Consider the following 115,343-nt stretch of genomic DNA (forward strand, 5'->3'; position numbering starts at 1 on the left):
ACCCCCACCCCCACCCCCTCGGCGGACTGCTGCCTCGAGACCGGCCGTCAGGTCGCCGAGCGCCACCAAGTCGCCGCCATCACCTCGCGCCGCTTCACCCATGCCGAGCTCTGGGCGGCGCTCGACCCGATCGTCCGATCCAGCGCCTTCCGCGTGACCCCGATCGGCGCCTCCATCCAGGGGCGACCGATCCGCGCCATCACCTTCGGCCGCGGCCCCACGACGGTCCTCCTCTGGTCGCAGATGCACGGCGACGAGTCCACGGCCACGATGTCGCTGGCCGACATCCTCAGCTGGCTCTCGCGCGCGGGCGCCGAGCGCGATCCGCTGCGCGACCTCATCGCCGAGCGCCTCACGGTCGTCATGGTCCCGATGCTCAACCCCGACGGCGCCGAGCTCTTCCAGCGGCAGAACGCCCTCGGCGTCGACGTCAACCGCGACGCGCGGCGCCTCTCGACCCCCGAGGCGCGCGCCCTCAAGGCGCTGCGCGACTCCATCGCCCCCGCCTTCGGCTTCAACCTGCACGACCAGAACGCCCGCACGTTAGGCGGCCCGAACGGGCGCCAGGTGGGGATCGCCCTCCTGGCCCCGGCGGCCGATGCCGAGAAATCGTATGGTCCGGTGCGCGCCACCGCCCGCCTGGTCGCGGCGCGGATACGCACCGTCCTCGAGCGCGACATCCCCGGGCGCATCGCCAAGTACGACGACGCCTTCAACCCCCGCGCCTTCGGCGACCTGATCCAGCAGTGGGGGACGAGCACGGTCCTCATCGAGAGCGGCGCCCTCCCAAACGATCCGGAGAAGCAGCGCCTGCGCCGCACCAACGTCATCGCGATCCTCACCGCGCTCGAGGCAATCGCCACCGGCGGCTATCGCGCCGCCGACCCCGAGGCGTACGAATCCCTCCCCACCAATGACGGCCCGGCGGTCGATATCCTCGTAACCGGCGCCAGCGTCGTCCTTCCGGGCAAGGAGCCGATGCGGGCCGACATCGCGATGAACTACGACGACGCCCTCCTCGGCGGCCGGGCGCGCGTGCGTGAGGTGGGCGACCTCTCGGCGGTCGCCGCCCTCGATACGGTGGACGCGACGGGGCTCTTCCTCCACCCCGGACCGTCGATGCTCACCGAGCGCGGCGGCGGCCACTGGCTACGCATCAACGCCCCGGTCCACCTCTACATCCGGCGCGGGCGCGAGGCGTGGAGCGCGCTGGTGCGCGAGATCGGGAGCGATGCGCGGTAGAGTGGCGCGAGTGCGTGCAACGCCAGGTCGCGCGACGCAGATGTACCTCTGCGAGAGGAGCTGCGACGCGCCGTAGCGCCTCGCCGGCAGGCGCCGAATCGCACCGCGCCATGCAGCTGGCGGCGCAGGCGCGGGCGCCCTACCCCCTGGCGACCGGGTTGGGCCGCTCGGGGATGTGCCCCCGCTTGTACACCATCACCGTCCGCCGGAACTCGATCACCACCGTCCCATCCTGCGTGTAGCCGCGTGACCGCACCTCCACGATCCCCATGGCCGGGCGCGACCTGGACTCGCGCATCGACAGTACCTCGGACTCGGCATAAATGGTGTCCCCCTCGAACACCGGCGCCGGGAGCGTGACCTCGCTCCACCCCAGGTTGATGGCGTGCCGCGAGATGTCGCTCACCGACAGCCCCACCACCAGCGCCAGCGTGAACGTCGAGTTCACCAGCGGCCGGCCGAACTCGGTCTGCGCCGAGTAGTGGCGGTCGAAGTGGATGGGGTTGGAGTTGTTGCTCAGGAGCGAGAACCAGATGTTGTCGGCGGTGGTGACGGTGCGCCCCACCGGGTGGCGCATCACCAGCCCGACCGTGAAGTCCTCGTAACAGCGTCCTGACTCGTTGCTCATGCCTCGGGTCCTCCGGGTTGCAGCTGTCCGGCCACGCGCAGCGTGCTGCGGGCCATGCGGATGTTGGCGGCGTCGATCATCATCCCGTCGCTCCCCACCGCGCCGCGCCCCTCGGCCACCGCCGCCTCGTACGTCTCGATCACGCGCCGAGCCCACGCGATTTCCTCGGCCGAGGGGGCGAAGGCGGCGTTGACGGTGGCCAGTTGCGACGGGTGGATGCACTGCTTGCCGTCGAACCCCAAGGCACGGGCTGTGGCGCACGCCCTGGCCAGCCCGGCGGCATCCTTGTAGTTGGCGTATGGCCCATCCATGCAGCGCAGCCCGTTGGCGCGGGCATGGGCCACGATGGCGTGCATCACGGCGTGCCAGCGGTGGGCGCCGTACGCGGCGTCGTGCGCATCCTCGGCGCCGATGCTGGCCAGCGGCATGTGCATGCTCGCCGCGTAGTCGCCCATCCCGAAGATGAGCGCCTCGAGGCGCGGCGACGCCGCCGCGATCTCGCGCAGGTTGGCGAAGCCCGAGGCCGTTTCGATCTGCGCCTCGATCCCGATGCGGTGCGGGATGCCGGTGCGCGCCTCGACCTGGGTGAGCAACTGGTCGATGAACTGGACGTCGGCGGCGCCACGCGCCTTGGGGAGCATCACGAGGTCGACGCTCCGCCCGGCCGCCTCCACCACCTCGATCACGTCGCGATACGTCCACTTCGTGTCGAGCGCGTTGACCCGCACGATGCGCGTGCGCCCCGCGAAGTCGAGCGTGCCGAGCGCCTGCATCACCAGGGCGCGGCTCCGCTCCTTCTCGTCAGCGGCAACGGCGTCCTCGAGGTCGATGCACACGGCGTCGGCCTCGCTCCGCGTCGCCTTGGCGATCATGTCCGGTCGCGAGGCCGGAACGAAGAGCATGCTGCGCGACAGGCGCGCGATTCGAGTGTGCATGACGGTCTCAGAAGGAACGAGGCATCCCGAGCAGGTGCTCGCCGATGTACGACAGGATGAGGTTGGTGGAAACCGGTGCCACCTGGTAGAGCCGCGTCTCGCGGAACTTGCGCTCCACGTCGTACTCGGCGGCGAAGCCGAAGCCGCCGTGAACCTGCAGGCAGGTGTTGGCGGCCGCCCACGACGCCTCGGCCGCGAGGTACTTGGCCATGTTGGCCTCGGCGCCGCACGGGCGCTCGGCGTCGAACAGTGATGCCGCCTCGTACCGCATCAGGTCGGCTGCCCGCACGCCGGCGTACGCCTGCGCAATGGGGAACTGCACCCCCTGGTTCTGCCCGATGGGGCGGTCGAAGACGGTGCGCTCCGATGCATAACGACGGGCGCGGTCGACGAACCAGAAGCCGTCGCCGATGCACTCGGCGGCGATCAGGATCCGCTCGGCGTTCATCCCGTCCAGGATGTAGCGGAACCCCATCCCCTCCTCGCCGATGAGGTTCTCCGCCGGGACCTCGAAGTCGTCGAAGAAGAGCTCGTTGGTCTCGTGGTTCACCATGTTGTCGATGGGACGCACGCGCAGCCCGCGCGACTCGGCGCCGCGGAGATCGACGAGGAAGACCGAGAGGCCGAGCGTGCGCTTGGCGACCTGCTCCAGCGGCGTGGTGCGGGCCAGGAGGAGCATGAGGTCGGAGTGCTGCACGCGCGAGATCCAGACCTTCTGCCCATTCACGACGTAGCGGTCGCCACGACGCGCCGCCGTGGTGCGTGTGCGCGTGGTGTCGGTCCCCGTGGCCGGCTCGGTGACGGCGAAGGATTGCAGCCGTAGCTCTCCGGCGGCGATGGCCGGGAGGTAGCGCCCCTTCTGCTCGGTCGAACCGTGCCGGAGTAGCGTCCCCATGGTGTACATCTGCGCGTGACAGGCCCCGGCGTTGGCCCCCGAGCGGTTGATCTCCTCGAGGATCACCGAGGCCTCGGTGAGTGAGAGGCCGCCCCCGCCGTACTCGGCGGGAATGAGGGCGGCGAGCCATCCGGCCTCCGTGAGCGCGCGAACGAACGCCTCGGGATAACCCCTCTCTCGCTCGACGCGCTGCCAGTAGGCGCCGTCGAACGGGGCGCAGGCGGCGCGCACTCCCTCGCGGATGGCGGCGTGCTCGCTGGCGCGGGGGTTGATGTCGGGCATGGACCGTGGGGAAGGAAAGCGGGGCGTGGGCACGGGCACGCAGCGTGGCCAAGGTACCGCGCGGGACCGGCTGCGTCTAAGGTGCCCCCGTGGTGGGGACGGCGAGCCGAGGCGCGAAGTCGCCCCCCCGTCCGGCAGCGGCGAGCCGGCGCGCGAGGAAAATTGTATACTAAAGTGTCTCCAACACGCGCCCCCCGCTCATGACTTCCTCCGTCCCCGCCCTCAGGCGTCGCGCCGCGACACTGGCCATCATCGCCAGCGCCGCGCTCACCCTCCCCGCCGCCGCGCAGCCGGCCAGCACGCGCGCCATCCTCGCCGACCTCGATCGCTACATCCCAAGGGCACTGGCCGAGTGGAACGGCGCCGGCGTCGCCGTCGGGATCGTGAAGGACGACTCGCTCGTCTATGCCAAGGGGTTCGGTGTGCGCGCGGTGGGGAAGCCCGACGCGGTCGACGACCGCACGCTCTTCGCCATTGGCTCCAACACCAAGTTCTTCACCGCCGTCGCCGCCGGCATGCTCGCCGACGACGGCAAGCTCTCGCTCGACGACAAGGTCACGCGCTTCCTCCCATGGTTCCAGCTCCACGATCCATGGGTCACGCGCGAGTTCACGCTCCGCGACGCCATGTCGCACCGGAGCGGGCTGGGGCGGCGGGGCGACGCCCTCTGGTACGGGACGCCCTTCTCGCGCGATGAAATCATCCGGCGCGTGCGCTACCTGGTCCCGAACACGTCGTTCCGCTCCGAGTTCGGCTACCAGAACATCATGTTCCTGACCGCGGGACAGGCCATCGCCGCGGCCGCCGGCAGGAGCTGGGACGACGTCGTGCGCGAACGCATCTTCGAGCCGCTGGGGATGACCGCGTCCAGCACGAGCGCCAAGTCGCTCGCGACCGCCTCCAACCTGGCGTCGCCGCATTCGCTGGAGGGGGACCAGGCGCGTCCCTCCCCGATCCCGTACCGCGACATCGACAACGTCGCGCCCGCAGGGTCGATCAACTCGAACGTGCAGGACATGGCGCGGTGGATGCGCTTCATCCTCGCCGGCGGGAGCTACGGGGGGCGCACCCTCCTCAAGCCTGCCACGCTCGCCGACATCACGTCGCCGCACACGATCGCCACGCGCATCGTCAACGACACTCTCAACCCCACCCGCCACTTCTCGCTCTACGCTCTCGGCATCGGCCTGTCCGACCTGCACGGCGTGAAGGTCCTGCAGCACACGGGGGGGATCGACGGGATGCTCTCGTTCGTGGCGATGGTTCCCGAGCGCAAGCTGGGGATCGTGGTCCTCACCAACGTGTCCGGGCACAACGCCCTGTACACCGCCCTGGGGAACCGCATCCTCGACGCCTTCCTGGGAGGGCCGACGCGCGACTGGAGTGCCATTGCGCTGGCGCAGACGAAGCGCGCCGAGCAGGCGGCCGCCGAACGCATGCGCACGCGGATGGCGCAGCGCGTCCAGGACTCCCGGCCGTCGCGCCCGCTGGCCGAGTACGCGGGCACCTACCGCAACGAGATGTATGGGGACCTCACCGTCTCCCTCGAGGAGGGGGCGCTCGTGTTACGCTATCCCACGGCGACGGTGCTGCACCTCCACCACTTCACCTTCGACACCTTCATGGGGACGGCGACGGCGGTGAGCGCGCTCGCGTCGGACGCTTCGACCGTGCGCTTCGAGCTCGACCCCCAGGGGCGAGTGGCCTCGGTCGACCTGGAGCAGGTGGGGACGTTCACCCGCGCGGACGGGAGGCCACACATCACGAAATGACACAGGCGGCATTTATTGCCGTTCATTCTCTCGGCACCGTTACGATCTCATCCGGTCCCAAGTCATTGCCCCTGAGCGCATTGGGGAGGGCTAACCAGGAGGCGGAAGATTCGTCCGCCGAGGCGATCCCCGGCGCGAGGACCTCTTCCGGTGCTGCGGCGGCGCGCGCGTGGCATCGGCATGCGCCCGGATGCCACACGTCGAAGGCCGAACTCCACCGTCGATTCACGCCTCGCCCAAACACCGACATGCATGTCGGCCGCGGCCGCACGCGCGCGATGGTGTAGGCCCCGCCCTCGAGCCGAGGAGGGACGCGTGATCGCCTTCGCGTCGCTCGATGCCGCGATGCGGGGGCAGCATGCCGCCGAGGTGTGGGCGCGCCTGCGCGACCGCCACCTGCAACGCGTGGAAGTGCTCGAGGGTGCCGTCCTCGCGCTGATGGATGGCGCCCTCGACGAGGAGCTGCGCGGGCGCGCGGAGGCGGAGGCGCATGCGCTGGCGGGATCGGTGGGGACCTTCGGGCTGCGCGGCGGGGCGCGCCTCGCGCGTGCGCTGGAGCAATCGTTCGCCGCGCGCTACACGCTGGGACGTCCCATGGCGGCCCGCCTCGCCGATCAGGTCACGGCGCTGCGGCGTGAACTGGAGCGCCCGAGGGTCGCCGCCGGCGCTGCTGCCGATATGGATGGGGGGCGGCGCGTCCTGGTCCTGACTGACGATGGGCGCGGCGACCAGTTCGTGACCGAAGGAGTGACGGCCGGGCTCGAGGTGATGGTGCGCCCGCTGCACGGGGGCCACGTCGCGGTCTTCGAGGAGGCGCCGGACGCGATCGTGGTCGAGGCGGGCGACGCCTCGGTCGACGCCGTGGTGTCGCTCCTTGGCTCCCTCGCCGGTCGTGCGACGGGCCCCGTCCTCGTCACCGCGGTCGACGATGACATGGCCATCCGCCTTGCGATCGCCCGGAGCGGGGCCATCGGTCCGCTCATGGCCGGTCACCCCCCGTCGGCGATCCTCGAGCGTGCCCTCGCGGCCATGCAGGGGCGCGAGGGCGCCACCGCCTCGCTCCTCGTGGTGGACATCGATCCGTACTCCCTGCAGTCGGTGACGCTCGTCCTGGAACAGGCGGGGCACCGGGTCCACGCTCTCGACGCCCCCGCCGGCTTCTGGGAGACGCTGGAGTCGGTCACGCCCGATCTCGTCGTCCTCGGCGCCGAATTGAACGAGGTGACGGGGCTCGACCTCTGCCGGGCGCTGCGCGCCGATCCGCGCTGGCGCGACCTCCCGGTGATCTTCATGGCTTCGGCCGACGAGGCGCCGCTGGTGAAGGGGGCGTACCATGCCGGAGCAGACGATGTGGTCCGGAAGCCGCTGCAGCGCGAGGAGCTCATTGCCCGGGTGGAGAACCGGCTGCACCGCTCGCGCCAGCTGCGCCGGCAGGGGGAGGCCGACGCGCTCACCGGGCTCCCCGGACGGCCGAAGGCCGAACGCGAGATCGAGCGCTTCATTCAACTGGCTCGCCGGCACCGGCACGAGGTCACGCTCGTGACCCTGCGCCTCGACCGCCACGCGGACGTGGTGCAGCGGGCGGGGCAGGGAGCGATGGACGCCGCCGTGCTGGCCTTCAGCCAGGTGCTGCGGCACTCGTTCCGCTCCGAGGACGTCATCTCGCAGTGGGGGCCTAACGAGTTCGTGGTGGCGCTCTTCGACTCGAACGGCGCCAACGCGGCAGTGCGCGTGCGCGAGGTGATGGCGGCGCTCCGGTCCCGGCGCTTCCCGGCACCGCCCGGTGAGGCGTTCTCGCTGACCTGCAGCGCGGGCATCGCCTCGTATCCCGAGGACGGCGCCGACGTGCGCGAGCTGCACGAGGCCGCCGACGCCGCGCTCATGGCGGCGGGGAACGCGGGTATCGACGAGGCGCTCGGCGTCGCCTGCGACCCCAACCGCCCCGCCACCGGGCGCGCCGACATCCTGCTCGTCGAGGACGATGCGGCGGTGGCCCGGCTCCTGGTGCACGCGCTGGAGAGCCGGCAGTACCAGGTGCAATGGATGCGCAGCGGACAGGCGGCAGCCGACGCCCTGCTCGGGGCGAAGCCGGCGCTGCGCGCGCGCCTGATCCTCCTCGAGGTCAACCTCCCCGAGCTCGACGGCCTCGCCCTCCTTCGCAGCCTGGCGGAGCAGGACGTCCTGCGCCACACCCGCGTCATCGTGCTGAGCTCGCGGACCACCGAGGCCGAGACGGTGCAGGCGTTCGAGCTCGGCGCCTTCGACTACGTCGCCAAGCCGTTCAGCGTCGCGGTCCTGACCGAGCGCATCCGGAGGGCGCTGCGCGCATGAGGCAGTCCCTCCTCTACCTGGCGTCGTACTACCTCGTGTATCTCGAGTTCACGATCGCCCTCGTGCTCATGCTGGCGCTGGCGCTGAGTGCGGCGCTGGCGCGCTGGCGCCGCGAGCGGCATGAGTCGCAGGGCGCCGCGGGGCGCGAGGTGCTGGCCCGCGCCATTGCCCAGGGGATGGAGCATCCGCACGACGTGGCGCGCTTCGCGCGCCTGCCGTGGACGGTGCAGCAGGAGTTGATGCACGAATTCGGCGCCTCGCTCACCGGAAGCGGACGCGAGCGCCTGACGAGCCTCGGCGTGCGCACCGGGGTGGCCCGGCGCGCGGAGCGGATGTGCGCGAGCCCGTGGTGGTGGAGGCGCCTCGCGGGGGCGCGCGTGCTCACGGCGCTCGACCACGACTGCGCCGCAATGCGTCCCCTGCTGCGGGACCGCAGCGCGGTGGTGCGTGCCCAGGCCTTCGTCTGGGCGGCGGGGCGGGTGGACGAGGCGGTGATCGAGGACCTCGTCGCGAGCCTCGCCGACCCCGAACGGCTGTGTCGCTTCACCGTCCAGGATTCACTCCTTCGCCTGGGGCGCCCGTCGGCGCAGGCGCTGCGCCGCTTCCTGGCCGATCCCGACTGTCCCGGGTTGCACGACGCCCTCGTGGTGGCGCGAGGGTTGGCCCTCCCCGAGCTGCTCGACCCTGCGCTCGAGCTCGTGCAGCACCCGTCGGCGGAGGTGCGTGCGCGCGCCGCCGCGGTGCTCGGAGTGCTGGGGGGCGACCAGGCGGTGGAGTCGCTCGTCAGGCACCTCGACGACGACGCCTGGGTGGTGCGGGCCGCGGCCGCCCGCGCCCTGGGCGACCTCGGGGCGTGGATGTCGAGCTCGTCGCTGATGCGGTTGCTGGGCGACACCAGCTGGCCCGTCAGGCGCGAGAGCGCCCTTGCCCTGCGCCGCCTGGGCGGCGTCGGCTTGCTGGCGCTTCGCCGCGCGCTGCGCTCGGAGAATCCGTTTGCCGCCGACATGGCGCGCCAGGTGCTCGACCTTCCCGAGGCCGTCTGCCAGCGGGCCACCGCATGATGGCCGCGCTCTCCACCGCGCTTGCCCCCATCCTGGCGGGGCTCGACGCCTCGATCCTCCTGTACTTCGTCTGCATCAATGCGGCATACCTGACGCTGGTTGCCTGCTCCACGTGGGAGCTGGTGATCCACATCCTCAGCATCCGCGGCGAGAGTCGTGCTCGCGTCCTGGGTTCGGCTGTCACCCCGTCCATCAGCATCCTGGCCCCTGCCTACAACGAGGAAGCGACGATCGCCGAGAGCGTGACCGCCCTCCTGGCGCTGCACTATGCCAACCTCGAGCTGGTCGTGGTCAACGACGGGTCGCCGGACCGGACGCTGGACGTACTGAAGCAGCGCTTCGCGCTCGTCCCCATCCACTCCATCGTCTGGCGTCGCATCGACACCAGGGCGGTGCGGGGGCTGTACCGCTCGCGCACGCATCCCAACCTGCTCGTGGTGGACAAGGAGAACGGGGGAAAGGCCGATGCCCTCAACGCGGGGCTCAACCTGGCCACGGGCGACCTGGTCTGCGTCATCGACGCCGACACCATCGTCGACGCCGACGCCCTGCAGCGCCTGGCGCGCCCCTTCCTGAGCCACCATGACGTGCTTGCGGCTGGCGGCACGATCCGCATCGCCAACGGGTCGGCGATCTCGGCCGGGCGGGTGACCGACGCCTGCGCCCCACGCAACTTCGTGGCCGGCGTGCAGGTGGTCGAGTACTTCCGCGCCTTCATCTTCGGACGGCTCGGGTGGAACCGCCTGGGCGGGAACCTGATCATCTCCGGCGCCTTCGGCCTCTTCCGCCGCGACGCCATGATCGCGGTCGGCGGCTACACGCATGACACCGTGGGCGAGGACATGGAGCTCGTCCTCAAGCTGCGCCGCCAGGCGTACGAAGCGGGGCGCAAGCACCGCATCCTGTTCGTCCCCGATGCCGTGGCCTGGACCGAGTGCCCCGAGTCGCTGCGCGTGCTGGGGCGCCAGCGCGACCGCTGGCACCGGGGGCTCACCGACGTGCTCTGGCGCCACCGGACCATGTTCCTCAACCCGCGATACGGCGTGGTGGGGCTCTGGTGCTACCCGTACTTCGTCTTCGTCGAGCTCCTGGCCCCGGTGCTGGAGCTGCTGGGGTGGGTCGGGCTCACGTTAGGCATGGCGGCCGGCCTCCTCGACGCCTCGTTCGCCGCGCTCTTCTTCCTCCTGGCCTACGGCATCGGGGCCGTGCTCAGCGCCTACTCGCTCCTGCTGGAGGAATGGAGCTTCAACCGCTTCACGCGCTTCGGCGACCGCGTCCGCCTCCTGCTCTACCTGGTCCTCGAATCCTTCGGCTACCGGCAGCTCACCGTGGTCTGGCGACTGCGAGGGATCTGGAAGTTCCTGCGCGGGCGGACCGACTGGGGGCGCATGGAACGGCGTGGCTTTGCGGCGGCGGCGGCTCCCGTCTCGGCCACTCACCACGCGACCTCTGCCTCCGCGACATCCGCCCCCGCGCCCAGCGCCCATGCGGGATCCGGCCGCGCGCCCGCCACGCACCCCGCATTCACCCGTGTCCCATCGCCCCATTCCGCCGCCGCCCTCCCCGTGACGCCAGGCGTCGTTTCGACCTCCGACTCTCATCCGGGCCGCCCACCGGCTGCCGCCTGACCTGACATGCCCCCACTCCGCTTCGCCATGCGCCATGCCTCGTTGTTCCTGCCGGCGTTGCTCCCGCCGGCGTTGCTCCTGGCGGCACCCCCCGCCCTCGCGCAGGAGGGGACGGGGACGCGCCTCACCAGTCTCGAGGTGCGCGCCGGGCGCGACGCCCTCACCAACGGCGCGGCCCCGTGGCAGGAGCAGGCCATCGCGCTCCGCTACCGCCACTCGGCGCGCACCGGCGTCGGTGTCGCGGCCGAGCGGCTCGAGCGATTCGGGATGGAGGACCGGCGCCTCGTGGCGGACTGGTCGACCGCCGTGGCGCGCTGGCTCACCGTCGGCGCCGAGGGCGAGGTGAGCGCGACGCACCGGGTGGCGGCGCGGCAGGGCGGGGCGGCGTTCGTGCACCTGGCGATCCCCGCCGGTTGGGGGATCGACCTGCGCGGGATGGCGCGCTCGTACGACTCGGCCACGGTGCAGGGGGCCACGGCGTCGCTGGAGAAGTACTGGGGGAGCCAGATGGCGTCGTACAGCGTGTCGCCGGTGCGGATGGCGGGGCACCCGGTGGCGACGACGCAGCGCGTCCGGGTTACGCGGTACCTCGCCACACGCGGGTCGCTCAGCGTGATGGCGTCGGCCGGGCGCGAGGTGGAGACGCTCTCGGCGGCCGGCCCCCTCGTGGCCCCCGTGCGTGCCGTCGGGGTGTGGGGGGTGCTCCCGGTGTCACCGCATCTCTCACTGACCTATGCCGCTGACGTGTCGCGCCACGAGGGGCTCTTCACGCGGCGGCACGCGTCGCTGGGGGTGCGGATCGACAGTCGTTAGGCGCGAGGGGCCCCCGGCCGTGGCGGGAGCCCCTCGCTTGCTTCATGCGGTTGGCAGGCGCCGCGTGCCGAGCGGCGGGTGCCCGCGCGTCGCGCGCCCCGACGCCGCGGGGCGCGCACCGTCAGGGGACCACGCGCGGCTTCCCGATCTGGTACTCCTTCGGCGGGAGGTTCCCCTGCAGGTTGGTGATGAAGTAATCCCACCGGCGGCGCATGATGTACGGCGCGTCGGCGCCGAAGCCGTGGCGCGCGTGCGGGAGCATGATCTGGTCGAAGTCCTTCCCCGCCTTCATGAGCGCGTCGGCCACCAGCTGCGTGTTGTAGGGGGGGACGTTGTCGTCCATCATCCCGTGGATCAGGAAGAGCTTCCCCTTGAGGTTCCTGGCGTGGGTCTGGTTGGCTTCGTCGGCGTAGTTGTCGCTGCCGTTGCTGCGCACCAGGAGCCCCTGGTACCGCTCGCCCCAGTCGTCCTCGTAGTTGCGGTTGTCGTGATTGCCCGACTCCGAGATCCCGACCTTGAAGAAGTCCGGATGGCGGAACATCGCCGCCGCGGTCGCGAAGCCGCCCCCCGAGTGTCCCCAGATGCCCACGTTGTCGATGTCGATGAACCGGTAGCGCTGGGCCAGCTCCTTCATCCCCGCGATCTGGTCGGGGAGCGTGTTGTCGCCCATCCGTCCGTAGTAATAGTCGTGTAACGCCTTCGAGCGTCCGGGCGTCCCCATCCCGTCGATCTCCACCACCACGAACCCCAGCTCGGCGAGTGCCTGGTTGTCACCGCGCGCCGGGATGAACGAGCGCGGTCCCACGCTCCCGGATTGCGGCCCGGGATAGATGTGGTTGATGATCGGGTACTTCTTCGCCGAGTCGAGCTTCGACGGGAGGTACATCAACCCGTAGATGTCGGTGGCGCCGTCGCGTGCCTTCATCCGCACCGGAACCGGCGCGCGCCACCCGGAGGCGACGAGGCGCGAGACGTCGGCGCGCTCGAGCACCTGCAACGCCTTCCCGTTGCGGTCGCGGAGGACGGTGACCGGCGGCGTGTCGGGGGTGGAGTACGTGTCGACGATGTACTTCCCGTCAGGTGAAACATTCACCGTGTGGTTCGCCGCCTCGGGAGTCAGGAGGACCTGTCCCTTGCCGTCGAAGCCGATGCGGTAGAGGTGCTGGAAGTACGGGTCGCGCCCCGGCTCCTTCCCGTTGGCGGTGAACCAGACCTGCCGTGCCTTCTCGTCGATGCGGACGACCTCGGAGACGTTCCCCTCGCCGGTCGTGATGCGGTTCTTGAGCGTCCCGGTCGTGAGGTCGTAGAGGTACAGGTGGATCCAGTTGTCGCGCTGCGACCACCAGATCAGCTCGTTGGTCGCGGGGAGGACTCGCCAGAGGTTCTCCGGGAGCGAGGCGTCGCCCAGCTGCGTGGCGCTCTGCTCGTGCAGGACCTCGCGCACCTCGCCCGTGCCGGCGTTGGCCACCCGCAACCAGGCGTGCTTGTGGTCGCGCGAGCTCGAGATGAAGGCCAGGTGCGAGCCGTCGGGATACCACTGGGTGTCGCAGATTTCCGAACCGCAGGCAATGTGGTCGGAGACGGTCGAGCGATGCGCATCGGGGGGCATCTGCAGGCGCACCACGCGCGGCTTGCCGTCGGCGCCGGCGTTGATGATCACCCGAGAGATGCGGAAGACGATGCTGTCGCCGGGGAGCGGGTACTTCCACGCCTGGAGCGTCGGGCTCCCCACGTTGGTGCTGACGAGGTACATGTCGCGCACCCCGCGCCCGTCGTGCTGGAACGTCGCGATCTGCCGCGAGTCGGGCGACCAGGTGACGATGGGATTGTCGCCGTGTACCCACCCGGCGTTGTTCGTGGCGTAGCCGAAGTCCTTGACCCCGTCGGTGGTGAGCTGCGTCTCGGTCCCGCTGGCCAGCTCCCTGACCCAGAGGTTGTCGTCCCGGATGAACGCCGCCCACTTCCCGTCGGGGGAGGTGCTGGAGTTGGCCGGCGCCTGCGGGGGCGGCGTTCCGCGCGTGCAGGCGTACTGGGCGAGGTCGCAGGTGTACGGGACGTTGCGCACCGTCACCGTCACCGCCTTGCCGTCAGCCGCAAGCTCGAACGAACTGAACGGAAGCCGGTCCCCCTCGATGGTGCTCCCCGTCGCCGCGCCGAGCCCGGCCGCCAGCCGCTGCTGGTCGAACGCGGCGGTGCGGGTGCGGCGCGCCGGGTTCACGATGTAGAAGGCGCTCCCGCTGGAGGTCGAGGCCCGGTACCAGAAGCGGCCGTCGGCCAGCCACGTCGGGCGCCCGGCTGCTCCGCTCACCAGCGGATTGGCGGTCGGCGCCAGGAATCGCTCGGCGCGCGCGTAGTCCTCGATGGTGAACTGGTACGGCTTGGGAGCCGGTGCCTGTGCCGCCAGCACCGCTGGAACGGCGAGGGCGAAGAGCATGCGTGAGGGGTGGAGCGGGCGCATCGTCTGTTCAGCCTCGGAAGTCGGTCGAATGGTCGCGCGGAAGCCCCCGGAAGCTACAGGCGGGGAGCGACCCCACGCCACACGCGGTGCCGGTGCAGAGGAGGGGCGGGGCGAACCGTTCGGACGGCCGCAGCGTTGAGGGGGAGTGCTCCCTCGCTCCGGCGACGGCTCGAGCTTTGTCGCCCCCTCCATCACAGTTGGTTCCACCCCCACGTCGATGTCCACCGTTCGATTCACCGGCCTCGTCGCCCTCCCCGGCCATCTCGCTCGGACCACCCGCGCCGCCGCCCTCGTGGCCTCGATCGCGCTGGCCGGATGCGTCGGCGCTGGGAACGCACGCCCCGCCCCGACGGTCGGCTCCACCGCGCCCGACTTCACCGTGCGCGCGATCACCCGCGAAGGCCCCATGCCTGCGCCGATCACGCTTTCCGGGTTGCGGGGGAAGACCGTCGTCATCGCCTTCTTTCCCAAGGCGCGCACCCCGGGGTGCACCACGCAGCTGACGGCCTATCGCGACCGGTACGCGGCGCTGTTCCACGGGGGAAAGAACGTGGTCCTGCTCGCCGTGAGCACCGATTCCGAGGGCGCCCTGCTCGATTGGGCGCGGGAGGCGGGCTTCCCGTTCGCGCTCGTGAGCGACGCCGATGGCTCGCTGGGGAAGGCGTACGGCGCCCTCACCCCCGGTGGGCTCAAGTTCGCCAAGCGGCTGCTTTTCGTGGTTGGACCAGACGGGCGCGTGGCCTACGAGGCCAAGCCGTTCCGCCAGAACGCGGAGGAGGCCTACACCGAGCTGGCGGCGGCGATCGACCGCGTGGCGGCGCGATAGGGCCGCCTGGGGAGGGTGCGTGGGCGCGCGTTGCCTATCGCACCCCCACCAGCGCGTGCGCTGCCGCCCGCAGTTTGGCGGAATCGTACCCCAGGCCTGCGCGGAAGACCGTCGTCACGTTGTAGAGATCCTTCGCGTCGGTCGCCGGATCGCCCTTCACCACCACCAGGTCGGCCTGGCGCCCAGGGGCCACCGCGCCGATGTCCTGCTCCATCCCCAGGATCCGCGCCCCGTTGTACGTCAGGACCTGGATCGCCTGCTCGGGGGAGAAGCCGGCCTCGCGAAGCATTTCATAGTTGCGGATGTTCCCGAACCCCGGGAGGAACCCCGTCCCCCACGGGTCGGAGCCGGCACCGAGGAGGCCGCCAGCCGCAACGAAGTCGCGCTCCCAGCGCATCATCTTCGCCAGGAGCCCGGGGGTCACGACCAGCCCTCCTTCGGCGAGGCTGGCATGATTCCGCTCCACCTCGCGCCGCACCTCCGGGTCGAGCATCGCCATCGCCGCCGTGTCGAGCCGGAAGCGCTGGGGCGAGAACGTCTCGTACACCGCCAAGGTCGAGACGACGGCCGACTTCGTCTGCGCCAGTGCCTTGATCGACGCCTGAACCTGGGCGCTCCCCACGTCCACGTCCGTCTGGACGTGCATGTTCTCGGGCGGGCACGTGTCGGGCTGCTTGCCGGGGACGTAGTCGCTGGCCGTGATGAAACCGTGCTGCAGCGCGTCGATCCCCAGCGCGGCCGCCTCGGCGAAGGTCACCGAGCAGAGGTGCCCCGTCACCTTCATCCCGCGCGCGTGCGCCTCGCGGATCACGTGCCCCAGCATGGCGCGCGAGATGCGCCCCTGCACCTTCACCCAACGCACCCCCTCGGCGTGCCAGAAGGCGAGCGATCGCGTTGCCTCGTCAGGCGTCGCCAGCGCCTTGGCGTTGGCGCTGGTGGAGGCTGCGCCGTCGAGGTAGGGGCCGGTGATGAGGAAGCGGGGGCCGGGGATGCGCCCCTCGTTGACCGCGCGCGCCATGTTCAGCTCCTGGTACGGGAGCATGCTCCCCGCCGTCATCGCCGTCGTGACCCCAAAGGCGAGATACAGGAGCGGCGCCGAGGTGCTCATCTGCGTGATGCGCTTGACACCGCCGAAGTAGGTGTGCTCGTGCAACCCTACCAGCCCGGGGATGACCGTGTGCCCGGTGAGGTCGATCGTGCGCGCGGCGGCCGGGATCGCCGTGCTCGCGGTCGGCCCCACGGCCGTGATGCGCGTCCCGTCGATGATGACCGTCTGGTCGTCGCGGGGGGCGGCACCCGTCCCATCGATGAGACGGACGTGGGTGAGGGCGACGACGGGGGCGTCGACACTGACGTAGCGGCGCGCCGCGTCGCTCAGCGGCGGGCGACTCTGTGCCGATGCGATGGATCCCGGGAGGGCGAGTGCGGCAAGCAGGAGCGTGGGGAGGCGACGGGGTGGCATGCGGGAGCGGGACGATATGGGGGCGGCGTAGGGGCGACCGGGGGTCGCGACCAGGAGTCGCGGCGTAACCCCTGCGACTCCCCGAAGCTTGGGAGCCGGTACGGGCACATGGTAGAGGGTGCGGGCGAGGGATTGTCAAGGCACTTGCCTTGACAATTCAACGCCCTCGAATCATCCTTCGCGCGCCGCAGCGGGACCGTCCCGCCCGCGGCTCCAGGCTCCCATCGTTCGAGAAGCTGCAAGTGGCAACGCTGGCAACCCCCGCCCCCGTCGCGCGTCCCCTTACCGTGGCGAAGAGTCGCGTGGAGGAGCGTTTCGACACCGACGCGCGGCTCACCCGTCTCGTGTACGCCTACCTGGCGACCTCTGCCGTATGGCTCCTGGTGGGGACGCTGGTCGGGTCGTACCTGTCGCTCAAGTTCATCTGGCCCGACCTGGGGGTGGCGCCGGCGCTCTCGTTCGGACGTCTCCGCCCCGTGCACGTGAACATCGTCTTCTGGGGTTTTGCCTCGCCGGGGATGCTCGGGCTCGCGCTCTGGGTGGTGCCGCGCACCTGCCGCACCGCGCTCGCCAGCTACAAGCTGGCCTGGGTCGCCCTGGCCCTCATCAACGCCTCGGTGGTGGCCGGCGCGTTGCAGCTGCTGCTGGGCGTCACCAACGGTTCGGGCGAGTTCCGCGAGTTCACCTGGCCGGTCATGTCGCTCTTCGCCGCGGCGCTCGTGCTGCTGGCCATCACGCTCTACCGCACCATCGCCCAGCGCGCCACGCAGGAGATCTACATCTCCAACTGGTACATCCTCGCGGCGCTCCTCTGGACCATCGTCCTGGCGACCATCGCCTACGTCCCCTGGATCCAGAGCGGGCTGGCCGACACCGTGGTGCAGGGCTACTACATGCACCAGGGGGTGGGGATGTGGTTCACCCCCATGTCGCTGGGGCTCGCCTACTACTTCATCCCCAAGCTCCTCAACAAGCCGATCTACTCGTACTCGCTCGGCGTGCTGGCCTTCTGGACCCAGCTCCTGTTCTACACGATGATCGGCGGGCACCACTTCGTCTTCAGCCCCGTGCCGTGGTTGCTGCAGACGGTGGCCATCATCTTCAGCGTCGGGATGCTCGTCCCGGTGGTGGCGGGGACGGGGAACTTCCTCCTGACCATCCGCGGGAGCACCCGCCCCATCGGCCGCAGCTACTCGCTCCCCTTCATCTTCGTCGGCGTCCTGCTCTACTTCGCCGGCTCGATGCAGGGGACGTTCGAGGCGCTGCGCTCGCTCAACGAGATGTGGCACTTCACCGACTTCACGGTCGGGCACGCCCACTTCACGATGTACGGCTTCGTCGCCTTCGTCATCTGGGGGGGCGTCTATGCCCTCGTCCCGCGCCTGAGCGGGCGCGAGCCGTCGCACGGCGCCATCGGGCTCCACTTCTGGCTGTCGATCGTCGGGCTCGCCGTGTATGTCGGCGCGCTGTCGATCGGCGGGACGCTGCGGGGGTTGAGCTGGATGTCGGGGGCCCCCTTCATCGAGTCGGTCACGCTCATGGCCCCCTTCTGGCTCGGGCGCGCCGTGGGGGGGACGCTGATGCTGGCGTCGCACTTCGTCTTTGCCTGGAACCTGTGGCAGATGCGTCCGGCCGCTGCCCGTGAAGTGCAACTGGCGGGGCCCCGCCGCGCCGCGGAGGCCAGCGTCGCATGAGGCTCGACTTCCACGAGAACCACCGCCTCCTGTTCGGGACGGTGATCGGCGGCTTCATCGCGCTGAGTGTCGTCGTCGCCGTCGCTCCCGCCGCCTGGCTCCAGCGCGCGGCGTCGCCCACGCCGGGGTCGCGCCCGCTGACCGCGCTCGAGCAGCGTGGGCTCCAGGTGTACCTGTCGGAGGGGTGCGCCTACTGCCACACGCAGCAGGTGCGGGCGCTGACGCAAGACACGACGCGCTACGGCCGCGCCTCGGTGGCGGGCGACTATGCGTACCTCGCCCCCGCGGGGGCGTTCCGTCCCACGCCGCGCGTCCTCGGGACGGAGCGCACCGGGCCGGACCTCACCAACATCGCGGCGCGGCAGCCGAGTGCGGTCTGGCATTACCTCCACCTGTACCAGCCGCGCGCCGTGGTCCCCGCCTCCATCATGCCGTCGTTCCCCTGGCTGTTCGAGGTGCGTGACAGCGCCAGCGCCGGCGACTCGGCGATCGCGGTCCCGGCGCCGCACGGACCGAGGCACGGGGTCGTGGTGCCGCGGGAGGAGGCGCGGGCGCTGGTGGCGTATCTGCTCTCGTTGCAGAGCGCCCCGCTGCCAGGTGCAGCGCGCCCCGCCGCCGGGACGCCGGCCGCTCCGCCGTCGGGTGGCGCCGCCGCCTCCCCCACCGCCAGCGGCAACGCGGACTGGGCGGCCCGAGGGGCGCAGGTCTATTCGGCGAACTGCTCGGCGTGTCACCAGGCGGCGGGGACCGGGCTCCCGGGGACCTTCCCGCCGCTGGCGGGCGACCCGGTGGTGACGGCGGAGGACCAGACGCGCCACATCGAGATCGTCCTCTTCGGCGCCAGCGGGAGCGAGATCGGCGGGGTGCGCTACTCGAGCCCGATGCCGGCCTGGGGGGCCACGCTTTCCGACGACGACATTGCCGCCGTCATCAACCATGAACGCAGCAGCTGGGGGAACCGCGCGCCGCTGGTGACCGCGGCCGATGTCGCTGCCATCCGCGCCAAGGGAGACCATCGTGTCAAGTGAGCGCCACCCGGAGCATTCGCTGGTCGAGGTCTACCTCGACGGCGGGAGCGAGCCGTTCGCCATGCACGTCCCCCCCGCGCGCTTCGAGCTGGACACGACGCAGCTGGAGGACGGCGTCCACACGCTGCGCTTCGTCGCGCGCGACGGCTCGGGGCGGCGCGGCGTGCGCTCGGTCTCGTTCACGGTGCGCAACGGGCCGGGGATTGCCATCGACGGCGTCCGCGAGGGCGACGTGGTGGACGGGCGGCTGGCGCTCCTGGTCAACGCCTATGGCGCCGGCTACGAGGAACACTGGGAGCCGGCACGGGCCGAGACGCCGGCCCCGATCCCGACCGCGACGTGGGTCCTGCTGCTGCTCGTCGTGGCGTGGTCGCTCTTCTACCTCGTGCGCAACTGGGCGCCGCGCGGTGGGTGGGACGGCGCCGCACACCACGCGACCGCCCCGTCCGGCGGGGTCGTCCCCGCGCTGGTGGTGGGGGGGGCGGTGGTCCTGGTCGTCGTCGTCTTTGCGTTAGGCATCTGGTACACCCTGCGTCCCGGCGAGCAGGGGGCGGATCACATCAAGCGGCGGGTCCTCGAATGAGGGAGGCGCGATGCAGCCGACACGCATGACCCCCAGCCATCGTGGCCTCCTCGATGCCCTCAAGCGCCGCGGGCGCGCCAGCGTCCCGCAGCTGGCAGAGGAGCTCGGGCTCAACATCGAGACGATTCGCGACCACCTCAAGACGCTGGTCGCGCGCGAGCTGGTGCGGCGCGAGGGGGCGGTGCGCAGCGGCCCCGGGCGCCCGGAGATCGTGTACGCGCTGACCGAATCGGCCGAGGCGCTCTTTCCCCGGCGCGAGGGGGAGATCCTGCGCGAGCTGGGGGCCTACCTGGTGAAGCACAGGCACGAGCGGCTCCTGCGCGACTTCTTCACCGAGTACATCGACCGGCGACGCGCCGAGGCGGCGTCGCGCGTGGCGCACCTCGAGGGGCGCGCGCGGCTCGAGGAGGTGGCGCAGATCTTTTCCGAGTTGGGGTTCATGCTGGTCATCGAGGAGCGGGACCACACGCCGCGGCTGCGCCTGTGTCACTGCCCGCTGCGCGACCTGGTCGACGCGACGAACATCCCCTGTCGTGCCGAGATCGGCTTCCTGACGGAGCTGCTGGACGAGACCCTCACCCGCGTGAGCTACATCCCCGAGGGCGACGCCAGCTGCTCGTACGAACCCACGGAGGGATGATGCTGACCGAGGCATTGGTGCGTGAGGCGCTGGCGGATGTCCCGTACCCGGGGCTTCGCAGCGACATCGTCAAGCTCGGGTTGGTGCGCAGCATCGCGGTGCACAACGATCGCGTGCACGTGTCGCTGACCTTGTCGACCGAGCGCGAGGACGTTCCCGGGCTGCTGCGCGACGCCATCACGGCGCGACTCGCGCAGGCGGGTGCGGTACGGACGGAGATCCAGTTGCTCACCCCCGAGCGCAAGCCGGTGGAGCGCGACCCGTGGGCGCGCCAGGGGCGGCTGCCGGGGGCGCGGCGCATCGTGGCCGTGGGGGCGGGGAAGGGAGGGGTGGGGAAAAGCACCGTCGCGGTGAACCTGGCGCTGGCGCTGCAGGAGTCGGGGCTCAAGGTCGGGCTCCTCGACGCCGACATCTACGGTCCCTCGGTCCCGGTGCTGCTGGGGCTCGAGGACGGCGCGGCCCGCGCGCGGATGACCGACGACAAGCAGATCGTCCCGCTCGAGGCGCACGGACTCTCGGTGGTCTCGTTCGGCTTCTTCCTCGGCGCCGAGTCGCCGGCGGTGTGGCGGGGGCCGATGGTCGGGAAGGCGGTGACGCAGTTCTCGCGCGGGGTCGCCTGGCCGGACCTGGACGTCCTCGTCGTGGACCTCCCGCCGGGGACCGGCGACGTGCCGCTGTCGCTGGCCCAGTCGGTGGTCGTGGATGGCGCCGTCGTCGTGACCACCCCGCAGCGCCTGGCCTCGCTCGAGGCGGCGAAGGCCATCGAGATGTTCCGGACGCTGGAGGTCCCGCTGATCGGCGTGGTCGAGAACATGAGCCACGCCACGTGCGCGTGCGGCAGGCGCTCGCACCCGTTCGGGCGTGGTGGCGGCGAAGCACTCGGGCGCACGTCGAACGTGTCGCTGCTGGGACAACTCCCCTTCGAGGAGGAGGTCGTCTCGGACGGCGATGGTGGCGTGCCGTCGATGCTCCGGGCGCCGCGCTCGGAGCTGGCGGTGGCGATGCGGGCGATCGCCGCCACGGTGCGCGAGGTGTTGCAGCTGGACGGGAGCGCGGTCGGCGCCGCCGCAGCGGGAGGGTGCGGGTGAGCGCACCGCCGCTTCGGCTCCCCGGCGAGCACTTCATCGCCGCGATGTCGTTCCTGCTGGTGGGGGCGGGCGGCGTCGTGTGGGTGGCGCCCGCGCTGGCGCTGGGGGCGTATCCCTCGCCCCACGTGGTCGGGGTGGCGCACCTCTTCACGCTCGGCTGGCTCACGACCTCCATCATGGGGGCGCTGTACCAGTTCCTCCCCGTCGCGCTGGGGCAGCCGATCGCCTCGGAGCGCGTGGCGCACCTCTCGTTCGCGTTGCACGTGACGGGCGTCGCGGTGTTCGTCCCCGGCGTCGTGCTCGGGCGCGGGGCGCTGCTGCTGTCGGGCATCACCGTGCTGGGGACCGGGATCGTCCTGTTCCTCGCCAACCTGGGCGTGACGCTGCGCCGGGCGCAGCGCCGGGACGTGACCTGGTGGGCGATCGCGTGCGCGGCCGCGTTCCTCGCGGTCACGCTGGTGCTGGGATCGGCGCTCGGCGTCAACCTGCGCACCGGCTTCCTGGGCGGCGTGCGTCCGCTGGCGCTGGGGACGCACCTGCACATCGCCCTCGCCGGATGGGTCCTGATGGTGATGGTGGGCGTGTCGCAGCGCCTGCTGCCCATGTTCCTCCTGAGCCACGGGGGCCGCGAGCACTTCGCCCGCTGGGCGGTGGCGCTGCTGGCGAGCGGGGCGGCGATGCTGTCGTTCCTGCACCACGTCCCGGTGCTCGGGCGCGAGGTGCCGGCGCTCTGCCTGGCGGCCGGCGTGGTGGCCTACCTGCTCCAGGCGCGCGAGTTCTATCGGAAGCGGCACCGCCCGGCCCTGGACCCCGGATTGCGGCTGGCGGCAGTGGCCCTCGCCCTGCTGGCGGTCGCCCTCCCGCTCGGGGGCCTGGTGCTCACGGCCCGGGTGTCGCCGAACGTGAGCACCGCCTACGTGATGGTGATCGTGCTGGCGTGCGCGCTGTTCGTCGCCGCGCACTACTACAAGATCGTCCCGTTCCTGGTGTGGAACCGGCACTTCGGGCCGCTGGCCGGGACGCGGCCGCTCCCGCGCGTGGGCGACCTGTACTCGCAACCCGTGGCGAACGGGGCGGTGGGGCTCCTCGTGGCCGGCGTGGCCACGCTCATCGCCTCGGTGGCAGGCGGGAGCGCCATCGGCGTGCGGTCGGGGGGGGTGCTGCTGGCGGGAGGGGTCGCCATCGAAGCGTTCCAGATGATCGCCATCGCGAGGAGGAGGCCATGAGTGCGTCCATGAGTGCGCCGTCCCCGGCGCCGACAGAAGCGGTCGTGCGCGATGCGCTGCGCACGGTGATCGACCCCGAGATCGGTCTCGACATCGTGACCGTGGGGCTCGTGTACGAGGTGGAGGTGGTGGAGGGGACGGCCAGGGTCACCTTCACGCTCACCACGCGCGGGTGCCCGATGGAGCGGCACATCACCAACGGCATCGTGCAGGCCGTGTCGTACGTCCCTGGCATCACGCACGTCGAACCGATCCTGACCTGGGACCCTGCGTGGCACCCCGGGATGATCAAGGAGGGCACATGGTAAGTCCGCTGGAGGAGTCGTTCCCGCTCGCGTTGCAGGTGGTGGACGCGGCGAAGGTGGTGGAAGCCGACGTGCGCGAGGACCTGCGCGCGGGGCGCGAGCCCTTCGCCCGCATCATGGCGGCGCGGCGCGAGGTTCCCGACGGGGGCGCGCTCGTGGTGCGCGCCATCTTCGAGCCGGCGCCGCTGTACAAGGTGATGGAGAAGCAGGGCCTCGCCCATCACACCGAGCGGCTCGCCGACGACGATTGGCGCGTCTGGTTCTACCCCGAGGTGCCGGTGCTCGACGTGCGCGGGATGGAGCCTCCCGAGCCGTTGTCCCACACCCTGAACGCCGTCGCGACGCTCCCGGAGGGCGGGGTGTTGGTGCAGGTCAACGTCCGCGTCCCCCAGTTCCTGCTCCCGAAGCTCGCGGAGCAGGGGTGCACGCACGAGGTGCGCGAGGTGGCGCCCGATCGCGTGCACGTGTTCATCCGCCGGGCGTCTCCGGCAGTTGCAACTTCCCTTTCAGCCTAGGAATTCCCGATCATGTCCGAGTCCCGTACCCTCGATGTCCGCGTCATCCCCCCGCGCGAGAAGCACCCGACGATCTTCCAGACGTTCGCCTCGCTCAAGCCCGGCGAGTCGTTCATCCTCCTGAACGACCACGACCCGCGCCCGCTGCGCTACCAGTTCGAGTACGAGCACCCGGGGCAGTTCGGCTGGAACTACCTGGAGCAGGGGCCCGCCGTGTGGCGGGTGGAGATTTCCCGGGTGCCGGCGTGATGCGGAGCGGGCTGTCGTCGGCGGCCGCCCCGGATGCCCCGCTCGAGGCGCTGATCTCGGGCGCGCTGCGCCACGGGCTCGCCGCCCTCGAGCTGCGTGCCGGCGATGCGCACGGGGTCTCGGGGGTGCTCGCGGCGCGTCATGGCGCCGCGCGGGAGGCGGTACAGCTGGCGGAGGCCGCGCGCGTGGCCATCGCCGGATATCGCGACACGGGCCGCGACGACGAGGAAGCCCTCGTGGGGCTGTCGCGCGAGCTGGGGAGCCCGCTCCTGGTGGATGCGTCGACCGACCTCGAGGAGCGGCTGGCCCGGGCGGTGCGCCTGCGAGAGTCGGGGGCAGCGGTCGCGGTGGTGGTGCGTGGCTCGACGGCTGCGGCCGACGCCGTCGTGGTCGCGCACCGCGGCCTGAGCGTCGCGTGGGACGCCGATCCGGCGCAGGGCCCGCTGGGGGCGACGGCGTCGCAGCTGCTCGCCCACTGCAGCGCGGCGCTCACCCATGTGCGCCTGCTGGGCGGGGGGCCCGAGAGCGTAATGCACGAGGGGCGCGGCGTGGGGGAGCTGATGGCGCGGCTGGCGCTGTCGGGATTCGGGGGTGCGGTGATCCTCGCCCCCAGCTCCACGCGCTTCCATGTGGCGTGGGCCACGTGGCTCGGGCGGCGCGGAGGGTGGGGGTGCGGGAGCCACGCCTCGGACCCGTCACTGGTCTCACTCGACTCACCACCAGTGGCAGGAGACGCAGCATGAGCGAGACGCATCGCCTCGACGTCCGCCCCGTCGAGCCGAAGGATCGGTTCGAGTGCATCATGGGGGCATACGAAGGGCTCGTGGACGGCGGGGTCCTCGAATTGACCGTGGACCACGACCCCAAGTGCATGTACTACACGCTGCGCGCAACGCGCGGCGACGACGCCTTCACCTTCGACTACCTCGAGGAGGGACCCGAGACCTGGCGCGTCCTGGTGCGCAAGCGGTGATCGCGCGTTAGCAGGGTCGTCGGTGGCGAACGTGGCCGAGTCCGCTTGCCGCCGCGCCCGGCGTGCCGTGCGACATTGACGCCGCGTGCCGCGCCCCCGATGATTTCGCCCGCCCGCCGGAGTCCAACCCGCGGGCCGGTCGACCCGCCGGATTCACCGGCGGGCCCCAGGCGGTCCTGCCAGGGAGGGCGAGATGAGCGGTGTGCGCGTGCTGGTCGGAACGAGGAAGGGCGCCTTCATCCTCGAAGCGGATGGAAGGCGCGACACGTGGACGGTGAGCGGTCCCCACTTCGGCGGGTGGGAGATCTACCACATGAAGGGCTCACCGGCCAATCCCGACCGCATCTATGCGTCCCAGACCAGCGGGTGGTTCGGGCAGGTGCTGCAGCGCTCCGACGACGGCGGCAAGACCTGGGAGGCGGTGGGGAACGAGTTCGCCTACGACGGGACGACGGGGACGCACCAGTGGTACGACGGGACGCCGCACCCGTGGGAGTTCAAGCGCGTCTGGCACATCGAGCCGTCGCTGCACGATCCCGACACCGCGTATGCCGGCGTCGAGGACGCGGCGCTCTTCCGTACCACCGACGGCGGGAAGAGCTGGCACGAGCTGCCGGGGCTCCGTCGCCACGCCACGGGGGATCGTTGGCAGCCCGGGGCCGGCGGGATGGGGTTGCACACGATCCTCATCGACCCCGGCAATCCGCAGCGACTCTACGTCGCCATCTCGGCGGCGGGCGCGTTCCGGTCGGATGATGGCGGGGCCAGCTGGAAGCCGGTGAACCGCGGCCTCCAGTCGAAGTACCTCCCCGACCCGAACGTCGAGGTGGGGTTCTGCGTCCACCGCCTGGCGATGCCGGCCGCACGCCCGGAGCGCCTCTACATGCAGCTGCACTGGAACGTGATGCGGACCGACGACGCCGCCGAGTCGTGGCAGCTCGTCAGCGGGAACCTGCCGAGCGATTTCGGGTTTCCCATCGAGGTGCACGCGCACGACCCGGAGACGGTCTACGTCGTCCCCATCAAGAGCGACTCGGAGCACTACCCGCCAGATGCAAGACTGCGGGTATACCGCAGCCGGAGCGGGGGGACGGAGTGGGAGGCGCTCGGCAATGGGCTCCCGCAGGAGCACTGCTACGTGAACGTCCTGCGCGACGCGATGTCGAAGGACACGCTCGACGAGTGCGGGATCTACTTCGGGACGACCGGGGGGCAGGTGTACATGTCGCCCGATGGCGGCGACCATTGGACCGCGATCGTGCGCGACCTCCCGTCGGTGCTCTCGGTGGAGGTGCAGACGCTGTCATGATCCAGGTGATCATTCCCTTCCACCTGCAGACGCTGGCCAGGGTTGGCGCGGAGGTGGCGCTGGACGTGAAGGGGGAGGTGACCCAGCGCGCGGTGCTGGATGCGCTGGAGGCGCGGTATCCCGTGCTGCGCGGGACGGTGCGCGACCATGGCACGCAGCGCCGCCGCCCCTTCCTCCGTTTCTTCGCGTGCGGCGCCGATCTCTCGCACGATTCGCCGGACGCGCCGCTCCCGGCGGCGGTGGCCGAGGGGCGGGAGCCGTTCATGATCGTGGGGGCGATCGCGGGGGGGTGAGCGGGCGCGCCGCGAATGGGCGCGCCGATGCGACGCGCGCCACGCGCGTATTGACAGAACGTGGTGGCGGGGCAGTTTGTCCCGTTCCGCCAGCTGCCAAGAGCAGCACAGTGCCACTCCCACGCCTCCACGGATGCCGACGAGCCGCAGGTCCTTCCTCGCCACAAGCACGCTCGCGGGCGCGACGTGGCTGCTCGCCGACTGGGGACGGGTGCGTCCGGCGCTGGCGCACGCGGCGTGGGCGATGGCGCAGCGCCCGGCCCCCCCGTTCCGGGTCCTGACGCCGGCGGAGGCCGCCGAGCTCGCCGCCGTCGCCGAGCGCATCATGCCGACGACCGACACGCCGGGGGCGCGCGAGGCGGGGGTCATCTACTTCATCGACCAGGCGCTGGCGACGTTCGACAAGGCGCAGCTCCCCGACGTGAAGCGGGGCATCGCCGAGCTGCGCCGCCGAGCCGCCAGGCGCAATCCCGGGGCGACGTCGTTCGCCGGGCTCGCCCCCGCCGACCAGGACGCGATCCTCGTCGAGATGGAGAAGGGCGACTTCTTCCAGGGGATGCGCTTCGCGACGATGGTGGGGATGTTCGCCGACCCCAGGTATGGGGGGAACCGCGATGCCGTGGGGTGGAAGCTCCTCGGCTTCGACCACCAGCCCACGTATGCCCCCCCGTTCGGCCACTACGACGCGGAAGCAGCGGGAGGGCGATAGGCCATGCAGCAACGCCGTGGCGTGCGCTACGCACTCGCGTCGCCCGTGGATTTCGTGGTCGTGGGTTCCGGTGCAGCTGGCGGAATCATCGCGAAGGAGCTGTCGGTGGCGGGGTTCGCCGTCGTCGTGCTGGAGAAGGGGCCGCGCCTCGAGCCGGCGCAGTTCGAGCATGACGAGTTCAAGTACTTCTTCCGGAACGAGCTCGCCAGCAAGACGCCGGTCACCTGGCGGCAGCGCGCCGGCGAAGTGGCCAAGCCGCGCCCCGGCGGCATCTGGAGCGCGAGCCTGGTCGGTGGGAGCAGCGTGCACTTCACCGCCAACTTCTGGCGCTTTCGCCCCACCGACTTCAACGAGCGCAGCACCCTGGGCGCGATCCCGGGCGCCGACCTCCAGGACTGGCCCATCACCTACGACGAGCTGGAGCCCTACTACACCAAGGTCGACTGGGATGTCGGGGTGTCGGGCGAGGCGGGGGCGTGGGGGGAGCCGAGGCGGTCGCGCCCGTATCCGGTCCCTCCCCTCCCGGTGAAGTCGTCGGGGATCCTCTTCGAGCGGGGGGCCCGGAAGCTGGGATGGCACCCCTTTCCGGCGCCGATGGCGATCCTCTCGCGCCCGCACAACGGGCGCATGGCGTGCCAGAACTGCGGCTTCTGCCAGGGGTACGGGTGCGAGTTCGGCGCCAAGAGCTCGACGCTCGCATCGATGATTCCGCTGGCCGAGGGGAGCGGGCGGTGCGAAGTGCGCCCCAACTGCCACGTGCGCAAGGTGGAGGTCGACGCCCGCGGGCGCGCCTCGGCGGTCATCTACTACGATGCCGAGGGGAAGGAGCAGCGCCAGCGTGCCCGCGCGGTCGTGCTCAGCTGCAACGGCGCCGAGACCCCCCGCCTGCTCCTGATGTCGCGGAGCAACCGCTTCCCCCAGGGGCTGGCCAACTCCTCAGGGGCGGTCGGGCGCCACCTGATGTTCAACGGCGCGACGATCACGCCGGGCACCTACGAGCACCCGCTCAACGAGTACAAGGGCGTCCAGGTGACGCGCATCGCACTCGACTGGTACGACTCGGACCCGAAGCGCGGCTTCTATGGTGGGGGCGGGCTCGATGCCCGCGCCGACATCACGCTCCCCATCTTCTTCGCGCTCAATGCCGCCGAGCCCGGGCGCCGCAACTGGGGGGCGGACTACAAGCGCATGCTCGCCCACGATTTCACGCGGCAGATGACGGTCTTCGGCCACACCACCTCGTTGCCGGTGGCCTCCAATAGCATCACCCTCGATCCCACGCACAAGGACGAACGCGGACTCCCCGCCATCCGCGTCACCTATCGCGACCACGAGGACGACCTGAAGATGATGCGCTTCCTGGCCGAGCGCTCGAAGGAATTGCACGTGGCGGCGGGGGCGGTGTCGCACTTCGCCCTCCCGGTGGAGGTGTCGGGCGGGACCGCGCACCTGCTGGGGACGTGCCGGATGGGGAACGACCCGCGGACGAGCGTGGTGGACCGGAACCACCGCGCACACGATGTCCCCAACCTCTTCATCTGCGACGGGAGCAGTCTCGTCACCTCGGGGCGGGGGCAGCCGACCATGACGATCATGGCGCTGGCGTTCCGCGCCGCCGAGAAGATGGCGCAGTTCGCCGGGCGTGGGGAGATCTGAGCGTCGGGCGACGTCGGACGCCTAACGCCCCTTCTTCGGCGCCTCGAGCTGCTTCACCCGGTCGCGGAACTCCTGGAATCGGGGCGTGTCGATGGCGAGCCGGGCGACGCGCGCCGGGTCGAGCCGGGCAATGAGGGCGCTGGTGTACTGGATGCGATCCTCTTCGTAGGGATGGGTGCTGAACCAGGCGTCGAGCGCCCCCGGCTTCGCCTTCCGCTCATCCAGGAGCCGTTGCAGGAGCCTGGGGATTCCCTCGGGATCGATGCCGGCGCGTGTCACGAGGAGAACGCCGTCCTCGTCGGCCTGGCGCTCGTCATCGCGGCTGTACTTCGCGAAGAGGGCAGCGCCACCCAGCTCGATCCCGACGCGGGTCGCCGTGCTCTCGCAGATACCCGTGAGGACGCAGGCGAGCGAGACGCCCACGTTGGCGCGCTGCGCGGCCTCCATCTGCTTGACGGCGTGCCGCCGCGTCACGTGCGAGAGCTCGTGCGCCATGGCCCCCGCGAGCTGGTCCATCGTGGCCGTGCGCTCCACCAGGCCACGCGTGACGTAGATGAAGCCGCCCGGGAGGGCGAAGGCGTTCACGTCGGCGAAGTTGACCAGCGTGAAGCGCCACTCCACATCTTTCGTGCCGGTGACGCTGGCGAGCGAGTCGCCGAGCAGGGTGAGGTAGCCCGCGATCTCCGGTGCGCGTACCACGGGCCAGTCGGCGTCGATCTGCTTCGCGTACAGCTGGCCCATCTCGGTCTCCTGACGACGCGAGATCGAACAGGCGATGGCGAGAACCGATGCGGCCACGAGCGCATTGACCCCCCAGCGCGCGTGTGACGTACGTCGCCTTTGGCGCATCCCCCCCGCAGCATCGTTCATGCGAATCCTCCGGCCGGACAGTGCCTGCACGGTCGGCCGAGCCGGGGCCAAGGGGTATCGGGTGACCGGGCTGGGAGGCGTAGGGGGATCGCGGGCGACGGCATCCTCCCGCCGACGATCGTTTGGCACCTTGATTGCGGGAGGCGTACCGGGCGCGACAATTTTCCCGACGGTTCTCCGACACCTCTGGCGGCGGAAGGGTGCGTGACGAGAGTGGGCGACTGCGGCTGCGCAGGGCTCGAGGGCGACGGGAGCGCAGGCCACGAATCTCCCCCGAACCACCTCGATGCGCGACTCCATCTTTCGACCGGCTCCTCACCGCGTGACGGACGCCCTCGTCCTGGTCGTCGCTGCCGCGATGATCGCCTGCTGGGGACACCTTGGGGTCGTCGCGGCGATGCGCCACGTCTTCGGGGTCTTCTCGTGGAAGTGGTGGCTGCGTGACCAGGTGCTGCTGACCTCCGCCGGCTACCTGCTGGTCGTGGGTTCGCTCTCTGCTCTCCCCGCGGCGCTGCACGTGCTCTGGCCTCGTCGCGCGACGTTCGCGCTCCTCACCGCGTTCGTGGGGGGCATCGTGGCGTTCGCGATCCTCCTGCTCTTCCAGCGCATCTCACCCTGGGCGCTCGCCACCCTGGCGCTGGGTTGCGCGGTGCAGCTGCATGCCCTGGCGCGGAAGCGAGAAGGCTTGCTGCGACGCGCGAGCCGGATGCTGGCGGTAGCGGGGGTGCTGGCGAGCGTGCTCGTGGCGTCGTCGACCAAGCTGCTGCGCGCGCGGGGCGAGTCGCGCGCCCTGGCCTCGCTCGCCGCCGTGCCGGAGGGGACGCCGAACGTCCTGCTCATCATCCTCGACACCGTGCGGGCGAGCAGCATGGGGATGTTCGGGGGGCCGTACGACAACACGCCGAGGCTGGCGGAGTGGGGGCGCCGCGGTGTCGTCTTCGATCGGGCCTTCAGCTCGTCATCGTGGACACTGCCGTCACATGCCTCGATGTTCACCGGCGCATACGCCAGCATCGCCGGGGCCGACTGGAAGGTTCCGCTGGGCGAGGCTCGCGTGACGCTGACGGAGGTGATGCGCGCGCATGGCCTCGCCACCGGGGGGTTCGCGGCGAACTCGGTGGCGGCCTGGTACCGGACCGGCCTGGCGCAGGGGTTCCTGCGCTACGAGGACACGAAGTATTCCCTCGCCGAGTACGCCCTGTCGACGACGCTGACGCAGACGCGGTCGGTGGTGAATGCCTACTACGAGTGGGAGAAGTCCCACTGGCTTCGCGGCGCGGTGAAGGGGGCGCTGCCGCTCTCGCTGGTCGCGCACGGCAACTACGTGGCGCACGACTTCATCCCGGCGGGCGAGATCGCCGACGGCTTCCTGCGCTGGCAGGGAGGACTCGAGGGGCGTCCGTTCTTCGCCTTCCTCAACTTCTTCGACGCGCACGCGCCGTACGTGCCCCCCACGCGGTACCGCACGATGTACGGCAAGGAGGGGCTCGACATCGACCGCTATCACGGGGCGATCCGCTACATGGACGCGGAGGTCGACCGTGTGCTGCGCACCCTCGAGCGGCGCGGGGTGTTGCGCAACACCATCGTGATCATCACCTCGGACCACGGCGAACTGTTCGGCGAGCACGGTCTCGTGGGACATGGGAACGGGCTCTACCTCGACCAGCTGCACGTTCCGCTGGTGATCCTGAACGCCCCGGGGGTCCCGGCCGGCCAGCGCATCGGCGAACTGGTGTCGTTGCGCGACCTGGCGGCGACGATCGTGGACCTGGCGCTCGGGACGCGCGACCGCGCACTCGGCGGCACCTCACTGCGCCCCGTGATGACCGGTGAGGTGGGGAGCGCGGTGAGCCCGGTGATCGCCGAGGTGAACAAGGGGATCAACGTCAGCCCCGCCACGCTGGCGGGACGCGCCGACCAGAAGTCGGTGGTCACCGACACGGTGCACGTCATCCAGAGCAACGTGAACACGCTTGGCGTATATGAGCACGCGCGCGACCCGCGTGAGGAGCACGACCTGTCGGCCGATCCCGCGACGCGCGCGGGGGCGCTCGCCCTCATGCAGCAGGTGCTCGACGCGCACGGGATCCGCTGGCGCGCGCCGGAATAGCGCCCGGCGTCCGGGGGACGCCGTTCACCCCCGAGGGGGGGCGGCGAGCTGCTGCAGGAGATGGTCCGCGAGCCGCAACGAGAGGGCCGCGATGGTCAGCGTCGGGTTGACGGCCCCGCCGGTGGGGAAGAGCGCGCTGCCGGCGAGGTAGAGGTTGCGCGTGCCGTGCACGCGCGCGTCGGGGTCGGCCACGCCCTCTTCCTCGCGCCGCGACATCCGGCAGGTCCCCATCAGGTGCGCGCCGCCGTAGAAGGCATCGCCGATGCGCACGTCGCCGAGGCGCGCGGCGTCCATCATGGCTCGCAGGGCCGATCGCCCTGCCTCGAGCGTCCGGTGGTCGCGATCACCAAGCACGAATTGCAGGCGCGGCGCGGGATCGCCGAAGCAGTCCTGGACGGCCGGATCGAGCGTCACCCGGCTGTCGGGGTTGGGGAGGTGCTCGACGCTGACCTCGACCCGGCGCAAGTGGCCGAACCGCTCGCAATCGCGGCGGGCCATGGCTCGTCCCCAGAGCCCCGGCTCACGGCCCAGCGACTCCAGCGGATCGTCGGGGTCCGGGAAGAGCATGCGCACGGCGCCGCGCTCGCCGCGTCCTTCTCCCTCGTAGGCATGGTAGGCGGTCAGCGTCGGGAAGCCGATGCGGCGCGGGTAGTCGCGCTCTTCGGACACGCCGCTCGCCGCCACCTTCCAGTGCTCCATGAGGTGCCGGCCGGCCATGTCCTGGTTCCCAACTCTCGACAGCAGCAGCAGGCGGGCCGTCTCGACGGCACTCGCGGCGAGGACCACGACGCGTGCGCGAATCTCGTGCGGAGTGCCGTCGCGCGCCGAGGCGTGCACCACCCGCACGCGCCCGGAGGCGTCCAGCTCGATGCGCCGTGCCGTGGTGCCGGGGAGGATCTCGCAATGTCCCGATCGCTCCGCCTTGAAGGCGTGCCAGTCGGCGGAGTACTGCGCCCCGCCGGGACAGATGGGACACGTCGCGAAGGTCGTGCACGGCGGGCGCCCGTCGTAGGTGCGGGCGTTGTTCTTCGCGACCGGCATGGTCGAGAGTTCCACCCCCAGCGCCGCTGCGGCGCGGCGCCACAGTCCGTCGCTGAAGCTGTCCGGGAACGGCTCCATGGGATATGGGGCGCTGCGCCACGGATCGTGTGGCCCCTGCGCCCCCGAGACTCCCATCTCGCGCTCCGCCCGGACGTAGTACGGCTCGAGCTCCGCGTATTGCAGCGGCCAGTCCATCCCCAGGCCGAACTGCGTGGCGGTGCGGAAGTCGGACTCGCGCAGGCGCGGCGTCATGCCGATCCAGTGGAGCGTCGTGCCGCCGACCGCGCGTACCCGGTTGATGTTGAGCGAATACCCGAACGACGACGCGTTGGTGAAGACGTCGCGCGCGGGGTCGCGCGGCCAGGCGCTCTCGCCGAGCGTGAGGAATCGACGCTGTTGCCTGGGGCGGTCGGCGCGATCGAGTCGCGGGCCCGACTCCACGAGGAGCGTGTGCACGCCGCGGGCGGCACAGGCGTCGGCGAGGAGTGCCCCGGCCGGTCCGGCGCCGATGACGCAGAGGTCGACGTCGTGACCGGTCAGCATGTGGTGGCCGTCCCGGCTCTGGTGTACTCGCGCGGGTCGCCGGCCTGACCCGGGATGCGGGTGTAGCCACGCCTGCGCCATGCGGGGGCAGAGGCGCCGTAGGCGGTGGCCAGGCGGTCGACGAGCTCGGTCCGCATTCGGCGCCGCACCCGTTCGTTGCGGGAGATCACCGCGAGCGCCTTCGAGCGTCTCGACGTGATCGACGGTCGCATGATGTCGTCGACGATGGCGTCACGCGCGTCGTCCGAGGCGTCGGCGAAGGAGCGCATCCCCGCGGCGCGCGCGAGGCGGTCGATGTAGTCGCCGGTCTCGACGAACTCCGCGCGCCACCCGCCATCGCGCTGCACGAGGAGGGCAAGGTCGTCGCCAAGCTCGCGCGTGTCACGTGCGTCGAGCCGATGGCCGAAGAGTGCTCCGGCCAGCGTCGCCATGCGCCGGAGCAAGGTGGGGTCGACGGACGTGGGATCGGGCGGGAGGGCGCGGTGTTGGTTGCTGCGCAGCCCCGCCGTCAGTCGGCGCGCGATGGGGAGGGCGGCGGCCAGGGCTGCAACTCCGGCCGCGAGCACGACGATGGCGCGCCGCCGCGTCGTGGGGGCCGCGTCACGCTCGTCATTCCGCTCCGGATGTTGCGGACTCATGGATGCTATACCGACCGGCTGGTCCGTTCCGATACCCTCGGCCAACTCGAGGCAGCGCCATCGCGAGGGACGCGGACAAGTGGAGCACGCCCTGGCGCGCCATGCGATAGACCCCCGTAGGCCGCGGAGAAAGTGGCGCGACGGCTGGGGCGTCGCAATGCTCGAGCTTTCCCCTTCCATTCATTCGGACGGCAGAACCGAGCCGGGGCGCAATGCCCCCGGGGGATACCTCACGTCCCCGACGGCGTCCGCCGACAGACGAGGTGCTCGACGGGGGGCATGTTGAATGGGGAGAGGATCGACGGTTCCATCTTCCGCAGCCGAAGGGAGGTTACAATGCTGCGCATTTCCCGCATCATGACCCCTGAGGTCGTCTCCGTCTCGCCCGACCTGGGGGTGCGCGATGCCATGGAGCTCTTCGTGCGCCAGCACGTGTCGGGGGCTCCGGTGATCGAAGGGAGCAAGGTCGTCGGGGTCGTGACCCTGAGCGACCTGGTGACGGCGGCGGCATCGACCCCGGGCGCACCGACCCTCCGTCCAGAGGTCGCCGAGCCGGGAGGGGGGGAGCCGCCCGAGCCCTATGTCGAGGGAGACGAAGCGGTGGCGGCCTTCTTCACGGAGTACTGGGACGACGCCGGCGCCGACGTGGCGGCACGGACCCAGTCTCCCGACGCACCGGAGTGGAACGCGCTCGAGGAGCTGACGGTGCGCGACGCGATGACCGAGGGCGTGTTGCACCTGTCGCCCGACACCGACGTGACACGGGCCGCGGCGTTCATGCAGCAACACCGCGTCCACCGCGTGCTGGTGATGGATGGCGACAAGCTCGAGGGGATCGTCACGACCAGCGACATTGCGCGAGCCGTGGCCGACCACAAGCTGTCGAACCGACGTTTCGTCTTCGGCACCCCGCAGCGGCGCGACGACGGCTCGTGGTGGTAAGGTCGCGTGGCCGATGACGCCGCCCACGTCTCGCACCGAGGAGCACATCGGCGAGTGGAGGGTGTCGATCGTGGCCGACACCCTCGAGGGAGTGTTCGGGGAGTTGGCGCGCGTCATCGCGCACGCGGCAGGGGATCCGGAAGGTGAAGGCGTGGCGTGGGAATCGCTGGAGGTCAGTGCGCGCGACCCCGCCACGCTCCTGGTGGATGCGGCCAACGAGCTCATCGGACGCGGCGAGGCGAACGGGGTGGCGTATGACGAGTTGGCCAACGTGTCGCTGGTCGGGGGCGAGGGAGGCGAGGTCGCGCTGCATGCGCAGGTACGGGGGCGGCGAGTCGCGCACTGGACCTCCCCGCTGAAGGCGGCGACGTACCACGCCCTCGCCCTCGAGGAGCGCAACGGACGGTGGCGGGCGCAGGTCCTGTTCGACGTATGACGGACGCGACGGGAGGGGGAGCGGCGCCGCCGGCAGAGGGACTGCCGGCGGGGTTCGTGCGTTCGGGAGCGACGGAGGTCGACATCCCGGCCACCTATCGCGCGGACATGCGGGTCCCGGCGCGCATATTCGCCGACGAGGTCCTGATGGAAGGGATCCTCGACGGTGACGCGATCGCGCAGCTGGTGAACGTCACGACGCTGCCCGGGGTCGTGGACCGCGTGTACGGGATGCCCGACATGCACGAGGGATATGGCTTCCCGGTCGGAGGCGTGGCGGCAACGCTCCTCCCCGACGGCGTGATCTCGCCAGGGGGGGTCGGCTTCGACATCAACTGCGGGGTGCGCCTGCTGGCGTTGCCGCTGACGGTGCGTGACATCGGGAGGCTGCGCGAGAACCTGGTGCACGAGATCTCGCGCCGTATCCCCTCGGGCACCGGGCACGGCGGGCGGTGGCGCATGACCGACGGCGAGCTCATGGGAGTATTGCGGGGGGGCGCGCAGTACGTCGTGCGGGAGCGCGGCTACGGGGTGGAGGCCGACCTGGAGCATGCGGAGTCGAACGGGTGCCTGGAGGACGCCGACCCGGCCACGGTGTCGGTCCGCGCCCGCGAGCGTGGGCGGGGGCAGCTCGGGTCGATGGGGTCGGGGAACCACTTCGTGGAGTTGCAGCTGGTGGAGCAGGTGGTCGACGCCGGGGCGGCGGCGGCGATGGGGCTCGAGCCCGGCCAGGCGACGGTCCTCATCCACACCGGGTCGCGCGGGCTGGGACACCAGGTGTGCACCGACTACGTCCGCCTGATGGATGCTCGGTTGGCCAGCCGCGGGATCTCCCTCCCGGATCGGCAGTTGTCGTGCGCTCCCGCGTCGTCGCCGGAGGGGATGGCCTACCTTGACGCGATGAGCGCGGCGGCCAATTTCGCGTGGGCGAACCGGCAGATGATCACGCACTACGTGCGCGACGTCGTCGGACGCCTCTTTGGCGGGGTGAACCCGGGCGAGGTGCGCGTGATCTACGACGTGGCCCACAACATCGCGAAGCGGGAGCGGCACGGCGGCCGCATGCTCTGCGTGCACCGCAAGGGGGCGACGCGATCGTTCGGGCCGGGGAACCCCGAGATTCCCGCGCGATACCGGCACGTCGGACAACCGGTCTTCATTCCCGGGAGCATGGGGACGGCGACCTGGGTGATGGCGGGGACGCACGCGGCGGAGGAGCGCTCGTTCGGGAGCGCCTGTCATGGGGCCGGGCGGCGCCTGAGCCGCAGCGGGGCGAAGCGGCTCGTGACCGGGAGCGAGATGCGCGCCCAGCTCGAGGCCCTTGGCATCGTCGTACGCTGTCCGGCCCCTGCCGGGCTGGCCGAGGAGGCGCCCATGGCCTACAAGGACGTCGAGCGGGTGGCCGAGGTGGTGGAGCACGCCGGACTGGCCCGACGCGTGGCGCGCCTGCGGCCGATCGGCGTGGTGAAGGGAGGCTAGCGCTCGCGTGCGCATCCACCTGGTCGATGGGACCTTCGAGCTCTTCCGGGCCCACTTCGGGGCCCCGGGGGCGATTGCGCCTGACGGACGTGAGGTCGGCGCCACACGGGGGCTGCTGCGCTCGCTGCACGCCCTGCTGCGCGAGGACGGCGTGACGCACGTCGCCGTCGCCTTCGACCACGTCATCGAGTCGTTCCGCAACCGCCTCTTCCCCGGCTACAAGTCGGGCGAGGGGCTCCCGCCAGAGCTGGTCGCGCAGTTTCCGCTCGCCGAGGACGCCGCGCGCGCGCTCGGCGTCGTGGTGTGGCCGATGGTCGAGTTCGAGGCCGATGACGCGATCGCCACCGCCGCGGCGCGATGGCACGATGCCCCGGGCGTCGAACAGGTCGTGATCTGCTCGCCCGACAAGGACCTGCTGCAGTGCGTGCGCGGGAACAAGGTCGTCGCGCTCGACCGCATCAGGCGCAAGGTGACCGACGAGGCGGGGGTGGTGGAGCGGTTCGGGGTCTCTCCGTCGTCCATCCCCGACCTGCTGGCCCTCGTGGGAGACGATGCCGACGGGATCCCGGGCGTCCCACGCTGGGGGGCCAAGTCGGCGTCGGCCGTGCTCGCGCGATATGCAACGCTCGACGCGATCCCGGACGACGCCGCGGCCTGGGAGGTGCCGGTGCGCGGTGCGGCGGCGCTGGCGGGGCAGCTGCGGGAGCATCGCGACGATGCCCGCCTCTACAAGGTGCTCGCCACGCTGCGCATCGACGTGCCGTTGTCCGAGGACGTCGATGCGCTGCGCTGGCAAGGGGCGCTTCGTGGTGAACTGCCCTCGTTATGTGCGTCGCTCGGCGAAGCCAGCCTTCCCGATCGCGTGCAGCGGTGGCGGGACTGAGGCACGGCACCTGACGCGGCGCAACGGGTGCGCCACGCGTTGGCCCCCGATGTGCGTGGCGACGAGCCAGCTGGAGCGTGCGTCATCCCGCGGACGCGCACGCCCCACGTTCACTGCACTGGGCTCTTCGGTGCGATGGCCCCGCCGCGCAGGTAGTCGACGGCGAGGTTGGCCAGCGCACGCACGCCGGTGGGGAGTGCCGCTTCATCGGCAAAGAAGAGCGGTGAGTGATTGGCCGGCGCCTTCCTCGGGTCCTCCCCCTTGGGGGTGATGCCCAGGAAGAAGAAGAGCCCCGGGATGTCCTTCGTGTACACGGGGAAGTCCTCGGAGCCGGTGATCGGGTTGATCACCTTCACCCCACCATCGCCCGCCGATCGCTGCAGGGTGGGGAGCATCCGCTCGGTGAGCGCCGGGTCGTTGACCGTCACCAACCCGCCCTTCGCGATCGAGACCTTCGCGGTGGCGCCGGCCGAGTGTGCGATGTCCTCGACGGTGCGGGTGACGCGCGTGTGGATGTCGGCGCGCATCGCCTCGTCGAAGGTACGGATCGTTCCCTGCATCACGACGCTGTCGGGAATGATGTTGCCGCGGTTGCCGCCCATGATCATCCCGATCGTGATGACCGAGGGGGCGGAGGTGACCTCGACCTGGCGGCTGGCGATGGTCTGCAGGCCGAGGATGATCTGCGAGGAGACGACGATCGGGTCGACCCCCGACCACGGCGCCGAGCCGTGCGTCTGCCGTCCCTTGACGACGATGTCGAGCCCGTCAGCTGCAGCCATGAACCCTCCCGGCCGGTAGTTCAGCGTCCCGACCTCGGCCGGCCAGACGTGCAGGCCGAAGATGGCCGACGGGCGAGGGTTCTCGAGGGCGCCGTCGTTCACCATCGCGATCGCCCCGCCGAGCCCTTCCTCGGCCGGCTGGAAGAGGAACTTCACCGTTCCCGGGATCTTCGCCTTCATGCCGGCCAGCACCTCGGCGACACCCATGAGGATCGCGACGTGATTGTCGTGTCCGCAGGCGTGCATCACGCCGACATCCATTCCCTGCCACGTCGCGCGGACCTTGCTCTTGAAGGGGAGGTCGACGAGTTCGGTGACCGGAAGGGCGTCCATGTCGGCGCGCAGGGCAACGACAGGGCCCGGCTTGCCGCCACGCAGGATGCCGACGACGCCGGTCTTGCCGACGTTCTCCTGCACCTCGAGCCCGATGGCGCGCAGGTGCCTGGCGACGAGGGCCGCCGTGCGCGTCTCGGCGAACGAGAGCTCCGGGTGCTCGTGGATGTCGCGGCGCCAGGCGACGACCTTGGGCATCACCGCCTCGAGGCGGGCGTCGATCTCCCTGGCGAGCTCTGACGACGCCCCCTTCTGCTGTGCGGCAGCCGGGAGCGAGAAGAGAAGGGCAAGCGCGGCGATGGACAGGGGGCGAGACACGATGAGGATCGGGAAGGGGTGGGACGTGCGCGTGGGGTGGGTGACGGGGATGCGGCTGGCGAAGCCTACAGTTCGTCGATGTTGCGCATGTGGTCGGCCAACTGCCGCAGCCGTTGGCGAAGGTGCACGCGCAGCTCGGCCGGCATCTCGTGCTCGTCGAGCGCCTGCTCCATGCACCAGAGCCACTCGTCGCGCTCGCGCTTGCCGATGGTGAAGGGGAGGTGTCGCATCCGAAGGCGCGGATGGCCGTACTGCGACTCGTAGAGGGGGGGGCCGCCGGTCCATCCGCTCAGGTACATGAACAGCTTCTCGCGCGATCGCTTGAGCGAGGTGGCGTGAAGCGCTCGGACGTTGGCGGCCTCGGGCGAATCGTCCATCAGGTCGTAGAAACGGTCGACGAGGCGACGGATCCCCTCCTCGCCGCCCATCAGGTCGTACGGTGTGACTGGCGAGCTGGTCATGTGGTGAATGGTAGCGCCTCGTGGTCGGGGCGTCAGGCACCGGTATCGTCGCCTCCTCCATTCCGCATTTGCCGTCGCGCCCCCCCTGCACCCCGGCGAGCGACCGCCCGTGCGGCGGAGGGTGCGTTCCGCAACCGGGCGCGCCCGCGCACGCTGGCGGGGGGCCCCAACCGCACTCATACTGGAGGGTGCGGACAACGCCGGCAGGGGCGAGCGCGCGTCTGGGGGAGAGCGGTGCCGCCTGGCTCACCACGCGGGAGGGGTGCGATGCCGAATGCCTCACCGATCACCGTCGAGCGCATGATGCGGCGATGGCCCGTCGCGCTCTTGCTGCTGGCGGCTTCGGCCGCGCCGCTCCGGGGGCAGGACACCACCGCCGCCCAGGGGACGCCCCTCGCCCCCGAGCGGCGTGTCCGGCTCATCGTGTCGGGTGGGCTCAACGTTCCCACGGGCGGCTTTTCCGACTATCACGACCTTGGCGTGCAGGCGAGCGGATCGGCGCTCATCCGGGTCGTCGGGCGCAAGTTCCGGCTCCGCCCCGAGGTGGCGTATGCGCGATTCGGCGTGCTGGAGGACAAGGTGCGCCGGCTCGCGCAGTCGGCCGGAATTGCCAGCGTAACGCACGATGCGCGCGCGCCTGGTCGGGCGCGCCTCGCGCAGGGCACGGTCGCGGGCGCGAGCGCGCGAGTGGCCGGTGGCCCCAAGCTTCCGGACCTCGGCAAGTTGCGCGATGGGGCCATCTCGTCGGTGCTGGGAACGTTCGCCAACATCGAGATCCCCCTGGGGCCGCGCGGCTTCCAGCCCTACCTCATCGGGGGCGTCGGCGCCGTCTCGTTCCGCACCGACGTCACGACCGTCGGTGAGGCGATCAACGGCGTACAGTGGGCCTACAACGCCGGTGCCGGGCTGCGCTTCCGCCTGGGGCCGATCGGCGGCGGTCTCGAGGCGCGCTTCCGGGGGATCCCGGTCGACGAGGCGAAGACATTCTTCCACAACGTCGCGGCGATTCCGGTCGCCTTCAGCCTGGTGTTCTGAGCGGCGCGCCCCCGCGTCACCCGCCGCCACATGGCGGCGCGCCCTCGTTCGACCCGCCGCTCACATGGCGCCGCGCAGCAAGCCGAGCGAGACGATTCGCAACAGCAGCTGCTCGTAGCTGATTCCCGCCTCGAGCGCCGACGAGGCGAACTCCTCGCTCTCGGCCACCTCGGGATTCGGGTTGGCTTCGATGAAGAACGCGATCCCGTCGGCGCGCAGGCGGAAGTCGAGGCGCGCGTAGCCGTCGAGCGAGAGGAGGCGATAGATGCGCCGCGCCGTCGAGACGAGGCGCTCATGCAACGCCGGCGGAAGCTCGGCCGGCCCCTGGAAGATCCCGTGCCGTTCCTGGTGATCGGGGTCGTGCTTCACGCGGGAGGTGGCGATGAAGCGTGTCCCCGGGGGGGCGTTCTCGATGTAGAGCTCCCACGGCGGAAGGACGGTGAGCCGCGTGTTTCCCAGGATCCCGACGTAGATCTCGCGTCCGTCGATGAACTCCTCGACGATCGCGTCGCTCGCGATGCTGCGGTGAATGAACTGGACGCGTGCCTCCAGCTCGGACGCGTTGCGCACGACCGACGCCTGGGCGATGCCGACCGAGCCCTCCTCGGTCAGGCTCTTCACGATGAGCGGGTAGGTGAGCGAGCGCGAGACCCGGGCGCGGCGTCCCCGGCGGACGACGTCGAAGTGCGGGACCGCAATCCGATGATAGGCCAGGATCTTCTTGGAGAGTGCCTTGTCGCGGGCGAGCACCAGCCCACGCGGGTTGCACCCCGTGTAGGGGACGCGCATCAGCTCGAGGAGGCTCACCACGTGGTGGTCGAACTCACGCAGCCCGAAGAAGTCCTCCAGGAGGTTGAAGACGATGTGGGGCTTCCATCCCTCCACCGCCTCGCGGATGGGGAGGAGCTCGTCGCGAACGCCCAGTGCGCGCACGTCGTGCCCCAGCGCGCGGAGGGTTCGCAGGACGTCGTACTCGGTCTTGATCTCGTACATCTCGCGCTCGCTGAGCCCGGCCACCGACTCGGGGGGGATGAGCGAGGGCTGCATGAGCACGAGGATGCGCAGGCGGCGGCGCGGACGGCTCATAGGGCGATGGAAATGCGGCGGCTATACAGGAAGTGCACGGTGCGCACCGCGAGCATGCCGGCGAAGTCGAGGAGGACGCGACGCTGCGGCCCCGCAACGCGGAGCTTCAGCTCGCGGCAGCGGCCGATCATGTCGCGGAGGACCTGGTCCAGGGTGAACTCGTACTCGCCCGTCCAGCGGGCGACCGTGCGGCGAATCTCGGAACGATGGCCCTGGATGAACGCCGAGGCGAGCTCGCGACCGTCGTGCCGGGGCGAGTCGGAGAAGACCTTGCGCAACTCGCGGTCGTAGGTCGTGGGGTAATGCACCGAGTACTGCGCGCGCTTGGCTTCGTAGTACTCGCGCAGCGTCGCCGTGAGCGCGGACACCGGCTCCACGCGCTCGCGCTCGAGGCGTAGCGGGCGCTTGCCGCGCAGCTCGTCCATCAGCTGGTCGACGTATTGGAGCTTCTCGAGGGCGCGCCACCCCTGGTAGCGCCGCTGCCACTTGGCGCGCGGCCCCATCCAGACGGCGAAGGTCTCGGCGAAGTCCTCGTCGGGGTGTGCCTGGGCATAGTAGAGCCGCAGGTGCTGCACATAGTTGCGACTGGCGGGGTTGGGGCGGTAGGACTCCGGATACCTGGTGCTCGATCGCCCGAACAGCTCGCGCCAGCGCTTGCGCCGGTTCAGGGCGAAGGCGTGCTGGATGGCGTGCCCCGTCTCATGGCGCAGGATGCGCATGCACTCGGCGCGAGAGCCGCCCTCCACCTCCAGCATCATGCTGCGCTCCAGGCGGATGAGGCGCGGATGCGCCAGGTAGAACGGGATCCCGATCCCGGGGATCCCCGCCGGCGAAAACCACTCGCCCGACAGCCAGCAGTGCGGACGGAGCGTGAGGCCGCGCTCGGCAAGCTCGTCATACAACTCCTCGATGCACTCCTCGATCCAGGTTCCCTCGAGACGTACCCCGAGGTCCTTGATTCGGACGGACAGCAGCTCCTCGCGCGCGAGCGTCTCCCAGCGGCGGCGCGCGCGACGCCTACGCGATGCTGTCATGCCGGTTCATGCGGGGCATCCTGGCTGGTGGGGCGACCGGGTCGAGGGGGGATCGCGGCGTCGCCCGGGACGCCGCGGCCATCACCAGCCAACCTCGCGCCCCGGCGCTGCGCGGGCAAGCGGTCGCCGCCCGCTCGCCCCCTCGCTCCACGGGTGCGCGGGAGGTTGGCGCCGCCGGCTGAGGGGGTGGTCCCCGGCCGGGAACCCCGCTCTGGACGATTGGCGCGGGGCCATTAGCGTAGCAGCATCCCCCAGCGGACGATCCGCGTGCTCTCCTACGTCCACGGCACCTCCACCGTCCCCCTCCTCGGCGAGACGATCGGCGAGAACCTGCGCCGAACCGTGGAGGCCCATGGCGACCGCGAGGCGCTCGTCGTGCGCAGCCAGTGGTACCGCGCCACGTACCGGCAGCTCTGGGACGCCACGACGGCGTTGGCGCGCGCGCTCATGGCCGTGGGGGTCCAGGCCGGCGATCGTGTCGGGATCTGGTCGCCCAACCGCTGGGAGTGGGTCGTGACGCAGTTCGCCACCGCGCGCATGGGTGCGGTGCTGGTCAACATCAACCCGGCGTACAGGACGGCCGAGCTGGCGTACGCACTCCACCAGTCGGGGACGAAGCTCCTCTTCCTGGCGCGGCACTTCCGCTCGGCGAGCTACGTGGAGATGCTCGACGCGGTGCGCGCCGGCTGCCCGCAGCTCGAGCACACCATCATCCTCGACGGCGAATGGGATGCACTCCTCGAGCGCGGGCAGGAGGTGTCGGAACAGGCGCTGGCCGAGCGCGAGGCGAGTCTCCAGTTCGACGACCCGATCAACATACAGTACACGTCGGGGACGACGGGCTTCCCCAAGGGAGCGACGCTCTCGCACCACAACATCCTCAACAACGGCTTCTTCATCGGCGAGGCCCTGCAGTACTCGTCGTCGGACCGTGTCTGCATTCCGGTCCCGTTCTATCATTGCTTCGGGATGGTGCTGGGCAACCTGGCGTGCACGACGCACGGCGCGTGCATGGTGATTCCCGGCGAGGCCTTCGACCCGACCCTTGCCCTGGAGGCGGTGCAGGCCGAGCGGTGCACGGCGCTCTACGGCGTGCCGAGCATGTTCATCGCCGAGCTGGCGCTCCCCGACTTCGTCACCTTCGACCTCTCCACCTTGCGGACGGGGATCATGGCCGGCTCTCCCTGCCCGGTCGAGGTGATGAAGCGCGTGCAGTCGGAAATGCACATGCAGGAGGTCACGATCTGCTATGGGATGACGGAGACCTCGCCGGTCTCGACGCAGAGTGCGATCGACGACCCGCTGGAGAAGCGCGTGGGGACGGTGGGGCGCGTGCATCCGCACGTGGAGGTGAAGATCGTCGACCCCGACACCGGGGCGATCGTGCCGCGCGGCGAGAAGGGCGAGCTGTGCACGCGCGGCTACTCCGTCATGCTCGGCTACTGGAACGACGAGTCGGCGACCGCGGCGGCCGTCGACGCCGCGGGGTGGATGCACACGGGCGACCTGGCGACCATGGACGCGGAGGGCTACGTCAACATCGTCGGACGCATCAAGGACATGATCATCCGTGGCGGCGAGAACATCTACCCGCGCGAGATCGAGGAATTCCTGTACACGCATCCGTCGGTGCAGGACGCGCAGGTGATCGGCGTCCCGAGCGAACACTACGGCGAGGAAGTCATGGCGTGGATCGTCCCTCGCCCGGGGAGCGCGCCCACGGCGGAGGACATCATCAGCTACTGCCGCGGCCGCATCTCGTCGTACAAGATTCCCCGCTTCGTGAAGTTCGTGGAGAGCTTCCCGATGACCGTCACGGGGAAGATCCAGAAGTTCCGGATGCGGGAGATGGCCGTCGAGGAGCTGGGGTTGCAGGCGGCGGCAGGGGCGAGGACGGCATAGGGAGGGAGGGCGGCGAGCGGCGGGAACCGGTGTCGCGTCGCCTCCAACGAGTTCAGCGCCATTCGCGTAACGCCCAACGTCTACCCCAGCCTCGGCGCGGTGGGCGCATTCACCCGTGGTATCGACGCCGTGATCACCAGGAAATTCCAGCTGACGCAGATCCGGCGGCCCGGGGCGCTGGCCGCGTTCGGCAAGTTCACGCCGCGTGCGCTGCTCACGCGGCTCACGCGGCTCACGCCGCTCATGCTGCTCGGACTGCTGGCGCTGCTCGCGCTCGCGTGTGGCACCGCGCGCGAGGGGGCGCGTGTCGCCGTCGCGAGTGACTCGGCGGGCGCCGCCGCGGGGCGGCAGGCATACGGCACGTCGTCGCCGGCGTCGCGCGAGTTCGTCGCGCTGGTGGACGAGTACCTCGACGGATGGGCGGCGTTCTATCCCTCGATCGCCGCGGGCAACGGCCTGCACATGCACGACGGCGAGCTCGAGGACTTTTCCGCCGGGAACATCGCCCGCCAAGTCGCCTGGTTCCGCCAGATGCACGAACGGCTCGACCGCATCCCGACCGCCGGCCTGACCCTCGACGAGCGCGTCGACCACCGCATCCTCGCCGGGGTGATCGACGGCTGGCTGCTCGACCTCGAGGTGGCGCGCAGCTGGGAACGCAACCCGATGATCTATGCGTCGGCCATCACCGACGGCGTGCACAACCTGATGACGATGGAGAGCGCGCCCCCCCTGGTGCGCATCCAGCGGGTGCGTGAGAAGCTGCGCGGCGTTCCCAGGGTGCTGGATGCGGCGCGGGCCAACCTCAGGAACCCGCCGCGCATCCTGGCGGAGCGCGGCCTCTCGATGTTCCGCGGTGCGAGCGCGATGCTGGCCCATGACCTTCCCGTGGCGCTGGATGGGCCGCGAGGGGAGGCGTGGAGCGCCATGATGGTGGAGGCGCGGAGCGCGCGCGAGGCGCTGGATGCCTTCATCGCCGAGTACGAGCGGACGATCCTCCCCCGCGCCACGGGCAAGGTGGCGCTGGGGCGGGCGTACGTCGAGGCGCGGTACCGGGCGGAGGAGCTGATCGACGTCCCGGCGCCGCGCCTCCTCGAGATCGCCGAGCGTGAGCTCGCGCTGGAGCAGGCGCTGTTCGTGGAGAAGGCGCGGGCGATCGACTCGTCCCGGTCGGCGATGGCGGTGTGGCGCGAGGTCCTGGCCGATCACCCCAGGCGCGGCGAGCTGGTCGAGGCGACGCGGCGCGTGGTGGACGAGCTGCAACAGTTCGTCACCAGTCGCGGGCTCGTGCAGCTGCCGGGCGACGACCGGGTGATCGTGCAGCCGTCCAAGCCGTTCGACATCGGGCTGGCGTCGATGCACGCCTCGCCCCCGCTCGAGCCGGCGCCGGTGAAGTCGATCTACTACGTCACCGATGCCGACTCCACCTGGGACCAGGCGCGCCAGGACAAGTGGCTCGAGCGCTTCAACTATCCCTCGCTGGCCATCACGTCGGCGCACGAGGCGATGCCCGGGCACTTCGTGCACGCGCTGTTCATGCGCGGCACGCCGGGCAAGATCCGACGCATCTGGATCGGGCTGAACCCGTTCCCGCAACCGTCGAGCGGGCAGGATGGTTGGGCGCATTACGCCGAGCACCTCGTCATCGAACAGGGGTTCAAGCGCGACGATCCGCGCTACGCGATGGCCCAGCTCACGGAGTCCATGACGCGCATCTGCCGCTTGATCGTGAGCCTCAACGTGCACGCGAACGGATGGACCATCGAGCAGGGGGCGAAGTTCTTCGAGGAGCAGGCGCACATTCCCGCGCCGGCGGCGATGCAGGAGGCGTCGCGCGTGGCGTACGATCCCACCAACGGCGGTTACTTCCTGGGGAAGCGTGCCCTGCTCGCGCTGCGTGAGGACTACCGCGCGCGGGCCGGGGGGACGTTCGACCTGCGCGCTTTCCACGAGCGCGTCATGCGCAACGGGATCGCGCCGTGGTGGGCGCACCGGCAGCTCCTGCTTCCGGGCGACACGGGACCGGTGGTGCGGTAGGGCGAGCGCGGCCGCAGGGCGAGCGCGGCCGCAGGGCGCGCCAGCGTCCGCGCGGCGAGCGATCCTCCCGGGCTCTGGTTGGGGGCGGGTCCGGATGGTAGAATCGCCATGGTCCCCCCGCGGCCGGCGGCCCGCCGTCCCTCCAGTGGCCGAACCCTGCACCTCCCCCGCCATGTTCGCCTTCGTCCGTCGTTCGGTTGCCGGCGCGTGTCTCGTGGTCCCCGTCCTGGCCGCTGCGCAGCAGCCCGAGGGGTTCAAGAACCTCCAGGTCCTTCCCAAGGACATCCCGCGCGCCGAGCTGCTGGGGTTGATGCGCCGGTTCAACGCGTCGTTAGGCGTGCAGTGCAGCCACTGCCACGTCGTCAAGAACCCGGGGCAGGTGCCCGAGCAGCTCGACCCGTCGCTCGACGACAAGGAGGTGAAGCGCGTCGCCCGCCAGATGCTGCAGATGACGATGGACATCAACGGCACGTACCTGGCCAGGACGGGACGCACCTTCACGCCGCGCACGCGCGTCAGCTGCGAGACGTGCCACCGGGGGGCAACCCTGCCGCGCACGCTCGCGGCCGAGGTGCTGGGGGCGCTCGAGGCCAGGGATGCCGACAGCGCCGTGGCCCGCTACCGCGAGTTGCGGGAGAAGGCCTACGGCCGGGCCATGTTCGACTTCGGCGAGGGATCGCTCCCCGCCATGGCCGACGAGCTCACGCGCTCGCGCCGCGCGGACGACGCCATGAAGCTGCTGCGACTCAACCTCGAGTACTTCCCGAAGTCGGGGATGACGTATGCCGCCATCGCGATGGGAGAGGCCCAGCGCGGCGACACGACGGCGGCGCTCGCGACGATCGAGCAGGGGCTGGCGGCGGCGCCCGACCATCCGCAGCTGAAGCAGTTGCTGGCTCGCCTGAAGGGGGAGCGGCCGCAACGATAGGGCACACGGCACGTTGTCCGCGCCCCTCGACGCCTCTCATCACGCCCGGAGTCAGACCGTGTCCTCACGCAGGGAAGCCCTCAAGCGCCTCACGCAGCTGTCGGCACTGGGTCTCGCCGCGTCGCCCATCGCGCGCGGGCTCCTGGCACAGGGGGCGACGCCGGAGGACGACCCCGGCGGGTCAGGCGGCGCCATGGTCCGGAACTGCGGGGTGCAGCTGTACACCGTGCGCGCGGAGATGCAGAAGAGCGTGGAGGCGACGCTGGCCAGGGTGGCGAGCATCGGCTACAAGGAAGTGGAGTTCGCCGGCTACTTCGGGCGCACGCCCAGGCAGGTGGCCGATGCGCTCAAGGCGAATGGGTTGACCGCCCCCTCGGTGCACATCGCGCTGGGCGAGATTGCCGAGCACACCGGCAAGGTGCTGGACGCCATGGGCGTGATGGGGCACAGGTACGCCGTGGTCCCGTCGATCGAGGCGAGGGAGCGGACGTCGCTCGACAGCTACCGGCGCATCGCCGACCAGTTCAACGCGCTGGGCGCGGCGACGAAGCAGCGTGGGATCCAGTTTGCCTACCACAACCACGACTTCGAGTTCGCCAGCATCGACGGGGGGGTGCCCTACGACGTGCTCCTGTCGCGCTGCGATCGGGCGCTCGTGATGTTCGAGATGGATCTCTACTGGATCAACAAGGCGGGCCGGAACCCCCTGGACTACTTTGCCCGGCACCAGGGGCGCTTTCCGCTGGTGCATGTGAAGGACATGCAGCGTGATGGCACCATGACCGAGGTCGGCGCGGGGACGCTTCCCTTCGCGAAGTACGTGTCCAAGGGGCCGCTGGCCGGGATCGCGCACTACTTCGTGGAGCACGACAACCCCACCGACGCCTTTGCCTCGATCGCGGCGTCGTACAAGGCGCTGAGCGCCCTGTGAGCCGGACGCGGCGCGAGGCGCTCAAGGCACTGGGCGGCGTGGCGGTCGCCGGCGCCGCGATGGCGGGGACGCCGCTGGCCGGGCGCGCGGCGCCCGCGCTGGACGCGTTGCAGCCGCTCCCGGGCGCGGGACGCCTCAAGCAGAGCGTATGCCAGTGGTGCTATGGCAAGATGCCGCTGGACGAGCTGTGCGCCGCGGCCAGGCGCATCGGCCTCCTCTCGGTCGAGCTGCTGGGCGAGAAGGACTGGCCGGTGGTACGGCGGCACGGACTCACCTGCGCCATGGCCAACGGGCCGTCGACCATCCCCGTCGGCTTCAATCGCCCCGACCAGCACGATCGCCTGGTCGCGGAATCGGCCCGCCTCCTCCCGCTCGTTGCGGCTGCCGGCCTGCCGAACATGATCGTCTTCTCGGGAAACCGCGGGGGGATGTCGGACGGCGAAGGGCTCGCCAATTGCGTGGCGGGACTCCAGCGCGTCACCCCGCTCGCCGAGCAGCTCGGGGTGACGGTGTGCATGGAGTTGCTCAATTCCAGGGTGGACCACCAGGACTACATGTGCGACCACACCGCCTGGGGGGCCGAGCTCGTCAGGCAGGTGGGGAGCCCGCGCTTCAAGCTGCTGTACGACATCTACCACATGCAGATCATGGAAGGCGACGTGATTCGCAACATCCGCGATCACTTCGATGCCATCGGGCACTTCCACACCGCCGGGGTCCCGGGACGCCACGAGATCGATGAATCGCAGGAACTGAACTACCCGGCCATCATGCGGGCCATCGCCGACCTCGGCTACACCGGCTACATCGGGCAGGAGTTCGTCCCCGTGCGTGACCCGATGGCGTCGCTGGAGCAGGGGGTGCGGACCTGCGACGTGTGAGAACTGCAGAAGACGGGAAGACGAGAAGACGGGAAGACGAGACGACGACGGGGCGTGGTGCGGAGTCCGCTCTCGCCTAGATCGTCGCCCGTGCCTTCCGCCACTCCCCTCGGGTGAAGTCCGGGAACGGCATCGGCGCGCTTCCCTTGGCCACCGACAGCTCGCTCAACGGCCCCGGCGCCGACCAGGCGGCGGCATCGTAGACATCGAAGTCGGGCGCCAGCCCCTCGCGCATGCATTGCACCAGGCGGTACGCCATCACGTAGTCCATCCCGCCATGGCCGCCGCTGCGGGCCCTGTCGCCCAGCTCGCGCCACAGCGCATGCTCGTAGCGTGCCTTGTAGCCGTCGATCGCCGCCCACCGGTGCTCCGCCCCCTCGCCCTCGATATAGATGCGCGGCGGGTAGTCCTCGAAGATCCCGTTCGTCCCCTGGATCGAATTGATGCGCGAGTACGGGCGAGGTGACGAGACGTCGTGCTCGAGCCGGATCGTGCGCCCCTTGGCCGTCTTGATGAGCGAGATGTTGAGGTCACCGGTCACGTAGCGCTCCTTCCACTTGGGCGAGCCGGCGGCTTCGTGGTCCTTGCGCCACTTGGTGAGCCCGAACTCCGGGGTGCTCATCGACACGAGGTAGTCGAAGGCGTCGCCGCGATTGATCCCGAGCATGAACGCCACCGGCCCGAGCCCGTGTGTCGGGTACAGGTTGGCGTTCCGCAGCGTGTGATGGCGGCGCCGCCACAGGCCTTCGTCGCGGTCCTCGAAGACGATGCCACGCAGGTCGTGGTTGTACGCGGCCCCCGCGTGCTTGAGGTCACCGAAGACCCCCGCCTTCACCATGTTGAGCACCAGCAACTCGTTGTAGCCGTAGTTGCAGTTCTCCATCATCAGGCAGTGGCGCCGCGTGCGCTCCGACGCATCGACGAGCGCCCAGCAGTCGTCGAGCGTGTAGGCAGCGGGGACCTCGGTGGCCGCATGCTTTCCCGCCTCCATCGCCGCCAGCACCACCGGGACGTGGAATTCCCACGGCGTTGCCGTATAGACGATGTCGATGTCGTCGCGCTGGACCAGCTCGCGAAACGCCTCGGGGCCGCCGGTGAAGCGCGCCGGCTCGTAGTCGTGCCCGGCCTTCCGCATCTGTTGCACCGCCATCTCGACCTTCTCGGGGACGGTGTCGCACAGCGCGGTGATCCGGACGTTGGGGACGCCAAGCCACTCGTGCAGGACCGACCGGCCGCGCAGCCCCGTCCCGACGATGGCGATGCGCACGACGTCGTGTCGCTCGAACGGCACGCCGGCCATGGTGGCCGCGGTGGAGGGCGGCGCAAGCGTGGACGACTGCGCCGCGTCGGCGCCGGTATCCTGCGCCCCGAGCGCGTGCCCGCCGAGCGCCAGCCCGGCCCCGGCGATCGCCGCGCCCTTCAGGAGGTCGCGACGAGAGGTGTGTCGATCCATGGGAGTCTCTGAAGGCGAGAAGTCGAGCGCTAGAATTGCTGTGCCCCGGGGCCCGCGGGCGACACGAAGAACATCGCGCGTTCCGCCGCGCGTGGGAACTCGCCCTCGTAGCGCCGGGACCACGACACCATGAAGTCGTGGGCGTCGCCGACCGGGACCAGCGCCCAGACGGAGCCCCCGAATCCCGCGCCGAAGGCCGACGCCGCGGTCGCTCCCGCTTGCCGGGCCAGGCGGGCCAGGGCGATGGTCTCGGGAACCTGGTTCCCCAGCCACCGTTCCGCCCCCTCCTGGGACCGCTCTGCCACGACCCCGAGCTCCTGCACCGAACCGCGCGCCAGGGCGGCAGCCGCTGCCGGGATCAGCTCGAAGTTCTCCAGGAGGAACTGCTCGAGCCGGTTGCCTAACGCTTCGGCGGGGAACTCCGCGGTCGCCGTCACGCGCGCGATGCGCCGGAGCCGGTCGGCGGCGTCGGAGCCGCTCCGCACGGCCTCGGCGAGCGACGTGTCGGCACGGCCGGTCTCCGCATTCCACGCATGCAGGAGGTGTCGCACCAGGAGCGCCGCACGGTTGTACGCCTCACGCGCCCCCGACGCCTTCTCGGCCAGCACCCCACTCGCCCCCACCACGAAGGTGTGCGTCGGGGGGAGCGCGAAGGCCGCCTCACGCCGCACCGGGGAGAACGAGTATTGCACGATGTGCCCGGTCTCCGCGCACATGATCGCCGTGTGATCCTGGCTTCCCCCGAAGGTTCCCACGCCGGCGTCGCCCTGCAGCGTGCGGAACGATTCCCCGCTCTCCACCGCGCCGAGGTACGCCGCGAGTTCCTCGCGGGAGAAGATCGCGCGCCGGAACTCCTCGGAGCTGCGCAGGTCGTTCGACTTGGCGAGCGCGATGAAGACGGCGATCATCAGCGCGCTCGACGAGCTCAATCCTGCCGCGACCGGAAGGTCCGACGCGAAGGCGAGGTCGACGCCGTGGCGCGCGGTGGAGAAGTTGCGGGCCAGCCGGCGGGCGACGGTCGCGACGTAGTTGGGCCATGTCCCCGGCGGGCCGTGTGCCGACACATCGAGCGCGGTCTCGCAGGCGGAACCGGTCGCCACGTCGAGGGCGCGGATCCGCGCGTCGGTACGGAGCGCCACCCGCACGGCGAAGCCGCGCTCGACGGCGCAGAGGAGCGAGCGGCCGCCACAATAGTCCGTGTGCTTTCCGAACACCTCGATCCGCCCCGGGACCCACGCCGACCAGCGGTGGGCGGAGGCGCCTAACGATTCCAGCGCCCCGTCGCAGCGCTCGAGCATCGCCGCCTTGGACGTCGCATGGTGTGGCGACATCCCCAGGCGGGCCAGGTCATCACGGAAGTGCGACATGACCCAAAGCTACATCTCGCCCGCGGCCGCGCCCATGCCGCCGGCCTAGAGGCGAACCACGGTGCCGGCCAGGTGCCGTGCCACTGCCGCCACGTCGCGCCGGCTGGAGAGGTCCAGCACGCCCCCGGAGAAGGGGATGACCGCGAAGCGCTCCCCCAACTCGCGCATGGCAATGCGCACGGCATCCTGCACTTCCAGTTCGCCTCGCACCGATGGCCTCACGCGTGCACACGCCTCGAACATCACGGGCGAGAACGACCAGAGGTTCATGCTCACCAGCGCGTGCGCCGCCATGCGCGCATAGGCCGCCTCGTCCGGCTTCTCGACGATGGACGTCATGAAGCCGGCGGCGTCGCACTCGACGAGCGCGAACTTCCGGATGCGATCCTCGGGGATGTTGCCGTCGGCCACCAACCCCGCGCGGTCGAATCCCACCAGCCCCGAGGCGCCGAGCGTCGCCAGGAGGCGATACGCCTCGACCGGGTAATAGTTGTCGGAGTTGAGGACGAGGAACGTCGCGTCGCCGGCGAAGTCGCGCGCCGCGGCCACCGCATCGGCGGTGCCGCGGGGTTCGCGCTGCACCGCGAAGTGAATGCGCACGCGATGGGTCTCGAGCGCGCCGTAGTAGTCGCGCACCGCCTGGTGCTCGGGACCGATCACGAGACAGGCGTCCGTCAGCCCGGCGTCGGCGAGGGCGCTGATGACGTAGTCGAGGAACGGGCGGCCGATGGGCATCATCCCCTTCATCCCGGCGTCGGCCACCGCCGCCTGCGCCGCGTCGAGGGCGGCCCCGGCATCACCCTGGCGCATGCGGGTGCCGAGTCCGCGGGCAAGGATGACGGCGCGAGTGGTGGGCGACATGGGGCGTGGGGCGTCCAGTCAGCGCGATGACGTTGCCGTCGCCGGCGGCGGCGTGGCCGGCATCCGCATCAGGTAGTCATAGATGTCGGCGATCTCGTCCTTCGTGAAGCGGACGAATCGTGCGCGCGCCGTCCTCCCCATCAACGGAAGGTCGCGCCCGTCACGGGAGCGACCATCGAGCATCAGCGAGACGAACTGGGGCCGGGAATAGCCACTGGCCCGCAGGAGCGGCGGCGCCTCCAGGGCGCCGAGGAGCGCGGGGCCGTGGCACTCGCCGCAGATGGTGCGCGCGAGGTACTCCCCGCGCCAGGCACGGGTGGTATCCCCCCGGTCGCTGCGCGTCCCCAGCCGTGGCGCGGCATGGTCCATCGTCGCGGCCTCCGGGAGGAGCTGGCCGTCGAGCACCGCGAGCTCTCCCAGCAGGTGCAACTCGCTGGTGGGGAGGACGCGCTCGGCCATCGGAGTGGCGCGCAGGTGCGCGATGATGCGCCCCACATCGGCGTCGCTCATCTGGTAGAAGGTCGAGACCGGCATTGCCAGCACCCCGGTGCCGTCGCGGCGGATGCCATGACGGATGAGCCGGGCCAGCTCCGCATCGCTGTAGGCGGCGATGCGCTCGGTGACGTTAGGCGCCACCACGCGCATCACCCGCGGCTCGTTCACGAAGACCTTTCCCTGCAGTTGCGCGTCGTGGCAGCCGTGGCAGCCATGGAGCCACGCCTGCCGCTCGCCCTCGGCAATGCTGAGCGAGTCGGTCGGCACCCTGATCGGCGTGAGCGGGACGTCGTAGCGGCGTGCCAGGATCTCCCGCACGTGACGCTCCAGCCACCATCGTCCCCCCAGGAGCGCAAGGACGACGATTACCAGCCCGGCCGCAACTCCCGTCAGCAGCGCGCGCATGCCTGCCCGACGCGACTGCCCGGCGTCGTACCCGCCATCACGACTCCGACGTGCGCCACATGCGCGGGAGGAGGCGTACCAGCCCGGCGCCGCTCGCCAGGAAGACGGCGAGGAACACCATCCCCTGCGCCCTGTTGCCATAGAGGAAGCTCCCGGCGCCGAACAGCGCGGAGTACACGAAGGCGCATCCGAGGACCCACCCGAGCATCGCCATCGGAAGCGAGTCGGTCGATGCCGGGAGCCCGGTGCGCGTGCGCACGACGTTCCACCCCGGGCCCGCCGGGCGCACGAGCCGGTAGAACGACTCGAGCTTGGACGGGTCGGTGGCAGGGGCGAGGTAGGCCGTCGCGATCCACACGACCGTCGTGATCGCGACCCCGACGATGAGCGCGATGTGCGACGGCGTCGTCATCCCGGCCTTCCCGGCGACGAAGAACGACACCGCGACGATGAACGAGGTGACCATCGCCGCGATCTCGCTCCAGGCGCTCACCCGCCACCAGAACCAGCGCAGGAGATAGAGCAATCCGGTCCCCGCGCCGATCGACATGAGGAGCTCGAACGACTGCCGCGCCGAGTCGAGGACGAAGGTGAGCCCGGCGGCGAGCACCATCAGGAGGGCCGTCACCAGCCGCCCGGTCATGACGTAGTGCGCCTCGGTCGCGCCGGGCTTCACGAAGCGGCGATACACGTCGTGCACCAGGTACGACGTCCCCCAGTTGAGGTGGGTGGAGATGGTCGAGACGTAGGCGGCCAGCATTCCCGCGATCATCAATCCCATGAAGCCGGCCGGGAGGAACTTGAGCATGGCCGGGTAGGCCATGTCGTGCCCGATGAGCTTCGGGTCGACGTAGGGGAAGGTCCTCGCGATGTCGCCCAACTCGGGGAAGACGAGCATCGAACAGAGGCCGGTGATGATCCACGGCCACGGGCGCAGGGCGTAGTGCGCGAAGTTGAAGAACAGCGTCCCCGCCAGGGCGTCGTTCTCACTCTTGGATGCCAGCATGCGCTGCGCGATGTAGCTCCCGCCCCCGGGCTCGGCGCCCGGGTACCAGACCGACCACCACTGCACGGTGAGGGGGATGATGAGGACCGAGAGCGTCAGCCCCCAGTCGCTGAAGTCGGGGAGGAGGTGCAACGTCTGCGGGGGGATCTTGCTGAAGAGTCCCGACAGCCCGCCGACCTCCGGCTGCTGCAGCGAAAAGTACGCGGCCGCGAACGCGCCGGTCATCGCGATGCCGAACTGGATGAAGTCGGTGACCAGTACCCCCCAGAGTCCCGAGGTGGCGGCGAAGGCCACGTTGAGCACCGCGCAGACCAGGAGCGTCTGCCACATGGGCCAGCCGAGCATGACGTTGGCGATCTTGGCCGCCGCCAGGTTCACGCTGGCCATGATGACGCAATTGAAGAAGAGCCCCAGGTACACCGCGCGGAATCCGCGCACGAAGGTCGCGGCCTTCCCCGAGTAACGGATCTCGTAGAACTCCAGGTCCGTCAGCACGTTCGACCGCCGCCAGAGCCGCGCGTAGAAGAAGACGGTCATCATCCCCGTCAGGAGGAACGACCACCACGCCCAGTTGTTGGCCACCCCCTTCTCGCGCACGAGGTTGGTCACGAGGTTCGGCGTGTCGGTGGAGAAGGTGGTCGCCACCATGCTCACCCCCACCAGCCACCACGGGGCGCTGCGCCCCGAGGTGAAGAACTCGGCCGTGCTCGACCCCGCCCGCCGCGCCAGGATGACGGCCGGGGCGAACGACACGACGATCGACAGGACGACGATGAGCCAGTCGAGGGAGGTGAGGGACATGGAATTCGAGAGGACGGGAAGACGGGACGACGAGAAGACGAGAAAGTACCTGTGGCTTGGCGGGGGCGATACCATCGGGGGCGATGGAGGGCACTGGCTGCGCGGGAGCCGCGCTGGCACATTCGCCCCATGACGACCCGACGGTTCCTCCTCCCCCTCTCCCTCCTGGCCGCCGCCCGCGCGCTCCCGCTCGCGGCGCAGCCCTCGACGCTCCTCCCCGTCCCGGCGTCGGTGCGGTTGGGAGTGGGGCGGATGGCGATCGACAGCACGACGCCCTTCGCCGTCACCGCCTTTTCCGACGACCGCCTCGAGCGGGCGCTCGACCGCTTCCGGGGACGACTGGCCCGGCGCATGTCGCAGCCGGTGTCGCGCTCCGTCAGCCGCACCGCCACCCGGGGCGCCATCGCCGTCGATGTGTCGTCGGCAGGGATGGCGATCCAGGGGGTGGAGGAGGTCGAGCGCTACACCATCGCGATCTCTCCCGATGGGGCGACGCTGCAGGCCGCCACGGTCGTCGGCGCGCTGCGCGGGCTCGAGACGCTGTTGCAGCTGGTGGACGGCGACAGCGCGGGCTTCTTCCTCCCCGCGGCCTCCATTGCCGACGAGCCGCGCTTCCCGTGGCGCGGCCTCCTGGTCGACGTCTCGCGCCACTTCATGCCGGTCGAGCAGCTGGAGCGGACGCTCGACGCCATGGCGCTGGTCAAGCTCGATGTCTTCCACTGGCACCTGAGCGACGACCAGGGCTTTCGCGTCGAGAGCAAGCGGTTCCCCCGCCTCCACCAGCTGGGGAGCGACGGGCTCTATTACACGCAGGACCAGGTGCGCCACATCGTGCGCTACGCGCGCGACCGCGGCATCCGTGTCGTCCCGGAGTTCGACGTCCCGGGACACTCCACCGCCTGGTTCGTCGGCTATCCGCAATACAGCGCCCAGTCGCCACCGATCGCCATCCGCCGCGAGTGGGGCGGGGCCGACGCGATCTTCGATCCGACGCGCGAGGCGACCTACACCTTCCTTGCCCGCTTCATCGACGAGATGGTCCCCCTCTTTCCCGACCCCTACTGGCACATCGGGGGCGATGAGGTGGAGTCGAAGCACTGGGATTCCGTCCCTCGCATCGTCGCCTGGCGCAAGCGCCACGGCTTCAAGGACAACGCCGCGCTGCAGGCGCACTTCAACCGGCGCCTCAGCACCATCCTCGCCAGGCACGGCAAGCGGATGGTCGGGTGGGACGAGATCCTGCACGACGACCTCCCCAGGAAGACCGTCGTGCAGTCGTGGCGGGGGACGCAGTACCTGGCCAACAGCGTGAAGGCAGGGTTCAACGGGATCCTCTCGGCCCCGTGGTACCTCGACCACATCAAGCCCGCCACCGACTACTACACGGTCGAGCCCGTGCCGCAGTTCGACGGACTGACTCCCGCGCAGCAACGGCTCATCCTCGGTGGCGAGGGCGCGATCTGGGCCGAGTTCATCACCGCCGAGAGCGCCGACTCACGAATCTGGCCGCGCCTGGGGGCGGTGGCCGAACGCCTCTGGTCGCCGCGCGAGGTGGCCGACGTGGCCGACATGTACCGGCGGCTGGGAATCCTGTCCGATCGACTGGAAGGGATGGGGCTGCGCGTCCGTTCTCACTCGCGGCGGATGCTGGCCACCATCGCGCCGGGGGTCGACGTCGCCCCCCTCGAATCGCTCTTCACCGCGGTGCAGCCGCCGGGCTTCGGGCAGCGGATGAACGGGAGCGGCCAGGGGACAAACCAATTCCACCCACTCACCCGGCTCGTCGATGCCGCACCCCCGGATCCCGCGGGGCGATGGGCGACCGAGCGGCTGGTGCGACGGCTCGCCCTCGACGCCGGCGACGTGGCGGCGCGCGATACGCTCCTCCAGCTGTTCGAGGGGTGGAGTCTCCTGCTCCCGAGGGTGGAGCGTCTCGCGACGAGGTCACCGACGCTGGCGGCGGCCCTTCCGGCGGCCCGGGCTCTCGCGCGGTCGGCCGTGATCGGGACGGAGGCGATCGGCTTCGTGGCCGCCGGGCGGAGGCCCCCCGAGGATTGGGCCTCGGCCGCCAAGGAGGAACTCGAGCGCTACGACAGGCCGCAGGGGGTGCTGCGGGTGGCGATCGTGGGAGAGGTGAGGAAGCTGCTGTCGCTGGCCACCGGCGCGGGGAGTTCGGGACGCAGTCCTTAACGTTCGGCCGGTCGCGACGGTCTATCTTCATTCAGGGGCGGCGGAGCCTGGCTTCCGCCGCCCCACTTCGTCCGGCCGCGTCGCCGGACGGCTCGTCCCGGGCCCGACAATCTGGTGAACGACTGTGTCTCGATACGCGTACGTTGGTGGATGATTTACCGAATCTCATTCAGGACAGCCCTGGTGACGGCGGCCGCCGTGCTGGCCACCCCGTTCGCCATTTCCGCCCAGGGGGCGGTTTCGCAGGCGAGTGACACCGTGCGACTGGCGATCGGTGACGCGGTGACGCGCGCCCTTCGCGAGTCGGACGAGTCGCGCCTGGCGTCTGCGCAGGTGGAGATTGCCGATGCGCAGGTGACGTCGGCCCGGGCGACCGGGCTGCCGCAGATGCGCCTGGCGGGGAACTACTCGCAGGTGCTGCGGAACGCCCGTGCCGAGATCGTGGGCTCGATCTTCGGCCAGAACTTCAATTACAGCTCGAACATCAACATCTCGCAGACCCTGTTCCAGGGGGGGCGGGTGTGGGCCGGCGCGCGTGCGGCGTCGGACGTGCGCGGTTCGGCGCGCTTGAACGTCGCGGAGACGCACGCGCAGCTGTCGGTCGACGTGCAGCGAGCGTACCTGAGCGCGCTGCTGCAGCGCGAACTCGAGGCGATCCAGGCGCGCAATCTCGAGCTGGCGGACCAGCGGATCGCCCTGGTCGAGCAGCTGCAAGGCGCCGGGCGCGCGTCGCGGTACGAGGTGCTGCGGGCCAGGGTGGAGCGCGCCAACCTCGAGCCGGCGCTCCTGCAGGCCCGTGCCGGGCGCGAGCTGGCCGACATCGAGCTGCGACGCCTCCTCAACATTCCCGGCGCGCGCCCCATCGCGCTCACGAGCGAGATCGACACGGCGGCGCTGCGCGGCGTGGTGCGCGCGGTGGCGCACGACTCCGAACCCGACCCCGTGCGCGCATCGGAGCGGGCGGCGCTGCTGACGGTCAATGCCCGGCGCGAGGGGATTCGCGTGGCGCGCGCCGACCTGATGCCGACGATCTCGACCTTCTTCCAGACGGGGTATACGGCGCTCCCGTCCAACAACGGCTTCCCCACCATCTGGGGGAACACGTCCAACGCCAACTGCCCGCCGGGGTCGCCGGCGACGCGGGTGTGCCAGAACAACGGCTGGTTCCCGGACCGCAGCTTCGGTGTGCAGGTGCAATGGCCGCTCTTCGACGGGCTGCGGGCCAAGGGGAACATCGACCTCGCGCAGGCGCAGGAGCGGGTGGCGCGCCTGCAGCTGGCGCAGGAGCGCGAGGCGGTGGCGGTCGAGCGAGCCCGTGCCCGCGCCGAGTTCACCCGCGCCGAGGCGGCCTTCGAGGCGCAGCGGCAGAACGTGGCCGAGGCCGACGAGGCCTTCCGCATCGCCTCGCTGCGCTTCGAGCGCGGGCTCGCGACGCAGCTCGAGGTGTCCGACGCCCAGCTGCTCCTCCTGACGGCGCGCACCAACGCGGCACGCGCCACGATCGACTACTACCTGGCGGCGGCCGAGCTGGCCCGCGCCCGCGGCGTGGACATCCCGCTCCCGCCGACCCGACCGACGACTCGATAGGAACTCCTGTGCGATATTCGACTCCCGTGCTGGCGTTAGGCGCGCTGGCCCTGCTTTCCCTCGGCGCCTGCAAGAAGACGGGCGAGGCGGCGACCGCCGGTGCGGCCGGCGATGCCAAGGGTGCCGCCGCCCCCGGGGCGACCGCCGCCCCCGGCGCGGGCGCTCGCGGCGCCCCTTCGGCGATGGTCCTCGGCCCGGGCGACGTGGCCGAAGTGAAGCCCGGCACCATCGAGGCGAGCATCCTCATCAGCGGCGACCTCAAGCCGATCGAGGAGATCGCCGTCCGCTCGCGCGTGGAAGGCGACGTGGTGCAGGTGCTGGCGCGTGAGGGCGATCGCGTGACGACGGGGCAGCTGATGGCGCGCTTCGAGAGCTCCGTGCAGGAGGGGGAGCGCGCCTCGGCGCTGGCGGACCGCGAGTCGGCCAAGGCCGATGTCGCCAACGCCCAGTGGAACGCCGACCAGTCCGAGGAGCTGTTCAAGGCGGGGGCGATCGCCGAGCGTGACCTGCGCACCGCGCAGCAGACGCTGGCGGCGGCCAAGGCCAGGCTCGCTGCGGCCGAGGCGCGGCTCAAGGCGTCGGCACAGACCGCGCAGGACACGCGCGTCCTGGCGCCGACCACCGGCATCATCGCCGATCGCACGGTGGAGCCGGGCGAGCACGTCTCCCGTGGCGCCACGCTCTTCACCGTGGTGCGCAACGACGTCCTCGAGCTCGAGGCGGCCGTCCCCGCGCGGCAGGCGGGCGAGCTCGCCGTGGGACAGGTCGTCCGCTTCGCCTCGTCCGGGCTTCAGATGGAAGGGAAGGTGGCCCGCATCTCGCCCACCATCAACCCGGCCAACCGTTCCATCACCGTGTACATGCAGGTCCCCAACCGCAACGGCGCCATCAAGGGCAACGCCTTCGCCACCGGACGCATCGTGGGACAGTCGATCCGCAATGCGCTGCTGGTCCCGACGGCCGCCGTGCGCCAGTCGGCCCGCAGCGGCGACAAGCCGTTCGTGTACCGCATCGAGGGCGGCAAGGTGCAGCATGCCGAGGTCGAGCTGGGGATCGTGGACGAGACGATCAACATGACGCAGGTCCTGAGCGGGCTCGCGGTCGGCGACCAGATCATCGTCGGCAACGTGGGGGCGCTCGGGCGCGGCATGTCGGTGCGCGTGATGTCCAGCGAGACGCAGCCGGGGCGTCCGGCCGGCGGCGCGGGCGAGTCGGCCGGGGCGCCTGGCGCCGCACGCCGCGACACCACCAGGGCGCGTTAGGCGCGAGGGAGCCACCCGATGTTCCTGTCCGACGTCTCCATCAAGCGTCCCGTCTTCGCCACCATGATGATGGTGGCGCTGATGGTGTTCGGGATCGTGGCGCTGAAGCGCCTCGCCGTGGACGAGTATCCCGACATCACCTACCCCGTCGTCATCGCCTCCACCAGCTATCCCGGGGCGAGCCCGGAGGTGATGGAACGCGACGTCTCGCGCCCCATCGAGGAGTCGCTCAACACCGTCAGCGGCATCCGCGAGATCACCTCCACCTCGTCGGAAGGGAACTCCAGCGTCCGCCTCATGCTGCAGCTCGGCATGGACCCGATCGAGGCGCAGCAGGAGGTGATCGCCAAGATCGCCCGCCTGCGTCGCACGCTGCCGCCGGACATCGACGATCCGATCGTCATGCGCTTCGACCCGAACGATCGTCCGATCATGTCGGTGGCGATGCAGAGCGACGAGCGTCCGATCCGCGAGCTGACGGACCTGGCGGAGCAGACCATCAAGCCGCGCTTCGAGAGCGTCCCGGGCGTCGGCGGCGTCAACGTCAACGGCGGCGCGACGCGCCAGATCCGGGTGCAGCTCAACGCCGATGCGCTCGTCGCCTATGGCATCTCGCCGGCGCAGGTGTCGCAGGCGCTCTCGCGCGAGAACCAGGAGACCCCCGCCGGTCGGGTCTTCCGCGGCGAGACCGAGCGCCTGGTCCGCGTGACGGGCCGCATCCGCGATCCGATGGCCTTCAACGACGTGGTCGTCACCGTGCGCAACGGCACCCCGGTGCGGGTGCGCGACGTCGCAACCGTCGTCGACGGCTTCGCCGACCGCCGATCGGCCACGTTCATCTCCACGGCCGACGGCCAGAACGTCCCCGCCGTCTCGCTCGAGGTCCTCAAGATCACCGGCTCCAACACCGTCGCCGTCTCCGACGGGGTGAACAAGGTCATCCAGGAGATCCAGCGCAGCCTCCCGGCGGACATCAAGCTCACGCTGATCCGCGACGACTCCATCAAGATCCGCGAGTCCCTGGCCGACGTGGAACTGTCGATCATCCTCGGCGCCGTCCTCACGATCGCGATCATCTACCTCTTCCTGAATTCCTGGCGCTCGACCGTCATCACCGGCCTCACCCTCCCGGTGTCGATCATCTCGGCGTTCTTCGTGATGTGGCTCTTCAACTTCACGCTGAACACCATGACGCTCCTGGCGTTGTCGCTGGCGATCGGGCTCCTGATCGACGACGCCATCGTGGTGCGCGAGAACATCGTGCGCCACCTGGAGATGGGGAAGGATCACTATCGCGCCGCCAAGGAAGGGACCGACGAGATCGGGCTGGCGGTGCTCTCCACCACCCTGGCGGTCGTGGCGGTCTTCGTCCCCGTCGCCTTCATGGGCGGGCAGATCGGGAAGATCTTCTTCCAGTTCGGCGTGACGGTGGCGTTCGCGGTGCTCGTCTCGCTGTTCGTCTCGTTCACCCTCGACCCGATGCTGTCGAGCATTTGGCCAGACCCCGAGGTGGAGCACGGCGGGCACGACGCGACGCGCCGGAAGACGAAGAACCCCATCCGGAAGCTCGCCTTCGCGTTCGACGCCTGGTTCGAGCGCATGTCGGAGCGGTACCGCAGCGCGCTGGGATGGGCGCTCGACCGTCCGTGGACGATGGTGGGGCTTGCCGCGGCATCGATCGTTGCGGCCTTCCTCCTCTTCCCCGTCCTCGGCTTCACCTGGCTTCCGGAGTATGACGCCGGCGAGTTCAACGTCTCCTTCCGCACCCCGCCCGGGTCGCGGCTCGAGTACACCGTCGGCAAGGGGAACGAGATCGCCGCGTTCCTCCGCCAGCAGCCCGAGGTGAACTTCACCTCGCTGTCGGTCGGCGGCGGCGGTGGGATGTCGCGCGGGACCAACGGCGGGCAGATCTTCGTTCGCCTCAAGCCCAGGCACGAACGAGACAAGTCGATGTTCGAGGTCCAGGGCGAACTGCGGAAGAAGCTGGCCGGGATCCCGGGGGTGCGCCCGTCCATCACCGGATCGTCGTCGATCTTCGGCGGCTATCGGCAGCCGATCCAGATCTACGTGCAGGGCCCCGAACCCACACGCCTCAAGCTCGCCGCCGAGCAGGTGCTGCAGACCGTTCGCAGCGTTCCGGGGGTGGCCGAGCCGCAGTCGAGCGACGAGGGGGAGATCCCCCAGCTCGACGTGCGCGTCGACCGGCAGCAGGCGTGGGCCGCCGGGCTCGCCATGCAGACGATCGGCGGGACGTTGCAGCCGCTGTTCCAGGGGCAGCGCGCCACCCGCTGGGAGGATCCCAACGGCTATTCCCACGACGTCATGGTCGTGTACCCGGACTCCTCGCGCGTCTCGCCCGAGGACGTGGCCCGGATCCCGCTGCTGAGCACCAACATCGACACGCGCAACGGACAGCCGATCACCATTCCGCTGTCGCAAGTGGCGGAGATCCGCCCGGGGGTCGGGCCGCAACAGATCGAGCGCGGCTACCTCGAGCGGCGCGTCACGATCTCGGCCGGCGTCCTCCCGGGGTACAGCATGGGGACCGTCGCCGACCAGGCGCGCGAGGCGCTGAACTCGATCGGCCTGCCGACCGGGTATCGCACGATCTTCGGCGGCGACGTCCAGAACCTGAACGAGACCAAGGGCTACGTCCTCGAGGCGCTCCTCCTGGCCGTGGTCTTCATCTACCTCATCATCGCCTCGATCTTCGGTTCCTTCATCCAGCCGCTTTCCATCATGCTGGCCCTCCCGCTCTCCTTCCTGGGGGTGGCGCTCGGCCTCCTCGTCACCGGGGGGTCGCTGAACGTGATGTCGATGATCGGGATCATCATGCTGATGGGACTCGTGACGAAGAACGGAATCCTCCTCATCGACTTCGTGAACAAGGAGCGCGAGGCGGGGCGCGATCGCCGCACGGCCATCCTCAACTCCGCCCGCATCCGCGTCCGCCCCATCATCATGACCACGGCGGCGATGATCTTCGGCATGCTCCCGCTGGCGCTGGCCCTGGGCGAGGGGGCCGAGCAGCGCGCCCCCATGGCGCACGCCGTCATTGGCGGGCTGATCACCTCCACCGTGCTGACGCTATTCGTCGTGCCGGTGGTCTACACCCTGCTCGACGACCTCACGGCGAAGGTCCTGGGACGCAAGAGTTCAACGCTTTCGATACCGTTAGGCGTACACACAGAGGCAGGCGACTGAGGCGAAACCCGAGGGAACACCATCCCGCACGCGGGTATACACGCAGCAGCCAATCGATGTGTGGTTGGGAAGGGCTGGGGGTTTACAGACGGGGCGTCCGGGGGGGCGTCCCGTTCTGTTTTCCCCCCTGCGCGTATCGCTCGGACGTGTTGACCGCACTCCCCCGAAGGGCGAGAATGGGCGGGAACGTTCCCCCTCCCTTCCGTCCCACCGACCCATGCCCGTCGCACGGTCCTTGCCCCATTGGATCCCGAGCGAGAGGTTGCTCCGCGTGCTCGCGGCAACCCTTGCCGTGGCGGCCCCGGCTCCACTCCTCGCACAGGCGCCGCGACCGCGCACTCACGCCGACCTCGTGGCGCTGTTCCAGGAGTGGCGCGCGTTCCAGCGCCCCAGGTCAGTGGGCGGGGTGCCGGACTACTCGGCGCCCGCCATGGCCAGGCAGGCGCGCGCCCTTCCCGCGCTCGAGCGGCGCCTGGCCGCGATCGACACGAGCGGGTGGACGATTGCCCAGCAGGTGGACTGGCACGTGGTGCGCGCCGAGATGAACGGCCTGGACTTCGACCACCGCGTCCTGCGACCGTGGGCCAACAATCCGGCGTTCTACGTGACGGTCTTCGCCGAGCAGAGCGACCAGCCGGCACGCGAGGGACCGTTCGCCATCGGCGCCGTGGAGCTGTGGAGCTACCAGTACCCGCTCTCCGCGACCGATGCCGCGGGGGTCGAAGCGGGGCTGCGCGCCGTCCCCGGGCTCCTGGCAGCGGCCAGGCGCAACCTCGTCGGGAGCCAGCGGGACCTCTGGACCCATGCCGTCACGAGCCTCAAGGGGCAATCCCGGGACCTGGCGCAGCTGGAGAAGCGCCTGACGAGCGAGCCACCGTCGCTCCGTGAGAGCGTGGTTCGTGCGCGCGCCGCCACCGATTCGTTCGCCAGCTGGGTGGAGCGTCGTGCGGCGACGAAGTCGGGGCCCTCCGGGATCGGGGTCGCGAACTACGACTGGTACCTGAAGCACGTGATGCTCGTGCCGTACACGTGGCGCGAGGAGGTGGCGCTGATCGAGCGCGAGCTGGCGCGCGCACACGCCTTCCTGGCGCTCGAGGAGATTCGCAACGCCGGGGCCTCGCGGCAGGACCCGATCACGAGCGCCGAGGAGTTCGACCGGCGATTCGGCGCCGCCGTGCCGGAATACCTGGCGTACCTGCGCGAACACGACCTGATGACCATCAAGCCGTGGACCGAGCAGGCGCTGCGCGAGCGGCTGGGGCGCTTTTCGCCGGGGCCGCGCGAGTTCTTCTCCGAGGTCGACTATCGCGACCCGGTGATCATGCGGACCCACGGGTATCACTGGATCGACCTCGGCGTGATGAAGCACGAGCCGCATCCCGATCCCATCCGGCGTGCCCCGCTCCTGTACAACATCTTCATCACGCGCACCGAGGGTCACGCGACGGGGTGGGAGGAGCAGATGCTGCAGGCGGGGATGTTCGACGCCCGGCCGCGATCGCGCGAGCTGGTCTATGTCCTCCTTGCCCAGCGCGCGGCCCGCGCGTTAGGCGACCTGCGCATGCATGCGAACCTGGCCACCCTCGAGGAGTCTGCCCGCTTCACGTCGGCCAACACCCCGCGAGGGTGGCTCAGCCTGCAGGGGAACCTCGTGCGGTTCGAGCAGCACCTCTACCTGCAGCAACCGGGGTACGGCACGAGCTACGTGATCGGCAAGATGCTGCTCGATCGGCTCGTCATGCGGCGCCGGCAGCAGCTGGGCGACGCCTTCTCGCTGCGCCGGCACATGGACGCCTTCGACGCCGTTGGCCTGGTGCCGGCGTCGCTGGTGGAGTGGGAGATGACCGGCGAGCTGCGCCCGGAGACGCTGCGGATGCTCAGGTAGTCGTGGACTGGTGATCCTTCACGGTGTTTCCCGCGGTGGGTGGCGCTCCCCAGCATTCGGGGCGAGCTCGCTCGGGCGCAGTCGCGACACGATCCCTTCGTGCCGTCGCAGCGGCAGCAGCGCGATCTCGCCGCCGAGCGCGTCATGCCACATCGCACGCGCATCGCGGTAGCGCCAACCGAGCTCGCGCACGGCCTTCGCCGCCGAGTAGTTGAAGTTCATGCCTCCCGCGCGCACCGCCTCGGCGCTGAGGAACGCCGGAAGGCCCATCATGCGCAGGAGCGGCGCACAGGGGGCGAACATCGCGGTGGCGAGCCACGAGGGGACAAAGAACCGAACGCGATGCGCCCCCGGCAGCTCCGACCACGTCGCCAGGGTCTCGCGCATGCGCCGCCCCTCGGCGGCGAGGATGTAGGTCTCGCCGGTGCGTCCACGCTCCGCCGCCAGGGCGATTCCCACCGCCAGGTCGTCCACATGCACCAGCGACTGCACGGCGTCGGCCGCCCACGCCATGGGCGGCAGCAGCCGATTCACGTATAGGCGCCCGAAGTACCCCCACAGCGAGTGGTCGTTCGTGCCGATGACCGCGCCTGGGCAGGTGATGATGAGGGGGAGGCCCTTCGCGGCGTGCGCCTCGGCGACCCGGTGCGCCTCTGCCTTGCTCGCTTCGTACGGCGATTTGGGAGGAGAGGCTCGCACGAAGCGCTCGTCCCTCGCGTCCTCCCCCGAATCGCCATACGCCATCACGGACGAGACGTAGACGGTGCGCGGTCTCCCCATCTCCAGCGCGGTACCGAGGACCAGGTCGGTGCCCTCGGCGTTGATCTTGTGCATCCGGGCGGCGGCGCGTCGTCCGACGCCGTATTCGTACCACCCGGCGTTATGCACGACGAGGTTCGCGCCCTCCATGCCTCGCCGGACCGACTCCCGGTCGTTGATGTCGCCGGGGACGATGCGGGCTCCGAGCGCCGCCAGTCGCCTCGCGGGCGCTCCTTCGGGAGAGCGGACGAGGGCGGTTACATTCCAGCCGCGGGCCAGCAAGGCGCGCGTGAGCGGTTGCCCGATGAAACCGGTGGCGCCGGTCAGGAAGACGTCCATGCGCGTGGAGGCTGAGGGGGGCCGCCAAACCTTCGACAACAACAGTGTCCCCCGCTGGCTCGCCCGGAAAGGGGGGGCTCAGCGGACGAGGAGGGGGTCCGCGTAGCCGCAGGGAGCGTCCTTCCCCGACCGTCGCCCCATTGCGCCCATGATGCCGACCTCGCGAATCTTGCCACTCGCCTCCCTCGCACTCGCCGCGTGCTCGGCCGCGGTGCGGATCGACGAGACGCGTCCCCCCGACCTCGGCAAGCGGGCGGTCGGGCGGCATGGCGCGGTGACGTCGGCGCATCCGCTGGCCAGCGAGGCGGGGGTGGCCATGCTGCGCGCCGGGGGAAATGCGATCGACGCGGCGGTCGCAACGGCGTTCGCGATCGGGGTGGTCGAGCCGGAGATGTCGGGTGTGGGTGGCGGGGGGGCGCTCCTGTACTGGAACCAGGGGGCGCGACGCGCCGAGTACCTCGATTTCTATCCTTCGCAACCGGTGGCCCGATGGCGGGGGGTTCGCGCCGACTCGACGGTTCCGCTCCGTGTCGCGGCCATCCCCGGAAACGTGGCCGGGCTGCTGGAAGTGCACGCGCGGTTCGGCAAGCTGGCGCGCGCGCAGGTCATGGCACCGGCGATCGCCCTCGCCGAACACGGGTTCCCCGTGTATCCGGTGCTGGCCGAGATGATCGCGCGCGACAGCGCGCGGCTCGGGCGCGACTCCATCGCCCGCCGGCTGTACTGGCCCGGCGGACACCTCGTCGCGATGGGAGACACGTTGCGCAACCCGGCGCTGGCCGAGGTGCTGCGGCGCGTGTCGGCGCAGGGGCGCGACGGCTTCTACCGCGGCGCGACGGCGCACGCGCTGGTGACGAGGCTTGCGGCTGGCGGGCACCCCGCCACGCTCGACGACGTGGCGTCGTACCAGCCGCAATGGAAGCGCCCGTTGTGCACGACCTACCGGGGACGGGTCGTCCTCTCGGCCCCGCCGCCGATGGGCGGGTTGCAGCTGTTGGAGTCGATGGCGCTGATGGAGTCGCGCCCGCTGGCCTCCCTCGGACTTCCCACGCGCAGCGGCGAGGCGTTCGACGCGATGGCGTCGGCGATGCGGGTGGCGATCCTGGCGCACGCCGGCAACGACGACCCGCGCTGGAAGGCGATCCCGGCGCGCGGGCTCGTGTCGCACGCCTTCGCGGCACAGTGGCGCGACGTGGTCGGGACCGGGCACGCCGCCGATTCGCTCCGGCCGCGCGACGCGCACCCGTACGACGGCGCGGTGGCGGCCGGGTGCGAGGCATACGAGCCGTATCCGGGGCGGCCGGGGATTGCACCTGCCGGCGGGTCGGGCGGCACGGCCCGCGACTTCGCGAACCGCGCCGCCGCCGCCCGCGGCCTCGCGACGCACGATTTCGCGGTCCACGATTCCGCCTCCGGGGGGGAGACGACGCACATCTCGGTGGTGGATGGCGATGGCAACGCCGTCGCCGTCACCGTCACCAACTCGTCGATGTTCGGCGCGGGAGCGGCCGTCGCCGGCTTCTGGATCAACGACTCGGGGTGGTGGCCACGCACGGCGGACGCCATTCCGGGCGACCTCCCGGCGCCGTGGCGCACGCGCATCACGACGATCGCCCCGTCGGTCCTGCTCAAGGACGGACGCGTGGAGGTCGTCGTCGGGTCGCCGGGTGGGGGGCGCATCCCCTTCGCCATCGCCCAGACGGTGGCATACGTGGTCGACTACGGACTCGACCCCCTGGAGGCGCTGCGGATGCCACGGATGTATCCCGCGCTCACCCGACGGGTGGAGGTGGAGAACGGCTTCGAGGGCGAGGTCCTGGCCCGCGTCAAGGCGATGGGGTACGTCCCGGTGGCCCAGTCGTTCGGCTACGCGCGCGTGTACATCATCGCTCGGCGCGGTGGCGCGTGGGTGGCCGCCGCCGACCCGCGGCACGACGGGCAGGCACGCGCCTTCTGACCGGGCGGCGCCTGGCAGGCCCCGACCGGCCCCGACCGGCCCCGACCGGCCCCGACCGGCGCCGGACGCTCCCGCCCGCGCCGCCGCCTAACGCGTGCCGAGGAACCCTCGGGTGCGCGCCCGCAGCGCGTCGCCCCATTCCAGCCCGGCCCGCATCCAGGCGCGGGCCGGGTGGCGAAGCGGGATGTGCCGGCGGAAGTGCGCCAGCCAGTCGGGGCGCCGCCCGTCCACGTCGTGGAAGCCGTAGGTGCGGGCCAGCTCCCAGGAGCTGAAGGTCTGGCCGCTCTTCTTCAGGAGTGAGCGATCGCTTGCCAGGGCGGCGATGGCGCGCCCGACGAATCGGGGTGTTTCGGAGGCGATGAAGTGCGGGTCCTTCTCCGTCCCGTCGCGCCAGCGTTCCTCGGTGACGCCGAAATGCTCCAGCATGGCCTCGGAGCGAAGGAAGCCGGGGGTGATGGCGACGGCGGCGATGCGGTGCGGGCGGAGCTCGACGCTCAGGCAGAAGGCGAGCCGCATGAGCGACACCTTGATGAGGTCATAGAAGAGCGCGCCGCGATAGCTGAGCGTGTCGCCGTCGGTGACCTCGACGACCAGGGGACGGCGCCCGCGGCGCAGGAGGGGGATGGCGAGCTGAGCGGTGAGCAGGTGCGAGTACATCGCCTGGTGCATCAGGGCCCAGCCGGCGTCGACGTCGGTCTCCGCGAGGGGGTGCCACAGCCAGTCGCCGGCGGCGTCGCCGCCCCACACGTCGTTGACCAGGATGTCGAGCGCCCCGTGCGCCTCCTGCACGCGGGCCATGAGCGCGTCGACATCGTGGCGCACCGTGTGATCCACGCGCACGGCGATCCCCGTCCCCCCGGCGTCCGTCACCAAGTCGGCGGTCTCCTCGATCGTCTCCGGGCGCGCGATGGGAGAGGGGTGTGCGCGCGTGCTGCGCCCCGTGCAGTACACCGTGGCCCCCGCCTCGCCTAACGCGATGGCGATGCCACGTCCCGCCCCGCGGGTGGCCCCGGCGACGATGGCCACCCGTCCCGCGAGGGGGAGCCGGCGTGCCGGCCGCCTGGCCGCGCTGGCGGGGCGTGTGCGCTCGCCGGTCGTCACCGCCCGTGTCGTGCGTGCCGTCATGCTCGCCTCCGGTGTGCCAGTTTGTGAATGCGCATTTACAAATAGCACCCCCGTTCCCATCTTGCGCAAGCCCCCACCTGGTCGTCTTCTCGTCTTCTCGTCTTCTCGTCTTCTCGTCTTCTCGTCTTCTCGTCTTCTCGTCCGTTCGCGTGTCCCGCCCCCGCACCGTCTCTGACGCCGACATCCTCACGGCCGCCGCCCGCGTCGTCGGTGACGTCGGCCCCGCGCGCCTCACCCTCGCCCGCGTCGCCGCCGCCGCCGGCGTCAGCCCGGCCACCCTGGTGCAGCGCTTCGGGTCGAGGCGGGCGCTGCTGTTGCACCTGGCGACATCGGCATCGGAACGCGCTCGGCACGCGGTGGCCCGCGCCCGGGGCGCGACGGCGTCGCCCCTCGCCGCGGCGCGGCGCGTCCTCGAGTCGCTCGCCGACCTCGCCGCCACGCCCGCGGAGATGGCCAACCACCTCGCCTTCCTCCAGGTCGACCTCACCGACCCGGAATTCCACCGCCTCGCGCGCCGGCAGGCGCTGGAGCAGGAACGCCTGCTGCGCACCCTGCTGGGCGAGGCCATGGCCGCCGGCGAGCTGCGCCGCGGCGACCCCGGACAGCTGGCGCGGACCCTGCTCACCGTCACCAACGGCGCGCTCCTTCGCTGGGCGATCATCCGGAAGGGGAACGCCTCGCGATGGCTCCGGGACGACCTGGATGCCGTGCTCGCCCCCTGGTCCCCAACCGCCGCAGCCAAGGCGCGTGTTTGACGAAAGCGCTCTGGATCGCTAGGGTTGGGCCGCGTCGGCAACCCATCGGGCGTGCCCCGGCGGCGCCCGGATGCCACCACAATCCACGGGAGGCGGCATGATCACGATCACCGCGCAGTTCACCATGAAGGCGGGCGCGACCTCCCTGGCGCTCGCGCGGGTCGCGGCGGTGCGGCGCCAGACCGATCGCGAGCAGCCGGGGGCCCTCGTCTACCTAGTGCACCGCCTCCTCGACGCCCGCAAGCGTCCCACGCGCACCCTCGTCTTCTACGAGTGCTACCGCGACCGGAAGGCGTTGCAGGCCCACCTCGACAGCTCGTCGTGGAAGGCGCTCGTGAAGGGGTGGAGCGACTGCTTCGAGGGGACGCCGAAGGACATCCAGGTGACGTTCCTCGCGCGCCTTGCCGGCTTCGCGCACCTGGAGGCGCCCGGCACCCTGCGCTGACGGCCCCCGGGGCGTCGCCTACGGTTCCGTCGTTGCCGCGTCGAACTCGAACGCCGGCCCGACGGTCTTCCCCTCCTCGAGCGGTGACGGGATCCGCATCAGCGACTCGGCCTGGTAGCGCAGCTGGTACATGAGGGGGGTGGCGTCACGCAGTGCACCCGGCGTCCCGGTGAACGCCACCTCGAGCTGCCCGAGGAGTCGCGTGTACATCCGGTTGAAGGCGACCATCTGTCGATGGATCGACGGATATGCGCGATAGTCCTCGCTGTGCGGGTTGGCGCGCATCGGGAGGATCACGCTCAGGTCCAGGGGAAGCTGGCTTCCGGTCGGTCCCGACTTCGGCGTGTCGGTGGGCGCATAACGGCGTCCCAGTCGCAGCTCCATGAATCGGAAGTAGTGCGCCAGCTCGTCGACGTCGTTGAAGCGCTCGTCCTCGTCGAAGATCTCTCCCTCGAATCCCTCTCCCTGCTCGATGACCTCCTCGAGCGCCTGCCTGGCCGTCGCGAGGTCGTGCACCGCCACGACGTCACCCCCGCCTCCATAGTACCAGGTGCCGGGTTGCACCTGCCGAGCCGCCTTCCCGGTGAAGACCTTCGACGGCCCCAGCTCCCTGCACAGGCGCTCGAGCCCTTCCTCGATCGCCTCGTAGAACTGCCCCAGCGTGTGGTAGTCGTCCCCTTCCGGCTTGGCCCCCGCCCTGGCCGGCTTCTCGATGCGGAGGAAGGTGTCCAACGACTCGGCACACAGGGGAAGGAGGTTCACGGGCTGCTTGTCTGCCGAGTGGGGCAGCGGGGCGGGATAGGCGTGCACGAACGCCGCATCATGCAGCCGCGGCGTTCCCCCGACCGCATTCAGTACGTTGGCCACGAGCGTCATGTGGAGCATCTCCTCCATCACGACGCTGCGGATGACTGTCGCCGCCTCGACGTTGTAGCCGTCGGGAATGGAATGAAGCGCGCACAGGTACGGCGGGATGGTGGTGTGTTCCACCTGCAGGGCCCATTGCAGGTGGCGGTGCAGGTCGGGAAGATCCGTGATGGGCATGCGCGGCGCCTCAGCCGAGCTGGGTGAGCATGTCGTCGGCGGCCATGAATCCCAGGGCGACCGCGGTGAGTGTCGGGTTCGAGGCGCCGATGGTCGGCATGCTCCCGCACCCCACGACGTACAGGTTCTCGTGGTCCCAGCTGCGGGAGTGGCGGTTGGTGACCGAGTCGGCGCGGCTCACGCCCATGCGGTGCGTCCCCATGTGGTGCCCGGAGCCGTAGAACGAGAGCGGGACCACCTCGCCGTCGCGCGTGCGGTACGTCATGTACCCGGGTGAATCGGGGGTGAAGTGGGTGAAGATGTTGGCGTCGTCGATCCCCATCGCGTGGAAGAGCGCGTCGGAGATCCTGTTGGCCGCGACCATCCCCTCGCGCGTGTAGTCCGACACGTTGTAGTGGATGATGGGACGGTAGCAGCCGATGGGATCCACGAACTCGCGTCCGATGGTCACCCGGTTCCCCGGCTCCGGAAGCTGCTCGATCACGTAGCCGACCCGCAGCTGGCGGGGAATGGTGTCGCCCAGCTGCTGCCGCAGCTGCTTCCCGAAGACGTTCGCCGCGGCCGCGTCTTGCACGTTGGAGTTGGGGGGGAAGGTGGCGATGTCCCAGCCCCAGTTCCCGAGGTCGATGCGGAAGCAGGCGAACTCCGAGCGGAACGGCCCGTCGCGGAACGACGGGATCTCCGAGGTTTGTCCCGGGCCCCGGAAGGCGCCGACCGGGGCGGGGTTCAGCGCCCAGGTCAGGAAGAAGGGGTGATCCATCAGGTTCCGTCCCACCTGGTCGCTGGAGTTCGCCGCCCCCGACGCGAGGAGGAGCTTGGCGTTCTCCACCGCGTGGGCCGCGAGGATGTACAGCGTCGCCGTGGCGGTCGACGTGACGTACTCGGTGGACCCCTCGCTCGCGTACCGCTTGAATTCCACCCCGCCGATGCGCCCGCTCGGATCGATGACGAGGCGCGACGCCACCGCCTGCGTCACCAGGGTGTAGAAGTTCCGGTCCAACTCGCCCAGCGTGCGCAGCGCGCTGTACTTCGCCTGCACGGGGCAGATCGGGATGCAGCTGGCGTTCCCCTCGCACCGCTGTCCCACGTGCGGCGCCCCCATCGCCCCGCGCAGGGTGTAGCCGCCGCGTGGAATGGAGTTGCGCGCCTGCGGGAGCGAGGTGACGCTCATTCCGTACTCGCGGCCGAAGAACCGGACCCTGGCCTTCGCCGCCCCCCTGGCATACACGCGGTCGCTGTAGCTCTGCGGAATGCGCTCCATGGGGTAGTCGTAGTCGGGCGGGAACCAGATCCCGAAGTGCTCCTGGTCGTCCTTGTTCCCGCTCACGCCCAGCGCCCACTCCGCCTTGCAGTAATACGGCTGCAGGTCGTCGTAGGTGATCGGCCAGTCGACCCCCATGCCGTAGGTGCTCCTCAGCCGGAAGTCATTGGGGACCATGCGCGGGCACGTGCCCAGCCAGTGCAGGCTCGTCCCGCCTAACGACCTCAGGTAGGTGGACGCGAAGGCGAGGGGCCCCCGCTCCACCTGGTACCCGGAGAGGATGGGAACGCGCTTGTGCATGTTCAGGATGTCCTGGCTGTACGTGCTCTGCGCGTTCGGGTTCGGGGGGTACGGCGAGTTAGGCTCCTTCACCAGCGCCGAGCGGTACGTGTCGACGTACGAGAGCCACCCGTCGTACGAGAGCCCCGAGGCGCGCCCGGCCTCGAGGATGAGGACCCGCTTTCCCGCATCGGTGAGGACCTTGGCGATGTTGAGTCCCACCGGCCCGGCGCCGATGACGATCGCGTCGTAACTCCCTTGCGGCATCGTCATGGGATGTCCTCGGCGCCGTGTGGCGTGAGCGCCCACGAGGCGTACCCCGGCATCTTCGCCCCCGTGGGATGCGTGTAGATGGCCTTCCACGCCAGCCCCTGCACGTAGGCGTCCGGCGACACGATGCACGTCTGGTCCAGCGCGCTCGCCCCATGGGCATCGCGCCAGTCGGCGGGGAGCTGGTTCCACTGCCCCAGGTACCACAGGACGATCAGGTTGCGGGCGATGGGGCCAAGCGACGCGTCGGCGAGGATGTTCTCGCGCACCAGGATCTCGAGCTTCGCCTGGTCGCCCTTCGCTTCGTCGATGGCGTACTCCGTCGCCGACAGGAGATCACCCGTGAACCGGTCGCCGACGGTGCCGAGCAGCCAGCCGAGATACTCGTCGACCATCCCCGTCCCCCACAGCTCGGCGTCGTCGAAGCCGGTCAGGATCACCGAGAGGGCGAGGAAGCGCTGGCGCACTTCGTCGTTGGGGACGCACGCGCCCCGCCTGGGGGCGCTTGTCACGCTGTCATGGGAAGGGTGCGCCATCGCGGCACGCGCACGGCTGCGCCGTGGGGAGGTGTCGTCAGGGGACATGAGCAGGCTCCCCGATCAGAGGTCGGCCCAGTACGTCCGCGCCTCGGCGATGCAGGCCGGGCTCTGGAAGAGCTGTACGGCGACCGCCTGTCGCGTCCCGATGAGCTGCTGCATGGCCGCGCGCATCGGGTGGGGGCTCGTCCCCATCGTGATGCTCACCGCGCTGTGGTTCGCCTGGGGGATGAAGTACGTGTTGTACATCCCGAGGTAATTCCGGCGCGACCCGGCGACACGCTTGGCGTCGGCGACATAACTCAGGTCGATCCACTCCGACATGTTCCCCGGGATGGGGTTGAGCCCGCTGAGGGAAACCTGACCATCGTATATGTGTTTCGCCCCGTCGTCGGGGTCGTGGCAGGTCCAGGTGAAGAGCGACTGTCCGGGGTTGTTGAGCGCCGGGACGTTGTAGGTGTAGTCCGTGAGGAACTTGTTCTCGAAGTAGACCTGCTGTCCGGCGGCGACGGCGATCGCGTTGTCGCAGGCGACCCAGACGCGATACGCGCCGATGCGCTTGGTCTGGTCGCCATTGGTCACGAAGTCCTTGAACGTCATCGCCGGGACGTTCGCCGCCTGGTTCGTGGGGAAGGCGAGGATGTTGAGCTCCGTCTCGTTGAAGCCCGACGCGCCGGGATTGCCGGGCTGCCCCATTCCATACAGCACCGCGGCATTGAAGAAGTTGATCCCCACCGCCCCCATCCCCTCGAAGCTGGCGGGGGTCATGCCGAGCGGGGTGAGGACCGGCTCCAGCACGGGGAGCTCGACCAGCCAGTACACCCAGAGAGACTGGATGCCGGCGTAGTAAAAGCACTCCGAAGGAGGGACCTGGATGGTGCCGCTCTGCTTGGCGGTGACCTTGAAGGTGGGGAGGGTGATGGTCGGCGGGAGCGGCGGGAGGGGAGAGGAGTGCGCGTTCGACATCCTGGGCCTCGAAGGCGGGAGGGGGCGCGCCGGGGCCCGGGTTTTCTGAACTAGGGGCGGCGGGGCGCGCCATGAAATACGAGTCCGTGGTGCCACCCGCAAGACGTCGTTGGCCCGGGTCGCCGCCCTACCCATTGGGGTTGGTGGGCGCGACGCGCGCGTCGGTGGGCCGGGCGCCCTCACGCGAGAGGTCACGGCGGGGCGCGCCGGTTGCCTGACAGATCCTTAGCGCGGCGGCGAGTGTGTCAGGGCGCGAAGGCTTGCGCGTCGTGGTAATGTTATCTCCCCATGTACACCGCGGCTCCCGACGACAAGGTCGCCCTTCGGCTCCAGCGTGCCCTGACGGGGAGCTACGCCTTCACGCGCGAGTTGGGGGGCGGTGGGATGAGCCGCGTCTTCGAGGCGCGCGAGACGAGCCTCGGACGGACCGTGGTCATCAAGGTCGTCTCGGCCGAAGTGGCGGCCGGTGTCGACGCCGACCGGTTCCGGCGCGAGATCCAGGTGGCGGCCACGCTCCGGCACCCGCACATCGTCCCGCTGCTCAGCGCCGGCGAGGCGGACGGGATCCTGTACTACACCATGCCGTTCATCAACGGGGAGTCGCTGCAGCAGCGACTGCACCAAACGGGGCCGCTTCCCGTGTCCGAGGTGGTGCACCTGGCGGAAGAGGTCGCGGACGCCCTCGACCATGCGCACCGGCACGGGGTGGTCCACCGCGACATCAAGCCGGCCAACATCCTGCTCGAGGACGAGCACGCGATCGTGGCCGACTTCGGCATCGCGCGCGCCGTGCGCCAGGCCGCCGGGCACGGCCAGACGATGCTCACCGCCACGGGGCTGGTCCTGGGGACGCCGCACTACATGAGTCCCGAACAGGGCGGGGGGGACGAGCTGGACGGACGCACCGACATCTACTCGTTAGGGTGCGTGATGCACGAGATGCTGGCCGGGAGCCCGCCGTTCGAGGGACACACGGCGCAGCAGATCATCCTCCAGCACTTCGTGAAGGACCCGCCGCCCATTCCCCGCGACGACGTCCCGGAGGCGCTGCGCCAGGTGCTGGCCCGGGCGCTGGCCAAGGACCCGAATCAGCGCTACGCCTCGGCGGCGGAGATGCGCAACGACCTGCGCTCGCTCGAGACGCGCCACCTTCCGCCATCGCGCCCGGCGACGCTCACCACGCGTGAGCTGGGATCGTCCGCGCGTACGCCGACCCCGAGCATGCCGACGTCGGGGCCCATCGATTCGCTCGCCGTGCTCCCGTTCGACTCCCCCGCGGCCGGGACGGACGACGAGTACCTGGCCGACGGGATCACCGAGAGCATCCTCAACAAGCTCACCCGCGTGTCAGGCCTGCGCGTGGTCCCGCGGTCGGTCGTCTTCCGCTACAAGCGCCGGGAGATCGACATCCCCGTGGTGGCCGGCGAGCTGCGGGTGCGGGCGCTCGTCACCGGGCGGGTGCGCCAGCGCGGGCAGACGCTGCACGTGAGCGCCGAGCTCACCGATGCCCTCAACGAGGCGCAGCTCTGGGGCGACCGCATCTCGCGCAGCGCCGAGGACATCTTCGCGGTGCAGGAGGAGATGGCGGCCGAGATCGTGAAGTCGCTCCGGTTGCGGCTGTCGGCCGAGGAGAAGCAGGAGCTGATGCGCCGCTACACCGAGGACTCGGTGGCGTACCGCGCCTACCTGCGCGGCCGCTACCAGTGGAACAAGCGCACCCGCGACGGCTTCCTGAGGGCCATCGGCCACTTCCAGGAAGCCATCGACCGCGACCCGAGCTATGCCCTCGCCTACGCGGGACTCGGCGACGCGTACAACGTCCTCGGCTACTACAATTATCTCCCGCCCCGCGAGTCGTATCCCAAGGCCAAGGCCGCGGCCATGCGGGCGCTGGACATCGACGAGGCGCTGGCACAGGCACACGCCTCGCTCGGCTACACGCGCCTGTTCTACGACTGGGACTTCCGCGGCGCCGAGGCGTCGTTCCGCCGTGCCATCGAGCTCGACCCCACCTATGCCAGTGCCCACCAGTGGTATGCGTGGTGCCTGCTGGTGATGCGGCGCATGGACGAGATGATCGAGACGATGCGCACGGCGTTGCAGCTGGATCCGCTGTCGCTGATCATCAACGCCCACATGGGCTACGCCCTGTTCTGGGCCGGTCGCTTCGACGAGGCGCTGGAGCAGCTGGCCCGCACGCAGGCGCTCGACCCGGAATTCGCGCTGACCTACTGGCCGCTGGGAGCGGTCTACGTCTGGCAGCAGCGCACCGACGAGGCGATCGCCGCCTTCCAGCGGCTGGTCCAGCTCACCGGCGATACCATCGGGATGGGATACCTGGGGATCACGGCCGGGATCTTCGGACGGCCGGAGGTGACCCGCGACGTCCTGCGGCGCCTGGAGGCGGCGGCGAAGGAGCGATACGTCTCGCCGCTCGACCGGGCCCTCGGCCATGCCGGACTCGGCGAGGTGGAGGAGACGTTCCGCTGGATCGAGAAGGCGATGGACGAGCGGGTGAGCGACCTCGTGCGCCTGCGCGTCCTCCCGTGGCCGGCCGCGGTGCGCGAGGACCCGCGCTTCGAGGAGGTGGCCCGCCGGATCGGGCTGGGGGCCGCCTAGGGCGGCGTCGCCGCCACGTCGGACGGCGCATCGCCAGCGGCGGCGCCCGGCGTCCCACCCGGGCGGTGCACCATCACCGCTCCGCCTAACGATACGGCGGCCGCCACCCAGAACGGGACGCGAAGCCCGGCCAGGGCGGTGATCCCGCTGGCCGCCATCGGCCCGACGACCCGCCCGAGGCTCGCCGTCCCCTGGAAGAGGCCCAGCACCGCCCCGCGCTCCGTCGCCCCCGCCGTGCGGGTGATGAGCGTGCTCACGCTCGGCGAGAAGAGCGCGCTCCCGACGCCATAGAGCGCCATCGGGGCGAGCGAGACCCAGACATTCGGCGCGAGGGGGATGAAGACCAGCGCCACCACGACGAGGAGGATCCCCGTCCGCGTGAGCGCCTCGGGCGCGTACCGCGACGAGAGCCTCCCCATGAGGACCCCCTGCACGGTCACCGCGATCACCCCGATGAAGGCGAAGACGAATCCGAGGTGACGCGGGCTCACGCCGAGCCCTTCGGCGGCCCAGAGCGAGAACGTCCCCTGCAGCATCGAGACGGCGCCGACGACGATGAGGGTGACGGCGAGGAGGTGCCGGAGCTCGATGCGCGCGAGGAGGCGCCACCGCAGTCCCTTCGCCTCGGCACCGGCCGCCGCGCGGTGCTCCTCGTGATGGCTCTCCTGCAGCCTGGCGAAGGTGGCGAGGAAGGCGAGCAACGACATGACGGCCGCGGCCAGGGCAACGCGAGTCATGTTGGCGCTGCCGGCCTCGCCGCCCCCGAGCGCGCCGCCTAACGCAGGCCCCAGGATGAAGCCGAGGCCGAAGGCCGCGCCCAGCATCCCCAGCGCCTTCGGGCGCTCGGCGTCGGTGGTGACGTCGGCCACGTAGGCGTAGGCGATCGAGACGTTCCCGGCGGCCAGCCCCGACACCAGGCGCGAGAGGGCGAGCTGCCAGGCGTTGCCGGCGAAGGCCAGGACGACGTTGGCGGCCGCGTTGGCGGCCAGCGTTGCGAGCAGGACCGGGCGGCGCCCCAGCCGGTCGCTCAGCGCCCCCCAGAGCGGGGCACCCACGAGCTGCCCCACCGAGTACAGCCCGAAGAAGAAGATGATCAGCGACGGCGCGATCCCCAGGTGCTCCGCGTAGAACGGGAGCACCGGGATGATCATGCCGAACCCGACGAGGTCGAGAAAGACGATGAAGAAGAGCGCCGCCATCAGGAGATCGTCTTCACCGCCGAGGGCGGGACGAAGACCGGGGGGAGCCCCAGCTCCTGCAGGAGGCGGTTGAGCGCGCGGATCTCGTTCGCCTCCAGCTGCTGCAGGCGTTGCAGCTGTACGTCGACCTTCCCCCCGAGGTCGTCGAGGATCGCCCCGTGCTGCCTCGTGGGGGCGGCGTCCTGCCCCAGCACCTGCGAATTGAGCGAGAGCATCATGTTGTACAGCTTGATCGGGAAGTGCAGCGTGGCCTGGTCGTCGTGGTTGTACCAGTCGACCAGCTCCGTGCGCACCACCTCCAGCTGCTCGCGCACCGGCTTCGAGGCGTCCTTCACCCGCTGGGCGTGGGGCTGCTCCGACGATTGCTCCACCCGCACGTCGATCTGCTTCTGCAGGTCCTCGATGCGGGTGAAGGCGTCCACGATGTCGCCGATGCGCCCCCGCACCTTCATCCCCACGTCGAATTGCGCCTGCAGGTCGGCAGTGGTCGCGTCCAGGCGCGGGTCGAGCTTCACGGCGAACCGGCGCGCCAGCGTGTCGCTGCCGGCGATGAGGCGCACGGTGAACTCGCCGGGGACGACCGCCGGGCCGGCGAGCGTCCCCATGTCGTTCACCACCGTCTTGAGCGACTTGGCGTCGGTGTAGCGCAGGTTCCAGAAGAAGCGATTCGTCCCCGGACGCGTGGTGACGAGGGAGTCCGAGGCGGTGTACGCCAGCGAATCGCGGCGCACGGCGGGGCGGGTGCTATCGCCCTTGGCCGGGTCCGCACTCGAGAGCGAGCGGACGACCCCTCCGCGCGGGTCGAGGAACTCGAGGACCAGCTTGCCGGCCGGCGCCTTGCCGAGCCAGTAGTCCACGAGGACGCCGTCATACGGGTTCTCGCCGGCGTTGCGCCCGCCGCCGTGCCCGCCGGCGAAGCGCCACGCGGTGCTGGGCTGGAACAGGTGGAGCGGCTTGGCGGTCACCGAGTCATGCAGCTGGCGGAGGAGGGCGATGTCGTCGAGCGACCAGAAGGATCGGCCGTGGGTGGCCACCACGATGTCGTTCTCGTGCACGCGCAGGTCGCGCACGCTCACGCGCGGAAGGTTGAGCTGCAACGTCTCCCACCGCGCGCCGTCGTCGAACGAGACCCAGACGCCGGTCTCGGTCGCCGCGAACAGGAGGCCGCGACGCACGGGATCCTCGCGGATCGAGCGCGTGTACGCCCCCATCGCGATCCCGTTGTCGATGCGCGTCCAGGTCTTCCCGTAGTCCGCCGTCTTGTACAGGTACGGGCGGAAGTCGTCGAGCTGGTAGCGCGTGGCCGAGAGGTAGGCGACCGCCGGGTCGTGCGGGGAGGGCTCGATTCCCGTGATGCGGGTGTGCTTCGCCATCGCCCTGGGGGTCACCTCGGTCCACGAGGCGCCGCCGTCGCGCGAGAGGTGCACGCGCCCGTCGTCCGACCCCGCCCAGAGCTCTCCCTTGGCGCGCGGCGACTCGGCGAAGGCGTAGATCGTCGCGTACCACTCCGTCCCCGTCATGTCCCTGTGCACCGGGCCGCCGGTGGGCCCCAGCGTGGCCGGGTCGGCGTAGGTGAGGTCGGGGGAGATCTTCTCCCAGCTGCGCCCCTCGTTGGTGGAGCGCCAGACGTGCTGCGAGGTGGCGTACAAGACGTTGGGGTCGTGTGGCGAGAGGAGGACCGGGAAGGTCCACTGGAAGCGGTTGGGGACGTCGCTGGCCGGGATCCCGTCGTAGTTGTTGAGCCAGACGGCGATGTCGCGGGTCTGCTGCGTGCGGTTGTCGTGCCGCATCAGCATCCCGGTGTAGCACCCGCCGTAGGTGATGCTCGGGTTGCGCGGGTCGACGGCGATGTGCGCGTTCTCGCACCCGGCCACGCTCCACCAGTCACGCTCGGTGATGGAGCCGAAGTCCGAGCGCGAGGCGATGGTGATGGCCGAGTTGTCCTGCTGCGCGCCGTACAGGCGGTACGGCCACTGGTTGTCGGTGATGACGTGGTAGAACTGCGCCGTGGGCTGGTTGTAGATCGACGACCAGCTCTTGCCGCCGTCCTGCGAGACGGTCGCGCCGCCGTCGTTGCCGTTGATGAGGCGGTTCGGGTCCCTGGGGTCGACCCACATGATGTGCGTGTCGCCGTGCGGAACGCGGAGCCGCGAGAAGGTCTTGCCGCCGTCGATCGACTTCCACACCTGCAGGTTCATCACGTAGACGACGTTCTCGTTGAGCGGGTCGGCGGTGACCGCCGAGTAGTACCAGGGACGCACCTGGAACTTCTGCTCGCCGTTGGTGCGGCTCCACGTCGCCCCCCCATCGTCGGAGCGGAAGATCCCGCCTAACGTGTCCTTCGCCTCCACCGAGGCGTAGATGCGCCGCGGGTTGGCCGGCGAGATGGCGACGCCGATCTTCCCCAGCGGCGCCTTGGGCATCCCGGGATTGGCCGAGAGGTCGGTCCAGGTGTCGCCCCCGTCCGTGGACTTCCACAGCCCGCTCTTCCCGCCGCCGGCGTCCATCCCCCACGGCGAGCGCTGGAACTTCCACATGCTGGCGAAGAGGATGCGCGGGTTGGTGGGGTCGAGCGAGAGATCGGTGGCCCCGGTGGAATCGTCGAGGAAGAGGATCTTCTTCCACGACTTGCCGCCGTCGGTGGTGCGGAAGACGCCTCGCTCCGGATTCGGGCCGAAGGCGTGACCGATGGCCGCGACATAGGCGATGTCGGGGTTGCCGGGGTGGACGCGGATGGCGGTGACCTGGTGCGTCTCGACGAGGCCGAGGTGCTGCCAGGTCTCGCCCGCGTCGGTGGAGCGATAGACGCCGGTGCCGTAGGTCAGGTCCTCGCGCAGCTGCGACTCGCCCGTGCCGACGTAGATGACGTTGGGATCGGACGGGGCGACCGTGACCGCGCCGACGGACGAGATGTCGGACTTGCCATCGGTGATGTTCTCCCACGAGAGCCCGGCGTTGGCCGTCTTCCAGACCCCGCCGTTCACCGCCCCCATGTAATAGACGAGGGGCTTGGTGGGGTCACCCGCCACGGCATCGACGCGCCCGCCGCGGAAGGGGCCGATGAGGCGCCAGCGGAGCGACTTGAAGGCCTTGTTGGTGGCCGAGGGGTCGGAGTAGAGGGCGGGGTTGTAGGGCGGGGGAGTGCCCGGTGACGAGACCGTCGCGGTGCGGGAGGGGCGCTGGGCGCCAAGCGATGCCGGGGCGACGGCGCCGGCGAGCGCCAACGCGAGGAGGGGGGTGACGAGCGGGCGGTGGAGGCGCATCGATCGAGCGGAGGGAGTGCACCGGTCCCCCCAGCCGGATGCGAGGGGGTCGGGGAATGCTCGGCGCGATTGCAGGGAGGCGCAAGGTGCGAGCGGGCGAGCCTGTGACGGAACCCCGGTGTCGCACGCATATTCGCCGAATGCGTCCGCGACGACTCCTCCCCTCCCACCTTCGCGCGTTGGCCGCGCTACTCGCGCTCGCGAGCGCTCCCCTGTGCGCCCAGGTCTCCTCCTCCCCCACCCCCGGCGCCCGCCCCGCGCGGCAGTCGCCGTCGCGCACCGCGGCCCCGCCGTGGGAGCCCGACTCCCTCGGCAACCATCGCGTCGTCGTCCGCGTCGACTCGGGCGGCGATGCCCTGTACGTGCGCATCCCCTGGCGCCGCCGCGACCCCGCCCCCGAGAAGGTCGGCGTGATCGTCATCGACGCGCGAACGCAGCTGCGCGTGCACAACGTGGCACGCATGGAGGTCAATCGCGAGTTCGGCGATTTCGTCTTCCAGGCGCCGACCGTCCCCGGCGACTACTACTTCTACTACCTCCCCTACACGGGGAGCTTCACCTCCAACTATCCGAAGATCACCTATCGCCCGCCCGAGGTTTCGGCGGACGCCGCCTGGATGCAGCGCAATGCCCTCATCCCCCAGGCGGCCCGGCTCAAGCAATATCAGTCGCTCCCGCCGGCCCGCGTGACGAGCTTCGATGCCATCGACGAGTTCTCGCGCTTCACCCCCATGGAGGTCATCGCCACGAAAGGGGAGCTGGACGCCATGCGGGCGCGCTATCCGTGGGCCGAGTACTTCACCTTCCCCGAAGACCGCTCGCTCCCCATCCGGATGTCCCGCGACATTCCCCAGAAGTGGGCACAGCAGGGGCCGTTCGCCCCGTTCAACGGCACCGCGAAGCGCGGCGAGTACTACACCTTCCAGATCGGCGTCTGGGCCCACCGCATGGCGATCGACTCCATGCGCTACGAGGCGTCGGACTTCACGCGCAAGGGTGGGACGGAGGTGATCCCGGCCTCGGCCGTCACCGCGTTCAATCTCGAGGGGACCGACTGGTCGGGGCGTCGCTTCACGCGGGCGCTACGCGTGGAACGCGGGGCCGTCCAGCCGATCTGGTTCGGGATCGACATCCCCGCAGGCACTATCCCTGGGGACTACGAGGGCGACATCGCTCTCGGCAGCAGCAACGCCAGGGAGCGCGTGACCCGCGTGGTGATCCGCGTCTCGCCGGATTCGGTCGTGAACCACGGCGACGACGATCCTTCTGCGCTGACTCGCCTGCGCTGGCTCAACTCCCGGCTCGCGGCCGACGACGGCATCGTCCCTCCCTACACGCCGATGACGGTCGATGGGACGACGGTCGGCGTCCTGGGGCGAACGTTGAGCTTCGGCGACGATGCCCTTCCGGTGAGCATTCGATCGTACTTCACGGCCGGCAACACCGCGATCGGGAAGGTGCCGCGCGAGATCCTCGCGGCGCCGTTGCGGCTGGAGGTGCGCGATTCCGCCGGGCGTGCCGTCGCCTGGCGCGGCACTGCCGCGACGGTCACGCATCGCGCGCCGGGGGCAGTGGCCTGGGAGGCCACGCGCGAGGCCGGGACGCTGTCGATGTCGGTACGGGCGAGGATGGAGTTCGAGGGGACGACCGAGTACGCCGTCACACTGCGCGCGCACGAGCGCACCCCGCTCTCCGACGTGCGGCTCGAGATCCCCATGCGAGGAGACGCCGCCGAATTCATGATGGGGCTGGGGCAGAAGGGTGGGCGCCGCCCGGCCGAGTTCCACTGGACGTGGGATGTCGCCAGCAAGAACCAGGACGCCGCCTGGCTGGGGAGCGTGCACGCCGGGCTGCAGTTCACGCTCAAGGACGAGCACTACGTACGCCCGCTCAACACCAACTTCTACCTCTCGAAGCCGCTCGTCCTCCCGGTGAGCTGGGGGAATGGGGGCAGGGGCGGGTGCGACGTGGTGGAACAGGGCGCGCCAGGTGACGCGGTCGCACGGACGAATGCCCGGCCGGGCGAGGTGGTGGTCGCGGTGAGCTGCCACTCCGGCTCGCGCGTGATGAGCGCCGGCGACTCGCTCCGCTTCGACTTCCGGCTGATGATCACGCCGTTCAAGACGCTCGACACGGCGGGGCAGTGGGGGACGCGCTACTTCCACGCCTTCGTCCCGGTCGATTCCGCCGCGCGCCGCGGCGCCAACACCGTCAACGTGCACCACGCCACCCGCGTGAATCCGTGGATCAACTATCCCTTCCTCGAGGTAGCGCAGCTCGAGGCGTACGTCGACTCCGCGCACGCGCGGAAGATGAAGGTGAAGCTCTACTACACGGTGCGCGAGCTCACGAATCACGCCCCGGAGCTCTTCGCCCTGCGCTCGCTGGGTGATGAGGTGCTGTCGCATGGCCCGGGGGGCGGCTTCTCGTGGCTGCAGGAGCACCTGGGCGAGGACTACCTCGCCGCCTGGCACGTCCCCGCCATCAAGGACGCCGCGGTGGTGAACAGCGGCGTGTCGCGCTGGCACAATTTCTACGTGGAGGGGCTCGACTGGTTGGTGAAGCACGCGAAGATCGATGGCCTCTACATCGACGATGTCGCCTTCGATCGCACGACCATGAAGCGCGTGCGCAAGGTGCTGGACCGCGGCAACCCGGGGGCCCTCATCGACATCCACTCCGCCAACCAGTTCAACCCGCGCGACGGCTTCGCCTCGAGCGCGAACCTGTACCTGGAGCATTTCCCCTTCCTGAACCGCCTCTGGTTCGGCGAGTACTTCGACTACGACTCCTCCCCCGACTACTGGCTGGTGGAAGTGTCGGGGATCCCGTTCGGCCTGATGGGGGAGATGCTGGAAAAGGGGGGGAACCCCTGGCGCGGGATGACGATGGGAATGACCGCCCGGCTCCCGTGGAGCGGCGACCCGTCGCCTTTGTGGAAGGTGTGGGACGCCTTCGGGATCCAGCGCAGCCGGATGATCGGATGGTGGTCGGGCGCATCGCCCGTCACGACGGGCGACACGGCGGTGAAGGCGACGACGTGGGTGCGCCCGGGCCGGGCGATGGTATCGTTAGGCTCCTGGCGCGACGCCGACGCCAGCGTGCGGCTTCGCGTCGACTGGCGGGCGCTTGGCCTGGACCCGGCGCGGACGCGCATCCGCATCCCCGCCATCGATGGCTTCCAGGATGCCGGGAGCTGGGCCCCGGGTGAGGCGATCCGGATCCCGGCAAGGCGCGGGGCGATCCTGTTGTTCGAGGGGCGCTAGCCGGGCGCCTGATCGAATGGCGGGTCGGGCGCGCGCTCGGGCGCGCGCTCGGGCGCGGGGGGAGGGCCGGAGGGAGCGGGCCGGAATGTCCGAAAATGGCGAGTGGGACGGGACGGTCAGGGTTACACTATTCCCATGCCCCTCGACCGCCCCTCCTGCTACCGCGCCCTCTCGGCGCGCGACGCACGCTTCGACGGCGTCTTCTACGTCGGCGTCACCTCCACGCGCATCTACTGCCGCCCGGTGTGCCGGGCGCGCACGCCTCGCGCGGCCAACTGCCGCTTCTTCTCCAATGCGGCGGCGGCCGAGCGGGCCGGATTCCGCCCCTGCCTCCTCTGCCGCCCGGAGCTGGCGCCGGGGAATGCCCCGGTGGATGCGACGGCGCTCCTGGCGCAGCGGGCCACGCGCGCCATCGCCGCCGGGGCGCTGAACGACGGCTCGGTGGAGGAGCTGGCCAGGTCGTTAGGCGTGACCGGGCGCCACTTGCGGCGCGCGGTCACGGAGCAGCTCGGTGTATCGCTCCTGGACCTGGCCACGACCCACCGCCTGCTGCTCGCCAAGCGCTTGCTGCACGAAACGAGGCTCCCCGTGGGGCAGGTAGCCTTTGCCGCGGGTTTCGAGTCGTTGCGTCGGTTCAACGACGCCTTCAAGCGGCGCTACCGGCTCACCCCCGCCGAGCTGCGACGCGCGGCGAGCGCGGCGAGCGCGGCGAGCGCGACGAGCGCGACGAGCGCGACGAGCGCGGCGAGCACGGCGAGCACGGCGAGCCTGTCGTGCGCGGCGAGCACGGCAGGAACGACAACGGCCGATCACATCGAGCTGGCACTCGACTACCGTCCGCCGCTCGATTGGGAGTCGCTGATCGACTGGCTCGCGGCACGCGCGACCCCGGGCGCCGAGTGGGTGGGCGACGGCCGGTATGCGGCGACCGTCCGCTTTCCGGCGTCGATGGCGGCAGCGCCTCGCGGCGACGCCGTGCCCGATGCGCGTTGCGCCGACGGCGAACTCGTGGGGCACGTCGAGGTGGAGATGCGTCACGCTCGTCGAGGCGGGCGCGCGACCGCACCCGGGCGCGCGCGAGGGGCGATCGTCGCTCGCCTCTCGCCCACGCTGCTCCCGGTCCTCATGCCGTTGCTGGCCCGGCTGCGTGATCTCCTCGACCTCGATGCCAATCCGGATGCCGTCGCGCGTCACCTGGCGCGCGCCGGGGCCATCCCGTCGCCGTCGGCGTTCGGGGGCGTGCGCATCCCCGGTACGCTCGACGGCTTCGCCCTGGCGGTGCGGGCCATCCTCGGACAGCAGGTCAGCGTACGAGGGGCGACGACGGTGATGGGACGCCTGGTGGAGCGCTTCGGCGCGCCGTATGCGGGTGGTCACCATGCCCTGACCCGGGTGATGCCGACGGCGCAGCGCCTTGCCGGGCTCGGCACCAGCGACATTGCATCGTTGGGCATGCCCGGGGCGCGCGCCGACGCCGTCCTTGCCCTGGCCCGGGCGGTGGCCGGTGGTGCGATCGTCCTGGCTCCCGGCGCCGACGCCGAGCGCACCGTGCGTGCACTCACCGCCCTCCCGGGAATCGGGGAGTGGACGGCGCACTACATCGCCATGCGCGCACTGCGCTGGCCCGATGCCTTTCCCGCCAACGATCTCGTGCTACGCCGGGCCGCCGGCAACGTCACGGCCGCGCAACTCGTGCGGCGCGCCGAAGCCTGGCGTCCGTGGCGCGCATACGCCGCGATGCACCTCTGGCGCACGGCGGCCACCCCTGCCGATTCCCCCTCCCGGAGCTGACGCGATGACTCCACAGACGACCGTGTACTACACCACCATGCCCTCGCCGCTCGGCGAGTTGCTCCTGACGGGAGACGGCCGGCACCTCACCGGGCTGTACATGACGCCGCATGCCCACGGGCCGGCGCGCGACGCGGGATGGATGCGCGACGATGCGGCGTTCGCCGACGCCGTCCGGCAGCTGCAGGAATACTTCGACGGCACCCGCATCACGTTCGAGATCCCCCTGGCGCCGGACGGCACCGAGTTCCAGCGCCGGGTCTGGATGGCCCTCCGCGACATTCCGTACGCGCAGACGGTCTCGTACGGCGACATCGCCCGCGAGGTCGGCAACCCCAAGGGCGTGCGCGCCGTCGGGCTGGCCAACGGGCGCAACCCCATCTCCATCATCGTTCCCTGCCATCGCGTGATCGGGAGCAATGGGGCGCTGACGGGCTACGGCGGCGGGATCGAGCGCAAGCGGTGGCTCCTCGAGCACGAAGCCAGGCACGGCGGGTTGTCCGCCACCGCCCTCGGCGCCCGTTAGGCAGGACGGGCCGCCGGCGTCACCGCCATCGAGCGCGTGGACGTCGTGCACCTGCACAACGCCAGGCCGGGGTGCTTCAACTGCCGCGCCGTCAGGGCATAGCGCCGCGCGCCGCTTCGGCCACCACCGCCGCGATCTCGGCCCCGTCGGTCACGTCCCACGCGTAGGCGTCGGGGACGAAGGGGCGGGCGACGTGCAGGCGCGGTGCCCGGTAGGTCATCCGGCCGTCGGTGCGGTGCGCCCCTCGCAGGTGCACCTCGCGCACGCGGGCCGCGCGCACCACCGCTTCGGCGTTGTCGCGCCGCACGCCGCCGCCCGCCATCACCACGATGCGGTCGCCGCCGCGGCGCACGAGGCGGGCGAGCATCCCGGCCCCCTCGAGCGCGCTCGCCGCGCCGCCCGAGGTCAGCACGCGTGGCACGCCTAACGCCTGAAGGGTGTCGAGCGACTCGTCCAGGTCGCGCGTCACGTCGAAGGCACGATGGAAGGTGAAGGGGAGGGGGTGCGCGGCCTCGATCAGGGCGCTCGTCCCGTCCTCGTCGATCGTCCCGTTGGGGTTGAGCGCCCCGCTCACGATCCCGTGAATGTCGCAGGACTTGGCGAACTCGATGTCGCGCAGCATCACCTCGATCTCGGCGGCATCATACAGGAAGTCGCCGCCCCGTGGGCGCACCATGGCGAACACCGGGATCCCGACGCAGCGGAGCACCGCGCGCATCATCCCCCCGCTCGGTGTCGTCCCGCCCTCGACGAGGTTGGCGCAGAGCTCCAGGCGCCCCGCTCCTGCCTGCTCGGCGGCGAGCGCCCCCTGCACCGAGTCGACGCATGCTTCCACCAGGATCGCCATGCTGTTTCCCTAACGAGCGAGCCGGCCCGCGCGGACGAGCGCCGAGGTGGCGATCATCCACTGGGCCAGGTAGTACGTGACGAGAATGAGCGCGCGCGAGCCGGGAAGGTCGCCGCGAAAGCGCGCCAGGCCGAGCGAGGAATCGGACGCCACGAAGAGGACGGCACCCACGGCCCCCCACCACGCGCCGTCGTGCGCCCCCAGCCGCGAGCGCTCCAGCGCCTGCCAGGCCATCACGAGGATCACCAGCATGTACGCCAGCACGGGGAGACGCAACGGACCGAGGAGCGGCCACAGGAGCGAGAGGACGATCGCCCCGATCGCCACGAGCGGGAGCGCGGTCGCGGAGCCACGGGAAAAGCCGCCATCCCGGGTGAAGGCCGCGATGTAGAAGAGGTGGGCGACCAGAAACGAGGCGAGTCCGGCGACGAATCGGTCGCTGGGAAGCATGAGGAAGACATCGCCGGCCAGCGAACAGACGAGCCCCCCGAGGACGAATCGCGCGTATGGATCGGCCGTCCCCCAGGCGAGGGGGAACGTCAGGGCCATGACCAGGATCGTCGCCAGCGGCTTGAACAGGTAAACCTGCGCCGGTGCGCCCGCATATTCGGCGCGCACGAGGAAGACGACGGCGACCGCGAGCGCGAGGGAAAGGAGCTGCCAGGTGCGCACGAGGGTGGTGGGGAAGGGGGGCACCGATGAGGCGTGGTCGGGCCGAAGCCGCCTCAAGCTCATCGCAATCGCCACGCGCCGCAACGTGGAGTATTTTCGGGATCGCAGTCCCGATTCCCGTCCCCCGTCGGCTCGACAGTGCCAAGCAGCAACGGATACGAAGTCCAGTTCGACCTCTGGCCACAGCGCGTCTTCGTCGACGAGCTGGATGCGCGTGCCGTGGTGGGCGCCAACACGCGTGTCGCGGCACTCTACAAGGTGCGATACGAGCGCGAGCCGGGGGTGCACCAGGTCTTCCTGGATCAACACGGATGGTACTGCGCCGACCACGGCCCATCCTGCAAGGCGGTGCGCGCGGTGGCGGAGTGGCGTACCACGCCTTCCTCGACGTGAACCCCCTGCCGGAGGCCCGGATGCTGAGACGCCGGTCGATGGGCTGGATGCTGCTGGCGGTCGCCGCGTGCGGCGGCGGTGGCGATGGCAACCCCACGGGGACAAGTGCGGTTGCATCGGTCTCGCTCGACGTCCCCACCCTGGCGCTTCTCGTAGGAGAGTCGAAGCAGCTGTCGGCGACGGCCCGGAACGCTGCGGGGAACGTCGTGACCGGCGCGCCGGCCGCGACGTGGACCAGCTCGAACTACGCCGTGGCCACGGTGGATGCCACGGGTGTGGTGACGGCCCTCATCCCGGGGACAGCCGACATCCGAGCGACCATTGCCGGGAAGCGCGCCAGCGCCCAGGTGACCGTCACCTCGGCGGCGACGCGGGCAACGGTCACCATGACGGGGAACGTCTTCTCCCCATCTCGCGTCACGATCAAGGCCGGGGGAACGGTGGAGTTCGTCTTCGGCGCGACCCCCCATACCGTCATCTTCGAGCAGGTCCCCGGCGCGCCTAACAGCATCGACGTGGCGACGGCCAACAAGACGGAGACGCGGCAGTTCAACACGCCCCGCGTGTACCGCTACAATTGCTCGATCCACGGCTCGATGGTCGGCGACGTCAACGTGGTGCCGTAGCGTCTCCCCAAGCGCCAGCTCGCCTGTCCCGTCCCCGTCCCCGTCCCGTCCCCGCCCCGATCCCGTCCCCGTTTCCCGTGACCACACCATTCGACGTCGCCGTCGTCGGCCTGGGCGCCATGGGGAGCTCGGCTGCCTATCAGCTGGCCCGGCGTGGCCTGCGGGTCGTCGGCATCGACCGCTATTCCCCGCCGCACGCCATGGGGTCGAGCCACGGGAAGTCGCGCATGATTCGCGAGGCATACTACGAGCATCCGCTATACGTCCCGCTCGTGCAGCGCGCCTATACGCTGTGGGACGAGCTGGACCAGGTGGCCGAGCACCCCGTCCTTCGCCAGACCGGGGGGGTGATGGTCGGGGGCGAGGGGGGGGCGTTGGTCCAGGGGACGCTGCGCAGCGCCGCCGAGCACGACATCCCGCACGAGCTCCTGTCGGCGGGTGAGCTGCGCCAGCGCTTTCCCGCCTTCACGCCCGCGGTGGGAATGGTGGCGGTGCTCGAGCGTCGCGCGGGGATCCTCTTCCCCGACGCCATCGTCCGGACGCACCTGCAGCTGGCGGAACTCCACGGCGCCATCCTCCGGCGGGGCGACGCGGTGCAGGGGTGGGATCGCACGCGCGAGGGGATCGCCATTCGAACGGCGCAGGCGACGGTCGTTGCGCGGCAGCTCGTCGTCGCCGCCGGGGCCTGGACGGCTCCGCTCCTCGCGTCGCTCGCCCTTCCGCTCACGGTGGAGCGCCAGGTGATCCACTGGTTCGATCCGGTGAGCACTCCGGAGCACTTCTCCGCCGAGCACATGCCGGTCTCCATCTGGGAGTTGGACGACGGGCGGCTGTTCTACACCAAGCCCAACCTCGGCGACGGGGTGAAGATCGGCGTTCACCACAGCGGGACGACGGTGACGCCGGAGTCGATCGATCGCACGGTCACGGAGCAGGACGCTGCTCCCGTTCACGAGTTGCTGCGGCGTTTCGTCCCCGCGGCGGCGGGTCCGCTCCGGGACCGCGCCGTCTGCATGTACACCAACACCCCCGACGCCCATTTCATCGTCGATCGCCACCCCGAGCTCGACGAGGTGCTGGTGTTGAGCCCCTGCTCGGGCCACGGCTTCAAGTTCGCGTCGGTGCTGGGCGAGGTGGCGGCCGACCTCGTGACTCGGGGAGTGTCCGCATTCGATCTCACGCCATTCTCGTTGCGGCGCTTCGCGTAAGTGTCGGCGCGGACGCGTTCAAAGCGCAGGGCGGCAGCGAGTTACGGTAGGTACGAGGGAGCAACTGTTCCCCACCGGCTTTCCCCCTCGTCCTCCCAACCTCCGCACGGGGCCGTGCGTATCTGGCAGGTCTCCCCATCCCCATGCCGGTTCCTGACATGTTGAAGGCATATGCCCGCCTGCTCCTGACGGCGGGACTCGCGCTCGCCACCAGCTCGGTCCGGGGCGGCGCCCAGCAGTCCGACACCCTGGCGCGTCCGACGCTGCGCGCCGTGTTCCGCACCGCTCCGATTCACGTCGACGGGAGCCTGGACGAGGCCGACTGGGGGCGCGCCGTCCCGGCCACCGACTTCACGCAGGCGCGTCCCTCTCCGGGGAAGCCGGCATCGCACGCCACCGAGGTGCGGATCCTGTACGACCGCGACGCCCTCTACGTCGGCGCGCGTCTTCACGATCCACGCCCGGATTCCATCGCCCGGCAGATGGGGCGTCGCGATGCCGACGACATCTACTCCGACTGGATCCGCATCGGCATCGATTCGTACCTGGACCGGCGCACCGCCTTCATCTTCGCGGTCTCGCCTCGCGGGGTGCAACGCGACGAGTTCCGCTACAACGATTCCCAGAATGACCTGCTATGGGATGCGGTGTGGGCCAGCGCCACGCGGATCGATTCGGCGGGGTGGACGGCCGAGCTGCGGATTCCCCTGTCGCAGCTCCGCTTCCAGGTGGGCGAACGCGGGGTGACCAAGTGGGGGATCCAGTTCGGGCGCTTCCTCGCCCGCAACGAGGAGAGCGCCACCTGGTCGCCGATGCCGCCGCAGCAGCCCGGCGTGGTCTCGCGTTATGGCGACCTCGTGGGGCTCGACTCGCTGGTGGCGCCGCGACGCCTCGAGGTCCTTCCCTACGTTTCCACGCAGGTCACGCGGGCGCCGGGGAGCGCCGCCGACCCGTTCCATGCCCCGACCGATGCGTCGGGCCGGCTCGGTGCCGACCTGCGCTACGGGCTCCCCGCCGGGCTCACCCTGACGGCGACGGTCAACCCGGACTTCGGCCAGGTCGAGGTCGATCCCGCGGTGGTGAACCTGACGGCCTTCGAGGTCTTCTTCCCCGAGCGGCGCCCGTTCTTCCTGGAGGGGATCGACATCTTCCGGTTCGGGCAGAGCGTCACCTTCAACGACAACAACCCGAGCAACTTCTTCTACACGCGGCGCGTGGGGCGTGCGCCGCGCCGCTCGCTCGACGCCCTCGGTGCCGAGTACAGCGACGTCCCCGCGCAGTCGGACATCCTGGCCGCGGCCAAGGTGTCGGGGAAGACCAACCGCGGGTTATCGTTAGGCGTGCTGGGGGCGCTCACGCGCGAGGAGCGCGGCCGCTACGCCCTCCCCGGCGGCGTGACCGGCTCGGCGGTGGTGGAGCCGCAGACCGAATTCCTCGTGACCCGCGTGCGCCAGGACTTCCGCCAGGGGAACTCGGTCGTCGGCGGCGTCGTGACCGGGGTGCGGCGCGACCTGGCCGACCCCTCGCTCGCTCCGCTCTTCGTGCGCGATGCCCTCGTCTCGGGGGGCGATTTCGAGCATCGCTGGGGGAACCGCACCTGGGCGCTGAGCGGCTTCATGGCCGGGAGCCGGGTCACCGGCGACCCGCAGGTGATGACGGCGCTGCAGCGCTCCCCCATTCGCGCCTACCAGCGCCCCGACAGCCGCGCCCTCTCGCTCGACACCACCCGCGCCTCGTTAGGTGGATACTTCGGGACGCTCTCGCTGGCCCGCACCGCCGGTGAGCACTGGCTGGGCTCCGTCACGTACGAGGAGACGTCCCCGGGGTTCGAGGTCAATGACCTGGGCTTCCAGACGCGCGCCGACTTCCGCTCGCTCTCCGGCGCGTTGCAGTACCGCGAGCCCAGCATCGGGCGCCTGCTGCGCAACCACGAGTCGAGCCTGTACATGACCACCGCCTCCAACTTCGATGGCGACGTCGTGGAGCGGCGCGTCTCGCTCCTGAGCTCCGGACTCCTCAATTCCTTCTGGAGCTACAACTTCTGGGGGTTCTTCCAGCCCGAGACGGTCGACGATCGCCTCCTGCGCGGCGGCCCCAACACGCGAAAGCCTGCCGAGTGGCAGCTGCGATCGGGCTTCAAGTCCGACTCGCGGCGCGCGGTCGTGGCCCAGGTCAACTACGAGTACAATCGCAACGCCCAGCGCGAGTGGCGACACACGGTGGAGCTCGGCATGGAGCTGCGTCCCACCAGCGCGGCGCGCTTCCAGCTGGGGCCCAAGTTCACCCGCCAGTGGGACGTGGATCAGTACGTCACGATGGTGCGCGATCCCCTCGCCACCGGAACCTACGGCGGGCGATGGGTCTTCGGTGACATCGACCAGGGCGAGCTCTCGCTCGACGCCCGCGCCGAGTGGACCTTCTCGCCGACGCTGACGTTGCAGCTCTGGGCCCAGCCGTTCGTCGCCTCGGGGCGATACGGCGCCTTCAAGGAGTTCCGCACACCGGGCGCCTTCGCCTTCGACCGGTATGGCATCGACCGCGGGACCATCACCCGCGCGGGGGCGAAGGCGGGCAACCAGGTGACGGTCGACCCCGACGGTGAGGGCCCCGCCGCCCCCTTCACCTTCGCGGAGCAGGACTTCCTGGTGCGCTCGCTGCGCGGGAATGCCGTGCTGCGCTGGGAGTATCGCCCCGGATCGACGCTCTTCTTCGTGTGGCAGCAGCAGCGGCAAGGCTTCGACGACTGGGCCGACCTTGGCGCCACGCGCGACGTGGCGAGCGTATTCCGCGCCCCGGCCCGCAACGTGTTCCTGGTGAAGGCGAGCTACTGGCTCGGGCGGTAGCACGGCCCAGCCCGGCGGCCGCGTCTGGTCAGGGCCGCATCGATGGTGAAACATTGTGGGGTGATCGAGTCGAGCGTCGGCGTGTCCCCCCCCGCCCCCATCCTCTCCCCGGGCGAGATCCTGGTTGCCGAGCGCGACCGGGCGGAGCGCGTCCTCAATGCGGTGAGGATCGCGGTCCTCCTCCTGCTCGGGGGGGCCGCCATGCTCTACGCGCCGTCGCTCACACCGGCGCTGAACCGTGTCAACGTCATGATCCTCACGCCGACGCTGGCCTGGGCGATCGTGCAGGTCCCGCTCTTCCACCGCCGTCGGCTCCTCCCCGCGTGGTTGAGCGTGGCCAACCCGCTGCTCGACGTCACCGCCGTGAGCTTCATCATCGGCGGGTACGCACTCGCGTCGACCCCGATGCTGGCGCTCAAGACCCCCATCATTACCGCCTACTTCATCATCCTCGCGGCCCTCCCGGTGGCATCCAGCACGCGGAAGGCGGCGGTGGTCTCGGCGCTGGCGGTAGTGGAGTACGCGGGACTGGTCGTGGGGTTCGCCGTCAGCGGGGAGCTGGCGCTGGTGACGAGCCCGCTCGCCGCCCTGACCACGGCCGGTGTCTCGCCGCTGGACGAAGCGGCACGCCTCTTCCTCCTCGCCTGCGCCGGGGGGGTGGCGACCTACGCCACGCACTGGCAGGAGCAGCTGGGGACGCGCTACGCCATCGCGGCGCGGGCGGGCGAGCAGCTGCAATCCCGTCTCGACCAGGCCCGGTTGCAGAGCCTCAAGCTGCAACTCCATCCCCACTTTCTCTTCAACACGCTCAATGCCATCACCGCACTCATCCACCGCGCGCCGGACCGGGCGGAGCGCATGGTGGCGGGGCTGAGCGAGCTGCTGCGCATCGCCCTCGGAAGCGCCGCCGAGCAGGAGGTGGCGCTGGCCCGCGAGGTGGAGGTGCTCGAGCACTACGTGGGGATCCAGCGCGAGCGCTTCCAGGGGCGGCTGCGCGTGCACGTCGACATGGCGGCCGACGTGCACGACGCGCTCGTGCCAAACCTCATCTTGCAGCCACTGGTCGAGAATGCGATCAAGCACGGGCTGGGGCCGCGCGCCACGGGTGGCGTGGTGGAGGTGATCGCCCGGCGCGAGCGCGATGCGCTCGCCCTCGTCGTGCGCGACGACGGCGTTGGCGAGGCGGCGCCGGATGGACGGCGCGAGGGAGTGGGACTCGCCAACTCGCGCGCCCGCCTGTCGTCGCTGTACGGCGAGGCGTACCGTTTCGACGCCAGCCCGCGCCCGACAGGTGGCTTCGAGGTCTCGATCGTCATCCCGTTCCATCTCGAGCCGGCCGCACGCGTCGTGGCTGCGCGACATGTCCCCGACTGACGCTTCTGCCGTGGCCCGGGTCCGCATCCTCGTCATCGACGACGAACCGCTGGCGCGCGAGCACCTGCGCTCCCTCCTCGCGACGCGCGACGACGTCGTGGTCGTCGGCGAGTGCGGCGACGGGGCGAGCGCCATTGCCCGGATCAGGGAGGAGTCGCCGGACCTCGTGCTGCTCGACGTGCAGATGCCCGAGGGGGGCGGGTTCGACGTGATCCGCGCCGTGGGCGTCGACCGGATGCCCGCCGTCATCTTCGTCACGGCCTACGACGAGCACGCCCTCGCGGCGTTCGAGGTGAACGCCGTGGATTACCTCCTCAAGCCGGTCAACCGGCAGCGGTTCGCCCGGGCGATCGATCGCGTCGTCGGCTTCCTGCGACCGTCGGCGCAGGCCCATCCGGCAGCGCACGACGCGACCACCCTCGCGCGCGTCCTCGATTCGATGCAGCCGCCGCGCGCGGGGGCCGACCGCCTCACGGTGCGCGTCGGCGACCGCATGCTCTACCTGCGCACGCACGACATCGACTGGATCGAGGCTGCGGACGATGTGGCGCGGTTGCATGTGGGGAAGCAGGTCTTCGAGCATCGGGTCACCCTCACGCAGCTCGAGCGGCGGCTTCCCTCCGACACCTTCGTGCGCGTGCATCGCTCGGCGATCGTGAACGTGGAGCGGATCCGTGAGTTCCAGCCGTGGTTCCAGGGCGACTGGATCATCGTCCTCGCCGATGGGACGCGTGTCCAGACCGGGAAGAGCTACCGCGCGCGGGTTCGCGAGCTGATCGGGGGGTAGCAGGCGCAGCGGCCGGGCATTCGCCGCCGCCGGTTGGCCTTTCACCGCACGAAGCCGGCCCTTCACCGCCTTGGCGTTGAACGGGGTGCGGCCGAGCCCTACGTTCGCGCTGCGATCGAATCGTGGGCGCGAGCGCTGCGTCTCCCGCCTCCCCCGTTGCCACCACGTCCGTGCCTCTCTCTTCACCCTTCCCTGTGCTCGTGCGTCGAACGATGCTCATGTCCGGCGCGGCATTGTTCCTGGCGGCGTGCGGGGGTGGCGGGAGCGGCGGCAATGGCGGGCCGACGGAGCCGCCCGCGTCGGCCACATTCGACAACCTCACCGTGACGCCGTCGACCGTGACGCTCGCCGTCGGGCAGGCGCAGGCGCTCACCGCCACCGGACGCTCCTCGAGTGGGACGCCCATCGGCGGGGTAAGCTTCGCGTATGCCTCCGACAATCCGGCGGTCGCCAGCGTCTCGTCGTCGGGGAACGTCGTCGGCGCATCCGTCGGGACGGCGACGATCACGGTCACGGGGACGCTCGGGAGCGTCACGAGGAGCGTGGGCGTCGGTGTGACCGTGAGCGGCTCGCTTCCGTCGGCGGTCACCGTGGTTGCGGGGGCGACGACCAACGACTTCACGCCGGCCAACGTCGTCATTGCTCGCGGCGGGACGGTCACGTGGGCCTTCGGCGCGCTCGTGCACAACGTCAACTTCCAGGGGACCGGGGCACCGGCGGCCATACCCAACACGTCGAATGCATCCGTGTCGCGCACGTTCAATACCGCGGGCACCTTCGACTTCTTCTGTTCGCTGCACTCGGGGATGAGCGGGACCGTGCAGGTTCCCTGAGGGCGCGGCGCTGATGCGATCCGGGGAGGCGCCGTCGTCGGTCGTGGGGGTAGTGAAGGCAAACGCTCGGCGGCGGCGCGTCTCTTCCTCGCCCGCGGTGGGTGGCCATCGCAGGGCCGTTCCCTCGATGCGGCTCGTCGCGGTCGCGCGTTGCGCGGCACTCTGGGCTGCGCTCGGCGCCGCGGTCCCCATCGCCGCCCAGGGGCGCGAGGTGCAGGTCTACCGGGCCGATGAACCAGAGGGACGCCTCCTGGCCTACTACGCGGCCGCAATGATCTACTCTTCGCTGGGCGCCGTCGTGCCCGGGCATCGGATGTCGCTGGGTGTCGAGGCGACCTGGATCCCCCCGCTCTCCGCATCGCGGCGACGCCCGGGAATAGACAAGCCCGAGACGACGAACCTGTCGCCCGTCCTCCCGCGACCGCGTGTGGTGGTGCGGACGGCTGCCGCGGTGATCGAGGGGTCGTGGGTGCCCCCCATTCGCGTCGCCGACGCCCGGGCCAACCTCGTGTCGGGGGCGGTGTCGCGCACGCTGGTGACCTGGCGCGGCATCGCGATCTCGCCCCGGATCTCGGCGGTGACGGGGTGGGTGGAGGGAGCCATCACCTGCAACGCTGCCACGGCCGCCTCGGGCCCCCCCGAGCTGGCCACGTACTACGCCGCCGTCTGCCATGGGAACGACTCCAACGATCGCTTCGAGCCAAGGCTCGCGGCGGGCGAGTTGATCGCCTCACGCGCGTTGTCCACCGCGGGGACGCTCGTGTGGCTTGCGGCAGGAGGGCGCGTCGACCGCTCGCGCTTCGACATCGGCGTCATGCGCGACGACGGAACGAGAGACACCGATCACCCGATCCTGCGGCTGCGGGCCAGCCGGCCGCACGTTGCCGCCGGCGCACGGTGGCGGGTGGGAAGCCGCATGACCGTCGCCGGCGAGTGGTTCTATGCCCCCGGAAGCGTGGCGACGCTCCGGGCGCTGGTGGGCGTGGGCGCGGGGGAGCGGTGAGCGTGCTGCGCCTGACGGAAGGAGCGAGGCGTATCATCCGCCGCGTGTGCATCGCGGGGCTGGTCGCCATTCCATGGTTGGTGGCGTGTGCCGACTTCGACGGTGTGCTCGATCCCACGTTCGGGCTCCCCGACGTGGTCGTCGCGTCACCCACGTTGAGCCATGACGTCCAGCCCATCCTCGACCGTCGGTGTGCCTTCGGGGGCTGCCACTCCGCCACCACGCGGCAAGCGGGGCTCTCCCTGGTGGCCGGCGCGTCGCACGCCGCCCTGGTCGGTCGCCCGTCGCGGCTCAGCCCTGGCGACACCATCGTCATTGCCGGGGCGGCCTCACGGTCGTGGCTCGTGCGCATTCTCTCGGACGACCCCGCCCTCCGCGCCGGGGTGAGCCGGATGCCGCTCGCGGCCCCCGCGCTCACCGACAACCAGCGGGCGACGATCGCCCGCTGGATCGACCGCGGTGCCCCGCCGGACTGATGATGGATGAGGTGACGCGCCTGCGGCTCGATGCGCGCTCGCTTGGCGTCGAGTTCATTGCGTGGCTAGGCCCGTTTCCCGTGCGCGGTCGCTTCGACGACGTGCGCGGGACGTTGGTCCTGGCGGGCACCGACATCGCGCGCACGACCCTCGAGGTCGTGGTCGCCGCCGAGAGCCTCTCCACCGGCCTCGCCGCGCGCGACCGTCACCTGCGCGGGCCGTCTTTCCTCGACGCCCGGAGGCATCCGTTCATCTCATTCACGAGCCGACGCGTGCAACGGGACGACGGGGAATTGCGCGTGGCGGGGACGCTGCTGCTCCGTGGCCGCAGTTGCGACGTCGTCTCGACTTGCCCCGTCTCGCGCCTCGACGACGCGGAACGCTCGGGGCACGTGTCACTCCGCGGCCGCATCGACGTGCCCATCCGCGAGTACGGGATCGCGATCCCGCGAGGGATCGATCGCCTCAACCCGATCTTCCTGGTCGTGGGGCGCCGCGTTCGCGTGCACGTCTCGCTCGTCGTTCCGGCTACGCTTCTCCGGCCGATGCTCCTCCCCGCCCCCGCGCGCTGACCGGCCAGCTCGATTCGATGACCTCGCCGCGCACGCCGAGGATCGTGTCGTTGAGGTGCACGACGATGCAGACGTGGTTCGGGACGAGCCGCACGAGGTCGCCCACCCGCGGACGCCAGGCAGTGCGGCTGAGGTCGAGGATCCCGTGCTCCTCCGACATGCGTTGCACGGTCACCTCCGGCCGGTCGACGAGCGCCGCGAACCCTTCCCCCGACACCCCGCGAACGGGCTCGCGTCCCAGCGCCTTGCAGCCGGCGTCGATGACGGCTTGCCCGGGGACGGCGGTGCTGATCACGGTGGCCAGGACGGTGAACGCACAGTCGTCCCATGCACACGCGCCGATCTCGGCGGTCGTCCGGTCGTTGTAGACGTACGTTCCGGGGCGCACCTCGGTGACATCCGGGATCTCGTGCATGCGCCAGGCGGCCGGGGTCGACCCGCCGCTGACCACCCGGGGACGCACCCCCGAACGCTCCATGCGCTCCAGCGCGGCACGCAGGTCGCGGCGCAGCTGCGCCAGCTTCGCGTCCTGCTCGCCGACAGGCTCGCGGATGTGCCCGGGATAGAAGGTGATCCCGGCAAATTGGAGCGGCGGCTGCTCGGCCACACGCATCGCCAGGGCGATGGCGTCGTCGACGCTCTGCACGCCGACCCGGTGCATTCCCAGGTCCAGCTCGACGTACACCTGCACCGGGCGATCCATGATCCGCGCGGTGGCGGCGAGCTCGTCGACCGCGATCATCGAGTCGACGGCCACCGTCAGCTGCACGCGCTCGGGGAGTGACAGGACGCGTGCCAGCCTGGGCGCCCCGAGCAACGGGTAGGCGAACAGGAGGTCGCGCGTCACGTCCGCCATCACCTCGAGCTCCCGCGGCGTGGCGCAGGTGAGCCCCACCGCCCCCAGGCGCAGCTGCTCCGCCGCGATGCGCGGCGACTTGTGCGTCTTCACGTGCGGCCGGAGCGACAAACCGTGTATTGCGGCATACTCGGCCATCCGGTCGAGGTTCTGCGACAGGCGATCCAGGTCCACGAGCGCCGCCGGCGTCTCCACCTGGTCGAGGCGCTGGGGCGCCGAATCGGGATCGGACTGGAGCGAGAGGTGGGGGCGACGCATGGGGACCAGAAGACGAGAAGACGAGAGGACGAGAAGACGAGCGGCGCTAGTGTACGGCGGGAGACGGTACGTTCGTAAGTGCTCCGGGTCACCCTCTCGCGACCGCCCCGCGGGCCTTCCCGCGTCTCACCCCGCAGCTCACCCCCACATCCCGAGCAGGCGCCACCAGGCCGGCCCCAGCACCCCCCAGATGGCCAGCGTCACGACCGACGTGATCAACCCCAGGCGCCACCACTCGCGCTGGCTCACGTACCGGGCGCCGAAATAGATCGGGGCAGTCGTCGTGCCGTAGTGCGTGAGCGCGGCGTCGAGGTTGGAGGCGTACGCCAGCGCCAGGACCGCCAGCTGCGGCGGGGCGCCAGCGGCCAGGACCACCACCAGGAACGGGGTGAACATCGCCGTGGCGTGCGCCGTGATGCTGGCAAAGGCGTAGTGCGCATAGAAATAGACGAGGACCAGCACCACCAGCGCCGCCCCCCACGCCCACCCCGCGGTCATCCCGGCCGCCACCTCCGCGAAGCGCTTGGTGATCCCCGTCTCGCCTAACGCCTCGGCCATCCGCACCAGCCCGCCGTACCAGATGAAGACGTCCCACGCGGCACGGTCGCTCATCACGTCGTCCCACTCCAGCACATCGGTGACGAGGAGAAAGCAGACTCCCATGAGCGCCACCACCGCGTAGTTGATCCCATGCCATCGCGTCGTGATCCAGAGCAGCGCGACCACCACGAACACCAGCAGCATCATCCACTCGCCCCGCGACGGCCGCCCCATCCGCTCCAGCGCGCTGCGCGCGAGTTCGGTGGCGTGCGGCGTGTGCGTGATCTCGGGGGGCGAGAGGCGGAACAGGATGAGGGGGACGACGAGGAGCGAGACGATTCCCGGGACGATCCCCGCCACCAGCCACGTCGTATAGCTCAGCGTCACCCCGCTGACCTCCTGCGCGAAGCGGGCGATGAGGACGTTGGAGGCCTGCCCCGTCAGGAACATCGCGCAGGCGATGACGTCGCACTGGTAGATCGCGACCATCAGATACGCCCCCAGGCGCCGGGCGCTCGCGCCGGGGTGCGAGTCATAGGCGTGGGCCAGCGACCGGGCGATCGGGAAGATCACGCCGCCCGCCCGCGCACTGTTCGAGGGAAGGATCGACGCGAGCACGGTGTCGGTCCCGACCAGCGCATACACGAGCCCGATCGAACGCCGGCCCAGCGCACGAATGAAGAGGTAGGCGATCCGTTCGCCGAGTCCCGTCTTCATCACGCCCCGCGAAATGAAGAAGGCGCAGAGCACGAGCCAGACGAGCGGGTCGCCGTATCCCTTGAGTGACTCCGCCGGCGTCATCGCTCCCGTGACGGCAATGGCGCACACGCCGAACAGCACCACGGCGCCGGCCGGGGCCGGGCGAAGGATCGATCCGATGATCGTGGCGATGAAGATCGCGAACAGGCGCCACGCCTGGGGGGTGATCCCCTCGGGCGCCCCGACCGCCACGATGCCGAACCCCACCCCGAGCACGAGAAGCCACCGCCACCAGACCGCTGGCGTGTCGGGAGACGTGGCCGCAGTCTCGACCGGGTTCATCGATTCGTCGTGGGTGGGGTCATGGGGCGCCAATATGTCGATGCGAGGGGCGTTCGTCCCGTCCCCCCGGGGGCTGCTTCACCCGCTCGAATGCGTAGGCCGTCGCTGGCGTGTGCGCGTCGCCAAGGCCACGGGTGTTGTCGGCGAGTCGCAACACGTGGCCGGGTGCGCGACGGGGACGGACGCTCGTGCGGCAGGAATTGCCGTATCGCCACTCCTCGCCACAACGTCAGTCTGGCCTGGCCTCCCCGGCGCGCACCGCCAAACGACAGGTTCGGCAGCGCCCGTCGGCACGCGGCTGCAACCTGCCCAGTCCGGCACGAGGCGGGCACAGACAATGCATAAGAACCTTCCCGTCTCCTTCGAAAAGGCAACGCGACCGCAAGGTCGCCGCGCAAAGCGAGGGGTCTCCGTGGCTCCTGAGACCGCCCCGCTGCCGAAAAGGAGAATCCTGGCGCTTGCCGCCGCACACCTGGATTCTTTCCGATAGGAGAGCCCCAAACATGAAGGTCACTCGTCTCGGGCGCCTGGCGCCCGCCTTGGCCGTCGCCGCACTCGTGGCGGCGTGCGCCGACCAGCCTACCCCGTTCGCTCCGACCCTCGCGCCGTCCGCGCCGTCGCTGGCGGTGACCGGCAAGCCCAATCTCAACGATCGCGGAAGTTTCGAGGGCGAACTGTGGGTTTGCAAGGACGGGACGCCGTCGGCCGTCTCGTTCAACTTCGACTACGTCGTGACGAATGCGTCTGATGGAAGCACCGTCGCCTCGGGAACTGTTGCCGTCCCCATGGGACAGTGCGTGATGGCGGCGTCGACCGGGACTGCGGGTGGCGGTTTCAATGCGTCGGTGACGGAGCAGACCCCGCTCGCAGCGGACTGGGCGCTGACCTCGATCGTGGCCGAGTTCCCCTCGGGCATCAACAACCCGATGGTCCCCGTCGTCAATGTCGTCAGCTACAACGTCTCCAACGTTCGCATCAACAACGACTGGGGCGCGGTCGTGACCTTCACGAACACCTACACGCCGCCGCCGCCCCCCTCGTACTGCACGCTGACCCAGGGCTACTGGAAGAACCACACCGAAGACTGGGACAGCGGCCAGAACTACGTCGACTCCGGTGACATCTTCTACAACTCGGGCAAGACGTACATCGAGATCATGAACACCCCGCCCAAGGGTGGCAACGCCTACCTGCAGCTGGCCCACCAGTTCATCGCCGCCAGCCTGAACGTCGGTGGCACCTCGGGTTCGGGTATCGCCGCGGTCGACGCGGCCCTCGCCGGCGCCGACGCCTACTTCGCGGCGGCTGCGGCCGGGATCCCGGCGCCCACGGGGGCGACCAAGACGCAGCTACAGGCCTGGGCCAGCACCCTCGGCAGCTTCAACGAGGGGCTCACCGGCCCGGGGCACTGCAACTAACACCAAGCCGGGCCTGTAGATAGGCCACGACAAGCCAGGACAATTCAGGACGCGGGGGGTGCCGAGTGCACCTCCCGCGTCTCTGTTTCCCCCCCCAGCGAGCACGACCGATTGGCGTTCGGGCCGCTGCCGCGCAACCATTCCCGCCGAGGCCGTGTCCCAAGGGCGTTCGCGTGATCGGCTCCCGCCGACGCGCCGACGACCAAGCCAATGGTGGGGTGGGTGATCGAGCGAGCGACCATCGAGCGCGCCAGGACGGGGGATCGTTCCGCCCAGCGCGAACTCTACGAGAGCAATGTCGACCGGATCTACCGCGTGGCCTTCCGCCTCGCGGGAGACGAGGATCTCGCGCGCGACTTCACCCAGGAAGCCTTCATCCGCGCCTTTCAGCGGCTGGACGATTTCCGCGGCGACTCGGCCTTCTCCACCTGGTTGCACGCCATCGCGGTATCGGTGGCGCTCAACGGACTGCGCAAGGTCAAGCGGCTCAGGACGCGGGAGACGGCACTGGAAGATGCGGCATCGATCGGCACCGCGTCCCGCCAGGCCGACCCCGACCTGCGCGAACGGCTGTATCGCGCCATCGACGCGCTCCCCGAGGGATATCGCACGGTCTTCGTGCTGCACGACGTGGAGGGGTACACCCATGAGGAAATCGGCCAGATGCTGGGCATCCAGGCCGGGACTTCCAAGGCGCAGCTCTTTCGCGCCCGGGGCCGCCTGCGCGAGGCGCTGGCGGATTTCGCAGGAGCATGGACGGCATGACTGACGACGAGAAGTTCGACCACTGGCTGCAGTCGGCGGCGCGCGACTACAACCGCCCTGCCGGCGACGCCCCCCGCGAGGCGATGTGGGCGGCGATCGAGGCGGCCGCGGCGCACCCGCAACACGGGGCGCATGGGGGTGACGTGCGCGACGGCCACGGGGCATCGCGCGCCATCGGTGACGGCGCCGGGCGTGGCGTGGGAGCGCTCCCCGCGCGACGCCTCCGCTTCACACCGCACCTGTGGCAGGCGGCGGCCGCGCTCCTCCTGTTGGCCGGAGGGATCGGGATCGGACGCGTGTGGCAACGGAGCACGGCACCCGAGCCAGCGCTCGCCGCTGCCGGTCGCTCCCCCGACACGACACGCGGCCAGGCGAGTGCGCCGCCATCGCTCGCGTCGGCACCGTCAGTTGCACGCGGCGCCGCGGCACTGGCCGGGAGCCCGGCTGGGAGCCCGGCCGCGAGCGAGAGCTACGACATCGTCACGGTGCAGCACCTCTCGCGCGCCGAGGCGCTCCTGACCTCGTTCCGCGCCGGCGGGGGGGGCGACACGGCGACGGCAGGGACGCTGGACCGTTGGGCACGCGACCTTCTGGCCGACACGCGGCTCCTCCTCGATTCGCCAGCGGCGAGCGATGCCCGTCGTCGCCACCTCCTCGAGGACCTCGAGCTGGTCCTTGCGCAGATCGTGCAACTCCCGGCCGAGTCGTCGGCCGACCGGGCCCTCGTCCAGCGCTCCATCGAGCGCGGGGCCGTGCTCTCCCGCCTTCGTTCGACCATTCCCGCCGGCTTCGGCAGCGGCACGTAAGGAGACATAGTCATGATTGCCTCACGAATCCTCGGTCACTCGCTCGCCGCGTTGTTCCTGGCGGCGGGGTCGGCCGTCGCCCACGCGCAGGGTACGGCGCCGCGCCTGCGCGTCGTGGTCCCGGACGGCCACGATCTCGCCGGACTGGCACGCCTCGCAGACCTCGCGGATGCGCATCCATCGCCCCGCGCCACCCTCTGGTCCAGCGACCAGGTGGCGGACTCGCTCTATCGCCAGGCGCGCGAGCGCATGAACCGCGGCGACTACCTGCGCGCCGCCGAGCTCTTCATGGAAGTGGCGCGTCGCGCGGGGAAGCAGCCGCTGGCCGGCGACGCGATGTACTGGCGCGCGTATTCGCTGTATCGCGAGGGGTCGTCGTCCTCGCTCCAGGGGGCGCTGGCCTCGCTCTCGCGGCTCAGCCAGGAGTTTCCGTCGGCTGCAAGCCAGGGGGACGCGAACACGCTCCGCATCCGGGTGTGCGGCGAACTGGCCCGCCGCGGCGATGCGCAGTGCGCCGCCGAAGTGGCGCAGGTGGCCCGCCCGGAACGCCCGCAGCCCCCGGCACGTCCGGATGTCCCGGATGTCCCGGCGCGTCGCGAGCGGTCCGCGAGGGCTCAGGCCAATTCGCAGGACTGCCCCGTGGACGATGACGACGAGCGCATCGCCGCGCTCAACGCCCTCCTGCAGATGGATGCCGACCGCGCCCTCCCCATCCTGGAGAAGGTGCTGGCCCGCCGGGACAAGTGCTCGACCGCGCTGCGCCGCAAGGCGGTCTTCCTGGTCTCGCAGAAGGGCGACGCTCGCGCCGCCGACATCCTGATGGAAGCGGTGCGCAACGATCCGGACGCCGAGGTGCGCGAACAGGCGGTCTTCTGGCTCGGGCAGACGCGCGACGAGCGCGCCGTCCAGATGCTGGAGGAGATCCTCAAGAAGGAGAACAGCGGCGAGGTCCTCGACAAGGCGGTCTTTGCCCTGTCGCAGCACCGCAGCGAGCGCGCGGCCACCATCCTGCGCGACCTGGCGCAGCGCGACGGCGCCCCGCTCAAGGTGCGCGAGCAGGCCATCTTCTGGCTCGGCCAGCAGCGCAACGCCGGCAACGCCGACCTCCTCAAGAGCCTGTATGCGAAGGTCGACGCCGAGGAGCTCAAGGAGAAGATCATCTTCTCCATCTCGCAGAACCGCTCGGCCAACAACGGGCGCTGGCTCCTCGATGTCGCACTCGACGAGAAGGAGCCGATGGAGATGCGCAAGAAGGCGCTCTTCTGGGCCGGCCAGAGCCGCGGGCTGTCGATGGACGAGCTGGGGAACCTCTACAACCGGATCGGCAACCGCGAGATGAAGGAACAGATCATCTTCGTCTATTCGCAGCGGCGCGACCCGGCGGCGGTGGACAAGCTGATGGAGATCGCGAAGACCGAGCAGGATCGCGACCTGCGCAAGAAGGCGATCTTCTGGCTGACGCAGTCGCGCGATCCGCGCGTGGTCAAGTTCCTCGAGGAGATCATCGGCCAATGAAGCCCGCGATCCGGATGGCGGCCGGCGCCCTGCTCCTGGCAGGCGCCCTGGCCCCCGAGACGAACATGCAGGCCCAGGGGATCGCGCAAGACGCCGCGCAACGCCTCGCAGCGGTGCGCTCGGGGACGGTCCGCTTCACCGTGACGCTCCGTCCCGAGGTGTGTGGATCGGGGCAGAATGTCTGGCGCACCCGCGACGGGAGGCAGCGCACCTCATGGGGCGGTCGCGACACGCGCGACGTGGAGTACGATGTCGATTGCGACGCCGGGCCCGGACGGGTTGTTGTCGAGAAGGACGGTGGAGCGGTGCGTGACCTCCGCTTCTACGTCGGCGGGCGATGGCGCTCGTCCTCCACGGCGACCGACCTCGGCCAGGTGAGCACCCGCGAGGCGGCGAGTCTCCTCCTCGCCATCGCCCGCGCCAGCGACGGAAAGGCCGCGCGCGACGCGATCTTCCCGCTGACCCTCATCGATAGCGTCGAAGTCTGGCGCGACCTGATGCAGCTGGCGCGCGACGACGCGCGCCCGCGCGAGGTGCGACGGCAGTCGGTCTTCTGGCTCGGCCAGCTGGCCGAGACCCCGGCCACCGCCGGCCTGGACGAACTGGTCGGTGAGGACGCGCTGGATCGCGACGTGCGCGAGCAGGCGATCTTCGCCCTGTCGCAACGCCCGCGCGACGAGGGCGTCCCGGCACTCGTGAAGGTGGTGAAGACGAGCCGCGACCCCGAGCTTCGCCGCAAGGCGCTCTTCTGGCTCGGCCAGTCGGGCGACCCGCGTGCGCTCGCGCTCATCGAGGAACTGCTCGCCCGACGGTAGAAGCAGCGCGAGGCGGCGCGGCGAAACGCGGGGCAACTCGGGGCAGCCGGCCGCGGGACGGGCGCGGGACGGGCGCGGGACGGGCGCGGGTACGACATCCAGGATCGGCGGTTTCGGGAGCGCATCGGGCTCCCGGGACCGCCGATCGGCATTGACAGCCCCGATCGCGGCCCGTAACTAGGCGATCCAGCGCAGGTTGAGGCACCGGCGGCGACTGGCGGTGCGGACGCGGCTGGCGATCGACCTTACCACGAACGGGTGGCCGCCCCTGGGGCGCGCCGCCGGGGGCGGGACAGGATGAGCGACATGCTGGATGGGGCCGCGACGGAGGCGCCGGCGCAGGGCGACTCGGGAAATGTCGACAAGATCCGCGACATCCTCTTCGGCGCGCAGATGCGGGACTACGACCGGCGATTCGTCGGGCTCGAGGAGCGGCTCCTGCGCGAGTCGGCGGAGCTCAAGGACGACATGCACCGGCGCCTCTCCGCCACCGAGCAGTACCTGCGCGGGGAGCTCGAGCAGCTGACGGCCTCGCTCTCGGCAGAGCAGCGCGACCGCACCCAGGGGGTGCGGGATGCGATGGATGCCACCGCGAACGTGAACCGCGAGCTGTCGGACCGCATCGCGGCCCTGGCGGAGCAGGTGGCGCACCAGCATCGCGAGCTGCGCAACGCGATGAACGACCAGTTCCGCCAGTTGCAGGAAGACGCCGAGCGCCGGCACCAGGAGCTGGCGACCGCGATCCGCCGCGAGGCCTGGGAGCTCCGCTCGGCCAAGGCCGACCGGACCGTCCTCGCGGCGATGTTCGCCGAGTTCGCGCAGCGCCTCGTGGGCGACGGCGAGGCGCGTTAGGCGCGCGCGGCGCGATGGCCGACCGCTGGCAGGAGCTGCGGGACCTCCTGGTCGACCCGGAGCGCGAGCGCATCCGGGAGATCGAGCGCAAGCTCGCCAACCCGGCCCTCCACGTCGACGAGGTCGCGCGCGTCCTGCCGGAGGCGATCACTCGCCGCGCGGCGGGGGACGATCGGCTGGGGGCGGCGCTCGGGCCGGTGGTGGGCGAGGCGATTCGCTCGTCGGTGCGCCGCGACCCGCAGCCGCTGGTCGATGCGATCTTCCCGGTCATGGGACCGGCCATCCGCCGGGCCATCGCCAATGCGCTGGGCGAGCTCGTCCAGTCGCTGAACACCACCCTCGACCACACCTTCTCGCTGCGGGGGCTGGCGTGGCGATGGGAGGCGATGCGCACCGGACGGTCGTTCGGCGAGGTGGTCCTCTCCCACTCGCTGGTCTACCGGGTGGAGCAGCTCTTCGTGATCCACCGCGCGTCGGGGCTCCTGATCGACCATCGCACCGCCCCCGGGGTGCAGGCGCTCTCCCCCGACATGGTCGCCTCGATGATGACGGCGTTGCGTGACTTCGCCCGCGACTCGTTCCACGCGGCGGAGCACGAAGGGCTGGACTCGTTCGCGTTAGGCGACCTGACCGTGTGGGCCGAGAGCGGGCCCGGGGCGGTGCTGGCGGCGGTCATCCGCGGCGAGCCGCCGCGATCGCTGCGCGCCACGCTGCAGCGCGCGCTCGAGGAGGTGCACCTGGCCCATGGCGAGGCGATCGACCGCTTCGCCGAGACGGGCGTCGCCTTCCCCGTGCGCGACGGCGTGCTCGAGCGCTGCCTGGTCACCAAGGCGCAGGAGCGCGCCGCGCGTCCCGCCGCCTGGCGCCTCTGGGTCGTGGGGGCGCTGGTGCTGGCGGGCGCGGGGTGGTGCGCCGTCCCGCGGGTGCTGGAGCAGCGCCGCTTCGACCGCTACCTCGGGGCGCTGCGCCGGGAGCCCGGGGTGGTGATCGCCTCGACGGGACGGGAGCAGGGACGACGCTTCATCGTGGGGCTGCGCGACCCGCTGGCGCGCGACCCCGGCGCGATGGCGGCTGCGGCCGGCTTCGACTCCACCCGCCTCGACGCCAAGTGGGAGCCGTACGTGGCGCTCCACCCGGCGTTCGTCGTGGCGCGCGCGCGGGCACTCCTCGTCCCGCCCCCCGCCACATCCTTGCGGCTGGCGGGCGACACGCTGGTCGCCCAGGGAGTGGCGCCCGCCGCGTGGCGACGGGAGGCGCAACGCCTCGCCCTCGCCGTTCCCGGAGTCGCGGCGTTGCGCCTGACGGATCTGGCCGACTCGGCCACCGTCGCCCTCCGTGCCGCCGCCGACTCGCTGGAGGCGGTCACCTTCGACTTCCCGCTCGGGAGCGCCCTCCCGGTCGCGGGCCAGGGGCCCCGCATCGACTCCCTGGCCACGCGCATCCGCGCCTTCCTCGCCAGCGCCGCGCGCGCCGAGCACGCCGCCACGATCGAACTCGTCGGCTCGGCCGACAGCGTCGGCACCGAGGCCACCAACGCCATCCTCCGCCAGGCCCGCGCCTCGCGCCTGCGCGCCGCCCTCATCGCCCGCGGGGCCGATCCTCGGTGGCTGGTGGCGACGCCAGACACGAGCGCCCTCGACCGCACCCAACGCAAGGTGCACCTGCGCATCACGCTCGCGCAGCCGTAGCTTCGGATTCCCGTCTCCCGTCTCCCGCCCGCCCTCCCCATGCCCGTCGTCCAGAGAAAAATCTGCATGCTCGGCGCCACCGGCGTCGGGAAGACCAGTCTCGTCAGGCGCTTCGTCGAGTCGATCTTCTCGGAGAAGTACCAGGCGACGATCGGCGTGAAGATCGACCGCAAGCTCGTGGAGCTGGGCGACACCACGGTCGCGCTGCTCCTCTGGGACCTGCAGGGGGAGGACGAGTTCCAGCGCGTGCGCATGTCGTACCTGCGCGGCGCCTCGGGGCTCATCTACGTCGCCGACGGGACGCGTCCCGAGACGCTCGCGACGACCCGGTCGATTCGAACGGTCGCCGAGGAGGCCGTCGGCGACATCCCGTCGATCCTCCTGCTCAACAAGACCGACCTCGCCGGCGAGTGGGCGCTCGACGATGCTGCCGTCTCGGCGAACGGGCCGACAGGGGTCCCGGTCCTGCGCACCTCGGCGCTCACGGGGGACCAGGTGGAGGAGGCGTTCCATCAGCTCGTGCGCCGGATGATCGGCGCGTAGGCGCCGGATGATCGGCGACGGGTGGGCCGGCATTCGTCGGTGCGATGCCTGTCAGCCCGCGAAGGGAGCTCGGGGAGTCTCGGGAATCTCTGGAGTCTCGGGAGCCTCGCCGGCGATCGGCTCGCCTCCACGCGCAAAGGCGAACGCGCCGCCAACCGCCACCACCCATGCCAGCGCCCCCACCATGCGCACGCCGCGTGCGATCTCGCGGTCACGCCCCAGCGCGTCCCATTCGGTGAGGAGATACCACCAGTCGTGCACGGCGTTCTCGCCTCCCAGCAGCGGGAGCTCCTGCGCGCGCGCATCACCGATGTACGACGCGACGTTGAGGAGGTTGACGGCGACCCATGCCAGCACGACCGATGCGGCAAATCGGTCGCGACGCGTGACGAAGTAGGCGACGAAGGCGAGCGGGACGAGGAGCTGGAAGAGCGAACCTCCCGCGGTCATGCCATGGTCGCCGAATGGCTGGAAGATCACGTGCCCCGCCTCATGGATCGCGAGGTCGACGTCGTCCAGGAGGTCCCAGTAGTCTGCGTTGGCGAGCCGCCTCGCGGCGTAGGCGGCGAGGAGGGGGACGGCAAGGAGTCGGAGGGCGAGTCGGGGCTTCATCGGGGTTTACCCGGAAGACGACTCGCCCCGGTGGATTGGCACCCGGGCGGCACCGCGATTAGCGTCGAGGGAGGGTGCCGCGCGCGTAGCGGCGATGTCGTTCATCCCTTTCCTCCGAAGGCACGTCCCGGTGAAGACGATTCGTTCGATGGCCGGCCGCCGCGCCGCTCCCCAGGTGGCGCCGGTGGCGCCGGTGGCGCCGGTGGCGCCGGTGGCGCGGTTCGCGCGCGCCACGCTGGTCGCGGCGCTTGCTGCCGTGGCGCTCCTCGTCCCTGCATCGACCGCGCGGGCGCAGGGTGCGCTGATCGTCCTCAACAAGGGTGACGCGCGGGCCTCCATCGTCGACCTCGCGAGCGGGAAGATCGTGAAGACGTACCCCACCGGCGAGGGCCCGCACGAGGTGGCGGTGAGCCCCGATGGGCGCACGGCGGTGGTGGGGAACTATGGAGGGCAGGCACCGGGGAACTCGCTCACGGTGCTCGACCTCGCCGGGCGTGCCGCCCCGCGCACCATCTCGCTCGGCGAGTACCGGCGGCCGCACGGAATCGTCTGGCTGAAGGACGGGCGCCGCGTGCTGGTGACGGTGGAGATGAGCCGCGCGCTCCTCGTGGTGGACGCGATGGCTGGCGCGGTGGAGCGGGCGATCGCCACCGACCAGCAGGGGACCCACATGGTGGCGCTTGCCCCCGACGAGTCGATGGCGTACACGGCGAACATCGGATCGGGGAGCGTGAGCCGGATCGACCTGGCGGCCGGGAAGGCGGTGCAGGTGAAGGTGACGGGGAAGGGGCCCGAGGCGATCGACGTTTCGCCCGACGGGCGCGAGGTCTGGGCGGCCGACCGCACGCTGGACTACATCACGATCATGCGGGCCGGCACGCTGGACTCGTTAGGCTCGGCGCCGACGCGTCGCTTTCCCAACCGCCTCAAGTTCACCCCCGACGGCCGGCGCGTTCTGGTCTCCAACGCGGCGGCCGGGGCGATCACCGTGTACGACGCCGCCACGCGCGCGCTCATCAAGGCCATCGAGATCCCCTTCGACCCATCCAGGAAGAAGGCCGAGGTGGTCCTGGGTGACATGGGGAACAGTGCGGTCCCGCTGGGGATCCTGGTCGAACCCAACGGCCAGCGGGCCTGGGTGGCGACGGCGGCCCTGGGCGAGGTGGTGGAGCTCGACCTGGCGACGCTGTCGGTGCGTCGCACGATCGACGCAGGAAACAACCCGGATGGCATGGCCTTCATCGCCCGCCTGCCTTGACTTGCCATCGCACGACGCGTAGAAACCGACGCGGGGCGCGCACGTCGCGTGCCCGGGTCGCAAGACGATAGGGGATGACATGTCCAGCGTGGTGTACCTGAACGGGGAGTTCCTCCCGCGTAGCGAGGCCAAGCTCTCGGTGGACGAGCGCGGCTTCTTCTTCGGCGATGGCGTCTACGAGGTGACCCGCGCGGTCGACGGGCGCCTGTTCGAATCCGGCCGGCACCTCAAGCGACTGGCGCGCGGGCTCAAGGAGCTGCGCCTGTCGCCATCGGTCTCGCTCGAGGAGATCGAGGCGATCTCGCTCGAGCTCCTCAAGCGCAACGACATCACGTCGGGCGAGGGGACCGTCTACCTGCAGATCACCCGCGGCGCCGCCCCGCGCACGCACCACTTCCCCCCCGCGGGGACGCCGTGCACGGTCTTCCTCTCGGCCGGGCGTTTCACCCTCCCGACCGACAAGCGCGCCCAGGGCGTCGGCGTCGTCACCTACCCCGACATTCGCTGGTCGCGCTGCGACATCAAGACGGTCAACCTCCTCGGGGCGGTGATGGCGAAGCAGTATGCCACCGATCATGGCGCGTTCGAGTCGATTTTCGTGAAGGAGAGCGCGGTAACCGAGGGGTCGCACACCAACGTCTTCGGTGTCATCGACGGTGAGCTGCGCACCTACCCGTCGTCCAACCTGATCCTCCCCGGCATCACGCGCGACGTGGTGCTCGAGCTGGCGCGCGAGACCGGCGTCCCGGTCAACGAGACGCCCTTCCACATCCACCACCTCCCGGACCTCCAGGAAGCGTTCCTGACGGGGACCACCACCGACGTGATGCCGATCGTCTCCATCGACGGCAAGGCGGTCGGCGACGGGAAGCCGGGGAAGGTGACGATGGCGCTGTACGACGCGCTCGCCGCGCGCCTGTACGGGGCCGTCGGCGCCGGCAAGCGTTAGCCATGCCGCGGCCGGCGCTCGACCGGTCGCGTGCGTGCCGCCTGTGGGCCACGGGCGCGGCGCTCCTCCTCGGGGGCGCCGCGCCCGTCGCCGCTCAGGCCACGCCCGCGGCATCGTCCCGCCCGCGGGTCCACATCCTCGCGACCGGCGGGACGATCTCGAACCTGGGGAACGACCGGCGCCGGACGGGCACCGAACTGGTGGACGGGATTGCCGGACTTCGCGAGATGGCCACCGTCACCGTGGAGCAGTTCCGCAACGTCGCCTCGGGAAGCATCACGCACGACGACTGGCGGAAGCTCGCGGCGCGCATCCGTCAGCTGCAAACATCTCCCGACGCCCCGGCCGGCTACGTCATCACGCACGGCACCGACACCATGGAGGAGACGGCCTGGTTCCTCTTGCTCACCGTGGGCGGGTGCGAGCCGGTGATCCTCACCGGGGCGATGCGCCCCGCGAACGCCGTGGGGGCCGATGGCCCGGCCAACCTGCGGAACGCGGTGCGCGCGGCCATCGCCCCCGCGTCGCGCGGCCGTGGCGCGATGATCCTGATGAACGACGAGATCTTCGCCGCGCGCGACGTCACCAAGTCCAACACCACGCGCCTCAACGCCTTCACCGCGCCCGATGCCGGCGTCCTGGGGCTCGCCGACCCCGACACGCTCGTGTACCACCGCCCGCCGCCTGCCACGTGCCCCGCGCCGGCGTTCGACCTCGGGACCATTGGCCCCTTCCCGCGCGTCGACGTGGTGTATGCGCACATCGGTGCCGACTCGGTGACGGTGGATGCCCTCGTCGAGGCAGGGGCGAAGGGGGTGGTCGTGGCAGGGGTCGGACGTGGCGGAACGACGCCGTCCATGGGACGGGCACTCGAGCGTGCCACGGAACGGGGGGTGATGGTCGTCGTCTCCAACCGGACGGGAAGCGGGCGCGTGGGGGTGCGCAGCGAACCCGACTCGCTCGATGCGCTCCCGCCGGGGCGCGGGGCGTTCGTCGGCGCCACGGACCTCAATCCGCAGAAGGCGCGCATCCTCCTCATGCTCGCCCTCGCGGCGCACCTGGAGCCGGTGGCCATCGTCGAGCAGTTCAACGCGCGCTGACTGGCGCTACGTAATGTCGGTACGGGACGTCGCGGCGCCGCCGTTCGACGCCCATTGGTGCGCGCTCAGGCGGCCCCCCCAACCAAAGCCCTCATGTCGCAGACGCCCCCGATCGCCGTGACGACCGCTCGCTACTCCACTCGCCTCGTCGCGTCCCTGGCCGCCCTGGCCCTGCCGCTCACGGCGCAGCAACCGATCGCGATTCCTCGTGAGCACGCCGCCGTGAAGGGGGCGCTCGAGGCCATCCAGCGCGACAACGCCTGGACGCTCGAACAGCAGGTCTCCATCTGCGAGATTCCCGCCCCGCCGTTCAAGGAGGAGAAGCGCGGCCTCGAGATGAAGCGTCGCTTCGAGGCACTCGGGCTCAAGGTCACCATCGACTCGATCGGCAACGTGATCGCCGAGCGCAAGGGGAGTGGAAACGGCCCCACGGTGGCCATCGCGGGGCACCTCGACACCGTCTTCCCCGAGGGGACCGACGTGACGGTCAAGAAGGACGGGACG

Annotated in this window: 97 protein-coding genes and 1 other annotated feature (1 of these 98 running past the window's edge); of the genes, 67 read left to right on the top strand and 30 right to left on the bottom strand. The window is 70.6% G+C overall.

Translation table 11 applies throughout. The features are described 5' to 3' along the window. A partial coding sequence (locus tag ABS52_06125; protein ODT03963.1) for a hypothetical protein occupies positions 1–1,242 on the top strand: 1,242 nt, incomplete at its 5' end. Positions 1,243–1,381: 139 nt separating this feature from the next. Here the strand turns inward: ABS52_06125 and ABS52_06130 are convergent. Genes ABS52_06130 through ABS52_06140 form a run of 3 tightly spaced genes read right to left on the bottom strand, consistent with a single transcriptional unit; the run spans position 1,382 to position 3,982 of the window. Further along, complete coding sequence (locus ABS52_06130) at positions 1,382–1,870, bottom strand: acyl dehydratase (GenBank protein ID ODT03964.1); 489 nt, start codon at positions 1,868–1,870, stop codon at positions 1,382–1,384. Continuing rightward, a complete protein-coding gene (locus tag ABS52_06135) occupies positions 1,867–2,805 on the bottom strand; it encodes a citryl-CoA lyase (GenBank protein ODT03965.1) in 939 nt (312 codons plus the stop codon). Before ABS52_06135 ends, ABS52_06130 begins: the two co-directional genes overlap by 4 nt. Positions 2,806–2,812: 7 nt before the next feature. Further along, a complete protein-coding gene (locus ABS52_06140; GenBank protein ODT03966.1) occupies positions 2,813–3,982 on the bottom strand; it encodes an acyl-CoA dehydrogenase in 1,170 nt (389 codons plus the stop codon). A gap of 200 nt (positions 3,983–4,182) precedes the next feature. Between ABS52_06140 and ABS52_06145 the strand changes: the two genes are divergently transcribed. The 5 genes from ABS52_06145 to ABS52_06165 all read left to right on the top strand — a co-directional run bounded on the left by ABS52_06145 (position 4,183) and on the right by ABS52_06165 (position 11,587). Beyond that, complete coding sequence (locus tag ABS52_06145; GenBank protein ODT03967.1) at positions 4,183–5,754, top strand: hypothetical protein; 1,572 nt, start codon at positions 4,183–4,185, stop codon at positions 5,752–5,754. Between the two features lie 315 nt (positions 5,755–6,069). Beyond that, positions 6,070–8,085, top strand: a complete 2,016-nt coding sequence (locus tag ABS52_06150) for a hypothetical protein (GenBank protein ODT03968.1) — start codon at positions 6,070–6,072, stop codon at positions 8,083–8,085. Next, positions 8,082–9,146 carry a hypothetical protein gene (locus tag ABS52_06155; GenBank protein ID ODT03969.1) on the top strand — a complete coding sequence of 355 codons (1,065 nt, stop codon included), beginning with the start codon at positions 8,082–8,084 and terminating at the stop codon, positions 9,144–9,146. The genes ABS52_06150 and ABS52_06155 overlap by 4 nt, the downstream gene beginning before the upstream one ends. Beyond that, on the top strand, positions 9,143–10,774 hold the full coding sequence (locus ABS52_06160) for a glycosyl transferase (GenBank protein ID ODT03970.1): 1,632 nt from the start codon (positions 9,143–9,145) through the stop codon (positions 10,772–10,774). Before ABS52_06155 ends, ABS52_06160 begins: the two co-directional genes overlap by 4 nt. A gap of 6 nt (positions 10,775–10,780) precedes the next feature. Then, positions 10,781–11,587 carry a hypothetical protein gene (locus ABS52_06165; protein ID ODT03971.1) on the top strand — a complete coding sequence of 269 codons (807 nt, stop codon included), beginning with the start codon at positions 10,781–10,783 and terminating at the stop codon, positions 11,585–11,587. Positions 11,588–11,708: 121 nt separating this feature from the next. Here ABS52_06165 and ABS52_06170 read toward each other — a convergent pair whose 3' ends face one another. Further along, positions 11,709–14,045 (bottom strand): peptidase S9, encoded by a 2,337-nt coding sequence (locus ABS52_06170; protein ODT03972.1) that lies wholly within the window; start codon positions 14,043–14,045, stop codon positions 11,709–11,711. Positions 14,046–14,262: 217 nt separating this feature from the next. Between ABS52_06170 and ABS52_06175 the strand changes: the two genes are divergently transcribed. After that, positions 14,263–14,871 carry a hypothetical protein gene (locus tag ABS52_06175; protein ID ODT03973.1) on the top strand — a complete coding sequence of 203 codons (609 nt, stop codon included), beginning with the start codon at positions 14,263–14,265 and terminating at the stop codon, positions 14,869–14,871. A gap of 34 nt (positions 14,872–14,905) precedes the next feature. Here the strand turns inward: ABS52_06175 and ABS52_06180 are convergent, their stop codons facing one another. Further along, positions 14,906–16,333: a hypothetical protein gene (locus ABS52_06180; GenBank protein ID ODT03974.1), complete on the bottom strand. Its 1,428-nt coding sequence runs from the start codon at positions 16,331–16,333 to the stop codon at positions 14,906–14,908. Positions 16,334–16,635: 302 nt separating this feature from the next. On the opposite strand from ABS52_06180, the gene ABS52_06185 reads away from it, so the two are divergent. The 15 genes from ABS52_06185 to ABS52_06255 all read left to right on the top strand — a co-directional run bounded on the left by ABS52_06185 (position 16,636) and on the right by ABS52_06255 (position 28,601). Further along, positions 16,636–18,027, top strand: coding sequence for a cytochrome oxidase subunit I (locus ABS52_06185; protein ID ODT03975.1), 1,392 nt, complete (start codon positions 16,636–16,638; stop codon positions 18,025–18,027). Further along, positions 18,024–19,055 carry a hypothetical protein gene (locus tag ABS52_06190; GenBank protein ID ODT03976.1) on the top strand — a complete coding sequence of 344 codons (1,032 nt, stop codon included), beginning with the start codon at positions 18,024–18,026 and terminating at the stop codon, positions 19,053–19,055. Before ABS52_06185 ends, ABS52_06190 begins: the two co-directional genes overlap by 4 nt. After that, the gene (locus ABS52_06195) at positions 19,045–19,638 is read left to right on the top strand and encodes a hypothetical protein (protein ODT03977.1); all 594 of its coding nucleotides are present in this window, start codon (positions 19,045–19,047) and stop codon (positions 19,636–19,638) included. Before ABS52_06190 ends, ABS52_06195 begins: the two co-directional genes overlap by 11 nt. Positions 19,639–19,663: 25 nt before the next feature. Beyond that, the gene (locus ABS52_06200; GenBank protein ODT03978.1) at positions 19,664–20,278 is read left to right on the top strand and encodes a hypothetical protein; all 615 of its coding nucleotides are present in this window, start codon (positions 19,664–19,666) and stop codon (positions 20,276–20,278) included. Beyond that, positions 20,275–21,366, top strand: coding sequence for a hypothetical protein (locus tag ABS52_06205; GenBank protein ID ODT03979.1), 1,092 nt, complete (start codon positions 20,275–20,277; stop codon positions 21,364–21,366). Before ABS52_06200 ends, ABS52_06205 begins: the two co-directional genes overlap by 4 nt. A gap of 44 nt (positions 21,367–21,410) precedes the next feature. Continuing rightward, entirely contained in the window at positions 21,411–22,592 is a 1,182-nt protein-coding gene (locus ABS52_06210) for a hypothetical protein (protein ID ODT03980.1), read from the top strand. An 8-nt stretch (positions 22,593–22,600) separates the two neighbouring features. Next, positions 22,601–22,900: a hypothetical protein gene (locus ABS52_06215; GenBank protein ODT04126.1), complete on the top strand. Its 300-nt coding sequence runs from the start codon at positions 22,601–22,603 to the stop codon at positions 22,898–22,900. After that, positions 22,894–23,412 (top strand): hypothetical protein, encoded by a 519-nt coding sequence (locus ABS52_06220; protein ODT03981.1) that lies wholly within the window; start codon positions 22,894–22,896, stop codon positions 23,410–23,412. The genes ABS52_06215 and ABS52_06220 overlap by 7 nt, the downstream gene beginning before the upstream one ends. A 12-nt stretch (positions 23,413–23,424) precedes the next feature. Beyond that, entirely contained in the window at positions 23,425–23,661 is a 237-nt protein-coding gene (locus ABS52_06225; protein ODT03982.1) for a hemerythrin, read from the top strand. Next, entirely contained in the window at positions 23,661–24,404 is a 744-nt protein-coding gene (locus ABS52_06230; GenBank protein ID ODT03983.1) for a hypothetical protein, read from the top strand. Before ABS52_06225 ends, ABS52_06230 begins: the two co-directional genes overlap by 1 nt. After that, complete coding sequence (locus ABS52_06235) at positions 24,401–24,634, top strand: hypothetical protein (protein ODT03984.1); 234 nt, start codon at positions 24,401–24,403, stop codon at positions 24,632–24,634. Before ABS52_06230 ends, ABS52_06235 begins: the two co-directional genes overlap by 4 nt. A 193-nt stretch (positions 24,635–24,827) precedes the next feature. Beyond that, entirely contained in the window at positions 24,828–25,943 is a 1,116-nt protein-coding gene (locus ABS52_06240) for a hypothetical protein (protein ODT03985.1), read from the top strand. Beyond that, a complete protein-coding gene (locus ABS52_06245) occupies positions 25,940–26,236 on the top strand; it encodes a hypothetical protein (protein ID ODT03986.1) in 297 nt (98 codons plus the stop codon). The genes ABS52_06240 and ABS52_06245 overlap by 4 nt, the downstream gene beginning before the upstream one ends. Positions 26,237–26,369: 133 nt before the next feature. Then, complete coding sequence (locus ABS52_06250) at positions 26,370–26,945, top strand: hypothetical protein (protein ID ODT03987.1); 576 nt, start codon at positions 26,370–26,372, stop codon at positions 26,943–26,945. Between the two features lie 3 nt (positions 26,946–26,948). Continuing rightward, positions 26,949–28,601 carry a hypothetical protein gene (locus ABS52_06255; GenBank protein ID ODT03988.1) on the top strand — a complete coding sequence of 551 codons (1,653 nt, stop codon included), beginning with the start codon at positions 26,949–26,951 and terminating at the stop codon, positions 28,599–28,601. A 21-nt stretch (positions 28,602–28,622) separates the two neighbouring features. Here the strand turns inward: ABS52_06255 and ABS52_06260 are convergent, their stop codons facing one another. Next, entirely contained in the window at positions 28,623–29,450 is an 828-nt protein-coding gene (locus tag ABS52_06260) for a hypothetical protein (GenBank protein ODT04127.1), read from the bottom strand. Between the two features lie 343 nt (positions 29,451–29,793). Between ABS52_06260 and ABS52_06265 the strand changes: the two genes are divergently transcribed. Then, the gene (locus tag ABS52_06265; protein ODT03989.1) at positions 29,794–31,584 is read left to right on the top strand and encodes a hypothetical protein; all 1,791 of its coding nucleotides are present in this window, start codon (positions 29,794–29,796) and stop codon (positions 31,582–31,584) included. Positions 31,585–31,608: 24 nt separating this feature from the next. Here the strand turns inward: ABS52_06265 and ABS52_06270 are convergent, their stop codons facing one another. Together ABS52_06270 and ABS52_06275 are read right to left on the bottom strand one after the other, a co-directional pair. Beyond that, positions 31,609–33,168, bottom strand: coding sequence for a hypothetical protein (locus tag ABS52_06270; protein ODT03990.1), 1,560 nt, complete (start codon positions 33,166–33,168; stop codon positions 31,609–31,611). Then, positions 33,162–33,806, bottom strand: a complete 645-nt coding sequence (locus ABS52_06275) for a hypothetical protein (GenBank protein ID ODT03991.1) — start codon at positions 33,804–33,806, stop codon at positions 33,162–33,164. Before ABS52_06275 ends, ABS52_06270 begins: the two co-directional genes overlap by 7 nt. 336 nt (positions 33,807–34,142) lie before the next feature. On the opposite strand from ABS52_06275, the gene ABS52_06280 reads away from it, so the two are divergent. The 4 genes from ABS52_06280 to ABS52_06295 are packed head-to-tail and all read left to right on the top strand — an operon-like array spanning position 34,143 to position 37,545. Continuing rightward, positions 34,143–34,748 (top strand): hypothetical protein, encoded by a 606-nt coding sequence (locus ABS52_06280; GenBank protein ID ODT03992.1) that lies wholly within the window; start codon positions 34,143–34,145, stop codon positions 34,746–34,748. A 13-nt stretch (positions 34,749–34,761) separates the two neighbouring features. Further along, positions 34,762–35,184 carry a hypothetical protein gene (locus tag ABS52_06285; GenBank protein ID ODT03993.1) on the top strand — a complete coding sequence of 141 codons (423 nt, stop codon included), beginning with the start codon at positions 34,762–34,764 and terminating at the stop codon, positions 35,182–35,184. 41 nt (positions 35,185–35,225) lie between these two features. Further along, positions 35,226–36,662 carry an RNA-splicing ligase RtcB gene (locus ABS52_06290; protein ODT04128.1) on the top strand — a complete coding sequence of 479 codons (1,437 nt, stop codon included), beginning with the start codon at positions 35,226–35,228 and terminating at the stop codon, positions 36,660–36,662. A 7-nt stretch (positions 36,663–36,669) separates the two neighbouring features. After that, positions 36,670–37,545 (top strand): 5'-3' exonuclease, encoded by an 876-nt coding sequence (locus ABS52_06295; GenBank protein ID ODT03994.1) that lies wholly within the window; start codon positions 36,670–36,672, stop codon positions 37,543–37,545. A 110-nt stretch (positions 37,546–37,655) separates the two neighbouring features. Here the strand turns inward: ABS52_06295 and ABS52_06300 are convergent, their stop codons facing one another. Further along, on the bottom strand, positions 37,656–38,987 hold the full coding sequence (locus ABS52_06300; protein ODT04129.1) for an N-acyl-L-amino acid amidohydrolase: 1,332 nt from the start codon (positions 38,985–38,987) through the stop codon (positions 37,656–37,658). Positions 38,988–39,043: 56 nt separating this feature from the next. Continuing rightward, a complete protein-coding gene (locus ABS52_06305) occupies positions 39,044–39,439 on the bottom strand; it encodes a globin (protein ID ODT03995.1) in 396 nt (131 codons plus the stop codon). Between the two features lie 267 nt (positions 39,440–39,706). Here ABS52_06305 and ABS52_06310 point away from each other — a divergent pair, with 267 nt between their 5' ends. Next, complete coding sequence (locus ABS52_06310) at positions 39,707–40,474, top strand: hypothetical protein (GenBank protein ID ODT03996.1); 768 nt, start codon at positions 39,707–39,709, stop codon at positions 40,472–40,474. A 60-nt stretch (positions 40,475–40,534) separates the two neighbouring features. Here the strand turns inward: ABS52_06310 and ABS52_06315 are convergent, their stop codons facing one another. Then, positions 40,535–41,560, bottom strand: coding sequence for a D-alanine--D-alanine ligase (locus tag ABS52_06315; protein ODT03997.1), 1,026 nt, complete (start codon positions 41,558–41,560; stop codon positions 40,535–40,537). Continuing rightward, positions 41,557–42,594 carry a hypothetical protein gene (locus tag ABS52_06320; GenBank protein ODT03998.1) on the bottom strand — a complete coding sequence of 346 codons (1,038 nt, stop codon included), beginning with the start codon at positions 42,592–42,594 and terminating at the stop codon, positions 41,557–41,559. Before ABS52_06320 ends, ABS52_06315 begins: the two co-directional genes overlap by 4 nt. A 261-nt stretch (positions 42,595–42,855) precedes the next feature. On the opposite strand from ABS52_06320, the gene ABS52_06325 reads away from it, so the two are divergent. From ABS52_06325 to ABS52_06345, 5 genes are all read left to right on the top strand, one after another. Next, positions 42,856–44,496 carry an AMP-binding protein gene (locus ABS52_06325; protein ODT03999.1) on the top strand — a complete coding sequence of 547 codons (1,641 nt, stop codon included), beginning with the start codon at positions 42,856–42,858 and terminating at the stop codon, positions 44,494–44,496. 99 nt (positions 44,497–44,595) lie between these two features. Next, positions 44,596–46,533 (top strand): hypothetical protein, encoded by a 1,938-nt coding sequence (locus ABS52_06330; protein ID ODT04000.1) that lies wholly within the window; start codon positions 44,596–44,598, stop codon positions 46,531–46,533. A 172-nt stretch (positions 46,534–46,705) separates the two neighbouring features. Beyond that, entirely contained in the window at positions 46,706–47,461 is a 756-nt protein-coding gene (locus ABS52_06335) for a hypothetical protein (GenBank protein ID ODT04001.1), read from the top strand. Between the two features lie 13 nt (positions 47,462–47,474). Continuing rightward, positions 47,475–48,392 carry a hypothetical protein gene (locus ABS52_06340; GenBank protein ODT04002.1) on the top strand — a complete coding sequence of 306 codons (918 nt, stop codon included), beginning with the start codon at positions 47,475–47,477 and terminating at the stop codon, positions 48,390–48,392. Then, a complete protein-coding gene (locus ABS52_06345) occupies positions 48,389–49,273 on the top strand; it encodes a hydroxypyruvate isomerase (protein ODT04003.1) in 885 nt (294 codons plus the stop codon). The genes ABS52_06340 and ABS52_06345 overlap by 4 nt, the downstream gene beginning before the upstream one ends. A 76-nt stretch (positions 49,274–49,349) precedes the next feature. Here the strand turns inward: ABS52_06345 and ABS52_06350 are convergent, their stop codons facing one another. The 5 genes from ABS52_06350 to ABS52_06370 form a co-directional block, all read right to left on the bottom strand. Further along, positions 49,350–50,726, bottom strand: a complete 1,377-nt coding sequence (locus tag ABS52_06350) for a glycosyl hydrolase (protein ODT04004.1) — start codon at positions 50,724–50,726, stop codon at positions 49,350–49,352. 29 nt (positions 50,727–50,755) lie between these two features. After that, positions 50,756–52,024: a hypothetical protein gene (locus tag ABS52_06355; protein ODT04130.1), complete on the bottom strand. Its 1,269-nt coding sequence runs from the start codon at positions 52,022–52,024 to the stop codon at positions 50,756–50,758. Between the two features lie 114 nt (positions 52,025–52,138). Then, positions 52,139–52,954 carry a glucose-1-phosphate thymidylyltransferase gene (locus ABS52_06360; GenBank protein ODT04005.1) on the bottom strand — a complete coding sequence of 272 codons (816 nt, stop codon included), beginning with the start codon at positions 52,952–52,954 and terminating at the stop codon, positions 52,139–52,141. Positions 52,955–52,972: 18 nt separating this feature from the next. Then, a complete protein-coding gene (locus ABS52_06365) occupies positions 52,973–53,854 on the bottom strand; it encodes a hypothetical protein (GenBank protein ID ODT04006.1) in 882 nt (293 codons plus the stop codon). 37 nt (positions 53,855–53,891) lie between these two features. Beyond that, complete coding sequence (locus tag ABS52_06370) at positions 53,892–55,661, bottom strand: Na+:solute symporter (GenBank protein ID ODT04007.1); 1,770 nt, start codon at positions 55,659–55,661, stop codon at positions 53,892–53,894. A gap of 129 nt (positions 55,662–55,790) precedes the next feature. Between ABS52_06370 and ABS52_06375 the strand changes: the two genes are divergently transcribed. From ABS52_06375 to ABS52_06395, 5 genes are all read left to right on the top strand, one after another. Beyond that, a complete protein-coding gene (locus ABS52_06375; GenBank protein ODT04008.1) occupies positions 55,791–57,851 on the top strand; it encodes a hypothetical protein in 2,061 nt (686 codons plus the stop codon). A gap of 183 nt (positions 57,852–58,034) precedes the next feature. Next, a complete protein-coding gene (locus tag ABS52_06380; GenBank protein ODT04009.1) occupies positions 58,035–59,438 on the top strand; it encodes a hypothetical protein in 1,404 nt (467 codons plus the stop codon). Positions 59,439–59,464: 26 nt separating this feature from the next. Next, on the top strand, positions 59,465–60,700 hold the full coding sequence (locus ABS52_06385) for a hypothetical protein (GenBank protein ID ODT04010.1): 1,236 nt from the start codon (positions 59,465–59,467) through the stop codon (positions 60,698–60,700). An 18-nt stretch (positions 60,701–60,718) separates the two neighbouring features. After that, a complete protein-coding gene (locus ABS52_06390; GenBank protein ODT04011.1) occupies positions 60,719–63,904 on the top strand; it encodes a hypothetical protein in 3,186 nt (1,061 codons plus the stop codon). Positions 63,905–64,196: 292 nt separating this feature from the next. Continuing rightward, a complete protein-coding gene (locus ABS52_06395) occupies positions 64,197–65,789 on the top strand; it encodes a hypothetical protein (GenBank protein ODT04131.1) in 1,593 nt (530 codons plus the stop codon). Positions 65,790–65,807: 18 nt separating this feature from the next. Here ABS52_06395 and ABS52_06400 read toward each other — a convergent pair whose 3' ends face one another. Next, positions 65,808–66,887, bottom strand: coding sequence for a hypothetical protein (locus ABS52_06400; protein ODT04012.1), 1,080 nt, complete (start codon positions 66,885–66,887; stop codon positions 65,808–65,810). A gap of 148 nt (positions 66,888–67,035) precedes the next feature. Here ABS52_06400 and ABS52_06405 point away from each other — a divergent pair, with 148 nt between their 5' ends. Next, entirely contained in the window at positions 67,036–68,844 is a 1,809-nt protein-coding gene (locus ABS52_06405) for a hypothetical protein (protein ODT04013.1), read from the top strand. An 87-nt stretch (positions 68,845–68,931) separates the two neighbouring features. On the opposite strand, the gene ABS52_06410 is transcribed toward ABS52_06405, so the two are convergent. Continuing rightward, positions 68,932–69,969 (bottom strand): hypothetical protein, encoded by a 1,038-nt coding sequence (locus ABS52_06410; GenBank protein ID ODT04014.1) that lies wholly within the window; start codon positions 69,967–69,969, stop codon positions 68,932–68,934. Positions 69,970–70,118: 149 nt separating this feature from the next. Here ABS52_06410 and ABS52_06415 point away from each other — a divergent pair, with 149 nt between their 5' ends. Beyond that, a complete protein-coding gene (locus ABS52_06415; protein ODT04015.1) occupies positions 70,119–70,724 on the top strand; it encodes a hypothetical protein in 606 nt (201 codons plus the stop codon). Between the two features lie 97 nt (positions 70,725–70,821). Beyond that, positions 70,822–71,169: a hypothetical protein gene (locus ABS52_06420; GenBank protein ODT04016.1), complete on the top strand. Its 348-nt coding sequence runs from the start codon at positions 70,822–70,824 to the stop codon at positions 71,167–71,169. Positions 71,170–71,187: 18 nt separating this feature from the next. Here the strand turns inward: ABS52_06420 and ABS52_06425 are convergent, their stop codons facing one another. The 4 genes from ABS52_06425 to ABS52_06440 all read right to left on the bottom strand — a co-directional run bounded on the left by ABS52_06425 (position 71,188) and on the right by ABS52_06440 (position 75,525). Continuing rightward, positions 71,188–72,213, bottom strand: a complete 1,026-nt coding sequence (locus tag ABS52_06425) for a hypothetical protein (protein ODT04017.1) — start codon at positions 72,211–72,213, stop codon at positions 71,188–71,190. 10 nt (positions 72,214–72,223) lie between these two features. Continuing rightward, positions 72,224–74,026 (bottom strand): hypothetical protein, encoded by a 1,803-nt coding sequence (locus ABS52_06430; GenBank protein ID ODT04018.1) that lies wholly within the window; start codon positions 74,024–74,026, stop codon positions 72,224–72,226. Further along, positions 74,023–74,490 (bottom strand): hypothetical protein, encoded by a 468-nt coding sequence (locus ABS52_06435; GenBank protein ID ODT04019.1) that lies wholly within the window; start codon positions 74,488–74,490, stop codon positions 74,023–74,025. The genes ABS52_06430 and ABS52_06435 overlap by 4 nt, the downstream gene beginning before the upstream one ends. A gap of 132 nt (positions 74,491–74,622) precedes the next feature. Further along, entirely contained in the window at positions 74,623–75,525 is a 903-nt protein-coding gene (locus ABS52_06440; GenBank protein ODT04020.1) for a hypothetical protein, read from the bottom strand. 288 nt (positions 75,526–75,813) lie between these two features. Here ABS52_06440 and ABS52_06445 point away from each other — a divergent pair, with 288 nt between their 5' ends. Then, entirely contained in the window at positions 75,814–78,144 is a 2,331-nt protein-coding gene (locus tag ABS52_06445) for a hypothetical protein (GenBank protein ODT04021.1), read from the top strand. On the opposite strand, the gene ABS52_06450 is transcribed toward ABS52_06445, so the two are convergent. Both ABS52_06450 and ABS52_06455 read right to left on the bottom strand, forming a co-directional pair. Further along, on the bottom strand, positions 78,141–79,343 hold the full coding sequence (locus ABS52_06450) for a hypothetical protein (GenBank protein ODT04022.1): 1,203 nt from the start codon (positions 79,341–79,343) through the stop codon (positions 78,141–78,143). The two genes, ABS52_06445 and ABS52_06450, sit on opposite strands and share 4 nt — an antisense overlap. After that, entirely contained in the window at positions 79,343–82,405 is a 3,063-nt protein-coding gene (locus ABS52_06455; protein ODT04132.1) for a hypothetical protein, read from the bottom strand. Before ABS52_06455 ends, ABS52_06450 begins: the two co-directional genes overlap by 1 nt. Positions 82,406–82,818: 413 nt before the next feature. On the opposite strand from ABS52_06455, the gene ABS52_06460 reads away from it, so the two are divergent. The 3 genes from ABS52_06460 to ABS52_06470 all read left to right on the top strand — a co-directional run bounded on the left by ABS52_06460 (position 82,819) and on the right by ABS52_06470 (position 88,189). Next, positions 82,819–85,872, top strand: a complete 3,054-nt coding sequence (locus tag ABS52_06460) for a hypothetical protein (GenBank protein ODT04133.1) — start codon at positions 82,819–82,821, stop codon at positions 85,870–85,872. A 135-nt stretch (positions 85,873–86,007) separates the two neighbouring features. Beyond that, positions 86,008–87,663: a hypothetical protein gene (locus ABS52_06465; GenBank protein ODT04023.1), complete on the top strand. Its 1,656-nt coding sequence runs from the start codon at positions 86,008–86,010 to the stop codon at positions 87,661–87,663. 4 nt (positions 87,664–87,667) lie between these two features. After that, on the top strand, positions 87,668–88,189 hold the full coding sequence (locus ABS52_06470; protein ID ODT04024.1) for a cysteine methyltransferase: 522 nt from the start codon (positions 87,668–87,670) through the stop codon (positions 88,187–88,189). A 91-nt stretch (positions 88,190–88,280) separates the two neighbouring features. Here ABS52_06470 and ABS52_06475 read toward each other — a convergent pair whose 3' ends face one another. Continuing rightward, the gene (locus ABS52_06475; GenBank protein ODT04025.1) at positions 88,281–89,036 is read right to left on the bottom strand and encodes a hypothetical protein; all 756 of its coding nucleotides are present in this window, start codon (positions 89,034–89,036) and stop codon (positions 88,281–88,283) included. 9 nt (positions 89,037–89,045) lie between these two features. Continuing rightward, positions 89,046–89,708, bottom strand: a complete 663-nt coding sequence (locus ABS52_06480) for a hypothetical protein (protein ID ODT04134.1) — start codon at positions 89,706–89,708, stop codon at positions 89,046–89,048. Positions 89,709–89,846: 138 nt separating this feature from the next. Here ABS52_06480 and ABS52_06485 point away from each other — a divergent pair, with 138 nt between their 5' ends. The 10 genes from ABS52_06485 to ABS52_06530 all read left to right on the top strand — a co-directional run bounded on the left by ABS52_06485 (position 89,847) and on the right by ABS52_06530 (position 99,823). Next, on the top strand, positions 89,847–90,101 hold the full coding sequence (locus tag ABS52_06485; GenBank protein ODT04026.1) for a hypothetical protein: 255 nt from the start codon (positions 89,847–89,849) through the stop codon (positions 90,099–90,101). Then, the gene (locus tag ABS52_06490; GenBank protein ODT04027.1) at positions 90,074–90,727 is read left to right on the top strand and encodes a hypothetical protein; all 654 of its coding nucleotides are present in this window, start codon (positions 90,074–90,076) and stop codon (positions 90,725–90,727) included. Before ABS52_06485 ends, ABS52_06490 begins: the two co-directional genes overlap by 28 nt. A gap of 119 nt (positions 90,728–90,846) precedes the next feature. Beyond that, complete coding sequence (locus ABS52_06495; GenBank protein ID ODT04135.1) at positions 90,847–91,935, top strand: N-methyltryptophan oxidase; 1,089 nt, start codon at positions 90,847–90,849, stop codon at positions 91,933–91,935. A 158-nt stretch (positions 91,936–92,093) separates the two neighbouring features. Further along, positions 92,094–94,778 (top strand): hypothetical protein, encoded by a 2,685-nt coding sequence (locus ABS52_06500; protein ID ODT04028.1) that lies wholly within the window; start codon positions 92,094–92,096, stop codon positions 94,776–94,778. A 60-nt stretch (positions 94,779–94,838) separates the two neighbouring features. Next, complete coding sequence (locus ABS52_06505; GenBank protein ODT04029.1) at positions 94,839–96,152, top strand: hypothetical protein; 1,314 nt, start codon at positions 94,839–94,841, stop codon at positions 96,150–96,152. Next, the gene (locus ABS52_06510; GenBank protein ID ODT04030.1) at positions 96,139–96,939 is read left to right on the top strand and encodes a hypothetical protein; all 801 of its coding nucleotides are present in this window, start codon (positions 96,139–96,141) and stop codon (positions 96,937–96,939) included. Before ABS52_06505 ends, ABS52_06510 begins: the two co-directional genes overlap by 14 nt. A gap of 194 nt (positions 96,940–97,133) precedes the next feature. After that, a complete protein-coding gene (locus tag ABS52_06515; GenBank protein ID ODT04031.1) occupies positions 97,134–97,772 on the top strand; it encodes a hypothetical protein in 639 nt (212 codons plus the stop codon). Positions 97,773–97,899: 127 nt separating this feature from the next. Beyond that, entirely contained in the window at positions 97,900–98,775 is an 876-nt protein-coding gene (locus ABS52_06520) for a hypothetical protein (GenBank protein ODT04032.1), read from the top strand. 44 nt (positions 98,776–98,819) lie between these two features. Then, positions 98,820–99,251 (top strand): hypothetical protein, encoded by a 432-nt coding sequence (locus ABS52_06525; protein ODT04033.1) that lies wholly within the window; start codon positions 98,820–98,822, stop codon positions 99,249–99,251. Beyond that, the gene (locus ABS52_06530; protein ODT04034.1) at positions 99,251–99,823 is read left to right on the top strand and encodes a hypothetical protein; all 573 of its coding nucleotides are present in this window, start codon (positions 99,251–99,253) and stop codon (positions 99,821–99,823) included. The genes ABS52_06525 and ABS52_06530 overlap by 1 nt, the downstream gene beginning before the upstream one ends. On the opposite strand, the gene ABS52_06535 is transcribed toward ABS52_06530, so the two are convergent. Further along, complete coding sequence (locus ABS52_06535) at positions 99,780–100,937, bottom strand: alanine racemase (protein ID ODT04035.1); 1,158 nt, start codon at positions 100,935–100,937, stop codon at positions 99,780–99,782. The genes ABS52_06530 and ABS52_06535 overlap by 44 nt on opposite strands. Before the next feature lie 138 nt (positions 100,938–101,075). Then, positions 101,076–102,518: a hypothetical protein gene (locus ABS52_06540; protein ODT04136.1), complete on the bottom strand. Its 1,443-nt coding sequence runs from the start codon at positions 102,516–102,518 to the stop codon at positions 101,076–101,078. 359 nt (positions 102,519–102,877) lie between these two features. After that, positions 102,878–102,959: a binding site (cyclic di-GMP riboswitch class I), on the top strand. A gap of 62 nt (positions 102,960–103,021) precedes the next feature. Between ABS52_06540 and ABS52_06545 the strand changes: the two genes are divergently transcribed. The 8 genes from ABS52_06545 (at position 103,022) to ABS52_06580 (ending at position 110,920) form a co-directional block, all read left to right on the top strand. Then, on the top strand, positions 103,022–103,936 hold the full coding sequence (locus ABS52_06545; protein ID ODT04036.1) for a hypothetical protein: 915 nt from the start codon (positions 103,022–103,024) through the stop codon (positions 103,934–103,936). 210 nt (positions 103,937–104,146) lie between these two features. Continuing rightward, positions 104,147–104,701 (top strand): hypothetical protein, encoded by a 555-nt coding sequence (locus tag ABS52_06550; GenBank protein ODT04037.1) that lies wholly within the window; start codon positions 104,147–104,149, stop codon positions 104,699–104,701. Continuing rightward, positions 104,689–105,507, top strand: coding sequence for a hypothetical protein (locus tag ABS52_06555; protein ID ODT04038.1), 819 nt, complete (start codon positions 104,689–104,691; stop codon positions 105,505–105,507). The genes ABS52_06550 and ABS52_06555 overlap by 13 nt, the downstream gene beginning before the upstream one ends. Positions 105,508–105,519: 12 nt before the next feature. Then, positions 105,520–107,022, top strand: coding sequence for a hypothetical protein (locus tag ABS52_06560; protein ODT04039.1), 1,503 nt, complete (start codon positions 105,520–105,522; stop codon positions 107,020–107,022). After that, complete coding sequence (locus tag ABS52_06565; GenBank protein ID ODT04040.1) at positions 107,019–107,837, top strand: hypothetical protein; 819 nt, start codon at positions 107,019–107,021, stop codon at positions 107,835–107,837. The genes ABS52_06560 and ABS52_06565 overlap by 4 nt, the downstream gene beginning before the upstream one ends. A 258-nt stretch (positions 107,838–108,095) precedes the next feature. Next, positions 108,096–108,689 carry a hypothetical protein gene (locus ABS52_06570; GenBank protein ODT04041.1) on the top strand — a complete coding sequence of 198 codons (594 nt, stop codon included), beginning with the start codon at positions 108,096–108,098 and terminating at the stop codon, positions 108,687–108,689. A 14-nt stretch (positions 108,690–108,703) separates the two neighbouring features. Continuing rightward, positions 108,704–110,377 (top strand): hypothetical protein, encoded by a 1,674-nt coding sequence (locus ABS52_06575; protein ID ODT04042.1) that lies wholly within the window; start codon positions 108,704–108,706, stop codon positions 110,375–110,377. Positions 110,378–110,416: 39 nt separating this feature from the next. Continuing rightward, complete coding sequence (locus ABS52_06580) at positions 110,417–110,920, top strand: GTP-binding protein (GenBank protein ODT04043.1); 504 nt, start codon at positions 110,417–110,419, stop codon at positions 110,918–110,920. Between the two features lie 51 nt (positions 110,921–110,971). Here the strand turns inward: ABS52_06580 and ABS52_06585 are convergent, their stop codons facing one another. Beyond that, the gene (locus ABS52_06585; protein ID ODT04044.1) at positions 110,972–111,532 is read right to left on the bottom strand and encodes a hypothetical protein; all 561 of its coding nucleotides are present in this window, start codon (positions 111,530–111,532) and stop codon (positions 110,972–110,974) included. Between the two features lie 235 nt (positions 111,533–111,767). On the opposite strand from ABS52_06585, the gene ABS52_06590 reads away from it, so the two are divergent. From ABS52_06590 to ABS52_06605, 4 genes are all read left to right on the top strand, one after another. Then, entirely contained in the window at positions 111,768–112,790 is a 1,023-nt protein-coding gene (locus tag ABS52_06590; GenBank protein ODT04137.1) for a hypothetical protein, read from the top strand. A 79-nt stretch (positions 112,791–112,869) separates the two neighbouring features. Then, positions 112,870–113,739: a hypothetical protein gene (locus ABS52_06595; GenBank protein ODT04045.1), complete on the top strand. Its 870-nt coding sequence runs from the start codon at positions 112,870–112,872 to the stop codon at positions 113,737–113,739. A 2-nt stretch (positions 113,740–113,741) separates the two neighbouring features. After that, positions 113,742–114,839 carry a hypothetical protein gene (locus ABS52_06600; GenBank protein ID ODT04046.1) on the top strand — a complete coding sequence of 366 codons (1,098 nt, stop codon included), beginning with the start codon at positions 113,742–113,744 and terminating at the stop codon, positions 114,837–114,839. 93 nt (positions 114,840–114,932) lie between these two features. Then, a protein-coding gene (locus ABS52_06605) for a hypothetical protein (protein ID ODT04047.1) crosses the window boundary here: on the top strand, positions 114,933–115,343 show its beginning. Its footprint extends 888 nt past the window's final position; the window shows 411 of its 1,299 coding nt (coding positions 1–411); it begins with the start codon at positions 114,933–114,935; its stop codon lies beyond the right edge, outside the window.

It is taken from the genome of Gemmatimonadetes bacterium SCN 70-22 (assembly GCA_001724275.1).
Taxonomy (GTDB): domain Bacteria; phylum Gemmatimonadota; class Gemmatimonadetes; order Gemmatimonadales; family Gemmatimonadaceae; genus SCN-70-22.

Coding starts and splice junctions, on each gene's coding strand:
- ABS52_06155 (ODT03969.1), top strand. CDS start 8,082: ATGAGGCAGTCCCTCCTCTACCTGGCGTCGTACTACCTCGTGTATCTC.
- ABS52_06165 (ODT03971.1), top strand. CDS start 10,781: ATGCCCCCACTCCGCTTCGCCATGCGCCATGCCTCGTTGTTCCTGCCG.
- ABS52_06205 (ODT03979.1), top strand. CDS start 20,275: ATGATGCTGACCGAGGCATTGGTGCGTGAGGCGCTGGCGGATGTCCCG.
- ABS52_06210 (ODT03980.1), top strand. CDS start 21,411: ATGTCGTTCCTGCTGGTGGGGGCGGGCGGCGTCGTGTGGGTGGCGCCC.
- ABS52_06140 (ODT03966.1), bottom strand. CDS start 3,982: ATGCCCGACATCAACCCCCGCGCCAGCGAGCACGCCGCCATCCGCGAG.
- ABS52_06425 (ODT04017.1), bottom strand. CDS start 72,213: ATGCCCATCACGGATCTTCCCGACCTGCACCGCCACCTGCAATGGGCC.
- ABS52_06445 (ODT04021.1), top strand. CDS start 75,814: ATGTACACCGCGGCTCCCGACGACAAGGTCGCCCTTCGGCTCCAGCGT.
- ABS52_06245 (ODT03986.1), top strand. CDS start 25,940: ATGATCCAGGTGATCATTCCCTTCCACCTGCAGACGCTGGCCAGGGTT.
- ABS52_06580 (ODT04043.1), top strand. CDS start 110,417: ATGCCCGTCGTCCAGAGAAAAATCTGCATGCTCGGCGCCACCGGCGTC.
- ABS52_06575 (ODT04042.1), top strand. CDS start 108,704: ATGGCCGACCGCTGGCAGGAGCTGCGGGACCTCCTGGTCGACCCGGAG.
- ABS52_06225 (ODT03982.1), top strand. CDS start 23,425: ATGTCCGAGTCCCGTACCCTCGATGTCCGCGTCATCCCCCCGCGCGAG.
- ABS52_06130 (ODT03964.1), bottom strand. CDS start 1,870: ATGAGCAACGAGTCAGGACGCTGTTACGAGGACTTCACGGTCGGGCTG.
- ABS52_06555 (ODT04038.1), top strand. CDS start 104,689: ATGGACGGCATGACTGACGACGAGAAGTTCGACCACTGGCTGCAGTCG.
- ABS52_06270 (ODT03990.1), bottom strand. CDS start 33,168: ATGCTGACCGGTCACGACGTCGACCTCTGCGTCATCGGCGCCGGACCG.
- ABS52_06135 (ODT03965.1), bottom strand. CDS start 2,805: ATGCACACTCGAATCGCGCGCCTGTCGCGCAGCATGCTCTTCGTTCCG.
- ABS52_06565 (ODT04040.1), top strand. CDS start 107,019: ATGAAGCCCGCGATCCGGATGGCGGCCGGCGCCCTGCTCCTGGCAGGC.
- ABS52_06540 (ODT04136.1), bottom strand. CDS start 102,518: ATGAACCCGGTCGAGACTGCGGCCACGTCTCCCGACACGCCAGCGGTC.
- ABS52_06495 (ODT04135.1), top strand. CDS start 90,847: ATGGGGAGCTCGGCTGCCTATCAGCTGGCCCGGCGTGGCCTGCGGGTC.
- ABS52_06215 (ODT04126.1), top strand. CDS start 22,601: ATGAGTGCGCCGTCCCCGGCGCCGACAGAAGCGGTCGTGCGCGATGCG.
- ABS52_06350 (ODT04004.1), bottom strand. CDS start 50,726: ATGGATCGACACACCTCTCGTCGCGACCTCCTGAAGGGCGCGGCGATC.
- ABS52_06335 (ODT04001.1), top strand. CDS start 46,706: ATGTTCGCCTTCGTCCGTCGTTCGGTTGCCGGCGCGTGTCTCGTGGTC.
- ABS52_06355 (ODT04130.1), bottom strand. CDS start 52,024: ATGCTCGAGCGCTGCGACGGGGCGCTGGAATCGTTAGGCGCCTCCGCC.
- ABS52_06230 (ODT03983.1), top strand. CDS start 23,661: ATGCGGAGCGGGCTGTCGTCGGCGGCCGCCCCGGATGCCCCGCTCGAG.
- ABS52_06545 (ODT04036.1), top strand. CDS start 103,022: ATGAAGGTCACTCGTCTCGGGCGCCTGGCGCCCGCCTTGGCCGTCGCC.
- ABS52_06585 (ODT04044.1), bottom strand. CDS start 111,532: ATGAAGCCCCGACTCGCCCTCCGACTCCTTGCCGTCCCCCTCCTCGCC.
- ABS52_06470 (ODT04024.1), top strand. CDS start 87,668: ATGACTCCACAGACGACCGTGTACTACACCACCATGCCCTCGCCGCTC.
- ABS52_06305 (ODT03995.1), bottom strand. CDS start 39,439: ATGACCAGCTCGCCAGTCACACCGTACGACCTGATGGGCGGCGAGGAG.
- ABS52_06170 (ODT03972.1), bottom strand. CDS start 14,045: ATGCGCCCGCTCCACCCCTCACGCATGCTCTTCGCCCTCGCCGTTCCA.
- ABS52_06550 (ODT04037.1), top strand. CDS start 104,147: ATGGTGGGGTGGGTGATCGAGCGAGCGACCATCGAGCGCGCCAGGACG.
- ABS52_06260 (ODT04127.1), bottom strand. CDS start 29,450: ATGCGCCAAAGGCGACGTACGTCACACGCGCGCTGGGGGGTCAATGCG.
- ABS52_06285 (ODT03993.1), top strand. CDS start 34,762: ATGACGCCGCCCACGTCTCGCACCGAGGAGCACATCGGCGAGTGGAGG.
- ABS52_06175 (ODT03973.1), top strand. CDS start 14,263: ATGTCCACCGTTCGATTCACCGGCCTCGTCGCCCTCCCCGGCCATCTC.
- ABS52_06320 (ODT03998.1), bottom strand. CDS start 42,594: ATGACAGCATCGCGTAGGCGTCGCGCGCGCCGCCGCTGGGAGACGCTC.
- ABS52_06430 (ODT04018.1), bottom strand. CDS start 74,026: ATGACGATGCCGCAAGGGAGTTACGACGCGATCGTCATCGGCGCCGGG.
- ABS52_06595 (ODT04045.1), top strand. CDS start 112,870: ATGTCCAGCGTGGTGTACCTGAACGGGGAGTTCCTCCCGCGTAGCGAG.
- ABS52_06275 (ODT03991.1), bottom strand. CDS start 33,806: ATGAGTCCGCAACATCCGGAGCGGAATGACGAGCGTGACGCGGCCCCC.
- ABS52_06560 (ODT04039.1), top strand. CDS start 105,520: ATGATTGCCTCACGAATCCTCGGTCACTCGCTCGCCGCGTTGTTCCTG.
- ABS52_06500 (ODT04028.1), top strand. CDS start 92,094: ATGTTGAAGGCATATGCCCGCCTGCTCCTGACGGCGGGACTCGCGCTC.
- ABS52_06200 (ODT03978.1), top strand. CDS start 19,664: ATGACCCCCAGCCATCGTGGCCTCCTCGATGCCCTCAAGCGCCGCGGG.
- ABS52_06280 (ODT03992.1), top strand. CDS start 34,143: ATGCTGCGCATTTCCCGCATCATGACCCCTGAGGTCGTCTCCGTCTCG.
- ABS52_06240 (ODT03985.1), top strand. CDS start 24,828: ATGAGCGGTGTGCGCGTGCTGGTCGGAACGAGGAAGGGCGCCTTCATC.
- ABS52_06390 (ODT04011.1), top strand. CDS start 60,719: ATGTTCCTGTCCGACGTCTCCATCAAGCGTCCCGTCTTCGCCACCATG.
- ABS52_06180 (ODT03974.1), bottom strand. CDS start 16,333: ATGCCACCCCGTCGCCTCCCCACGCTCCTGCTTGCCGCACTCGCCCTC.
- ABS52_06315 (ODT03997.1), bottom strand. CDS start 41,560: ATGAGCCGTCCGCGCCGCCGCCTGCGCATCCTCGTGCTCATGCAGCCC.
- ABS52_06410 (ODT04014.1), bottom strand. CDS start 69,969: ATGACGGCACGCACGACACGGGCGGTGACGACCGGCGAGCGCACACGC.
- ABS52_06400 (ODT04012.1), bottom strand. CDS start 66,887: ATGGACGTCTTCCTGACCGGCGCCACCGGTTTCATCGGGCAACCGCTC.
- ABS52_06450 (ODT04022.1), bottom strand. CDS start 79,343: ATGGCGGCGCTCTTCTTCATCGTCTTTCTCGACCTCGTCGGGTTCGGC.
- ABS52_06375 (ODT04008.1), top strand. CDS start 55,791: ATGACGACCCGACGGTTCCTCCTCCCCCTCTCCCTCCTGGCCGCCGCC.
- ABS52_06440 (ODT04020.1), bottom strand. CDS start 75,525: ATGTCGAACGCGCACTCCTCTCCCCTCCCGCCGCTCCCGCCGACCATC.
- ABS52_06520 (ODT04032.1), top strand. CDS start 97,900: ATGCGGCTCGTCGCGGTCGCGCGTTGCGCGGCACTCTGGGCTGCGCTC.
- ABS52_06475 (ODT04025.1), bottom strand. CDS start 89,036: ATGGCGATCCTGGTGGAAGCATGCGTCGACTCGGTGCAGGGGGCGCTC.
- ABS52_06145 (ODT03967.1), top strand. CDS start 4,183: ATGACTTCCTCCGTCCCCGCCCTCAGGCGTCGCGCCGCGACACTGGCC.
- ABS52_06370 (ODT04007.1), bottom strand. CDS start 55,661: ATGTCCCTCACCTCCCTCGACTGGCTCATCGTCGTCCTGTCGATCGTC.
- ABS52_06535 (ODT04035.1), bottom strand. CDS start 100,937: ATGCGTCGCCCCCACCTCTCGCTCCAGTCCGATCCCGATTCGGCGCCC.
- ABS52_06530 (ODT04034.1), top strand. CDS start 99,251: ATGATGGATGAGGTGACGCGCCTGCGGCTCGATGCGCGCTCGCTTGGC.
- ABS52_06220 (ODT03981.1), top strand. CDS start 22,894: ATGGTAAGTCCGCTGGAGGAGTCGTTCCCGCTCGCGTTGCAGGTGGTG.
- ABS52_06600 (ODT04046.1), top strand. CDS start 113,742: ATGCCGCGGCCGGCGCTCGACCGGTCGCGTGCGTGCCGCCTGTGGGCC.
- ABS52_06405 (ODT04013.1), top strand. CDS start 67,036: ATGATGCCGACCTCGCGAATCTTGCCACTCGCCTCCCTCGCACTCGCC.
- ABS52_06420 (ODT04016.1), top strand. CDS start 70,822: ATGATCACGATCACCGCGCAGTTCACCATGAAGGCGGGCGCGACCTCC.
- ABS52_06465 (ODT04023.1), top strand. CDS start 86,008: ATGCCCCTCGACCGCCCCTCCTGCTACCGCGCCCTCTCGGCGCGCGAC.
- ABS52_06365 (ODT04006.1), bottom strand. CDS start 53,854: ATGCGCGCGCTGCTGACGGGAGTTGCGGCCGGGCTGGTAATCGTCGTC.
- ABS52_06255 (ODT03988.1), top strand. CDS start 26,949: ATGCAGCAACGCCGTGGCGTGCGCTACGCACTCGCGTCGCCCGTGGAT.
- ABS52_06160 (ODT03970.1), top strand. CDS start 9,143: ATGATGGCCGCGCTCTCCACCGCGCTTGCCCCCATCCTGGCGGGGCTC.
- ABS52_06510 (ODT04030.1), top strand. CDS start 96,139: ATGTCCCCGACTGACGCTTCTGCCGTGGCCCGGGTCCGCATCCTCGTC.
- ABS52_06250 (ODT03987.1), top strand. CDS start 26,370: ATGCCGACGAGCCGCAGGTCCTTCCTCGCCACAAGCACGCTCGCGGGC.
- ABS52_06235 (ODT03984.1), top strand. CDS start 24,401: ATGAGCGAGACGCATCGCCTCGACGTCCGCCCCGTCGAGCCGAAGGAT.
- ABS52_06360 (ODT04005.1), bottom strand. CDS start 52,954: ATGTCGCCCACCACTCGCGCCGTCATCCTTGCCCGCGGACTCGGCACC.
- ABS52_06310 (ODT03996.1), top strand. CDS start 39,707: ATGCCGAATGCCTCACCGATCACCGTCGAGCGCATGATGCGGCGATGG.
- ABS52_06190 (ODT03976.1), top strand. CDS start 18,024: ATGAGGCTCGACTTCCACGAGAACCACCGCCTCCTGTTCGGGACGGTG.